At 37.6% G+C, this 115,343-nt stretch carries 102 protein-coding genes and 1 tRNA gene (1 of these 103 running past the window's edge); 45 read left to right on the top strand and 58 right to left on the bottom strand.

What is annotated here, in order from left to right:
- The 3 genes from rluB to galE all read right to left on the bottom strand — a co-directional run.
- On the bottom strand, window positions 1-160 hold the 5' portion of the coding sequence (rluB, locus tag N7931_RS02750; protein WP_262791763.1) for a 23S rRNA pseudouridine(2605) synthase RluB. It extends 719 nt beyond the left edge of the window; only the first 160 of its 879 coding nucleotides appear in the window; it begins with the start codon at window positions 158-160; the stop codon falls past the left edge of the window.
- The gene (gene scpB / locus N7931_RS02745; RefSeq protein ID WP_262791761.1) at window positions 120-779 is read right to left on the bottom strand and encodes an SMC-Scp complex subunit ScpB; all 660 of its coding nucleotides are present in this window, start codon (window positions 777-779) and stop codon (window positions 120-122) included. Before scpB ends, rluB begins: the two co-directional genes overlap by 41 nt.
- 138 nt (window positions 780-917) lie before the next feature.
- Window positions 918-1,931 (bottom strand): UDP-glucose 4-epimerase GalE, encoded by a 1,014-nt coding sequence (gene galE / locus N7931_RS02740; RefSeq protein WP_262791760.1) that lies wholly within the window; start codon window positions 1,929-1,931, stop codon window positions 918-920.
- Window positions 1,932-2,166: 235 nt separating this feature from the next.
- Between galE and N7931_RS02735 the strand changes: the two genes are divergently transcribed.
- Window positions 2,167-3,183: a LacI family DNA-binding transcriptional regulator gene (locus tag N7931_RS02735; protein WP_262791759.1), complete on the top strand. Its 1,017-nt coding sequence runs from the start codon at window positions 2,167-2,169 to the stop codon at window positions 3,181-3,183.
- Window positions 3,184-3,575: 392 nt separating this feature from the next.
- Here N7931_RS02735 and galK read toward each other — a convergent pair whose 3' ends face one another.
- From galK to N7931_RS02720, 3 genes are all read right to left on the bottom strand, one after another.
- Window positions 3,576-4,718: a galactokinase gene (gene galK / locus N7931_RS02730; protein WP_262791758.1), complete on the bottom strand. Its 1,143-nt coding sequence runs from the start codon at window positions 4,716-4,718 to the stop codon at window positions 3,576-3,578.
- A 1-nt stretch (window position 4,719) separates the two neighbouring features.
- A complete protein-coding gene (locus tag N7931_RS02725) occupies window positions 4,720-5,763 on the bottom strand; it encodes a UDP-glucose--hexose-1-phosphate uridylyltransferase (protein ID WP_262791757.1) in 1,044 nt (347 codons plus the stop codon).
- Between the two features lie 396 nt (window positions 5,764-6,159).
- Window positions 6,160-6,603: a hypothetical protein gene (locus N7931_RS02720; RefSeq protein ID WP_262791756.1), complete on the bottom strand. Its 444-nt coding sequence runs from the start codon at window positions 6,601-6,603 to the stop codon at window positions 6,160-6,162.
- A 251-nt stretch (window positions 6,604-6,854) separates the two neighbouring features.
- Here N7931_RS02720 and ccoN point away from each other — a divergent pair, with 251 nt between their 5' ends.
- The 11 genes from ccoN (at window position 6,855) to ttcA (ending at window position 16,778) form a co-directional block, all read left to right on the top strand.
- A complete protein-coding gene (gene ccoN, locus N7931_RS02715; protein ID WP_262791755.1) occupies window positions 6,855-8,300 on the top strand; it encodes a cytochrome-c oxidase, cbb3-type subunit I in 1,446 nt (481 codons plus the stop codon).
- Between the two features lie 13 nt (window positions 8,301-8,313).
- A complete protein-coding gene (gene ccoO / locus N7931_RS02710) occupies window positions 8,314-8,922 on the top strand; it encodes a cytochrome-c oxidase, cbb3-type subunit II (protein ID WP_262791754.1) in 609 nt (202 codons plus the stop codon).
- Window positions 8,923-8,927: 5 nt separating this feature from the next.
- Entirely contained in the window at window positions 8,928-9,131 is a 204-nt protein-coding gene (locus N7931_RS02705) for a cbb3-type cytochrome oxidase subunit 3 (RefSeq protein ID WP_262791752.1), read from the top strand.
- Entirely contained in the window at window positions 9,128-10,099 is a 972-nt protein-coding gene (ccoP, locus tag N7931_RS02700; RefSeq protein ID WP_262791750.1) for a cytochrome-c oxidase, cbb3-type subunit III, read from the top strand. The genes N7931_RS02705 and ccoP overlap by 4 nt, the downstream gene beginning before the upstream one ends.
- Before the next feature lie 149 nt (window positions 10,100-10,248).
- The gene (locus tag N7931_RS02695; protein ID WP_262791749.1) at window positions 10,249-10,743 is read left to right on the top strand and encodes a FixH family protein; all 495 of its coding nucleotides are present in this window, start codon (window positions 10,249-10,251) and stop codon (window positions 10,741-10,743) included.
- Window positions 10,743-13,115 (top strand): heavy metal translocating P-type ATPase, encoded by a 2,373-nt coding sequence (locus tag N7931_RS02690; protein WP_262791747.1) that lies wholly within the window; start codon window positions 10,743-10,745, stop codon window positions 13,113-13,115. Before N7931_RS02695 ends, N7931_RS02690 begins: the two co-directional genes overlap by 1 nt.
- On the top strand, window positions 13,112-13,333 hold the full coding sequence (gene ccoS, locus N7931_RS02685; protein WP_262791746.1) for a cbb3-type cytochrome oxidase assembly protein CcoS: 222 nt from the start codon (window positions 13,112-13,114) through the stop codon (window positions 13,331-13,333). Before N7931_RS02690 ends, ccoS begins: the two co-directional genes overlap by 4 nt.
- Before the next feature lie 5 nt (window positions 13,334-13,338).
- Window positions 13,339-13,986 (top strand): sulfite exporter TauE/SafE family protein, encoded by a 648-nt coding sequence (locus N7931_RS02680; protein ID WP_262791744.1) that lies wholly within the window; start codon window positions 13,339-13,341, stop codon window positions 13,984-13,986.
- Window positions 13,987-14,034: 48 nt separating this feature from the next.
- Window positions 14,035-14,739, top strand: a complete 705-nt coding sequence (gene fnr, locus N7931_RS02675) for a fumarate/nitrate reduction transcriptional regulator Fnr (RefSeq protein ID WP_262791742.1) — start codon at window positions 14,035-14,037, stop codon at window positions 14,737-14,739.
- A 73-nt stretch (window positions 14,740-14,812) separates the two neighbouring features.
- Window positions 14,813-15,757: a universal stress protein UspE gene (gene uspE / locus N7931_RS02670; RefSeq protein ID WP_262791740.1), complete on the top strand. Its 945-nt coding sequence runs from the start codon at window positions 14,813-14,815 to the stop codon at window positions 15,755-15,757.
- A gap of 79 nt (window positions 15,758-15,836) precedes the next feature.
- A complete protein-coding gene (ttcA, locus tag N7931_RS02665) occupies window positions 15,837-16,778 on the top strand; it encodes a tRNA 2-thiocytidine(32) synthetase TtcA (protein WP_262791739.1) in 942 nt (313 codons plus the stop codon).
- Between the two features lie 169 nt (window positions 16,779-16,947).
- On the opposite strand, the gene egtD is transcribed toward ttcA, so the two are convergent.
- Window positions 16,948-18,018, bottom strand: a complete 1,071-nt coding sequence (egtD, locus tag N7931_RS02660; RefSeq protein WP_262791737.1) for an L-histidine N(alpha)-methyltransferase — start codon at window positions 18,016-18,018, stop codon at window positions 16,948-16,950.
- Between the two features lie 189 nt (window positions 18,019-18,207).
- On the opposite strand from egtD, the gene N7931_RS02655 reads away from it, so the two are divergent.
- Window positions 18,208-19,020 carry an ion transporter gene (locus N7931_RS02655; RefSeq protein ID WP_262791736.1) on the top strand — a complete coding sequence of 271 codons (813 nt, stop codon included), beginning with the start codon at window positions 18,208-18,210 and terminating at the stop codon, window positions 19,018-19,020.
- Between the two features lie 95 nt (window positions 19,021-19,115).
- Here the strand turns inward: N7931_RS02655 and N7931_RS02650 are convergent, their stop codons facing one another.
- Window positions 19,116-19,355 (bottom strand): GlsB/YeaQ/YmgE family stress response membrane protein, encoded by a 240-nt coding sequence (locus N7931_RS02650; RefSeq protein WP_262791735.1) that lies wholly within the window; start codon window positions 19,353-19,355, stop codon window positions 19,116-19,118.
- 450 nt (window positions 19,356-19,805) lie between these two features.
- On the opposite strand from N7931_RS02650, the gene N7931_RS02645 reads away from it, so the two are divergent.
- Complete coding sequence (locus tag N7931_RS02645; RefSeq protein ID WP_262791733.1) at window positions 19,806-21,974, top strand: diguanylate cyclase; 2,169 nt, start codon at window positions 19,806-19,808, stop codon at window positions 21,972-21,974.
- Here N7931_RS02645 and N7931_RS02640 read toward each other — a convergent pair.
- The 4 genes from N7931_RS02640 to dnaK all read right to left on the bottom strand — a co-directional run bounded on the left by N7931_RS02640 (window position 21,971) and on the right by dnaK (window position 26,476).
- On the bottom strand, window positions 21,971-22,393 hold the full coding sequence (locus N7931_RS02640; protein WP_262791732.1) for a hypothetical protein: 423 nt from the start codon (window positions 22,391-22,393) through the stop codon (window positions 21,971-21,973). The two genes, N7931_RS02645 and N7931_RS02640, sit on opposite strands and share 4 nt — an antisense overlap.
- A gap of 23 nt (window positions 22,394-22,416) precedes the next feature.
- Window positions 22,417-23,199 (bottom strand): M48 family metallopeptidase, encoded by a 783-nt coding sequence (locus N7931_RS02635; protein WP_262791730.1) that lies wholly within the window; start codon window positions 23,197-23,199, stop codon window positions 22,417-22,419.
- A 92-nt stretch (window positions 23,200-23,291) separates the two neighbouring features.
- Complete coding sequence (dnaJ, locus tag N7931_RS02630) at window positions 23,292-24,422, bottom strand: molecular chaperone DnaJ (RefSeq protein ID WP_262791729.1); 1,131 nt, start codon at window positions 24,420-24,422, stop codon at window positions 23,292-23,294.
- 131 nt (window positions 24,423-24,553) lie between these two features.
- Window positions 24,554-26,476, bottom strand: coding sequence for a molecular chaperone DnaK (gene dnaK, locus N7931_RS02625; protein ID WP_262791728.1), 1,923 nt, complete (start codon window positions 26,474-26,476; stop codon window positions 24,554-24,556).
- A gap of 288 nt (window positions 26,477-26,764) precedes the next feature.
- Here dnaK and xthA point away from each other — a divergent pair, with 288 nt between their 5' ends.
- The 8 genes from xthA (at window position 26,765) to N7931_RS02585 (ending at window position 33,958) form a co-directional block, all read left to right on the top strand.
- The gene (gene xthA, locus N7931_RS02620) at window positions 26,765-27,574 is read left to right on the top strand and encodes an exodeoxyribonuclease III (protein WP_262791727.1); all 810 of its coding nucleotides are present in this window, start codon (window positions 26,765-26,767) and stop codon (window positions 27,572-27,574) included.
- A 75-nt stretch (window positions 27,575-27,649) separates the two neighbouring features.
- Window positions 27,650-28,288 (top strand): energy-coupling factor ABC transporter permease, encoded by a 639-nt coding sequence (locus tag N7931_RS02615; RefSeq protein WP_262791726.1) that lies wholly within the window; start codon window positions 27,650-27,652, stop codon window positions 28,286-28,288.
- 99 nt (window positions 28,289-28,387) lie between these two features.
- Window positions 28,388-30,109 (top strand): proline--tRNA ligase, encoded by a 1,722-nt coding sequence (locus N7931_RS02610; RefSeq protein ID WP_262791725.1) that lies wholly within the window; start codon window positions 28,388-28,390, stop codon window positions 30,107-30,109.
- 165 nt (window positions 30,110-30,274) lie between these two features.
- Window positions 30,275-30,988: a YggS family pyridoxal phosphate-dependent enzyme gene (locus tag N7931_RS02605; RefSeq protein WP_262791724.1), complete on the top strand. Its 714-nt coding sequence runs from the start codon at window positions 30,275-30,277 to the stop codon at window positions 30,986-30,988.
- Window positions 30,989-31,007: 19 nt separating this feature from the next.
- Window positions 31,008-31,832, top strand: a complete 825-nt coding sequence (proC, locus tag N7931_RS02600) for a pyrroline-5-carboxylate reductase (protein WP_262791723.1) — start codon at window positions 31,008-31,010, stop codon at window positions 31,830-31,832.
- 30 nt (window positions 31,833-31,862) lie between these two features.
- Window positions 31,863-32,405 carry a YggT family protein gene (locus N7931_RS02595; protein ID WP_262791722.1) on the top strand — a complete coding sequence of 181 codons (543 nt, stop codon included), beginning with the start codon at window positions 31,863-31,865 and terminating at the stop codon, window positions 32,403-32,405.
- A gap of 19 nt (window positions 32,406-32,424) precedes the next feature.
- The gene (locus N7931_RS02590; protein WP_262791721.1) at window positions 32,425-32,898 is read left to right on the top strand and encodes a DUF4426 domain-containing protein; all 474 of its coding nucleotides are present in this window, start codon (window positions 32,425-32,427) and stop codon (window positions 32,896-32,898) included.
- Between the two features lie 136 nt (window positions 32,899-33,034).
- The gene (locus N7931_RS02585; RefSeq protein ID WP_262791720.1) at window positions 33,035-33,958 is read left to right on the top strand and encodes a hypothetical protein; all 924 of its coding nucleotides are present in this window, start codon (window positions 33,035-33,037) and stop codon (window positions 33,956-33,958) included.
- Between the two features lie 327 nt (window positions 33,959-34,285).
- Here the strand turns inward: N7931_RS02585 and N7931_RS02580 are convergent, their stop codons facing one another.
- The 7 genes from N7931_RS02580 to N7931_RS02550 all read right to left on the bottom strand — a co-directional run bounded on the left by N7931_RS02580 (window position 34,286) and on the right by N7931_RS02550 (window position 43,563).
- Window positions 34,286-35,368 (bottom strand): hypothetical protein, encoded by a 1,083-nt coding sequence (locus N7931_RS02580; protein WP_262791719.1) that lies wholly within the window; start codon window positions 35,366-35,368, stop codon window positions 34,286-34,288.
- An 80-nt stretch (window positions 35,369-35,448) separates the two neighbouring features.
- Window positions 35,449-39,147, bottom strand: a complete 3,699-nt coding sequence (locus tag N7931_RS02575; RefSeq protein WP_262791717.1) for a hypothetical protein — start codon at window positions 39,145-39,147, stop codon at window positions 35,449-35,451.
- A 273-nt stretch (window positions 39,148-39,420) separates the two neighbouring features.
- A complete protein-coding gene (gene dinB / locus N7931_RS02570) occupies window positions 39,421-40,512 on the bottom strand; it encodes a DNA polymerase IV (protein WP_262791716.1) in 1,092 nt (363 codons plus the stop codon).
- 260 nt (window positions 40,513-40,772) lie between these two features.
- Window positions 40,773-40,982 (bottom strand): hypothetical protein, encoded by a 210-nt coding sequence (locus tag N7931_RS02565; RefSeq protein ID WP_262791714.1) that lies wholly within the window; start codon window positions 40,980-40,982, stop codon window positions 40,773-40,775.
- Window positions 40,983-41,647: 665 nt separating this feature from the next.
- Window positions 41,648-41,724, bottom strand: a tRNA-Pro gene (locus N7931_RS02560).
- Window positions 41,725-41,802: 78 nt separating this feature from the next.
- Entirely contained in the window at window positions 41,803-43,338 is a 1,536-nt protein-coding gene (locus tag N7931_RS02555) for a DUF3413 domain-containing protein (protein WP_262791712.1), read from the bottom strand.
- Between the two features lie 9 nt (window positions 43,339-43,347).
- Window positions 43,348-43,563 carry a DUF1414 domain-containing protein gene (locus N7931_RS02550; protein WP_262791710.1) on the bottom strand — a complete coding sequence of 72 codons (216 nt, stop codon included), beginning with the start codon at window positions 43,561-43,563 and terminating at the stop codon, window positions 43,348-43,350.
- A gap of 222 nt (window positions 43,564-43,785) precedes the next feature.
- On the opposite strand from N7931_RS02550, the gene N7931_RS02545 reads away from it, so the two are divergent.
- Window positions 43,786-44,778, top strand: coding sequence for a nucleoid-associated protein (locus N7931_RS02545; RefSeq protein ID WP_262791708.1), 993 nt, complete (start codon window positions 43,786-43,788; stop codon window positions 44,776-44,778).
- A 16-nt stretch (window positions 44,779-44,794) separates the two neighbouring features.
- Entirely contained in the window at window positions 44,795-45,931 is a 1,137-nt protein-coding gene (gene rnd / locus N7931_RS02540; protein ID WP_262791707.1) for a ribonuclease D, read from the top strand.
- A gap of 73 nt (window positions 45,932-46,004) precedes the next feature.
- Here rnd and N7931_RS02535 read toward each other — a convergent pair whose 3' ends face one another.
- Together N7931_RS02535 and N7931_RS02530 are read right to left on the bottom strand one after the other, a co-directional pair.
- Window positions 46,005-46,604: a hypothetical protein gene (locus N7931_RS02535; RefSeq protein WP_262791706.1), complete on the bottom strand. Its 600-nt coding sequence runs from the start codon at window positions 46,602-46,604 to the stop codon at window positions 46,005-46,007.
- 332 nt (window positions 46,605-46,936) lie between these two features.
- Window positions 46,937-47,455 (bottom strand): energy transducer TonB, encoded by a 519-nt coding sequence (locus tag N7931_RS02530; RefSeq protein ID WP_262791704.1) that lies wholly within the window; start codon window positions 47,453-47,455, stop codon window positions 46,937-46,939.
- A gap of 258 nt (window positions 47,456-47,713) precedes the next feature.
- On the opposite strand from N7931_RS02530, the gene sbcB reads away from it, so the two are divergent.
- From sbcB to N7931_RS02515, 3 genes are all read left to right on the top strand, one after another.
- On the top strand, window positions 47,714-49,156 hold the full coding sequence (sbcB, locus tag N7931_RS02525) for an exodeoxyribonuclease I (RefSeq protein WP_262791702.1): 1,443 nt from the start codon (window positions 47,714-47,716) through the stop codon (window positions 49,154-49,156).
- 175 nt (window positions 49,157-49,331) lie between these two features.
- Window positions 49,332-49,922 carry a hypothetical protein gene (locus N7931_RS02520; protein WP_262791700.1) on the top strand — a complete coding sequence of 197 codons (591 nt, stop codon included), beginning with the start codon at window positions 49,332-49,334 and terminating at the stop codon, window positions 49,920-49,922.
- A 286-nt stretch (window positions 49,923-50,208) separates the two neighbouring features.
- Entirely contained in the window at window positions 50,209-51,414 is a 1,206-nt protein-coding gene (locus N7931_RS02515) for a conjugal transfer protein TraF (RefSeq protein WP_262791699.1), read from the top strand.
- Between the two features lie 124 nt (window positions 51,415-51,538).
- On the opposite strand, the gene pyrF is transcribed toward N7931_RS02515, so the two are convergent.
- From pyrF to gyrA, 8 genes are all read right to left on the bottom strand, one after another.
- Entirely contained in the window at window positions 51,539-52,246 is a 708-nt protein-coding gene (gene pyrF, locus N7931_RS02510) for an orotidine-5'-phosphate decarboxylase (RefSeq protein ID WP_262791698.1), read from the bottom strand.
- Between the two features lie 2 nt (window positions 52,247-52,248).
- On the bottom strand, window positions 52,249-53,397 hold the full coding sequence (locus tag N7931_RS02505) for a hypothetical protein (protein WP_262791697.1): 1,149 nt from the start codon (window positions 53,395-53,397) through the stop codon (window positions 52,249-52,251).
- Window positions 53,397-53,684, bottom strand: coding sequence for a LapA family protein (locus N7931_RS02500; protein ID WP_262791695.1), 288 nt, complete (start codon window positions 53,682-53,684; stop codon window positions 53,397-53,399). Before N7931_RS02500 ends, N7931_RS02505 begins: the two co-directional genes overlap by 1 nt.
- Window positions 53,685-53,689: 5 nt before the next feature.
- Window positions 53,690-53,977, bottom strand: a complete 288-nt coding sequence (locus N7931_RS02495; RefSeq protein ID WP_262791694.1) for an integration host factor subunit beta — start codon at window positions 53,975-53,977, stop codon at window positions 53,690-53,692.
- A gap of 93 nt (window positions 53,978-54,070) precedes the next feature.
- Window positions 54,071-55,747 carry a 30S ribosomal protein S1 gene (gene rpsA / locus N7931_RS02490; protein WP_262791692.1) on the bottom strand — a complete coding sequence of 559 codons (1,677 nt, stop codon included), beginning with the start codon at window positions 55,745-55,747 and terminating at the stop codon, window positions 54,071-54,073.
- Window positions 55,748-55,881: 134 nt separating this feature from the next.
- On the bottom strand, window positions 55,882-56,568 hold the full coding sequence (cmk, locus tag N7931_RS02485; protein ID WP_262791691.1) for a (d)CMP kinase: 687 nt from the start codon (window positions 56,566-56,568) through the stop codon (window positions 55,882-55,884).
- A 29-nt stretch (window positions 56,569-56,597) separates the two neighbouring features.
- Window positions 56,598-57,683 (bottom strand): 3-phosphoserine/phosphohydroxythreonine transaminase, encoded by a 1,086-nt coding sequence (gene serC, locus N7931_RS02480; RefSeq protein WP_262791690.1) that lies wholly within the window; start codon window positions 57,681-57,683, stop codon window positions 56,598-56,600.
- The gene (gene gyrA / locus N7931_RS02475) at window positions 57,676-60,294 is read right to left on the bottom strand and encodes a DNA topoisomerase (ATP-hydrolyzing) subunit A (RefSeq protein WP_262791688.1); all 2,619 of its coding nucleotides are present in this window, start codon (window positions 60,292-60,294) and stop codon (window positions 57,676-57,678) included. Before gyrA ends, serC begins: the two co-directional genes overlap by 8 nt.
- Window positions 60,295-60,537: 243 nt before the next feature.
- Here gyrA and ubiG point away from each other — a divergent pair, with 243 nt between their 5' ends.
- From ubiG to rdgC, 6 genes are all read left to right on the top strand, one after another.
- A complete protein-coding gene (gene ubiG, locus N7931_RS02470) occupies window positions 60,538-61,236 on the top strand; it encodes a bifunctional 2-polyprenyl-6-hydroxyphenol methylase/3-demethylubiquinol 3-O-methyltransferase UbiG (RefSeq protein WP_262791686.1) in 699 nt (232 codons plus the stop codon).
- Window positions 61,218-61,898, top strand: a complete 681-nt coding sequence (locus N7931_RS02465; RefSeq protein WP_262791685.1) for an HAD family hydrolase — start codon at window positions 61,218-61,220, stop codon at window positions 61,896-61,898. The genes ubiG and N7931_RS02465 overlap by 19 nt, the downstream gene beginning before the upstream one ends.
- 444 nt (window positions 61,899-62,342) lie before the next feature.
- Entirely contained in the window at window positions 62,343-64,619 is a 2,277-nt protein-coding gene (gene nrdA, locus N7931_RS02460) for a class 1a ribonucleoside-diphosphate reductase subunit alpha (protein WP_262791683.1), read from the top strand.
- A 66-nt stretch (window positions 64,620-64,685) separates the two neighbouring features.
- Complete coding sequence (gene nrdB, locus N7931_RS02455; RefSeq protein ID WP_262791682.1) at window positions 64,686-65,816, top strand: class Ia ribonucleoside-diphosphate reductase subunit beta; 1,131 nt, start codon at window positions 64,686-64,688, stop codon at window positions 65,814-65,816.
- A 13-nt stretch (window positions 65,817-65,829) separates the two neighbouring features.
- Entirely contained in the window at window positions 65,830-66,102 is a 273-nt protein-coding gene (yfaE, locus tag N7931_RS02450) for a class I ribonucleotide reductase maintenance protein YfaE (protein WP_262791681.1), read from the top strand.
- Between the two features lie 122 nt (window positions 66,103-66,224).
- Entirely contained in the window at window positions 66,225-67,127 is a 903-nt protein-coding gene (rdgC, locus tag N7931_RS02445) for a recombination-associated protein RdgC (RefSeq protein ID WP_262791680.1), read from the top strand.
- Between the two features lie 62 nt (window positions 67,128-67,189).
- On the opposite strand, the gene N7931_RS02440 is transcribed toward rdgC, so the two are convergent.
- Together N7931_RS02440 and N7931_RS02435 are read right to left on the bottom strand one after the other, a co-directional pair.
- On the bottom strand, window positions 67,190-68,095 hold the full coding sequence (locus N7931_RS02440) for a hydrogen peroxide-inducible genes activator (RefSeq protein ID WP_262791678.1): 906 nt from the start codon (window positions 68,093-68,095) through the stop codon (window positions 67,190-67,192).
- Between the two features lie 168 nt (window positions 68,096-68,263).
- Window positions 68,264-68,761: a Spy/CpxP family protein refolding chaperone gene (locus tag N7931_RS02435; protein WP_262791676.1), complete on the bottom strand. Its 498-nt coding sequence runs from the start codon at window positions 68,759-68,761 to the stop codon at window positions 68,264-68,266.
- A 274-nt stretch (window positions 68,762-69,035) separates the two neighbouring features.
- Between N7931_RS02435 and N7931_RS02430 the strand changes: the two genes are divergently transcribed.
- A complete protein-coding gene (locus tag N7931_RS02430) occupies window positions 69,036-69,725 on the top strand; it encodes a response regulator transcription factor (RefSeq protein WP_262791675.1) in 690 nt (229 codons plus the stop codon).
- Between the two features lie 4 nt (window positions 69,726-69,729).
- Window positions 69,730-71,121: an ATP-binding protein gene (locus N7931_RS02425; protein WP_262791674.1), complete on the top strand. Its 1,392-nt coding sequence runs from the start codon at window positions 69,730-69,732 to the stop codon at window positions 71,119-71,121.
- Window positions 71,122-71,255: 134 nt separating this feature from the next.
- On the opposite strand, the gene N7931_RS02420 is transcribed toward N7931_RS02425, so the two are convergent.
- From N7931_RS02420 to bioB, 9 genes are all read right to left on the bottom strand, one after another.
- Window positions 71,256-71,600, bottom strand: coding sequence for a hypothetical protein (locus tag N7931_RS02420; protein ID WP_262791672.1), 345 nt, complete (start codon window positions 71,598-71,600; stop codon window positions 71,256-71,258).
- Window positions 71,601-71,786: 186 nt separating this feature from the next.
- The gene (locus tag N7931_RS02415) at window positions 71,787-72,485 is read right to left on the bottom strand and encodes an SDR family oxidoreductase (protein ID WP_262791670.1); all 699 of its coding nucleotides are present in this window, start codon (window positions 72,483-72,485) and stop codon (window positions 71,787-71,789) included.
- A 48-nt stretch (window positions 72,486-72,533) separates the two neighbouring features.
- Window positions 72,534-73,250: a ZIP family metal transporter gene (locus tag N7931_RS02410; RefSeq protein WP_262791669.1), complete on the bottom strand. Its 717-nt coding sequence runs from the start codon at window positions 73,248-73,250 to the stop codon at window positions 72,534-72,536.
- A gap of 78 nt (window positions 73,251-73,328) precedes the next feature.
- Window positions 73,329-75,851 carry a glycogen/starch/alpha-glucan phosphorylase gene (locus N7931_RS02405; protein WP_262791668.1) on the bottom strand — a complete coding sequence of 841 codons (2,523 nt, stop codon included), beginning with the start codon at window positions 75,849-75,851 and terminating at the stop codon, window positions 73,329-73,331.
- Between the two features lie 547 nt (window positions 75,852-76,398).
- Entirely contained in the window at window positions 76,399-78,042 is a 1,644-nt protein-coding gene (gene pgm / locus N7931_RS02400; RefSeq protein ID WP_262791667.1) for a phosphoglucomutase (alpha-D-glucose-1,6-bisphosphate-dependent), read from the bottom strand.
- A 176-nt stretch (window positions 78,043-78,218) separates the two neighbouring features.
- On the bottom strand, window positions 78,219-78,899 hold the full coding sequence (gene bioD, locus N7931_RS02395; RefSeq protein WP_262791665.1) for a dethiobiotin synthase: 681 nt from the start codon (window positions 78,897-78,899) through the stop codon (window positions 78,219-78,221).
- A 47-nt stretch (window positions 78,900-78,946) separates the two neighbouring features.
- Window positions 78,947-79,789 carry an L-histidine N(alpha)-methyltransferase gene (locus N7931_RS02390; protein ID WP_262791664.1) on the bottom strand — a complete coding sequence of 281 codons (843 nt, stop codon included), beginning with the start codon at window positions 79,787-79,789 and terminating at the stop codon, window positions 78,947-78,949.
- Window positions 79,790-79,803: 14 nt separating this feature from the next.
- Window positions 79,804-81,048 carry an aminotransferase class I/II-fold pyridoxal phosphate-dependent enzyme gene (locus tag N7931_RS02385; protein ID WP_262791663.1) on the bottom strand — a complete coding sequence of 415 codons (1,245 nt, stop codon included), beginning with the start codon at window positions 81,046-81,048 and terminating at the stop codon, window positions 79,804-79,806.
- Between the two features lie 12 nt (window positions 81,049-81,060).
- Window positions 81,061-82,104 carry a biotin synthase BioB gene (gene bioB, locus N7931_RS02380; protein ID WP_262791662.1) on the bottom strand — a complete coding sequence of 348 codons (1,044 nt, stop codon included), beginning with the start codon at window positions 82,102-82,104 and terminating at the stop codon, window positions 81,061-81,063.
- Between the two features lie 101 nt (window positions 82,105-82,205).
- Here bioB and bioA point away from each other — a divergent pair, with 101 nt between their 5' ends.
- On the top strand, window positions 82,206-83,477 hold the full coding sequence (gene bioA, locus N7931_RS02375) for an adenosylmethionine--8-amino-7-oxononanoate transaminase (protein WP_262791661.1): 1,272 nt from the start codon (window positions 82,206-82,208) through the stop codon (window positions 83,475-83,477).
- Here bioA and N7931_RS02370 read toward each other — a convergent pair.
- Entirely contained in the window at window positions 83,474-83,854 is a 381-nt protein-coding gene (locus N7931_RS02370) for a hypothetical protein (protein WP_262791660.1), read from the bottom strand. The two genes, bioA and N7931_RS02370, sit on opposite strands and share 4 nt — an antisense overlap.
- An 86-nt stretch (window positions 83,855-83,940) precedes the next feature.
- On the opposite strand from N7931_RS02370, the gene asnS reads away from it, so the two are divergent.
- Window positions 83,941-85,335 (top strand): asparagine--tRNA ligase, encoded by a 1,395-nt coding sequence (gene asnS, locus N7931_RS02365; protein ID WP_262791659.1) that lies wholly within the window; start codon window positions 83,941-83,943, stop codon window positions 85,333-85,335.
- Window positions 85,336-85,488: 153 nt separating this feature from the next.
- Here the strand turns inward: asnS and ihfA are convergent, their stop codons facing one another.
- The 8 genes from ihfA to thrS all read right to left on the bottom strand — a co-directional run bounded on the left by ihfA (window position 85,489) and on the right by thrS (window position 93,292).
- Entirely contained in the window at window positions 85,489-85,791 is a 303-nt protein-coding gene (ihfA, locus tag N7931_RS02360) for an integration host factor subunit alpha (protein ID WP_262791658.1), read from the bottom strand.
- Window positions 85,792-85,796: 5 nt separating this feature from the next.
- A complete protein-coding gene (gene pheT / locus N7931_RS02355) occupies window positions 85,797-88,178 on the bottom strand; it encodes a phenylalanine--tRNA ligase subunit beta (protein ID WP_262791657.1) in 2,382 nt (793 codons plus the stop codon).
- Between the two features lie 23 nt (window positions 88,179-88,201).
- Window positions 88,202-89,182 (bottom strand): phenylalanine--tRNA ligase subunit alpha, encoded by a 981-nt coding sequence (pheS, locus tag N7931_RS02350; protein ID WP_262791656.1) that lies wholly within the window; start codon window positions 89,180-89,182, stop codon window positions 88,202-88,204.
- A gap of 187 nt (window positions 89,183-89,369) precedes the next feature.
- Entirely contained in the window at window positions 89,370-89,924 is a 555-nt protein-coding gene (locus N7931_RS02345; protein ID WP_262791655.1) for a DJ-1 family glyoxalase III, read from the bottom strand.
- A 246-nt stretch (window positions 89,925-90,170) separates the two neighbouring features.
- The gene (gene rplT, locus N7931_RS02340) at window positions 90,171-90,527 is read right to left on the bottom strand and encodes a 50S ribosomal protein L20 (RefSeq protein WP_262791654.1); all 357 of its coding nucleotides are present in this window, start codon (window positions 90,525-90,527) and stop codon (window positions 90,171-90,173) included.
- A 14-nt stretch (window positions 90,528-90,541) separates the two neighbouring features.
- Window positions 90,542-90,739: a 50S ribosomal protein L35 gene (gene rpmI / locus N7931_RS02335; protein ID WP_262791652.1), complete on the bottom strand. Its 198-nt coding sequence runs from the start codon at window positions 90,737-90,739 to the stop codon at window positions 90,542-90,544.
- 80 nt (window positions 90,740-90,819) lie between these two features.
- Window positions 90,820-91,359: a translation initiation factor IF-3 gene (gene infC, locus N7931_RS02330; RefSeq protein WP_262791929.1), complete on the bottom strand. Its 540-nt coding sequence runs from the start codon at window positions 91,357-91,359 to the stop codon at window positions 90,820-90,822.
- Window positions 91,360-91,378: 19 nt separating this feature from the next.
- Window positions 91,379-93,292: a threonine--tRNA ligase gene (gene thrS / locus N7931_RS02325; RefSeq protein ID WP_262791650.1), complete on the bottom strand. Its 1,914-nt coding sequence runs from the start codon at window positions 93,290-93,292 to the stop codon at window positions 91,379-91,381.
- 200 nt (window positions 93,293-93,492) lie between these two features.
- Here thrS and N7931_RS02320 point away from each other — a divergent pair, with 200 nt between their 5' ends.
- Entirely contained in the window at window positions 93,493-95,109 is a 1,617-nt protein-coding gene (locus N7931_RS02320; protein WP_262791648.1) for a S16 family serine protease, read from the top strand.
- 83 nt (window positions 95,110-95,192) lie between these two features.
- Window positions 95,193-95,702 carry a 3-hydroxyacyl-[acyl-carrier-protein] dehydratase FabA gene (gene fabA / locus N7931_RS02315; protein ID WP_410369326.1) on the top strand — a complete coding sequence of 170 codons (510 nt, stop codon included), beginning with the start codon at window positions 95,193-95,195 and terminating at the stop codon, window positions 95,700-95,702.
- 62 nt (window positions 95,703-95,764) lie between these two features.
- Here fabA and rmf read toward each other — a convergent pair whose 3' ends face one another.
- The 6 genes from rmf to N7931_RS02285 all read right to left on the bottom strand — a co-directional run bounded on the left by rmf (window position 95,765) and on the right by N7931_RS02285 (window position 102,765).
- A complete protein-coding gene (gene rmf / locus N7931_RS02310; protein ID WP_262791645.1) occupies window positions 95,765-95,941 on the bottom strand; it encodes a ribosome modulation factor in 177 nt (58 codons plus the stop codon).
- Window positions 95,942-96,184: 243 nt separating this feature from the next.
- Entirely contained in the window at window positions 96,185-97,936 is a 1,752-nt protein-coding gene (locus tag N7931_RS02305) for a DUF3466 family protein (RefSeq protein WP_262791643.1), read from the bottom strand.
- A gap of 3 nt (window positions 97,937-97,939) precedes the next feature.
- The gene (locus tag N7931_RS02300) at window positions 97,940-99,835 is read right to left on the bottom strand and encodes an ABC transporter ATP-binding protein (RefSeq protein WP_262791641.1); all 1,896 of its coding nucleotides are present in this window, start codon (window positions 99,833-99,835) and stop codon (window positions 97,940-97,942) included.
- Window positions 99,822-100,079 (bottom strand): glutaredoxin family protein, encoded by a 258-nt coding sequence (locus N7931_RS02295; protein WP_262791639.1) that lies wholly within the window; start codon window positions 100,077-100,079, stop codon window positions 99,822-99,824. The genes N7931_RS02300 and N7931_RS02295 overlap by 14 nt, the downstream gene beginning before the upstream one ends.
- Entirely contained in the window at window positions 100,076-102,175 is a 2,100-nt protein-coding gene (gene rlmKL, locus N7931_RS02290) for a bifunctional 23S rRNA (guanine(2069)-N(7))-methyltransferase RlmK/23S rRNA (guanine(2445)-N(2))-methyltransferase RlmL (RefSeq protein ID WP_262791638.1), read from the bottom strand. The genes N7931_RS02295 and rlmKL overlap by 4 nt, the downstream gene beginning before the upstream one ends.
- Before the next feature lie 74 nt (window positions 102,176-102,249).
- Window positions 102,250-102,765 (bottom strand): TlpA disulfide reductase family protein, encoded by a 516-nt coding sequence (locus N7931_RS02285; protein ID WP_262791637.1) that lies wholly within the window; start codon window positions 102,763-102,765, stop codon window positions 102,250-102,252.
- Between the two features lie 57 nt (window positions 102,766-102,822).
- On the opposite strand from N7931_RS02285, the gene N7931_RS02280 reads away from it, so the two are divergent.
- Entirely contained in the window at window positions 102,823-103,635 is an 813-nt protein-coding gene (locus N7931_RS02280; RefSeq protein ID WP_262791636.1) for a DUF2989 domain-containing protein, read from the top strand.
- Window positions 103,636-103,795: 160 nt separating this feature from the next.
- Here N7931_RS02280 and N7931_RS02275 read toward each other — a convergent pair whose 3' ends face one another.
- Window positions 103,796-105,313, bottom strand: coding sequence for a fumarate hydratase (locus N7931_RS02275; protein WP_262791635.1), 1,518 nt, complete (start codon window positions 105,311-105,313; stop codon window positions 103,796-103,798).
- Window positions 105,314-105,717: 404 nt separating this feature from the next.
- Between N7931_RS02275 and pabB the strand changes: the two genes are divergently transcribed.
- Both pabB and N7931_RS02265 read left to right on the top strand, forming a co-directional pair.
- Complete coding sequence (gene pabB / locus N7931_RS02270) at window positions 105,718-107,097, top strand: aminodeoxychorismate synthase component I (RefSeq protein WP_262791633.1); 1,380 nt, start codon at window positions 105,718-105,720, stop codon at window positions 107,095-107,097.
- Entirely contained in the window at window positions 107,097-107,678 is a 582-nt protein-coding gene (locus N7931_RS02265) for a CoA pyrophosphatase (protein ID WP_262791632.1), read from the top strand. Before pabB ends, N7931_RS02265 begins: the two co-directional genes overlap by 1 nt.
- A gap of 6 nt (window positions 107,679-107,684) precedes the next feature.
- Here the strand turns inward: N7931_RS02265 and cysB are convergent, their stop codons facing one another.
- Window positions 107,685-108,659, bottom strand: coding sequence for an HTH-type transcriptional regulator CysB (gene cysB / locus N7931_RS02260; protein WP_262791630.1), 975 nt, complete (start codon window positions 108,657-108,659; stop codon window positions 107,685-107,687).
- A gap of 173 nt (window positions 108,660-108,832) precedes the next feature.
- Here cysB and N7931_RS02255 point away from each other — a divergent pair, with 173 nt between their 5' ends.
- From N7931_RS02255 to N7931_RS02245, 3 genes are all read left to right on the top strand, one after another.
- A complete protein-coding gene (locus N7931_RS02255) occupies window positions 108,833-110,464 on the top strand; it encodes a tetratricopeptide repeat-containing response regulator (protein WP_262791628.1) in 1,632 nt (543 codons plus the stop codon).
- Window positions 110,421-111,125 carry a sensor histidine kinase gene (locus N7931_RS02250; RefSeq protein WP_262791626.1) on the top strand — a complete coding sequence of 235 codons (705 nt, stop codon included), beginning with the start codon at window positions 110,421-110,423 and terminating at the stop codon, window positions 111,123-111,125. The genes N7931_RS02255 and N7931_RS02250 overlap by 44 nt, the downstream gene beginning before the upstream one ends.
- 146 nt (window positions 111,126-111,271) lie before the next feature.
- The gene (locus tag N7931_RS02245; RefSeq protein ID WP_262791625.1) at window positions 111,272-112,042 is read left to right on the top strand and encodes a hypothetical protein; all 771 of its coding nucleotides are present in this window, start codon (window positions 111,272-111,274) and stop codon (window positions 112,040-112,042) included.
- 150 nt (window positions 112,043-112,192) lie between these two features.
- Here the strand turns inward: N7931_RS02245 and topA are convergent, their stop codons facing one another.
- Window positions 112,193-114,823 (bottom strand): type I DNA topoisomerase, encoded by a 2,631-nt coding sequence (gene topA, locus N7931_RS02240; RefSeq protein WP_262791624.1) that lies wholly within the window; start codon window positions 114,821-114,823, stop codon window positions 112,193-112,195.
- Window positions 114,824-115,343 lie beyond the last annotated feature (520 nt).

Raw genomic sequence — 115,343 nt, 5'->3', positions numbered from 1 at the left:
GGTGACCGTCTAGTTTTAAAACATCATTTTCGTTAACGCGTTCGCCGATTTGCACAACTTTGTCGTTAACACTCACACGGCCATCTTCAATAGCCTGTTCCATTTCACGGCGAGAGCCTTTACCGGCTCTTGCCAATACTTTCTGAATTTTCTCTGACATCTGATTCTCCCGAATCTGATAAGGGTTGATAAGTTATTTGGGTTTCAGTTTGACCGGCTAAACCATTCAGGCTTGATTGTGCCTCGGTATGTAGACTATTTTGCAGCACCGGTAAATCTTCAACACATTGTAACCCAAAATAGTCTAAAAACGATCGGGTTGTTGCAAATAAAGCGGGCCTGCCCGCAACTTCTTTATGGCCAACCACTTTAACCCAACCTCTGTCTTGTAAAGTGCGAATAATTTGGCTGCTGACTGCCACGCCTCTAACCGCTTCAATTTCACCACGGGTGATCGGTTGTTTATAAGCAATTAACGACAAAGTTTCTAACATAGCGCGTGAGTATTTGGGGGCTTTTTCTTGCCATAATAAGCTGATCCACGGGCTTAATGTTGAGCGAGTTTGAAAACGATAACCAGAAGCAAGTTTAACTAGCTCAATGCCATGCATTTCATAACTAAGTTGGATTTGTTTAATTAATTCGGTGACTTTACGTTTAGATAAATTAAATTCGGCCAGAACCGTTTCAAGCAATTGCTCAACTGTTAATGGTTTATCAGATGCGAAGATAGCGGCTTCAATAATTTGTTGGTATTGTAGGTTATTTTTTCGAGCCATAAATTAACTATAAACCTGATTTAAACTTGTTTATTTAAATCATTATAAAATTATTCAGACAAGATAAAATAAAAACCCTCAACAGTAAACTATTGAGGGTTTTAACTTGTTGGTTATGGCTGTAGCTGGCTTAAAAAGTTAGCTATCATATCCATTTGGGTTTTGTGACTGCCAGCGCCAAGTATCTTCGGCCATTTCTTTAACGTCTCGTTTTGCTTTAAACCCTAATTGCTGCTCTGCAAAAGTTGGATCAGCATAACACTGAGCAATGTCACCTGGGCGTCTTGGCGCAATTTTATAAGGCACAGCTTTACCACTGGCCGCTTCAAAAGCTTTTACCATTTCTAATACGCTGCTGCCTTTGCCGGTGCCTAAATTAAATACGTGAGTGCCTGGTTTATCGTATAATTTTTCTAAAGCCTGAACATGGCCACGCGCTAAATCTAATACATGAATATAATCACGTACACCTGTGCCGTCAGTTGTAGAATAATCATCACCAAAGACAGATAAATATTCGCGTTTGCCGACTGCAACCTGGGCAATAAATGGCATTAAATTATTAGGAATACCATTAGGATCTTCACCAATTAAACCACTTTTATGTGCGCCAACCGGATTAAAGTACCTTAATAAAACCACACTTAGCTTGTCATTGGCGTAAGTAACATCACGTAAAATTTCTTCAACCATTAATTTACTGCGGCCATAAGGGTTAGTTGCACTTAACGGAAAAGATTCCAAAATAGGCACTGAGGCTGGATCGCCATAAACAGTTGCTGATGAGCTAAAAATAAGGCTATAAACCTGATTTTTAAGCATACAATCAACTAAGATACGTGAGCCATTTACATTATTGTCATAATACTCTAGTGGTTTTTGAGTTGATTCACCAACGGCTTTTAACCCTGCAAAATGAATCACTGAGTCAATTTTATGCTCGCTAAAAATTCGATTTAATGCATCTGCATCACGAATATCAGCCTGATAAAAAGTAACAGCTTGACCACAAATTTTTTCGACTCTGGCTAACGCTTCAGATTTACTATTTATTAGGTTGTCAACAATCACAACCTCATGCCCGGCTTCAATTAAATCAATGCTGGTATGCGAGCCAATATAACCGGCTCCGCCTGTTACTAATATTTTCATGAGTCACCTTTAGGCTGGTTTTAATTACAATATATACCATACAAGGTTATACGTTTACCCTTGATATTGGAAGTATTTTTATGACTTTTTAATCAATATTTCACAAACAGAGACGATTAAACGGTGAATCCATCTATTATTTGGGTTAACATTCAAAAATTAGGCAAACTGAATGTTCAATTCAGTTTAAAAATAAACCCTAATTCAATTGCTTAATTAAGGTTAAACGCTATCAATGGCAACAATAAAAGATATTGCAAAAGCAGCTGGAGTTTCACTGGCAACTGTTTCACGGGTGATTAATGATGGCCCCAAAGTTGGCAATGAAACCCGCGCCAGAATAAAACAAATAATGAAAGAAATGGGCTATCGCCCTAATGCAAATGCGCGTGCGCTGGTCAATCAAAAAAGTGCTTCTTTAGGAGTGGTTTTAGCTGAATTGGCCGACCCGTTTTTTGCTACGTTAGCACATGGTATAGAGACCATAGCGCGTGAAAAAAATGTACAAGTGCTATTAAGTTCAGGTTCAATTGAAGCAAAAACAGAATTAAAAGCCATTGAAACTTTATTAGAGCACAGATGTGAAGCTATGGTGGTTCATAGTAAAGCATTAGACGATGAAACCTTAATTGAATTTGCCAGCCAAACACCCGGCTTTATTTTAATTAACCGTTATATTGAGGCGATAAAACATCAGTGTGTCTGGCTGGATAATATAGCCGGTGGTCAATTAATGGCAAAACACATGCTGAATTTAGGTCACAAAAAATTTGCAGTTGTATCAAGTAAATACCAAATCGACGATCCTTATCAAAGACTAGAGGGGATTAGAACTGCATTAGCCGAAGCCGGAGTAAAACTTGCTGATTCGGCAATTGAATATAGTAGCCCTGATCAGGAAGGGGGTGAAACCGCGATGCGTAATTTGCTCACACGAGGCGTCGATTTTACTGCTGTGCTGGGTTATAACGATGCAATGGCTGCTGGAGCCATGACCACTTTGTTAGATCAAGGTTTTCAAGTGCCGGATGATGTATCTGTTATTGGTTATGACGATGTTTTATTGTCGCGTTATTGTCGACCCAAACTCACTACGCTCAGGTATCCGATTGAAATGATGGCGAAACAAGCTGCACAGTTGGCTTTGAGTTACGCTGCTAAAGGGATATTTACCAATGAAGATAAAACCAAAACTTACAAATATACGCCAACAATAATTAAGCGTGAATCGGTATTAAAAACCCGCGATTAATATCCTCTATTGGAATATAAACGCGATAAAGACGTAATCGCCCATAATAAATCAGAAAAACAAAAAACCGTTATTGAGCAGTGCTTCAATAACGGTTTTTTTAACACGCTAAACTCGCTTTTACTTAACCTCAACTCGGGTTAAGGTGTATTCTAACTAATTGAATTATTTAACCTTATAATTCCACATAGTTTCTAACGAGCATTTTTTTGTGCGGACAAGGCAAATTCACGCGTCAATAGATAGTCTCGGCTTTAGTTCCGACGTCGCTCTACCTCCCCCATCCATGGGGTCGTATTGCAAGTGGATTTAACGCAGTACCCGCGAAAAAAGGCCGTTTGAAACATATTCATTAAACCGAATTGAGGTTAGTTAACTTTAACTAAAAAGCGTTAAGCAAAAGCACCCTGCTCTGCGGTACAAATAAAAATACTTTCTTTTAATCCGGTTTTAGCCTGATACTGAGTTTCAACAGCTTGCTGTACCTGAGTTAACAAATGATCTGGTACTAGTGCAACTACACAACCACCAAAACCACCGCCGGTCATCCGTACGCCGCCTTCTTCACCCAATTGCTGATGAATAATTTCAACTAATTCATCAATTTGAGAAGTGGTAATGGCAAAGTCATTTTTCATCGACATGTGAGAAGCACGCATTAACGCACTCACTTTTGCGGTTTCGCCTTTATTTAACGCTTCGCACATTGCTAAAGTACGCTCGTTTTCAGTAATCACATGGCGCGCCCTTAAATAAGCCACATCAGACATTTTCGCTTTATTTGCTTCTAACAAAGTTAAATCGGCATCACGTAAACTATCTAATTCCATAACTTGTGCAGCTTCTTCACACTGTTGGCGCCGTAAATTATATTCACTATCAACCAAGCCTCGTTTAACATTTGAGTTAACAATAAATAAGTTAAAACCAGCAGGAAGTGCACTGTATTTAATTTCAAGTGAACGGCAATCAAGCAACATAGCTTGATCTTTTTTACCCATTGCTGAAATCAACTGATCCATAATTCCACACGAGCAGCCAACAAATTCATTTTCTGCTTGCTGGCCTTTTAGTGCAGCTTGAATACCATCTAAAGGTAAAGCGTTTAAACTGGCAAAACATTTTAAAATTGCAATTTCAAAAGAAGCTGAAGAACTTAAACCAGCGCCTTGTGGCACATTGCCAGAAACAACAAAGTCTGCGCCTTTAATTTGCGGATAATCTTTCATTAACGCAATTAAAACACCACGAATGTAGTTGCTCCAACTATGCGTATTATCAAACTGAATATCGTCTAATGAAAAGCTCACTAATTGATTATCAAAATCTAAAGCTCTTACATTAACCGTTCGATCGTCACGGCTACTGGCAGCAATGTCTGTACCAAAATTAATAGCAGCAGGAAATACGAAACCACCATTATAATCAGTATGTTCGCCAATTAAATTAACACGACCTGGTGCATGACAGGTTAATTGTGGTGCCTGACCAAAAAATGATTGATAAGCTTGGGTAACTAAATCTTGTCTCGACATTTTATACATTCTCTTTGTAGTGCACATTAGAAACAGCTCTCAGTCGATCTGCTGCTTGTTCTGGGGTAATATCGCGCTGCGCTTCGGCCATCATTTCATAACCAACCATAAATTTACGCACTGTTGCTGAACGTAATAACGGCGGGAAAAAGTGAGCATGTAAAGTCCACTCGCTATGTGCTTCACCATCAAAAGGCGCACCATGCCAGCCCATAGAATAAGGGAATGAGCAGTTAAATAAGTTGTCGTAACGAATGGTAATTTGTTGAATAATATCGGCTAAAGACGTTTTTTGAGCCTGATTTAACTCAGTTAAACGGGCAACACTAAAACGCGGTAATAATAAAGTTTCAAACGGCCATGCAGCCCAGTAAGGCACCACAACAATCCAGTCATCATTAATGCAAACGGTTCTTTCACCAGACTCAACTTCACGTTTTACATAATCTTCTAGCAGATTAGAACCTTGCTCTGCCTGATATTGTTTAAAGCTGTTTAATTTTTTACTGGCTAACGTTGGCAATTGATTTTGTGCCCAAACCTGACCATGCGGATGTGGGTTTGAACACCCCATCATAGCGCCTTTGTTTTCAAACACTTGGATCCAGCTATAGGTTTTAGCTAATTGAGCGGTTTCATCCTGCCATGTATTAACAACTTCAGTAATCTCTGCAACACTTAACTCTGGTAAGGTTTTGCTATGATCAGGCGAGAAACAAATCACTCGACTACAACCCTGCTCAGTCGCCATTCTAAATAGAGGATCATCATCAGCGACAACTGGCGTATCATCTTTTAACGCAGCAAAATCATTAGTAAATACAAAAGTCGATGTGTATTTAGGATTCACTTCGCCATTAATACGGGTATTACCTGAGCATAGATAACACTTTTCATCATAACTTGGCTTTTGCTCGGCATCGACAGTTTCAGACTGTCCCTGCCAAGGTCTTTTTGCTCTATGAGGCGAAACTAAAACCCATTCGCCGATCATTGGATTATATCTGCGATGTGGATGTTCTGTCGGATCAAATTGTGTAGTCATAAATCAACCTGTCGTCATTATTAACATTCAAGGCAAATTGAAACGTTTAATACCCGTGCTACTTCAAGATGCATGTTTCAGAGCTATCACAGCGTTTTCAATACAAAACAGATTGGTGAAGGAATGTAGGCACCTTTCAAACCAATATGATGCAGCACGGGTATATATCAATCTAGCCAAAATTTTTACATAGCTTAGCCGGAAAAAAACCAAAAGTAAAACGTTTTACCTTGTTTTTATAAAAAATCATACTTTAGCTAAAAACATCCAATTTAAAGACCTGATTCAATTTGTTTTTAAAGTCGTGTGGAGGTTAAAAGGCTTTATTATCAATCATAAATAATTTTGTTTAACAACTAATTAAGCAATAAAGCCTGCTAGATTTGTACTAACTGTTTAATGATTAACCGGAAAATCGATAAATGTATATATATTTTGCTGGTTAATTAATATTTGTATTTTTAATCGCCACTGCATGTTGGGATTAACACAACTCGCCGGAGTCACTTTTATTTGGATTTGATTATCTGATAATTGCTCAAAAGCTAATGGGATGATGCCCATATTCATATCAATTCCGATTAATTCTGCACTTTTTAACTCAGCTTTTAATTCTGAGTCAATTTGCATTTGATGCTCCTGCTCAGCATGAAAAGGATAAGGTGTCACCTTTACCGTTAACTGACCAGATTCTCTTAAATTGATTTCACATTGATTTTGTAGCATGGGTCGGCAGTCAGATAAATTGTCGTCCGTTGAGAGCGTTTGGGAAAGTTGCGAATAATATAAAACAAAAATTAAACCGGCTAAGGTTAATATGACAGGGATAAAACGTTTCAAAAAGTTCAGCCTTATAAACAACAGGGTTAATAATGAGATGATATTGACTTAAATCATGTTTTTTTTAAAGTGCACTGTATTTTTTTCTTCAAAAACCATACAATTTGCCCGATTTTAGCAATAGGCTGGCTAAATCGTTTAGTTTTTGTTCTATTAGTTCAGTTTCTAATCAAATTTAGCTAATATCTATACTTTAACCACACAAAAATTTAGAGAAAACTTTTTTGTTTCTCGCTTTGGATGATTTAACAATGAGCGCAACAAGTTCTACAACTCCGAATTATAATTTTGACATTGTCAAAAAATTTGCGGTAATGGCCGTTGTCTGGGGGCTGATTGGAATGTCTGCCGGCGTTTTGATCGCTGCTCAGCTGGTTTGGCCTGAATTAAACTTTGATACACCTTGGATTACTTATTCACGTATCAGACCTGTACATACTAACGCTGTAATTTTTGCATTTGGTGGCTGTGCCCTATTTGCAACTTCATATTATGTTGTTCAGCGTACCTGTAAAGCAGCTTTATTTAGTAATAAATTAGCTAACTTTACTTTTTGGGGATGGCAAGCGGTTATCGTTTTAGCGATTATTACCCTGCCTTTAGGTTTAACCAGCACTAAAGAATACGCTGAATTAGAGTGGCCGATTGATGTATTAATTGCCATTGTGTGGGTTGCGTATGCCATTGTGTTTTTTGGTACTATCGTAAAACGTACCGTTTCACATATTTATGTAGCTAACTGGTTCTACGGTGCCTTTATTATTACAATTGCTGTACTACATATTGGTAACAGCATGGCGATTCCTGTCAGCTTAACTAAATCATATTCTATTTATTCTGGTGCCGTCGATGCCATGATGCAATGGTGGTATGGCCACAACGCAGTTGGTTTCTTCTTAACGGCTGGCTTCTTAGGTATGATGTATTATTTTGTACCTAAACAAGCTGAACGTCCGGTTTATTCTTACCGTTTATCAGTCGTTCACTTCTGGGCTTTATGTGCACTTTATATTTGGGCTGGCCCTCACCATTTACACTACACCGCATTACCTGACTGGACTCAGTCTTTAGGTATGGTGATGTCAGTTGTATTATTTGTTCCATCTTGGGGTGGGATGATCAACGGTATTATGACGTTATCAGGTGCATGGCATAAACTACGTACCGATCCTATCTTACGCTTTATGATTGTTTCATTATCTTTCTACGGTATGTCTACGTTTGAAGGCCCGATGATGGCAATTAAATCAGTTAATGCCTTATCGCACTATACTGACTGGACAGTTGGTCACGTTCACTCTGGTGCTTTAGGTTGGGTTGCTATGATTTCAATTGGTTCTTTATATCATTTAATCCCTAAAGTATTTGGCCGTGAAAGAATGTACAGCATTAAATTAATCAATATCCATTTCTGGTTAGCGACTATTGGTGTTGTGCTTTATATTGTTGCGCTTTGGATTTCAGGTGTAATGCAAGGCATGATGTGGCGTCAAATTAATGCTGACGGTACTTTAACTTATAGCTTTGTTGAAGTAGTAGCCAGAACTTACCCATTCCACTTTATTCGTTGGGTTGGCGGTTTATGTGTTGTTTCAGGCATGATCTTGATGCTTTACAATACAATTAAAACAATTCGTTCTGATAAAACAGCAGACGAAGGTTTATCTTCAGCTAAATTGTCACAAGCAAACGCTTAAGGAGTATTTTTAGATGGCAAATAAACACGAATTGTTGGAAAAGAATATTGGTTTGCTTTCAATTTTAACTATTGTTGTTATCAGTTTTAGTGCGTTAGTTGAAATTACACCTTTATTATTTTTAAAAGAAACAAATGAACCTGTTCAAGGAATGGAGCCGTTAACAGCATTACAAATGGAAGGTCGTGATATTTATATTCGCGAGGGTTGTGTTGGTTGTCATAGCCAAATGATCCGCCCTTTCCGTGCTGAAACAGAACGTTATGGTCACTACTCGGTAGCTGGTGAATCTGTATGGGATCACCCATTTTTATGGGGTTCAAAACGTACAGGTCCTGATTTAGCTCGTGTTGGTGGTCGTTATTCTGACGAATGGCACAGAGTTCATTTAATTAACCCTAGAGACGTTGTTCCGGAATCAAATATGCCTGGTTTCCCTTGGTTAGAAGAAAACACCTTAGATGGTGAATTAATCGAGAAGAAACTAACCGTATTCCGTGATTATTATGATGTACCTTACACTGACGAAGATATTGCTAATGCTAAAGCGCAAGTGAAAGGTAAAACAGAGATGGAAGCATTAATTGCTTATTTACAATCTCTGGGTACAGCATTTAAGTAATCACTATGGATTACGGTACTTATCGCGGTATTTACACCATAATTATGATGCTAGTTTTTGCTGGCATCATCTGGTGGGCATACAGCAAACACAGTAAAAAGAGATTTGATGACGCGGCTAACTCCATTCTTGATGATGAAGATTTGGATGAAAAGAAAAGCGGCGATAACGCGAAACAGGTTCAACGAGATTTAGAGGATAAAACATGAGTACTTTTTGGAGTTTATGGATTTCAATCTTCTCCATAATCACTTTAGCTTTTGTATTTGTTTGTTTATACCTGAACATGAAAAACTATACAGGAGTCAAAGAAGGCGAATCAATGGGTCATGAATTTGACGGCATTGAAGAGCTTAACAACCCATTACCGGGTTGGTGGACAAAAATGTTCTGGGTAACAGCAATCTGGTCTGTCTATTATTTATTAGCTTACCCAGGTTTAGGTAATTACGATGGTTTCTTAAACTGGAAAAGTTCAAATCAGGGCGTAACGTCTTTAGCTGAATCAAAAGCGGCTACTGAACAAGGTTTAGCTGATGGTTTGCATGTTGCTTATGACAGAGAAGTGCAAGCAGCAGATGAACAATTTGGTCCTATTTTTGAACAATTTTCATCACAAGAAATTGCCGCTTTAGCCCACAATGAAGAAGCATTAGAAATTGGCCAACGTCTGTTTTTACAAAACTGTTCACAATGCCATGGTTCTGATGCGCGTGGTGGTACAGGCTTCCCTAACCTAACAGATAATGATTGGTTATACGGCGGTACACCAGACAAAATTAAAGAAACTATTATGTTGGGCCGTAACGCTCAAATGCCAGCTCAAGTAGCTGCGTTAGGTGAGCAAGGCGTTAAACAAATGGCTCAGTACATTTTAAGTTTAAGCGAAACTGGTCGTGAATTTGATGCTAGTATGGCAGCCGCGGCTAAACCTAAATTTGCAGTTTGTTCAGCTTGTCACGGTGCAGACGGTAAAGGTAGTGTTGCCCATAACTTACCATTTGGTGCACCTAACTTAACTGATGATATTTGGTTATATGGTGGTTCTGTTCGTGCGATTGAAGAAACACTGACCCACGGCAGAAACGGTGTAATGCCAGCTTGGAAAGACATTTTAGGCGAAGATAAAGTTCACTTAATCAGTGCTTATGTTTATAGCCTTTCTCAAGATAAATAATTGATAAACAACTTATTTAATGCTTGAATATAAAGCCCTGCCTCGCAGGGCTTTTTTGTTTATGAAGCGTCTGTTTTGCTGTTCAAAGCAACCTAAAAACCGATATAATAACCATTCATTTATAACCAAATTTAAAATAGGTTTTATTAATGCAGTCATCTACCTCACCTTGGTACAAAGAGCCTTGGCCTTGGGTTTTAATCGCTATAATCTTGATCCCAATGCTAGTAGCCGCCGTTAGACTCAGTATCTACAACGACTATAAAGTTGAAATGGTAGTTGACGATTATTATAAAAAAGGCAAAAGTATTAATCAGGAGTTTGCCCGCGAAAAACTCGCAAAAACCTATAATTTATCTGCATTGGTTAATTTTACCGAACACAATATTGTTTTAGATTTAAACCACAATGAGCAAGCACCTGAGATAGCCAGCTTAATTATTTCTTTTTATCACTCCACTCAAGGCTTTAAAGATTTTAATTTAATGGCCACTGCCCGTGCAGACGGCAAATTTACGGCAGTATTACCAGAGAAAGATTTATCTGGTAAATGGCAGCTAACGCTTGAGCCACACGATAAAAGATGGAAAATTCAAAAAAATATCCATTTACCTGACGCCAATCAAATCATCATTACGCCTTAATGAGCCAATTGTGTTTTCATTGCGGTGAAAAAATTCCCGCTAATTGTGATTTAAGTGTTGAAGTGTCGGGAAAACCACAGGCAGTTTGTTGCATTGGTTGCCAAGCGGTTGCTAATGCGATTTTGGCAGAAGGATTGAGCCAATATTATAAATTTAGGGAACAACCCGCAGATAAAGCAAATTTAAGTGATGAGTTGGTTAGCCATGAGTATCTGGCCTATGATGAGGCTTCAGTTCAGGCTGAATTTGTCCGTTATCACGGTGATAAAGCTCAGGCTGACCTGAGCATTGAAGGTATGCACTGCGCCGCTTGCGCATGGTTAATTGAAAAACGCTTAAAACAGTTAGCCGGAATCTCACAGGTTACCGTTAACCTCACCCAATCCCGTGCACAAATTAGTTGGAACTCACCAACGGTCAAGCTCAGCCAAATATTCCAAGCCATCGAACAAGTCGGCTATAAAGCTTCGGCTTTTAAGCTCTCAGAAATAGAATCTTATTATTCAAAACGTAATAAAGAGTTTATGCGTCAGTTGGTGGTAGCTGGCTTTTTTACCATGCAAGTCATGATGCTGGCTTTTGCAATGTATAGTGACGTGCTGGAAGCTCAATATGATGAATTTTTTCGCTGGATAAGTTTATTGTTAACAACACCTGTGGTGCTCTACAGTAGCCAGCCAATTATTCGCTCTAGTTTAATTGCGGTTAAAAATAAAATGCTGAATATGGATGTTCCCGTTGCTATTGCCATTTTAGGGACTTATTTTGCCAGTTGTTACGCCACTTTTAGCCAAACTGGCGAGGTCTATTTTGAATCTGCCGCCATGTTTGTTTTTTTACTGCTGACCAGCCGTTATTTGGAACATCAGGTAAAATCTAAAGCCACCAGCTTATCAGCTAATATGTTAAAACTTTTGCCCCTGGTTGCGTATAAAAAAATGCCAAACGGCCAGTTTGAAGCCGTATCAGCTAATAGCCTAATTAAAGGTGATATTATTCTGGTAAAACAAGGCCAAACAATTCCTGCGGATGGTATTTTATTAAGTGAATCTGTCATGGTTGAAGAAGCCATGTTAACCGGTGAAAGCCTACCTTTATCAAAATTACAAAATGATCTTTGTTTGGCAGGTTGTATTGTGATTGATCAAAGCATTGAAATACAGGTCACATCATCTGGCAAGGCCACCACGTTAGCGCAAATAGCTTATCAGCAAGAGCAAATTAGTGAAAATCGTTCGGGGTTTATTAATGCGGCAGACAAAGTTGCAAAACAAGCCACATTAGGGGTTTTAGTGCTCGCTGCCCTCACCTTTTTCGGCTGGCAATTATTAATGGGTGAAAATGGGCTTTGGTATGCTGTGGCGGTATTGGTTGCCACTTGCCCCTGTGCTTTATCTTTAGCCTTACCTACCGCTTTATCTGCCAGTAGCAGTGCTCTAAAAACAAAAGGTATTTTAATTCAAAATACTAATGCAATTGAACAAGCTTATCAGCTAAAAGCAATTGCTTTTGATAAAACCGGTACTTTAACCACAGGTCAATTCAGTTTATCCAAAATCCAGTTAACTGAAGATTTTAGCCAAACTCAGATATTAAATTGGGTGTCTCAACTTGAATTTCGAGCGAACCATCCACTCGCTAGTGCATTTCAAAAACCAGATATCCCAGCAAAGATGAGCGCATTTAGAGTATTACCCGGTATGGGGCTCAGCGCCGAAATTGACAATAAAAAAATAATGATTGGCAGTTATAAGCTGGTTGAACAAATGGCATCAGAAACATTGGCTCAGCACTTCCTTGGCGCTCAAATTTACATTTTTGTAGATCAGCAATTTGCTGGTGCAATTTGGCTACAAGATAAACTCAGAGCAGATGCATTAACCAGTGTTAATCAAATTTCGGCTTATCAATGTATTTTAAGTGGCGATACCAGTGAGCAGCTAAAACAAGTTGCTCAAGCTCTCAACTTACCTTATCAGGGGGGGGTAAGTGCCGAACAAAAAACACAGGCTTTAATACAGCTACGTCAAGAATATGGTTTAGTTGCAATGGTCGGCGATGGCATTAATGATGCTTTAGTTTTAGCCGAAGCAGATGTCAGCATAGCGATGAACGAAGCCTCTAGTTTAAGCAAACAAAAAGCAGATGTTGTATTATTAGGCTCACAATTAGATCGAATTGTATTATTGATTAAGCAATCGCAGCGGCTCAACAAAATTATAAAACAAAATTTTAGCTGGGCTATTGCTTATAACTTACTGGTTTTACCGTTAGCGGTTGTTGGTATTTTAACGCCGTGGATGGCGGTTATTGGCATGTCGGCCAGTTCGTTAATTGTTGTTATAAACTCAATGAGGTTATTAAAAATATGAGCGTAATCTATGTCCTCATCCCACTGGCGATTATCATTGTAGTGGTAGCGATAGCGATATTTTTCTGGGCGGTTAAAAAAAATCAGTTTGAAGATTTAGATCGCCAAGGCTTTGAAATTTTATTTGATGATGACGAAACTGCTAATTCAACTGAAAACCAAGCTAAACCCCAAACCGAACAACAGTCTGAACATAAAACAGATAAACCACACTTATAAAACAAATGTCTGATTATTTAGCTGCCATTATTATCGGATTATCAGGTGCCAGCCATTGTTTGGTCATGTGCGGTGGTTTATCGGCGGCAATGGGGCTTAACAAATCTTTTATCAGCGCTTTATTATATAACCTTGGTCGTATTAGTAGTTACACAATAGCTGGATTTCTTCTGGGTTATGCTGGTTTATGGTTAACTGACAGCTTTGAGGGAGTTTTACTCGCGCTCCGTCTATTAGCTGGCATAATGCTGATTTTATTAGGTTTATATATCTCGCGTTTATACATGGGGCTAATTTATATTGAAAAAATATTTGGTCTTTTCTGGCGACTCATCGCTCCGCTTGCTCAAAAAAGCATATCAACTAAAAGTTTAACGGCTCGATTTTTCAGCGGCATGCTATGGGGTTGGCTACCTTGTGGTTTGGTTTATAGCACGTTAACTTTTGCCGCAACTCAAGCCAACCCACTGCAATCTGCATTTATTATGTTATGTTTTGGTGTAGGGACCTTACCTGCTTTATTACTTAGCGCCCAATTAAGCCAGCAATTAGGCCAAATACTAAAACATAAATACAGTCAATATCTTGCTGGTTTGATGCTGATCATGTTTGGTGCACATACTTTATACATTACGGCTTTGCAACTGGGTTAAAAAAAGTTAGACTTATTTTGATTCATATCAAAGACGATAGGATAAAAAATGAACTTTAAAAACACAGTTTCTTGTCAAAACTGTAGTATGAACCAATTGTGTCTACCTTTTTCACTGAATGACAAAGAAATTCAGAAATTAGACGAAATTATTCAGCGCAAACGTCCATTGCATAAAGGCGATCAGTTGTTTCAGGCTGGTAAGCATTTTAATTCATTATATGCAGTTCGTTCTGGTTCATTTAAATCTTATTCGCTCTCTCCTGCGGGTGAAGAACAAATTGTAGGGTTTCATTTACCCGGCGATATTATTGGGTTTGATGCCATAAATAACCAAAGCCATCCAACCTATTCAACTGCGCTTGAAACCGCTATGGTTTGTGAAATTCCATTTAATGTAGTTGATCAACTGAGTACAGATTTACCAAAATTAAAAACTCAGATTATGCGCCTGATGAGCAATGATATTATTGTAGATCGCGAAATGATGTTTTTACTCAATAAAAAAACGGCCGAGCAAAAATTAGCTGCCTTTATTTATAGCTTATCGCAACGTTTTAAAGAGCGAGGGTTTTCTGAATCAGAGTTTCGCCTAACTATGACACGGGCAGAAATCGGTAATTATTTAGGGTTAACAGTTGAAACCATTAGCCGTTTATTAAGCCGTTTTCAAAAACAAGAATTAATAAAAGTAGAAGCTAAGTTTATTAAAATAGTTGATTTACCTCAGCTTACTGAACTGGCAAAAAGTTAACTCTGTCACAGGTAAAATAGGCCAAAATCACCTAAACTTAAATTATCATTAAATTAACTAAAGGTGAGTACAAATGAACAACTTAAATAAAATTCTTGCCGTAATTGATCCAGCAGACGAAGCACAAAAATCGCTAAAAAGAGCAGTTGAACTGGCTAAAAAAACCGGTGCTAGTGTCACAGCCTTATTAGTGGTTTATGACTTTTCGTACGAAATGACCACAATGCTTTCCGGCGATGAACGCGAGTTAATGCGCCGTAGCATGATAGAAGAACGAACCGCTTGGCTCGATGAAGTGCTTACCCCTTACGCTGGCCAAGTTCAGCAATTACATTCTTTAGTTGAATGGCATAACCGCCCGTTTGAAACCATTATCCAACACACCTTAAAAGATAATTTTGACTTAATTGTTAAAGCAACCCATAAACACCACCTACTCCACTCTGTTATTTTCACGCCAACCGATTGGCATTTAATCCGTAAAGCTCCTGCACCAGTATTGTTAGTTAAAGATCATGCGTGGCCAGAAAATGGACAGATTATTGCTGCGATTAATGCAGCGAACGAAGAAAAACATCATAAAGACTTAAATCAGAATATTATTAAAACGGCTCAGCTTTTTGCCAGTTATTTACATTCAGATACATATTTACTGAATTGTTACCCCGGTACCCCTGTCAACTTAACAGTTGAACTGCCAGAATTTGATCCAACCCAATATCGTCAGGCAATTCGCCAGCATCATCAAACCTCAGCTTTACAATATGCTAAACAATTTTCGATAGCTGAAGATAAATGCATGGTCAAAGAAGGCCTGCCAGAGAGCATTATTAATGATGTTGCTAAAGAAATAGATGCTGAACTTATTGTCATTGGCACGGTAGGTCGAACCGGTTTATCAGCGGCATTATTAGGTAATACTGCCGAGCATTTATTAGATGCTGCAAATTGTGATGTGCTGGCAATAAAGCCAGAAGGATTTGTTTGTCCGATAAAGCTTGATGATAAATCGGAATAAATCGCAGTCTGAGGTTGTCTTTCTTGAGCTGAATAAATGATACGTATATAATCCGCGCCTCAAAATGAATGAGGTGCGTATGCAAACATTAACAGCAAAACAACAGTATAACTTTAACAAACTTCAAAAACGGATCCGCCGCTGTGTAGGCAAAGCCATTGAAGATTTTAATATGATCGAAGATGGCGATAAAGTTATGGTGTGCTTATCCGGTGGCAAAGACAGTTATACCCTGCTTGATATTTTGCTATTTTTGCAAAAACGCGCCCCTATCAACTTTGAAATTGTAGCTGTTAACCTTGATCAAAAACAACCCGCCTTTCCAGAGCATGTTTTACCTGAATACTTAACCGAGCTTGGAGTCGATTTTAAAATAGTTAACGAAGATACCTACAGCATTGTTAAAGAAAAAGTACCTGAAGGTAAAACCACCTGCGCACTTTGCTCACGGTTAAGACGCGGGATTTTATACCGCACCGCAGAAGAGCTTCAAATTACTAAAATTGCACTTGGCCACCACAGAGATGACATTTTAGAAACGCTGTTTTTAAATATGTTTTATGGCGGTAAATTAAAAGGCATGCCACCTAAGTTAATCAGCGATAATAACAAACATATTGTGATTCGCCCACTTGCATACTGCCGCGAAAAAGATATTGAAAAATATTCAACAATTAAAGAATTTCCTATTATTCCTTGTAACTTATGTGGCTCGCAGGAAAACCTTCAACGTAAAATTATTAAAGAAATGCTGCAAGGCTGGGATAAACAACATCCGGGCCGTTTAGAAACCATGTTTAATGCCATGCAAAATGTCAGCTTATCGCATTTAGCCGATCCTAAATTATACGATTTTAAAGGATTAGTTTCTGATTCTATGAGTGAGTTTAACGGTGAAGGCGATATTGCGTTTGATACCCCAAGCATTCAAATGCCTCAAATTGATAGCGAATTATATGCTGACGATGATATACCAGATAAAACAGAAACTATTGACGTTAAAATCGTTAATTTAAGCTAGCCGTATAGTCGCGACTACCGTTTCCATTTAGTTTTAACTGGTTAATTATCTTTAGTTCGCCATTTATGGCGTTCAAAGCGACAGGCATAAAATGGGCTAAAAGCCCGATCTGCATTGAAAAGCTTATTTTACGTTTCAATGATGATAGTTTTATCATGTATAGATCAGATTATTTAGTCACCAGTAAGTATAAGCTGTAGTGACTATTATCAGAATGCCAGCTTTCATTAATTTGCCAGCCAGCTTTAGCCGCTAAGTGAGAAAACGTCTGTTTGGTAAACTTATAGGCGTTTTCAGTATGAATGCTTTCGCCTTCGGCAAAATAAATATTATGTCCATCAATATTGACAACTTGCTCGCAGCGGCTGACTAAGTGCATTTCTACCCGGCTACGCTCAGGGTTATAAAATGCATAATGTTCAAATTGAGTTATATCAAAATCTGAACCGGTTAATCTATTTAAGTGAGTTAATATATTTAGGTTAAATGCTTGAGTTAAACCGTTTGGATCATTATAAGCAAGGTGCAAAATACTGGCAGGCTTTTTATTATCAACGCCAATTAATAAATAACTACCTTTCCCTAAAATACGCCTCACCTGATTTAAAAAGTCCAGTGCATCCGAGTTAGACAAATTGCCGATAATTGAGCCGGTAAATAACCCAAGTTTGATTGAATGGGATAATTTAGGCAGTTTTAGCTTTTGAGTTATATCAGCCTCTAGCGGCACAATTTCAAGTTGAGGGTAACGCTGAGTAAATGTTTCTAATCTGGCATTAATTTGTGCGGTAATTAAATCAATTGGATGATATGTTTTGATTCTGGGTAATTTATCTAATAAATATTGTGCTTTAATCGCAGAGCCTGCGCCAAATTCAACTAAATCAATTTCAGAATAAAACTTACCCGCTAATAATTGAGCGGCATTGGCCAGCAAGCTGGTTTCCTGTTCATACAAATAATATTCCGGTAACTGACAAATCCGGTAGAATAAATCTAAGCCGCTCGAATCATATAAATATTTTGAATTCAGTTCTTTTTGCGGCAAAGTCAGCGTATGCAAAATTTCATTAATGATTTGCTGGTTAGGCTGCTGATTAAGGTCAATTGTACTTGGTGAAGCGAGATGAAATGATGAGTCAGTCATATCTATTGATAATGACGCTGGGGTTAACTGTGCCTTTTTACCATAATTATCTTCGCTGTAACTATCGGGTTGGGTTAATACCTTAACTTTCATCAATCGCGCCTATATTCAATCCTATGATTAAAATTTAACACTCAAAAATGACAATAAAATTAAACTTATCCCAAGTAAAAACAATCTCTTGTAAATTTATTCTCGAATCAAAATGAATTTTGTAGCCAATAGCATACCTTTGCGTATAATCGCTGTCGTTTTCGACTTATTATGTCAATAAGGTAATTTATGCTGGCAAAACTCCAAAGTATTTTTAAACGAATCGATCAAAGCAAACCTTTTCAATATTTTGTGATTAGTGTCATTGTGATTTCAGCGCTTACCGTTGGTGCACATACCTATTCACTCAATCCAACGGTAGAACTTATCCTGGAATGGCTGGATTTAGGGATCACAGTTTTCTTTTTAATTGAGCTGGTTATCCGTTATATAGCGACCAACAGCTTTAAAGACTTTTTCAAAAAAGGCTGGAACATTTTTGACACTATCATAGTGCTAGGTAGTTTATATCCGGCGGCAGGTTCAACTTTATTTATTGCCCGACTACTCAGAATATTCAGGGTGCTCAGATTAGTTTCTATGATCCCAGAGCTTCGAATGCTGGTAAATGCATTAATTAAAGCGATTCCTCAAATGGGTTATATTGCGTTATTAATGTTTGTTATTTTTTACATTTACGCGGCTGTCGGCAGCATGTTATTTGCTCATATCAATCCGGTACTTTGGCAGGATGTTTCTATTTCAATGCTGACTTTATTCAGAATTGCCACGTTTGAAGACTGGACAGATATTATGTATGAAACAATGGAAGTATATAATTTAAGTTGGATTTACTATTTAACCTTTATCTTTTTAACGGCTTTTATTTTCTTAAATATGATGGTTGGTACCATTTTAGAAGTGATGAGTGAAGAGCATAATAATATGAAATCGACTCATGCTAAAGATGAAGATATACCAGCCAGTAAAGCTCAGGTTGAGCAACTACAAAGCCAAATAGCAGACCTGAAAAAGAGTATCGATAATTTACAGTCAACTTAATCTGAATATTAGTTAATTCGGATTAACACTTAATATAAAAGGCGCATACCGCGCCTTTTATTTACAAACCATTAATTACGATTCATCAATCTACTTTATTTTTTAGCTAGCCTTACTATATACAACAAAATAATCGCACCAACAGTTGCCATAATAATTGAGCCAATTAAATTATTAGATGAAAAACCTAATAAACCAAAAGTAAAGCCACCGATAATTGAACCAACAATCCCGATAACGATATTACCTAAAATCCCAAATCCCTGACCTTTGGTTAACTGACCGGCAAGCCAACCAGCCAAAGCGCCGATAATTAAAAATGTAATTAGTGACATATTATCTTCTTTGCTCCTTTAAAGTTATAGCAAGACAAAATTTCAAACCAGTTAAATCACTCACAGTTTTTTATACACAAGTACAAAAACACTTTTGTTTTGAATTAAAACGATTACAATGAAATTATATTGTTTAACTATTTAAACAGACTTTAAAAAGTTAACTATACTCTAGGGATTTAAAGTTGTCTTGCACACTGTGGCTACATAACGCAACTTTCCAATGCTCAATTATCGAATTTGCCTAGCTGGGAGCTTTGTATGGCAGTCAATCTTCAAGCGAAAATTAAAAACTTTCCATTGACCTTAAGTTCAATAAACAAGGAAAATAGTGTTCCAAAAATTACAAAAAAAGATGTTCCATCAAGATCTATAGCAAGTATCATTACAACAAGAGTGTTTATTAGTCTTTTATTATGTTGTATTTCAATATCTTGGCTAGCTTATTGGTTGTTTAACCTGTCAATAATTCAGCACAATCAAACTATCAGTTCAGATATATCCAATATTACCGCCGAGCACTTAAATAAAAACTTAAAAAGATTTGAGCAGCAGCAAATTTTATTACAACAGCAAGCTAAATCTAGTGTTCCAAATCATATCACCCCTTCTGACTTAGATTTATTTTTCCAATCCAATGTTGAAAACCAATTTATAGAAAATTTTAATCCTTTAGGAAATAATGCTATTGCTAGTTTAAAGTCTGTTTATTCGTCAATATCACCTAATGTGTTACACATAACACCTGAAATAGAAAGTAAAGTATTATCTGCATGGAATCTATTAAATCGCTACCATAATTTATTAACGACAAACTCTTTAAATCTATATATTTTTGCCAGTGAACAATTTTCTTTGTTTTATTGGCCCGGTTTAAATATCAATTCAATTAGTGATTTTGATAATTTACTAATTAAAAAACAAAATTTAGTTACTAAGATAAAACATGATCAAGCTAATAAAAGCTACTGGTCCGAAATTTATATAAGCTCGGAAAATAATAAAAAAACAATCTCTTTATTTACTCCTATTTATGTAGATGGAGCTTACTGGTTCACTATAGGTCAGGATTTTAGCCTTGAACAAATCGAGTTATTATTGCTTAAAAATGATGATGCTTTCGCTAATCAACATTTGATAACTATTGATAATATAAATACGGATACAGAGACTCGCAACCTAATAGATAAACAGTATAATCTCTCAAAACAAGAACTATATGAAAAAATCATATTAAAACAATCACTAATAAAACCTAATGAACAAGGAGAAAGCTCAACTCGGGCTTTAAGCCAGATCAGCTTTAAAACCAATAATCAACAAGCTTTAGTTCACGCTCAAAAACTCGGTGAGTTACCATTATGGTTAGTGACATTAGCGCCTTTCACCCCAGGAAGTGCAATAACAGTTGCTGAGTTTATTTTTTTATTTTCTTTAATCATGTTTCTCATCGTCTCAATTTTCTTATATGTTTTATTAAAAAGAAAAGTTAAACGCCCTATTCAAATACTCAATCAAGCCTGTAATCAAATCAAACAAGGTAACTATCACTTAGAAACCACTTCAGGCTTCACCGAGTTAAGTAAAAATAATGATGATACAGGTCTCTTAGCTCAAAGATATAAACAAATGAGTACCTATGTTAAAGAGTCTTTAGAATCGCTTGAAGATGAAATAACAGAAAGAACTTTAACTTTAGACCATGCCTTACAAGAGCAGAAAGCCATATTTAATAATGCCTATATCGGTATATTATTAATCAAAAATGGCAAAGTCACGAACTGTAATAAAAGATTTGAAGAAATCACTGGCTATAAAATAGTAGACGTTATCAATCAATCCCAAACTTTTTTAAAATTAGACGATAGAGATATTCTAGCGGATATGGAATGGCTCAAAGATAAAATCTTTGAGCACGGCAGTTACATGGTTGATTGTGAATGCAAACATAAAAATGGCAACTTATTTTGGTGTTCAACTCAATTTAAGGCCATTGACACCCAAAACCTTGATAAAGGTATTGTATTAACCATTGTTGATATCACTAAACGCAGAAATGCAGAATTATTACTGGCCAGAGAAGCTCGAATAGATGGTTTAACCGGTATAGGAAATCGCCGCGCATTTGATGAAGCAATTGTATTAGCCTGCCGCCGTGCCCAACGAGAACAGGTAGAAATAACTTTAGCTATGATAGATGTCGATTTATTTAAAAAGTTTAATGACACTTATGGCCATGTGATAGGCGATGAAGCATTAATAAAAGTGGCTAAACAACTGGAAAAAGTCACTCGCCGCCCTTATGAGTTAGCGGCTCGTTACGGCGGCGAAGAGTTTGCGCTGATTTTCCATGGTAGTTCAGATATCGAAGCTATTTTAAATAAGGTGCTGGATAATGTTTATGGATTAAAAATAGAAAACCGAGCCAGTGAGCATCAATTTTTGAGTATCAGTATTGGCGCGGTGACTATTAAAAGCCCTAAACATCAAAAAATTCCAACTCAATGGCTGGTTAAGCAGGCTGATAAAATGCTCTATCAGGCTAAAAGACAAGGGCGTAACCAGATCCAGTATCAATATTTAGAATCGCCACCGGAGCAAGTGCTAGAGCAAGATTAAAGTTTATGTTTTTTACTGGTGTAGTAAAACAAATTAACTAAATCGTTGTGGTCAAAGTGAATCACCAAATAATTAAAGTCAGATTTATTTAGCTCGTAATTAAGTAAATAATAATATGTTTTTTGATCATCAATATAATCTGGCGTACCCAATTTTTTATCAATCTCAAAACGCTTCAGGCCGTTTTCAATGTGATTTTTGACCACATCCAAATACATATATTGGCGCGGATTAGTCGCTGAATAATCTTGAGAAGATTTAGCCCAAACTAGCGGGTTAAACCCTAAGTTTGCTGGTGTATTTAGGCCAGCTTTAGGGGTAAAAAACTCAAACCAAATATAAAATATAATTAATGCAGTGCCGCCTATTCCCCATGTGAACAGGCGGATCACTTTATAAGTATTCCAGTTTTTTTTCACTGTACGATCACTTGTTAATGCATTTATTTAGAACAGTTAGGACGACTAAATTTAGCTTTAACGCCCTGGCTTTGATACTGCTTAATATGCTGTGCTAAATTATTAATCCGAGTTTCTGGTGCAGGGTGAGTAGACATAAATTCCATTGGGCGTTCTCCGCCTAACTTATTCATATTTTCCCACAAACTCATTGATTCTTCAGGTTTAAAGCCGGCTTCAATTAAATATTTAAGCCCAATAACATCAGCTTCTGACTCATGTGTACGGCTATAAGGTAATAATACGCCAAACTGCGCACCCAAACCTAAACCTGTCATAATCGCCTGCTGATAGTCACTACCCTGAGATAAAATAGAAGCACCTTGCATTGCCATATTAGCTGCTGTGCTTTGTGAAACCCGCTCACCACTATGATTAGCAATAACATGTCCTACTTCATGACCAATAATTGCAGCTAGCTGATCGGCATTTTCAGCAACACTTAAAATACCGGTATAAACCCCGATTTTACGCCCCGGTAATGCAAAAGCATTCACCTGTTCACTATCAAATACCACAATTTCCCAATCGTCCTGCCAACCTTCAGGCAAAGTTTTTAAAATAGGGGTTGCCACACACTGAACATAGCGGTTAAGCGATTTATCGGTTGATATTTTTTCTTCCTGTTTCATCGCGGTAAAACTTTCTACGCCCATTTTAGCCATAGTATCGCCATCTACCATGATAAACTGGCTACGACCGGTTGGTGACTGAGTGCATGCCACCACGGCAAGTGCAGTCAAAATAAAAACAAGCATTTTTTTCATTATAAACGTCCTGATATTGTTGATTTGCCAATAAAAAAGCTACCCTTAGGTAGCTTTTAGTGTAGCGTTTTTATGATTTGATACAAAGTGAATTAGTTGCGTAAGTCGTCAAAAAAACGTTTAACGCCATCAAAAAAACCAGTTTCTTTAGGTCTGTGACGCGCGGTTCCGCCTTCCATTTCACTTTCAAGCTGGCGTAAAATTTCTTTTTGAGCATCGGTTAAACTAACTGGTGTTTCAACAACCACTTTACAAATTAAGTCACCAACTGCACCAGTGCGAACCGATTTAACCCCTTTACCACGCATTCTAAACATACGGCCGGTTTGAGTTTCTTCTGGTATTTTCAGTTTCACTTTACCATCTAAAGTAGGTACTTGGATTTCGCCACCTAATGCAGCCGTAGTAAACCCAATTGGCACTTCACAATATAAGTTATTACCGTCACGCTCAAAAATATTATGCTGGCGAACATTGACCTGCACATATAAATCACCGGCTGGCGCACCATGTGCACCGGCCTCACCTTCACCGGTTAAACGAACTCTATCACCCGTATCTACGCCTGCTGGAATTTTAACGGATAAAGTTTTAGTTTTCTGGACTCGGCCTTCACCACGACATGAACTACAAGGATCAGAAATAACCTGACCACGGCCATGACAACTTGGACAAGTTTGCTGAACTGCAAAAAAACCTTGGCGCATTTGTACCTGACCAGCCCCACCACAAGTAGAACAAGTAGTTGGTTTTGAACCCGGTTTAGCCCCAGTGCCATCACATGGTTCACATGCAACGGCTGTTGGTATTTTAATTTCAACTTCTTTACCGCGTACAGCTTCTTCCAGTGATAAATCCAGATTATAACGTAGGTCAGAACCACGCTGAGCACGTGACTGACGACGGCCACCACCGCCACCAAAAATATCACCAAATACATCACCGAATATATCGGAGAAGTCTTGCGGGCCAGCGCCATGGCCGCCACCCATTTGCGGATCAACACCAGCATGACCATATTGGTCATAACGTGCACGCATGTTGGCATCGCCTAACACTTCATAGGCTTCTTGAATTTCTCTAAATTTTTCTTCTAAAGCTTTATCACCCTTAGTTCTATCAGGGTGATATTTCATCGCTAAGCGCTTGTAAGCTTTTTTAATTTCTTTTTCACCAGCGCTTTTTTCTACGCCTAATACTTCATAAAAATCGCGTTTGGACATATATCTTGCTCAGTTTTCGGTTATTGCCTTGTGCAAAACGGTCAAACGGGCGCAAGCGCCCGTTTAGTCAACTTAGACCGCTTGCCAGCGCTCTGTGGCAAGCTTAATAAATTAGCCGTTAAGCTAAATTATTATTTTTTATCGTCTTTAACTTCTTCAAATTCAGCGTCAACTACATCGTCAGCACTGTTATTAGCCGAAGCTTCTGGCTGCTCAGCACCCGCACCTTCAGCTTGTGCTTTTGCTTGCGCAATTTCAACTAACTTGGCAGAAGCCTGAATTAACGCTTGAGATTTAGCTTCAATTTCGTCTTTTTCAGAGCCTTTAAGTGCAGTTTCTAATTCAGAAATTGCAGTTTCAATCGCTTCTTTATCGTTAGTTGCTAATTCACTGCCCACTTCTTCAACTTGCTTTTTAGTTGCATGAACTAAACCGTCAGCTTGGTTACGCGCCTGAACTAATTCTTCAAATTTCTTATCAGATTCAGCGTTAGCTTCTGCATCACGAACCATTTTTTCAACTTCATCATCACTTAAACCAGAAGAAGCTTTGATTGTGATTTTCTGCTCTGTACCTGTATCTTTGTCTTTTGCTGATACGTGTAAAATACCATCGGCATCAATATCAAAAGTCACCTCAATTTGAGGCATGCCACGCTGTGCAGGACGAATACCTTCAAGATTAAATTGACCTAAAGATTTGTTTGCACTAGCTTGTTTACGCTCACCTTGTAATACATGCACAGTTACCGCAGACTGATTATCTTCAGCTGTTGAGAAAGTTTGTGACTTTTTAGTTGGGATAGTCGTATTTTTCTCAATAACAGGTGTCATTACGCCACCCATAGTTTCAATACCAAGTGATAATGGCGTTACGTCTAATAATAAAACGTCTGTTACATCACCAGATAATACACCACCTTGAACCGCAGCACCTACTGCAACCGCTTCATCTGGGTTAACATCTTTACGAGGTTCTTTGCCAAAAAACTCAGATACTGTTTTTTGTACTAATGGCATACGGGTTTGGCCACCCACTAAAATGACATCGTTAATATCGCTTACTGAAAGATCAGCATCTTTTAATGCAATTTTTAACGGCTCTAATGTTGCCTTAACCATATCTTCAACTAAAGACTCTAATTTAGAGCGAGTTACTTTAATATTTAAATGTTTAGGGCCAGAAGCATCTGCTGTAATGTAAGGCAAGTTAACTTCTGTTTGTTGAGCTGATGATAGTTCAATTTTAGCTTTTTCTGCTGCTTCTTTTAAGCGTTGCATTGCTAATGGATCTTTACGTAAATCAAAACCTTGATCCGCTTTGAACTGGTCAACCAAATAAGTAATTAAACGGTTATCGAAGTCTTCACCACCTAAGTGAGTATCACCATTAGTCGCCAATACTTCAAAAGTATGCTCGCCTTCAACTTCATCAATTTCAATAATTGAAATATCAAATGTACCACCACCTAAGTCATAAACTGCAATTACGTTATCGCCAGACTTTTTGTCCATACCATAAGCAAGCGCAGCAGCGGTTGGTTCGTTGATAATACGTTTAACATCTAAACCAGCGATACGGCCAGCATCTTTAGTTGCTTGACGTTGAGCATCGTTAAAATAAGCTGGAACAGTAATAACAGCACCAGTTACTTTTTCACCTAAATAGTCTTCTGCCGTTTTTTTCATTTTCTTTAAAACTTCAGCAGAAATTTGAGGCGGAGCCATTTTTTCGCCTTTAACTTCAACCCAAGCATCACCGTTGTCAGCTTGTGCAATTGTAAATGGCATAATGTCTACATCGCGTTGTACTTCTTTATCAGTAAAACGACGACCGATTAAACGCTTGATTGCGAATAATGTATTTTTAGGGTTAGTAATTGCCTGACGCTTAGCTGGTTGACCAACTAACGTTTCACCGTCTTCTGTATAGGCGATGATCGAAGGGGTTGTGCGATCACCCTCTGCGTTTTCGATTACTTTTGCTTTATCGCCGTCTAATACAGCAACACATGAATTGGTAGTACCTAAGTCAATACCGATGATTTTGCCCATTTGGAAAATCTCCGAACTAAATAATTAAACAAAAAACTTGGTTTTTTAATGGGGTTATTGTTTTTTGATTTCAACCCTGCATTAAAAAAATTCTTAACTGGTTAAGCGCGGGGCTCAACGAGTGTTGATTCCTATGTATGACCCCTTTTAAGCTTTTCAATGGCGAAACGTAAAAAAATCCAAAAAAGTGACAAAAAAATGCATTAAAGCTTTGCTAGAGTTTGCGAAAGCCAACGCAAAAACATAAACTTGCCGGATTAAATTCACTCAACCAGAACAGTTATTTATATGAAAATCGTTTCTTTTAATATTAATGGCCTGCGCGCCCGCCTTCACCAATTACAAGCTCTAATAGATAAACACAGCCCAGATGTAATTGGTTTGCAGGAAATTAAAGTGCATGATGAAGCTTTTCCGCTAGCAGCAGTAGAAGAAATGGGTTATCACGTTGAATTTCATGGGCAAAAAGCCCATTACGGGGTTGCATTATTATCTAAAAAAGCGCCTTTATTTGTCCAAAAAGGCTTTAAAACCGATGATGAAGACGCTCAGCGCCGAATGATTATCGCCACTTATGAAGATGAAAACGGCAAACCTGTTACCGTTTTTAACGGGTATTTTCCTCAAGGTGAAAACCGCGATCATCCAATTAAGTTTCCTGCCAAAGATAAATTTTACCGTGATTTAAATACTGAGCTTGAGCAACATTATCAACCCGACCAAGCTATCGCGATTATTGGTGATATGAACATTTCACATACCGACTTAGATATAGGAATTGGTGAACATAATGCCAAGCGCTGGCTTAAAACCGGTAAATGTTCATTTTTGCCAGAAGAGCGAGAATGGCTTAATAAATTACTGAGTTGGGGATTCATTGATACGTTCAGAACGATTCATCCGCAAGAAAACCAAAAGTATAGCTGGTTTGATTATCGCTCAAAAGGTTTTGACGATAACCGTGGTTTAAGAATTGATTTAATTTTAGCCACTCCAACATTAGCTGAACGTATGATAGAAAGTGATGTGGATTATGAGCTAAGAGGCATAGAAAAGCCTTCGGATCATGCGCCTGTGTGGACGCTTTTTAAAGCTTAATCCAACAACACCCGATAAGCGGATAAGCGCTCAAAAATCCAATTAACCTATTTAATTAACCTGTAGGTCATTATTGTGTTATTTATATTCAGTTTTGTTTGTTTTGCACTGATTTTATATTTTAGTTTTGATAAACAAACACTTGCTTTATTAATTACTCAAAAACAAAAGCAGCATTTATTTTTTGGTTATACCGCGCTTTTGTTTTTTTTATGGTCTATTCAAACCGCCGCTTATCCGGGTTTAAACGTCCATTTTTTATGGTTGTGCGCCTGCACATTATATTTAGGTCCAAGGTTAGCCTTGTTTTCTGGCCTATTTGCTTTAATCGGGAATTTTTTCTATTTAGGAGAAGATTGGCTCTGGTTTGCAATTCATTATATAAGCGGTGTATTTGTCCCGGTGATGGCCAGTTATTTAGTTTATATGCTGGCTTATCATAAGTTACCCAGACACTTATTTATTTATATTTTTGTTTGTGGTTTTTTTGGCGGAGCCATCGCAATTGGCAGTAAAATGCTGGTTATGTCGTTATTTTATGCTGCTAGTGGTTTATATAGCTGGCAAATATTATTCGACAATTATTTAATTTTACTGGTTTTATTAGCATTCCCAGAAGCCATGTTAAATGGCATGTCAATGTCGATAGGTATTATTTACATGCCACACTGGGTTCGCACATTTTATGACGAAGACTACATAGATAAACAATAAAGCCACCAGTTATCTTAAAAAACGGCATTGATAGCGGGTATTTAACTGCTACAATGCGTCTAATTTTATTATTGATTCATTTACGGAAATTTTGCTGCAATGCGCACTACTCAATATCTGTTATCTACACTGAAAGAAACCCCATCTGATGCTGAAGTCATCAGCCATCAACTTATGTTACGTGCGGGTATGATCCGCAAATTGGCTTCAGGTTTATACACCTGGTTACCGTCTGGTTTAAAAGTCCTTCGTAAAGTTGAAAATATCGTTCGCGAAGAGATGAATAAAGCCGGCGCAATTGAAGTTTTAATGCCAGTTGTACAACCAGCCGATTTATGGGAAGAGTCTGGCCGTTGGGATAAATTTGGTCCTGAATTATTAAGAATAAAAGACAGACACGAGCGCCCTTTTTTATTAGGCCCAACTCATGAAGAAGTTGTAACAGAGTTAGTACGTAAAGAAGTGAGTAGCTATAAACAACTGCCGCTTAATTTATATCAGGTACAAACTAAATTCCGCGACGAAGTTCGCCCTCGTTTTGGGGTCATGCGCGCGCGTGAATTTTTAATGAAAGACGGCTATTCATTTCATTTAACTCAAGACTGTTTACAAACAACCTATGACAAAATGCATCAAGCATATTGCAATGTGTTTGACCGTTTGGGGTTAGAATATCGCCCTGTATTGGCCGATACCGGTTCAATTGGTGGTAGCACATCGCACGAGTTTCATGTGTTAGCTGAATCTGGTGAAGATGCCATTGTATTTAGCGATCAAAGTGATTATGCAGCTAATATTGAAAAAGCAGAAGCTTTACCACCTCAAGGTGAGCGCCCTACGGCTAATTTAATTATGGATAAAGTAGCTACCCCAAATGCTCACTCTATAGATCAAGTTTCTGAATTTTTAAAAGTTGAAGCAACTCAAACGGTTAAAACTTTATTAGTACAAGGCTGTGATGAAAACGGTGAAGCAGCTGGAGTAATTGCTCTGGTTTTACGCGGTGATCACGAATTAAATGAAGTTAAAGCAGAAAAATTAAGCAATGTATTTGCCCCGCTGACATTTGCTAGCGAAGAACAAATTAAGCAAGCCGCTAATTGTGACGCTGGCTCAATTGGTCCAGTTGGTTTAACGATTCCTGTGTATGTAGATTATAGTGCTGCCCATTTGGCGGATTTTGTTTGTGGCGCCAATGAAAACGACTACCACTTAACAGGTGTAAATTGGGATCGTGATATTGAAACCTATCAAACTGTCGATATCAGAAACGTAGTAGAAGGCGATCCTAGCCCTTGCGGTAAAGGCACTTTAAATATTAAACGTGGTATTGAAGTTGGTCATATTTTCCAGTTAGGTACAAAATATAGTGAAGCAATGAAAGCGGGTGTATTAACTGAATCTGGCAAACACGAAACCTTAACCATGGGCTGTTATGGTATTGGGGTATCTCGAATAGTTGCAGCCGCCATTGAGCAAAATCACGATAAATTTGGCATTAAATGGCCTGCTAATATTGCACCGTTCCAAGTTTGTGTATTACCCATGAATATGCATAAATCTCATCGTATTCCTGAGGTTGCAAATAAATTATATGATGAGTTAACTGCTGCTGGCGCAGATGTGATTTTTGATGATAGAAAAGAACGTCCGGGTGTTATGTTTGCTGATATGGAATTATTAGGTGTGCCGCATGTACTTGTCATTGGTGAGCGTAATCTGGATGAAGGTGTAGTAGAATACAAAAACCGTCAAACCGGTGAAAAGCAAACCATCGCGATAGACGAAGCGGTTGCTTTTATTCAATCTCAGTTAGGTTAACCCTGCTATAGTTTCTCAGGTTCAGCGTAAAATTATCTTACGCTGAACCTTGTATTTTTCTCACCTGCCCCTATTTTATTATTTATCTTTACGAACCTTTCGCTATTAGTTTAAATCCCAAAATAGCCTGTTCAAAACAAACATCAGAAAAACGATAGTTAAGCTATGTCACAATACGAATCATCTACAATCAAGTCTCGGCTTCATTTAATTCTGTCGCAAATTGCGCAGCTGAATCAAACCAGTCAGCAGTCAACTCAATTACTCGCGGTTAGCAAAACTAAACCAGCAACAGATATCATTGAAGCCTATCAGGCCGGACAAAGATGTTTTGGTGAAAACTATGTGCAAGAAGCCGTAGATAAAATAGCAGAGCTTAAACAATATCAAGATATTGAATGGCATTTTATTGGGCCGATTCAGTCCAACAAAACTCGGCTGATTGCAGAAAACTTTGATTGGGTTCATAGTATTGACCGTGAAAAAATCGCCAGCCGGTTAAACGAGCAAAGACCAGCAGAATTAGCAAAACTCAATGTGTGTTTGCAAATCAATATTTCTCAAGAGAACTCTAAATCAGGTACAGATATCAAACAGGTATTTGAATTGGCTAAATATGTTAGCCAACAAAATAACCTTTGTTTACGTGGCATAATGGCAATACCGGCAAATACAGATGATATAAACCAACAAAAACAAAGTTTTGCCCAAATGCAGCAAATATTTAATCAATTAAAAGCAGAATATGACTCAGTAGATACTTTATCTATGGGGATGACAAATGATATGGCGTTAGCAATAGAATACGGCAGCACTATGGTCAGAATTGGTACTGCCATATTTGGCGCGCGAGCAGCTAAAAATCAAGATAAAAATTAACCAAAAGCAGATAAAATTTATGCAAAATAAAACAATTGCCTTTATTGGCGCAGGCAACATGAGCTCAAGTATTATTTCCGGTTTAGTTAAAAACGGCTATCCAAACGGGTTAATTTATGCGAGTAATCCATCATTACCTAAACTCGAAGCTTTGCAAACTAAGCTCGATATTAATATCAGTCAAAATAACAGTGAAGTAGCTCGCAAGGCGGATGTTATTGTGCTCAGTGTAAAACCTCAACTGATGGCACAAATGTTGGCTGAATTAGCATTAACGCCCGAAGAAAAATCACAAAAATTATTTATTTCTATTGCCGCAGGTTTACCTGTGAGCCGCTTAAATGAAATGTTAGGCGGAGAATACGCTTTAATCAGAACCATGCCAAATACGCCAAGTTTAATCGGTTTAGGGATGGCTGGTATGTATGCACCTGAAAATATAACAGCAGAGGATAAAACCTTTGCCGAGCAAATTATGGCGGCAGTTGGTAAAACAGTTTGGGTAGATGATGAATCTGGGATAGATCATGTCATTGCGCTGGCTGGCAGTGCACCGGCTTATTTCTTTTTGTTTATGGAAGGCATGATTAACGAGGCTGTTAACCTTGGTTTTAGTGAGGCCCAAGCCAGAGAAATTGTCGAACAAGTTGCTTTAGGCAGTGCACAAATGGTTAAACAAAATCAAAGTGTTGATGTTGCCGCGCTACGCGCACAGGTAACCTCAAAAGGCGGAACCACGGCTGCCGCGATTGAAAGCTTTAATCAATCCGATTTAACTGGCATTATTCAAAAAGCGATGCAAGCAGCAATAGCTCGTTCGCAAGAAATGGCAAAATTATTTTAATCGATTTATTTTAACGAACGGATTTAACTCATGAATGCATTAAATTTTTTAATTCAGATATTTTTCAGCTTATTACTAATGGTTGTGGTACTGCGATTTTGGATGCAAGCTGCCAATGCCGATTTTTATAATCCGCTTTGCCAGTTTATCGTTAAAGTGACTAACCCCATTTTAAAGCCATTTCAGCTTATTTTACCCTACCGTGGAAAATGGAATTTTGCTGCGTTAGCATTAGCCTTTGTGGTGGCAGCAGCAAAATTTATTGTGATTATGGCACTGAATAATATTTCAGGATTAAATCCGGTTGCTTTAGCCGTTGCTTCAGTTATGACAGTTATCCGTGAATTTTTAGATTTAGCATTCTGGATCTTAATCATCCGCGCTATTTTAAGCTGGTTTAGCCAAGGCAATAATCCAGCTGAATATATCTTATACCAATTAACCGAACCATTTTTACGCCCTATCCGTAATATTCTACCGCCAATGGGTGGCTTAGACTTATCTGTTTTAGTCGCGATTATTGCCATTCAATTTATCAATCTATTACTGGGTGATTTAGTTGGCCGTTTTTAAGCGGCCAATGGGATAAATTATGAAAAGCAAACTCGTTTATTTCTTCACATTATGCCTGCTTAGCTTTAGTGCTTTTTCAGTTAGCGCTTTTGCAGCCGACAGCGAACATAATTCCGCTAAACATCAAACAGTAAAAGGTAACTGGGAAATTCATCATATTGCATTTCCATCCACTTTTATCCAACCCAGTGTTGCTAAAGCCGTAGGCGTAAATCGCCGCAATACTAATGGCTTAATTAATGTGAGTATTTTAGACACCAAACAAACACCTAAAAAACCGTTAAAACTTAAATTAAGCGGTTATGCTCAAAACTTGGTTGGACAAAGAAAAGAACTCACTTTTAAAGAAGTTGATGAAGGTGATGCGGTTTACTATTTAGCTGAACTCGCTTACAGCAACCAAGAAACCTTTAAAATTTATGTCACTCTGACTGATACAAACACAGGCAGAGTTGAAAATATCATGTTTATGCAAAAAATGTGGGTGGACTAAAAGCTAAATTATCCCCTTAAAATAAATATAAAATCTATAAATAATTATATTATACTACCCGCAGTAGCCTGTGCCCTGCAGGCTGCAGTTTAAAAGATATTATAAAACTACTTCTAACACACTTGCAGGCATTTAAATGAATAAAAAATATACTCTAGCGGGTGCTGCTATTGCACTCTTGCTGTCCTCTTCCGTTTTAGCTGAACAAAATAAGTTAAAGTCTTTCAGTGATATTGAATTGGGTGTCGAAACGATTAATTATTCTGAAAAATTGAATAATTTAGCTGGCTACGGCCGTCTAAAACAAGACATCAATGTCTACAATGTTACAACTCGTAACTCAGCTTATGTTGCAATTAATGATGAATTTGGTTTGTACTTAGATGGCTTTGCCTCGCTTGCCCCCAGTATTCAAACTGAAACCTGGTCGCTAGGTGAGTTTGGCGATATCCAGCAGAATGATTTTAAAATTAATCATAATGAACTCGCCTTTAGAATTAGTTATAAATACACTGAACAACACCGAATTATTTCAGGGTTTAGATTAAGCTCGCTTAGTTTTATTCGTTCTCATTTTGAGTTTGTTCAACCGGGAGCTGATGATTTTAACGCTCAGCTTGAAGCTGATGGCATGGAACCTTTTGTTTTACCTAATGGTGATATTTCTGATAAATATAAATCAAATATCGCTATATCAGAAATTCAGGATGAATTTATCGCTTTATTTGGCTACCGTTATGAACCTCAAGAATTACCAAACAGAGGTGACTGGACATGGTATGCCGGGATTGAAGCAGGTATTCCAATTTATAGCATCACTCAGAATACAACAATTGAAGGCGAAACTTTAAATGAGTTCTTTGGTGGTTACAGCTTAATCGGTAAATTAGGCTTACGTTATCAGTTATTTGATAACCTTGGTTTATTAGCAACGTTTACATCTTATTACAAATATCGTGATGTAGTTACGGAAGATAAAGGTAATGGTAATAGTGTTAGCGTACCAGAAGTTAATTTTTATAATAATGCTGTTACTTTGGGCTTACGCTGGTCTTATTAAACCTAAAACCCACAACTGCTTATCGAATAAAAAAGCTTAACCGAAATAGGTTAAGCTTTTTTATTTTAGCCCCAAACTTATTTTTAGTTTTAGCTATCAAATATAATAAACCTGAGGTGCGTATAAGAAATGTTGAAGTAAATTTCTCAACAATTAGATTAAATAATGCCAAATCAAGCTTATTTTACGTTCCAACGAGGATGGTTTTTCGTCTATCAAGGCATTTTTCTGTACCTAATAGCGAGCTATTAGTAAGAAAAATAACGATGAGAGGCGGGAAAATAGTCCGTTGGGCAAATTTTCTTATATGCAACTCAGGTTAATAAACTACCAAGTATAAAATAAATTTAAGTTGAGCTTAATCTGCTTCGCTTTATTAATATTGGCTGAGTCCATTGCTAAGTTAAAATCGACATATTTGGATTTTAATCCTAACTGAGGGGTTAAATTAATCGGGTCAAACATCAATTGATATTTAACTGTATTCACCGGTTTGCTTGCCCCAAACCAAATACGGTTATGATTTGCAAAGTGCTCAAAATCAGCGTTAAGTTCTACATTATTAAAATAATCTGTTTGATAATCCAGCCCAGCTTCCAGTCGGCGATTGAGTTTAAGTTTAGCATCCTGTTCACTTTCCCAGCCTTTAAATAAAGGCCCAATGCTATTTAAACCTAACTCTGGACGATAACTACTTTGGGTATCAAAAGTACCGCCGCTATAGCCAGTTTCATTTATTTTTAAATGACTAAACAAATCCCATACATTTAATTGAAAGTTAAACTGCTCTATTTGATAATTTAATTTAAAACTTAAACTCGCCCCCTCACCTTGCCGATTCCATCCTTTATAGGGTCGTTTTAATAAGTTTTTATCTGTGTAATATTCGGTGAAAGAAACTTGACCTGAAAAAGCTTGCTCGTCATTAATTGAAACCTCACCGGCCAACTGACTTTCGCGCATGGTTTCAAACTGAATATACGAAACAATGGTCAGTAATATTAAATTATCCATTTGATACTGATATCCAGCAGATAATTGACTGGCTTCAATATGTTTTAAATGAATATTAAGCTGGTAGGTTTTGTTAGCGCTAAAATCCAGATCCATTTTATCCTGATATAAAGCTAATACCGTATCAGGGTTGGTATCCGCAATTAGATCAAGCCTTTTAGTGGCTGAAAAATACCAATTATGATACTGATATTCAAAGCCGGCTAAATTGGTTGTATAAGCCAAATCAGCCTCTTTTTCTGGTCTACTTTTCCATTCATCTTCAACCAACTCTTTAATTGGTAAAGCATTTGAAAAAGAGTTTGAAGATACCATTAGTCCAAATTTTGATTGCGCATGAACCGGTAGCGTACAACTTATAAAAGCAGCTAAAATAAGTATTTTTTTTAAAGTCATTCCGTTTTAAGTCGCCTTATATGTTATCCATAAAAAATGCCAGCAAAGCTGGCATTTTAAAATCAGGAAAGCTCATTAAATTAATTTAATGTTTCCATTGTATCGTCTGAATATTCAACCGAATACATACCATTAGCCGGACGATAATAGATTTCACCTACGTCTTCACCATCAACCGTAATAACACCGATAGTTACATCTGAATCTTCTGACTCTGCGCTTGCCTGTTCAAAGCTCGTTGCAGAGTTTAATTCAATTTTAACACCCGAATTATTGGTTAATGTTGCTTTTCCAATATCTCCATCTTCGTCTTCATCAGCTGAATTAATCATTAAGTCTAAATTACGAATACCATTGTTATCAGCTAACTCGTAGGTAAAACCTAAATTAAATATCCCGCTTTCCAATCCATTCCTAGTGCCAGATAGGTTTAACTGAACATCATAATCATCAACAGTTAAACTAACATTTATTGTCGCTGCTAAATTGAGATAATTTGACTCTGTTTCAAATGCTGTATCTTCTGAGATAGAATAAGGATCAACATAAGCATCTAAAGTAAGTGATTTAGTAGCTTTTAAACTATCAAAATCAATATTACCTACATAAACGCCACCAATATTATCTATATAACTATAATAGCTAGCTTTACTATAAAAACGACTAGCGTCGACAACATCTGTAATATTTTCTGGATACCACCAGATCTCAAAATCATCAGCCGAAACACTATAATCATTATTCGGAGACCAAGAGCAATTATCAAGGTGAGTTTCAGCAGGGTTTAACCAACAATCATAACCTTGGATTTGGTAACTATCTACAGAACCATCACTATTATCATCTATTGGTGTTGCTGTACCCTTATATGCATAATGAATAGTCCAGTTCGTACCATCTGACCAAGATGACGACTTAATAAAGCTCAACATATCAGCATTATTAATCGAGTTCACAGGTGAAGTTGATAACTCATATTTATCCTGATATCTATCATAAGCACTTTGCCCCGTCTGAGTAAAAGTATAAGTGAAGTTGTTGTTAGAAGTTGACTCAAATTGTTCTGAGTAGCTGAAATCACCGCTAGCAATGTCAACATCTAACTGAGTATTATCTGAATTTAAGGTAATACTCACAGCATCATTAACTACCCCACTTATATTATAACCATTCAGGCTATTTGATAATCCAGGTGTGTAATCAAGAGGTTGAAGTTGTACTTTTCCAATATCAGCTAAATTGAAAAAGAAATATTCAGGGTGATTAGACTGAGCTCGCGAAACCAACTCCGATATATTATTAATTTCTCTAGGATCTCCAAAGCTAAATAAATCTTCTGATAAGTATGAGTATTCAATAAAATCATCAAGCGAGGCTGTAGTCCCTTCCCACCTAAAATCGCCATTTAACATTAATGTAGAACCATCAGCTTGCTTTAAAATACCGCCATCGCCAAGGTAGTCATTTACATTGACTTCAATATTTTCAATAAAGTATACCTCAAAATAATCCTGAGTAGGCTCAATAACTAATTGTTCAGCCCATACTGAATCTTCACCTGCTTCAGCTACAACATAAGTATATACATAACGAGTATTAATTTCGTCTAACTGTATTTCAGAGAAAGATTCATACTCATTAGTTACCGAATTATCAGCATGAGTAATCGTAAAATGGGTTACCCAATTGGATGAATCACCATCGAAAGAGCCCGAAAGTGAAACGACATCAGTAGCGGTAGGTAAACTAAACTCTATTGTTTTTTGATCTTCACCAACGGTAACTGACCCAATATTGGCGACTTCTTCTCCAATACCTTCGAAACTACTAGATTCAAAATCTCGGGCATTAGTAATATTTACAGTTAATGAAGCAGAAATACTTTCCCCTTGTGAGGATGAAAAATCTCCACTTAAAGTCAACATTTCTGGTAATGCCACCTCTTCTTTAGACACATAAAAATAAGTTTCATCATCCCAAGCTTGATTGATTCTCCATTCTAACTGAGGAACGATGGTTGCCTTTAATTTACCACTAAAGGCGATAGGATTTGTAATTTCAGTTGTTTCAGCCTGCTCTATATTTACATATAAATCAGCTCTAATTTCTTCAATTTGATAGTCAAGATCAACTGCGCTATCCAAATCATCCAATGTAATTACTTTTTTTGTTTTAACTGAAAAGATGCTACTTTCAGTTTCACTACCAAGTTTGATTAATGCATTTTCACTGCTTATCACACCATTTAAAGCAATACTGAACTCTTGACCACTATCATCTGACTCAAATCCATTAATTTTTGCAGTTAAATTCGCTTTCGAAATAAATTCTGCAGCATCAGCTCTGGCAGAAGTTGCACCTGAAGTTGTCGCTACAGGCATAACATTTGTAACGCTGAATAACATAGTTTCTGCATTAAATGAAATGCTACCAGATAAACTTGCATCAAAGTCTGCAACATTATAAGTTTTTGCAGTGATATCACCGTCTTCAATAGCATCACCATCTGCCACATTTATCATTGATAATACAGTTTCAATTTTCTGCAATAACTCAAAACTTTGCGCTTCTTGAGCAACCATATCATTGGCATCAAGTAATAATGTTTCGTAGGCTTCAACTTGGGGGATAAAACCTGCAGTTTCATTACTAGTTGCCTGCACACCTAATAACTGAGTTAATAACCTAACATCATTCACCATAGCTTTAGCTTTCTCTACTGGTGTTGCCCCAACAGGTTCACCATCTGAATCCGGATCAATACGTCCATCTTCACCTGCTTCTTGCTCTTTTTGAGTTTTATCACTAATCACCTCAGTTTCGATAACAGATAAGTTATCACTAGCTTCGGTATCACTGCTAATTGCTGGTTTTAATTTATCACTGGATGTTTTAGCTGCTGCTTCTAAAACATCATTAGTAGTTAGCTCAAAAGTGCTATTAGTATCATTTGGCTTAACCGCAATGGTACCACCCGCATTAACAATATCTTGAGTCGCTTCAGCTAATAAAGTGGTAATATCTTTACTATCGCTTGTTGCTTTAAATAACGCATTTGCAATCCCCGCATTAACCAAAGCATATTTTAACTCTGCTTGCTTGTTTTTAGCCGCATCAATAACACTTGCACTATCAACAGAAGCACCATCACTTCCGATGATTTTAGTAGATGTTAAGGTAGTAATATTACCTGAAACCCCAAATGCATTAGCAATTTTTGAGTTTTGCTGTTGTATTGTTGTAGCATCTAACAAATCTAAATTTGCTGTTATTAGCTCGCTAGAAATATGAGTTAAAGCTGAAACGTTTAATGTAATTTGTTCATCAGAGGCGGTAATATTAGAAATAGATGATAATGTAAAATCAGGAGCTGTTGAATTTAAGTCAATATCAGATCCAAATGGAACCGCACCGCAGCCGTCTACCGCATCACAAACCATCTTAGTATTTTCATTAGCTTGCAACTCAACTTTAACAGGTCCTGAATACTCAGGTACGCTAAAACTATAAAAACCATTGTCGTCGGTTATCATCCCTGTTTCGGTTTTAATTTCACTGTCAGGAATAACAGACCATTGTGAGTTTTCAAGTTTAAACGCAACAACGCTTGCTTGCTTCATCGTGCCTTTAGTCACTGTACCCGAAATAATAATCTCACCGCCAGTTGTATTGCCACCACCGTTACCATCAGTATCATTACTATCAGAACTACTTCCACCACCACAGCCCGCTAAACCAGCTAAAATCGCTGCTGTAATGGTTGATTTGATTAGTTTCATGTTTTTACCCTCACCTTGTTAAAACTACTTCCAAAAATAACTGCCCCTTAATATTACAATAAAAATGAGACATTGTTCGCACTTTTTCCCTTGCAATTATTTTTAACAACTATCAAACAACAAACACCCAAAACAACAACAAAACGAAACAAGAAAAACATTAACACCCTAATATTAAACATAAAATGATTAGAATCTATGTATAAAAATTCAACCAATAAGAAAGGTGAAACCTAGAAGCACAAGAATAAACTTAAATCGCTTTGCCATTCCTTATGAAAAATTAAATTCGTATTGGATTGGAAGGGTGCATAGATGAAGCTGATTATAATTTAGACCTACATTTAACCCAATCAATCTAATATTACGTCCTTGGCGTCTTTGCCACGCTTGATTAAGCAGCGTTTTAAAGGACTCAAGCTTAAAACCCCGCTCTGCTTTATACAAACGACTCTCGAGAGTCGTTTGCTGAAAGTCATCAAATTTTAATTTAATACCCAGTTTATTCACTTGCCCTAATTTTTTGGCTTTATTTAGCCTAAAATTCAGTTCTTGATATAACTTAGGTAAATAACTTTCAGCTTGAGTCAACAAAGTTAAATCACTTGCAAATGTATGTTCAACACCAATTGATTTTCTAATCCGCTCAGTTTTAACCGCTCTGTCATCAATACCAAAACAACGCTCAACTAAATTAGCTGCAAACTTACCAAAGTGCTGCTCTAATATTACCTTATCGTAAGCTCTTACATCTTTAGCGGTATATAAGCCAAACTTATGTAATTTTTCCAGTGTCGCTTTACCGACTCCCGGGATCTTTTTTAAATCTAACTTATCAATAAATCGGCTAACCTCTTGCGGTGTAATCACAAATAAACCATCTGGTTTATTTTCTTCACTGGCTATCTTGGCAAGAAACTTATTAGGGGCCACACCGGCTGAAGCGGTTAATCCGGTCTCGTTAACAATATCACGCCGTATCGCTTGGGCGATCAAGGTTGCACTCCCCTGATAAAACGGGCTGTTACTCACATCAATAAACGCTTCATCTAAAGATAATGGTTCAATGATTTCGCTGTAGCGTAAAAAAATGTCTTTTATTTGATTAGAAATGCTTTTATACAAAGCCATATTGCCGGAAACCAAAACTAAATCAGGGCATAGTTTAAATGCTCTGGCGGTTGCCATAGCCGAATGAATCCCATACTTTCTGGCAATATAGTTACAAGTTGAGATAACTCCACGCCTGTCGCTAGAACCGCCAACCGCTAGAGGTAAGTGTTTTAATTTAGGATTTTCACGCATTTCAACCGCAGCAAAAAAGCAGTCCATGTCGACATGAATGATTTTTCTACCCGATTGCATTTAGCCACCAAAAAACTGTATATAAATACAGTTAATTTATTTTATTTTTATGGCTGAGTCAATGAATACGAAATGAAAGAGATAAGTAAACTTAGGGGGCAACTATAAAACTAAAACACCACTAAAATGAACATCTAACAGAGCCAAAAAAATCCAAGGCAATAGTGGGCTGTATCCTGTGTGGATTCATATAATAAAAAACCCGGCATTACCGGGTTCAATCAATTTTTAACGGTTAAATTAAAATTATATAATAAAGCTTAATATAGGTCGCTATATGACCATATCATTGGTAATTCGTTATGTAGCATATTAGGTGTTAAAGTATCTAAAATTACTGCTGACTTTTTCTCAGGTTTAACCTGCTCTTGTTTTTCTTTGGTTTTAAAAGCATCAGAGGGCATGCTGATAGAAACACAGCTAAAAACAAAACTAACCAATACAAACGTGTGAACTAAAACCTTTTTCATTTAAAATATACCATCGGCAATCAGCCTAAAATTAATTTAACCTATGAGCAATTTAAAGATAAAACCATAAAATAAAGGCTTAATAAACTACCCAACTTAAACGCGCTATATTTTAAACCCTAACAAAGCAAAATAACACCAAATAAAACCCAAAAACAAAAATAACTTTAAAATAAAATACCTATAAAACAGTTATTTAAAAATATAAAAACAATTTATAACAAGTTAATTTAAAATAAAAATCAAAGTCAAAATTAAGATATATTAACCAAACAAATTAGCACAATTAAATTACAAAAAATTAAACTGATCTAAGCCAGTATGGTTGCACAAATATTAGCAAGGTATTTTCAAAAATAAGGGACGATCTAGGAATACGCTAAGAACTGGATAAACGAGCCGTCCTACTTTCCACGACATTCACTTATTTACCGAAGCTGGTTATAACTCACAATCACGTGCAGCACATACAAATGCAAAACCAACTAAGATTTATCAGCGTGAGCATATTGAATAGGTTGAGGTAACAGCTGGGGGAAGTCGGTTAAAACCAGAAACATTAAATATTGTATAAATAATAGTAATGATATGGAAACGATGTGAGAATGTAGTTTTAAATAAAGTGATTAACTAAGAATAAATCCGTTTATTATCAGTTAATTAATTGGTCGGATTGAGAGGATTCGAACCTCCGACCCCTGACACCCCATGACAGTGCGCTACCAGGCTGCGCTACAATCCGACTGGCTGCAATAATAATTAAATACTTAGCTAATGCAAGTATTTAATTATTATTAGAAAAGTAAATTAATCTGTTTGCTTATTTATCAACCAAATTGCGCTTTAAATGGTTAATTGCACGAATTAATGTTGAGGTTGCGGGTGCATCAACCAGCTCTCCAGTTTGCAGGCTATAACTTTGCATTTGTCCATCGCCTTGTATTCGGGTATTGGTATTATTAGACCAGACATAAATATTATTTTTATCTGCTGTCACTAACCAAGCAGCCCCAACAGGCACAGAAAATAAGTTATGACCAAACTTTTGATAATCCGCATAAAATGAGCAGGCTAACCAGCCTTCTAATATAGTCGGTAAAATATCAAAATTGCTGGTTAGATCCGGCAATGAAACTAACTCGCCTTTAACCATAATACGGCCATAAGCCTGTCGATCATTGGCTAATATAATCACAATTTGATTATCGTAATTAGCATAAGTTAACCAACGAGTCGCTTCGGTTAGATTGTCTAGCTGTTTAAACTCAAAAGATAAATTATCATCGCTGATACGTTTTTGCGCTGCAAACTCACTTAAATTTAGTTTATTCGCTAAATCCATCGGTGATAATCGTAAACTGGTATTTGTTGTGATTAAGGCACTGTCTAAAATACCATTGATATGTCCAACTTTTTGCTGATAAATTGCCGGAACGCCAGTTAACAATTCAAATAGCGCGTTATCAACTGAGACCGGTGACCAATGCTTAGCAACGGCTATCCCGGGTTCGGCAGAGCGTTTAGCAATCACCAGTTGCTCTATATTGTCGGCTTGGGTTGATAACACTTTTATATTTAAATTAGATAAAGGCGCTAAACAACTAAACTGATACTTGGGTTGAGCAATTAAATGGCTGGAAACATCAAAAGTCAGTTCTTTTTTCTGCTTATATTCATCTAAATCAACTAAACCAGACTGGCTTAAAATCGTTTTTGCTGTCATAGGCTGCGATAATGGCAGCATATTATCTTGCTTAGTAATTTGAGTGTATAAATTTAAATCAGCCCAAATATGCCCTAAATGTCCGCCAATAAAGCAAACCAACACAAAAGGGATCACTCTTAAATTAATAAAAAACCGACGAAACTTTTCAATATTACGCCAAAGCGCGTTCGCTAAAACAAGCTCAATCGCAAAGGTTGCAATAAATAGCACCAAAATAGCCGCTTTAAAACCAGCTGGCAGGTTTTGAGTTAATAAACCAAAATCGTTCTGAATATAATCGAGCGAGAGTAAATTTAAATGGTAGCCGTATACCGAATAAACCAAGGCATCAATAAATAATAAAATGAGCCCCAAAGCGGCAACAAATGCAGCCCAAGGCCTTGCCAAGTTAGGTTTATTAATTAAAGTAACCGGAAATACAAAAATTAAATAGCCTATAAAAAATAGAAAGGCAATATGGCCAATTGTATAACCCACTAAATAAATTTGGCTTAAGATGCTGGCTGGAAATGGCTCAGCAAACCAGTAAATAGTTGCCACAATAAAACCAAACAGCATGTTGCTGACACTAAACCAGTGCCCCCACGAATAAAGTTTGGATTTTGTCTGGCTTGCCTTATTTAATAGCATAAACGCAAATTATTCCTTAATTGAATCCTGTAATGCTCTGCTAAATTGAGCAGCAATGCTCGCTTGCTGCTCTGGTTTAAAGTTATTTTTTATAATATCAGCTAAAGTTTCCCCTAATGCCATCATGGATAAGGTAGCTGGCGCTTTTTGTACTTCTATTGCAATTTTAATCGCGGTAATAACTTTTTCTAAATCGTTATCTGAGAATTTGCTGGTTTGTGACATAAAATAATAATACTTCCAAAGAGTTACTGGGTATAAAACAGTCCAAATATTTAGGCTTACCCGGTTAGGTTTAGCGGATATTAAACTATTTTCATTTAGACTATTGCTATCAGAGCAAGCTTAATTATAACATTTAGTCTGCTAATAATGGGATTAAATTCATAACAATTTAAAATCTTACAAGCTTTCTCCTTATTAAAAATCAAAGAGTAAACAATTAATATGTCTGTCACCAGCGCACAACTCTACTTTAACCGCTATAAAGCCGAGAATGAACAAGTCATACTACAATTAGAATCAGCCTGCTTGGTTGAAGGTGATAATGCAGTTTTTTTAGCACAACAATTGCATCAATCTTTTGTTAAAAAAGGCCAAAAGCAATATTGTGCATTTGCGCAAGGCTCATCGGTAAAAGATAAAATTGAACAATCTGCCACCCGCTCAGAAATGGCTAATACTATCGCGAATCGAATTTTATCAGAACTAGATGCAGAAACGATTCCACCTGAGAGTATTTTAGTTGTCGGGTTTTATTACTATTTAGCGACAGATTATATGCTGGTTGCTATGTTAGGCGTTAAAGATTCAGTACAGTTAAGTGAAGCGATTAATCCGCAACGTTCACAGTATTTAGATATAGCGAATATTCAGTTAGCAATTCAAGCAGATTTATCTGAACTACAAATTAACCCAGATTCGAGCAAGGCGCTTGCTTATATTAAAGGGCGAGTAGGCAGAAAAGTTGGCGATTTTATGGCGCTGGCCTTTGAAATTGAAGAAAAATTTGATGCAAAACAAGCCACTCAAAAGCTAGTTGAAAATGTAGAGCTTTTTATTGAACAAAATGAAACCGATCCAGAAAAAACCAAAGCCGTTCGAGATATTTCAGTAGAAGTCATGAAATCAGCTTCGCAGTCTGGTGAGTTTATTCAAATCAAAGAGTTATCCGAAGAGATTGAAGAAAAAACAGGTTTATCAGGCTTTTATGATATGGCCGCACAAGATGAAGATTTTAATGATGAATGCCCTGTTTATTTATCCGCCTCTAAAGCGCTACAAAAGTTTTTTGGTCAAGGCGGCGGAATGAGTATTTCATTTAACCGGGATTTATTAGGTGAACATATAACATTTGATCCTGTTGCTCAAACGCTGACTTTTAAGAAAATTCCACCAAACTTGCTGGATTCACTTAAAAAATCATTAAAACAAGATTAATTAAGGCATTTATCCAATGGCATTTAACATCATAGATAATGATGCACAATTATTAGAGCTAAGCCAGCATTTATCCAAGCAGCCCTACTTTGCAATAGATACAGAGTTTGTGCGTGAGCGCACCTATTATCCTCAGTTAGGTTTAGTTCAAATATACGATGGTGAGCAGGTTTATCTGATTGATCCACTCACAATTCATCAGTGGGATAGTTTTAAGCAGTTGCTTGAAAACCCACAAGTAATAAAGATTATTCACTCGTGCAGTGAAGATATTGAGGTGCTAAAAACTGCATTTAATGCAAAACCTCAAGGGTTATACGACACCCAAATCGCTGAAGGTTTAATTAGCGCTAAACCAGCGATGGGGCTTGCGGTTTTAGTTGAAAAATATACTCAAGTTCAGCTGGATAAAGGCCACGCCAGAACAAACTGGTTAAAACGTCCTTTAAGTCAGGAACAGTTAAAATATGCCGCAGACGATGTTTTATATTTATTATCGGTTTATCGTCAGCAGCAAGCGATTTTACAGCAAAAGAATACTGAGTTTATTGTTTTTGAAGATGTAAATGACATTATTGAGAAAAAATTTAAGCCAAATTTGCCAGAGCTAGCTTGGCGAGATGTAAAATCTAATTGGCAGCTTTCACCAAGAGAGTTAGCAATTTTAAAAGAGCTAATGGCATGGCGTTTAGAATATGCCATGAAAAAAGATCTGGCAGTTAATTTTGTGGTACACGAGCGCAGTTTATTATTACTATGTCAGCGCCGCCCCGGTAACCTAAAAAGTATGAGCCATATTCCGGGTATTCATCCACTTGAAATAAAGCGTCATGGGCAACGTTTATTAGAATGTATTGAAAAAGGCAAAGCGGTTACCGAAGAAAACTGTCCACAAAAAATTAAACGTGTTGCCGAATTGGCACAATACAAAAAAATGTATACCGCGCTCAAGTCAGAAATTCAAAATGTTGCTAATCAGCAAAACCTAAATATAGAAGTGCTCGCCTCTAAGCGTATGATAAACCAATATATTGGTTATTATTTTGAGGTAACCAGTTGGAGTAAAGAAGAAGATCCGGAACTTAGCAAAGGCTGGCGAGGTGAACTATTAAATGAAAAATTGCATAAAAAACTCAGCAATTTTTTAGGTTAATCAATAAAAGTTAACAATGATTAGATTCTCCCTTCCCTAACGGTTCAGGGAGAACCCTAAATAACATATAACGTTAGAAATGTAGTGAGATATCAAGCCCGTACGAGTCGTATCCATCACCAGATGTAAAGCCCATCGTATAAGAGAATCTTTCACCAATAAAGACAGTTGCATCTAAACCATAAGCAAAATGGTTATCAGCCCCTTCTGGCACAACATAAGCCAGATTAGCGCCAAGGATAAAATGCTCAACCAACGCATAGTGTGAACCAAATTCTAAATTCACATCTGTTACTTCATCCTGCTCACCACCTAACACATCAACCAGTGAAGCATCCCAACCTGCGCTTACGTATACATCACCCAAATCAGAATATTGGTATCTTGCCCCGATATCCGCTTTTAAGCTAGAAATTGTAATATTGTCTTCACCCATGTCATCTTCCATAGATTCTAACTCAACAGCGTAATAAAGATTTTTATTTAATAATGCACCTAATCTTAGCGATAAAGCATTAACTGAATAATCAACATCATCAGTAGATACGCGATCAATACCAAGACCTAAGTATTGATAGTGTTTTTCTAATGTTGTTTCCGCATCTACTGCATAAGCTTGCCCCGAAAATGCACCAGCTAATAGAATTGCGCTTACAATTGTTTTTATTTTCATAGGTATTCCTTCAAGTTCTGTTTTAGTACTTAAGATAAATTCAATACAACCCACCAATCATTATACATCATTTTCCATCAAATAATATCGTAAAATTTACTAATTTTAAACATTTAACACAGAAGATACACATCAAAACAACCAAAACACAGTTTAATGTGTCAATAAAGAGGAATTTCAATCAACATATATTAATTTGTATCAAACTAATAACAAAAACGGGAAATAAAAAGGTAAGCACTAAAGTTAACTTAGTGCTTACCTTTAACCTTTCGGGGAGACATGAAAAATTTAAATAGTTTTAGCTATATCTATTACAGATAAAACTAGAGTCATTTTCCTAATGTGAATTGTATAAGCGCTTTTTGTTCAGCTAATTCTGAAGCTTTAAACTTCCAACGAGAAAGCGCATTAACAGCTTCTTTATCAAATGTTTTTGCCGGGCTTGAATCGACCACACTAATATTAATGACTTGCCCTTGAGCATCAATATCAAAACGTAACAATACCCACCCTTCCTGTGCGGTTTGCGCTGCAGCTTTAGGATATTTAGGTTCAACCTTAACAATTGGTTTTATTGATTGAGACATTTTAGGGACTGGTTTTGGCGCTGGTGTAGGTTGTAAAGCTGTAAACTCTGGGTTATTTGCTAATAAACTAGCCTGCTCTTCAATCGCCTGCTGTGCTTGATCAGGACTAGTAACCGGCTGAGGCGTTGGCTTAGCTTTATCTGCTTTGGCTTGCTCTTTATCAACCTGTATCTGAGCATTATCTTCACCCGCTTGCTCCTGAGGCTGGCTTTGGCAGGCAGTTAATACTAATAATGCTGATAAAGTGAGGATATGTTTCATTATTAAGTCCTTTCTAATCTAAACAACTTTTATCATTAAGGATAAATTAAAATATAACAAGCTAAACATTTTTATATTGGGTAACCTATAACAGTAACCTTTTTGTTAATTGTTAGCTTAGACATGCAGTTTTAACTTAAACAGGTTTGCGTTAATATACTGAATCTGAATCGTTTTATCATTTAAATAAGAACGCTTTTCATATCTTGAGTATATTTTATACTTTACATTTTACATCTCTTTTTTGCGATAAAATACATGAGTTATCAAAACCAACCAACACTGCTATTCCACGATTATGAAACTTGGGGTGTTAACCCTAAAAAAGATCACCCTGCACAATTTGCTGCAATTCGCACTGATTTGGAGTTAAATGAAATAGCTGAGCCTGTTGAGTTTTTTTGTTACCCGCCGCTGGATTATTTACCAAATCCGGAAGCGTGTTTAATTACAGGTATAACACCTCAATTAACTCAGCAAAAAGGGACTTGTGAGCACGAATTTATTCGTAAAGTATTACAAGAAATGAGTGTACCGAATACTTGTAGCCTTGGTTACAATACCATTCGATTTGATGATGAAGTGACCCGTTTTACGCTATACCGAAACTTTTTCGATCCTTACGCCAGAGAATGGCAAAATGGAAATAGCCGTTGGGACTTAATCGACTTAGTTAGAGCCTGTTATGCGTTAAGACCTGATGGTATTAACTGGCCGTTTAAGGAAGATGGGAGTCCAAGTTTTAAACTTGAAGATCTCAGCAAAGCGAATGGACTTGCCCATGAGAATGCTCATGACGCAGTTTCAGATGTAAGAGCAACCATTGAAATGGCACGTCTGGTTAAACAAAAACAACCCAAACTGTATCAGTATTTATTTGACCTAAAAGATAAACGTAAAGTTAGCCAATTAATTGATATTAATAATTTAACTCCGTTAGTTCATGTGTCATCAAAATTAAAAGCGACACAGGGCTGTTGCACCTGGGTTTGTCCAATTGCTTGGCACCCTAGCAATAGCAATGCAGTTATTGTTATTAATTTAGCGTTAAACCCAACACCATTAGTTGAGCTATCAGTAGATGAAATAAAACAAAAGTTATTTACTTCATCTGAAAATTTAGCCGAAGGTGAAGATAGATTACCGGTGAAACTTATTCATATCAATAAATCTCCGGTGCTGGCTCCAGCAAAAACATTAACGCCAGAGAATGCCGATAGATTAGGTATTAATAGGGCACAATGCTTAGATAATTTACAGTTTATTAAACAACATCCGGTGATTAGAGAAAAATTAGTTCAGTTATATGAGTCTATCTCTTTTGATGAGGTAAATGATGTTGATCAGGCTTTGTATCAAGGGTTTACTAATCCAGCGGATAAAGCATTAATGGAGCAAATACAAGCCATGCCAGTCAACCAATATGCAGATCTCTCCCCTAACTTTACCGATCCTAAATTTAACGAGCTTTGGTTCAGATTTAAAGCACGCAATTATCCACATTTATTGAACGAGAGTGAAATACTGAAGTGGCAAGTTCATTGTAAGGACAGATTAACGGACGAAAATAACTTATCTAGTTTAAACTTTTCGACATTTACAACTAAACTTGAATCATTAGTAGAGCAACATAGTCAAGATGAAGGTAAAATAAAAATAATAAAATCTTTATTTCGATACATACAGCACACTTATGGATAATTAATTAGACAAAAATGTAAATTCTTCGCTAAAATATAAATGAGTAGCGTTCATTATAATATAAGAAGCAAAAGGCTGTGATTTCCTGAATTTAGATAACACTAGTCAAAAATCAAATTAGTATTGTCAATTCACAGTGTTTAAAACAAATAAATGATTAGAGAGTTTAGTAAGAGTGCCACTACCAGACTACATTCCTAAAAAGTATAAAACTATTTTAGAAGACGATGCACATGGAATTAGCTTTCCGTGTAAATCAGGCTGTCAAATGCGTTTTATCCGAAACAAAGTTGATATGGGCGGTTTTTATTCCTACAAACAATGGGGGGGAATAGACAAAGCTTTAAAAGCTGCAATAAATCGTAACAAGCAACTAAAAATGTTATATCCAACTCATAGAATTAAACGCCAGCATAAACCGAAAGATGGAACCAGCTGTGGGTTTAATGGTGTAGGGTTCAGAGAAAAACTAGATAAACGCCGAAATGAAATTGAACGATTCTATTGGGTTAGTTATCGTAGAAATGGAAAACCAGCTGTCAAAACATTTTCTTTAGGTTACTCCGACTTTGATGCTGATTTACAATTACATGCCTACCGAACTGCTATACAGTTCAGATCAGAGTGGGATGCTGATGGTAATAGCATGGATGAAACAAAATATAAAAACTGGAAAACTATCCGTTTATATGATCCTGGTACACCCAAATGCGATTATAGTCGCGAAAGGCGAAAGAAAGCAAAAAATGAAAAAAGCAAATCCTAACTTACATATTATTGCTAAGTCTCTACCCCATAATTAAAATCTATTATCGCTTAGAGTTAGGTAAAGTAATCCAATAACTTATTGTACCTAACTCTTTTTATAGCGGAACATTTCAGAAAAATATTAATTTTTTAATATTTATCCCTTACAATAAAAGTAAGAACCAAATCACAAAAATCTATTTTGTAAGCTTTTTGGATTCTTAACTTAAACACACCTATCACGCTCAAACCATGACAAAACTAATTTTAGGTATTGAGATTAGCAGTACAAAAAGGAACCTAATATGAAAAAACTATCAATTGCCATTCTGGCTTCACTATATGGCTTTCACGCGCAAGCTGCGGAAGTTCGCTCAATGGGGATGGGCAGTGTAACTGCTGTTGGTGGTAGCTATTTGAGTGCACCAACAAATAACCCTGCTCTTTTAGCCAGCCAAATTGATGATACTGATGATTTTGGGATGATTTTACCGGGTATTTCAGTCGAAGCAGAAGACTCTGATGATTTAGCCAATGGCATTGACGAGTTTCAAGATGCTTATGACAGATTAGAAGAGTTATTAGAAGATGCAGAAGCAAATCCATTATTTGCAAATCAAGATGAACTAGATGCGGCTAGAGAAAACTTAATTGATAAATTTGCAAACTTAGATAGTGAATTATTAGTTGGTGTTGATGCTGGATTAGTTATTGCTGGACATACTCGAATTGGTTCATTAGCTTTATTTGCTGATACACAAATAGATGCAATAGTGATTGCAGATATAGATGAAGCACACGATAGTGAGGTAATTAGAGAAGCCGATACAACCGAAGAGCTCGAAGATAATTTAAGATCATCAGCACAAGTAATCGCAGCCAATGTCCTAGAACTAGGTGTAACTTATGCAGACAATTACGAATATCAAGGCCATCAATTTAGTTTAGGTTTAACACTTAAAAACCAGAGAGTTGACTTTTTTAACTACGAAACCACCATTTCTGACTTTGATGAAGATGATTTTGATGGCGATGAATACTTAAACGATGATTCAAACTTTAATATCGATTTAGGTGCTGTTTACAAAGTTAATCAAAACTGGACTTTAGGTTTATCAGCTAGAAACTTAATTAGCAACGACTATACTTCTAAGCCAAGTGATATAACTGATGAAGTCTCTACCTATAAAATAGGCCCTGAAATCACAGTTGGTGCCGCTTATTATAATGGTTATTTAACTGTTGCGGCTGATCTTGAATTAACTGGCACGGAAAGGTTTGAAGGTAGTGAAGATGACAGCCAGTACGCTTCTATCGGGGTTGAAGGTGACCTATTCAAATGGGCTCAATTACGCTTAGGTTATAAGCATGACATTGAAGGGAATTACGATGGTAAATATACTTTTGGCCTTGGTTTAGCGCCATTTGGTGTATTCCATATCGATTTAGCGGCTCAATATGCTGAAGACAGAAAAGGCGCTTTAGGTTTACAGTTGTCTTATACTTTCTAAGTTAATTCAATCAAGCTATTCAGTAAATTAATAATAAAAAGCGATGCTACCACCACAGCATCGCTTTTTTGTTTAAAAACTTGATAATATTAGCTTAGAAATTTAGCCAAATAACACTTTAACTTTACAGACCCAGCGAAGCATTTATTGCTTTAAGTACCTGAGCAGGATTACTCGCCTGAGTAATAGGACGCCCGACAACTAAATAGCTTGAACCTGCATCCATTGCCATTTTGGGTGTCATAATACGTTTTTGATCGCCTTTATCTGAACCTTCTGGTCGAATGCCCGGTGTCACTAAATCAAAATCACTTCCGATATGATTACGCAAAATTTCCGCTTCCTGAGCTGAGCATACAACGCCATCTAAACCAGATTCATTGACTAATTCAGCTAACATTTTTACCTGTTCAGCAGGTGATTTTGTTACGCCTATTCCAGCTAAGTCAGATTCATCCATACTGGTTAATACGGTTACCGCAATTAATAAGGGTGGTTGTTCAAAATTATCAGCCAATGCTTGTTTAGCTGTTTGCATCATCACTTTCCCGCCACTCGCATGAACATTAACCATCCAAACACCGAGTTTTGCTGCCGCAACACAAGCTTTTGCCGTTGTAGCTGGGATATCATGAAATTTTAAATCTAAAAAAACATCAAAGCCTTTATTAACTAACGACTTAACAAATTCCGGCCCAAATAGAGTAAACATTTCTTTACCTACTTTTAAACGGCATTCTGTCGGGGTTAGTTGCTCAACTAACTTTATAGCTTGTTCTTCATTATCAAAATCTAAGGCGACGATAACAGGTGACTTACAAATATTTGTCAAAATTAATCTCCAGTTAAACCAATTATAGGTTTGACACTCCCCCAGTGTTTGCAACGAGGACATTGCCAAAATAATAAGCTGCCCTGATAACCACATTGCTCACATTCATAACTGGGAAGTTGTTTTACTTTATTTACAACCATTTTTTCAAGATTCAGCATCATCTGCTGAGCTTCTGGTGCATCTGTTTTTTTAGCATTCAGCTTTAATAGTTGGGCAAAGCCAGAAATAGTCGCGTGCTTATCCAGCATGCCTAATACACTTTTACGTGCATCACCGACTCTGTCTTGACGTTCCATAATATCAGCGATAGCAGCAACAACAGAGGTGCTTTTAATTTGCCCTGAAATTGAAATTAGAAAGTCCAGTCTAATTGCATCATCCGGAAAAACAGCGGCAAGACGAGGCACTAATAAAGCAATAAAATCAGGACACGTATCAGCAAATACTCGACTTAACTGATTAGCTTGCTCTGATTCTCTCAACTCGATATAACAATCAATTAAATCTAAATATGCTCTAGCGCACTTTTTATCGTAAGAAAGCGCCTGTTTGAGCATAGCGATTTTTTCATGTGTTGCTTTTTCGCTGGCGAGTTCGCATAACAGATACGCTTTGGTCACCTGATATGGTTCACCATCTTGTGTTTCAATAGGCTCTATCGCATCAAAAGCTTGTTGCCAGTCTTTAAAGGTTTGATATATTCGAGATAAAATCAACCTAGCCTCACGCGCACAAGCTTTATCTTCTAATAGTGGCAGTAATAACTTTTCAGCCCTATCGTATAAAGCACAATCGACATAATCTCTGGCTAGTTGAATAATAGATTGGCGGCGTTGCTCTGGCGTTAAAACATCCTGCTGGGCTAAAAATTGATGAATTTTAATTGCCCTGTCGTTTTCCCCTTTAGCTCTAAATAATTTACCTAAAGCTATGTGGGTTGTGAATGTTTCATTATTGACTTCAAGGTTTTCAATCAGCACATTTATGGCTTTATCTCTTTGATTGCTCAAAAAAAGATTAAGCCCAGATAAAAAGTCCTGATTGATTTTTTCATGCTGCTTGAGCTGTGACTGGCGATAACTATTACGCCCCATCACATAGCCGTACAAAGCAGCAACAGGTAATAGTAAAAATAATAACTCAGGCATTATTTATCTTTAAGTTGTAATCTCAACAGTTCGATTTCCTGATTCAGTTTATTTATTTTCCAATTTCTTTGCTGTAAGTTAAATCGCAATTTGAGTAAATAATAACCCCAAGCAATTGTACTTAAAGCAAAACCAGTAAACAGGAAAATAGCCAATACCATAGATAAAGGCATAGACTGAACCGCTAAAAGGTAGTTAAGCTGAACTATCTCAGTATTATAAGATGAGATTAACAGTAAAATACCCGCGATTATTATCAGTAAAATAATACTAATTGCAGTTTTCAAGGGATTTACTGAATGCTTTCGTTAACACGTTCGCGCATTTCTTTGCCTGGTTTAAAATAAGGAACATATTTACCAGTCAAATCAACACTTTCACCTGTTTTTGGGTTTCGTCCAGTGCGTGGTGCACGGTAGTGCAAAGAGAAGCTACCGAAACCGCGAATTTCAATGCGATCACCAGTAGAAAGGGATTGAGACATATATTCAAGCAATTCTTTAACACTCGCTTCCATCTCCTTTAACGGTACAGAAGGCTGTTTGTTTGCCATTAGTTCAATCAATTCAGATTTTGTCATAATTATATACTCCGGTTAATCAACACGATTAGGTTACCAAAGTATAACAAAGGTATAAGAAAGGGAGTAGAAATAATCTACTCCCAAGCGATATTATTCGCCTTTTTGTGCGTTTTTGAACGCTTCAGCCATTGCATTGCTGAATACTGCAGCATCTTGTTGTTTATTAACAGATTCTACAGCAGCTTTTTCGTCAGCTTCATCTTTTGCCTTGATAGACAAACTGATTACGCGGTTTTTACGATCTACGCCAATATATTTAGCTTCAACCACATCACCTTCGTTTAATTCAGTTGATGCATCTTCTACACGCTCACGTGAGATATCAGCAACACGGATGTAACCTTCAACGCTGTCAGCTAATTCAACAGTTGCACCTTTCGCGTCAACACTGGTAACCTTACCACTAACAATAGCACCTTTTTTGTTTGCAGTCAGGTAGTTAGTGAAAGGATCTTCATCAATTTGTTTGATACCTAGTGAAATACGCTCACGCTCTGCGTCTACTTGTAGAACAACAGCGGTCAGTTCTTCACCTTTTTTGTAGTTACGAACGGCTTCTTCACCAGTAACATTCCAAGAAATGTCAGATAAGTGAACAAGACCATCGATACCACCGTCAAGACCAATGAAGATACCGAAGTCAGTGATAGATTTGATCTTACCGCTAACTTGATCGCCTTTCGCGTAGTTTTTAGCAAACTCTTCCCATGGATTAGGTTTACATTGTTTTAAACCTAATGAGATACGACGACGCTCTTCATCAATTTCAAGTACCATAACTTGAACGTTGTCACCTAAGTTAACAACTTTTGATGGGTGGATGTTTTTGTTAGTCCAATCCATTTCAGAAACGTGAACTAAACCTTCAACGCCTTCTTGGATTTCAACAAAACAACCATAGTCAGTTAAATTAGTAACACGACCTTCTAAAGTAGCACCTTCAGGGAAACGAGCTGCTAACTCAGCCCAAGGATCGCTACCTAATTGCTTAAGACCTAAAGATACACGTGATTTATCTTTATCGAATTTAAGCACTTTAACAGTGATTTCATCACCCACATTAACGATTTCGCTAGGATGCTTAACGCGTTTCCAAGCCATATCTGTAATGTGTAATAGACCGTCAAGACCACCTAAATCTACGAATGCACCGTAGTCAGTTAAGTTCTTAACGATACCAGTTACTTCTTGACCTTCGTCTAAGTTAGCAAGTAATTCGCTACGCTCAGCACTTGTTTCTTGCTCGATAACAGCACGACGAGAAACAACTACGTTGTTACGCTTTTGATCAAGTTTGATAACTTTGAATTCTAATTCTGCATTTTCTAGGTAAGTAGTATCACGAACAGGACGAACGTCAACTAAAGAACCAGGTAAGAATGCACGGATACCTTCAACTTCAACAGTGAAGCCACCTTTTACTTTACCGCTAATTAAACCAGTAACCGTTTCACTGTCTTCGCAAGCTTTTTCAAGGCGAATCCAAGCTTCATGGCGCTTAGCTTTTTCACGAGAAAGAATTGTTTCACCGAAACCGTCTTCAACAGCGTCTAGTGCAACATCAATTTCGTCACCAACATTAACTTCTACTTCGCCTTGGGCGTTATAGAACTGCTCAGCAGGAATAGCCGCTTCAGATTTTAAACCAGCGTCAACTAAGATAACGTCTTTCTGAATAGCAACGATAGTACCTTTAACGATGGCACCAGGACGTGTTTCGATTTCATTTAAGCTTTCTTCAAAAAGCTGTGCAAAACTTTCGGTCATAAATAAAGTTTACTTATATATAAATAATCCGAGTCAAATCCAAATAACCCAGGGTTGTTTAAAATAACCGGCGTCATCCTTATTCCGGTTTCCAGCACTAAAAAATTTTAGTGGCAAAATTCGTTAACTAAAGTTTAAGAACCTAATTTTTGCTGCATGTAAGCAAAAACCTGTTCAACCACTTCATCAATACTCATAAGAGTAGAATCTATTTCCAGCGCATCTTCAGCCGGAATCAAAGGCGCAACACTACGATTGCTGTCTCTTTCATCCCGAGCCTGAATATCGGCTAAAAGATGTTCAATTTTAACGCTAGGATCATTATCTTTCAACTGTAGATAACGTCTTTTTGCTCTTTCTTGCGCAGAAGCGTTCAAAAAAACCTTAACTTGTGCATTTGGAAATACAACTGTGCCCATATCCCGACCATCAGCAACTAAGCCCGGAGCTTCTTTAAAAGCCCGCTGACGTCTTAATAACGCTTCACGTACTCTCGGTAATGCTGCAACTTTAGAGGCAACAGCGCCAACCTTTTCATTGCGAATGTCGCCAGATACATCTTCACCTTCTAAAATCACTAAGGTTGTAGAACCGTCGGCTGAAGACTTAAAGTGCACATCCAAATAAGATGCTAATGGTACAACTGACTCTTCATCCATAGGATCTATATCATGGTGAATGGTAGCTAGCGCTAAAACCCGATATATCGCACCACTATCTAAAAAATGCCAACCTAATTTATCAGCAATTTTTTTACTAACCGTGCCCTTACCAGCACCGCTAGGACCATCAATTGTTATGACTGGAACTTGATCCGCCATCCCTAACCTCTTTGTATTTTTGCTATTGCTTAACCGTTTCTTTTTGCAAAATCCTGCATAAAGTTAACTAAAGCTTGCACACCTTCTAGTGGCATAGCGTTATAAATGCTCGCACGCATACCACCAACAGAGCGGTGACCTTTAAGCGCTAATAAACCTTGTGCTTTTGACTCTGCTAAAAATGCTGCATTTAAAGCTTCATCTTTAAGATAAAAAGGTACATTCATGCGAGAGCGATAACGAGTTTCAACTCGATTTTCGTAAAACTCATTATTATCAATAAAATTATATAAAAGCTCGGCTTTAGCAATGTTAGTTTGCTCAACCGCTTTTACACCACCTTGCTGTTTTAGCCATTTAAATACTAAACCAGCTAAATACCATGCATAAGTTGGTGGTGTATTAAACATAGATTCATGTTTAAGTTGCAGAGTGTAATCAAATATCGATGGTGTAACTGAGCGTGCACGACCTAATAAGTCTTTACGAACAATCACTATCGCCAAACCAGACGGCCCGATATTTTTTTGTGCACCAGCATAAATAATACCGAATTTATTCACGTCAATTTCACGCGATAAAATACACGATGACATATCTGCCACTAAAGGCTTCTCAACCTCTGGAATGGTGTCAAATTCAATACCGTCAACGGTTTCATTTGGACAGTAATGTACATAAGCTGCGTCTTTAGATAACTGCCAATCTGCCTGTGGCAAAACAGAGCCTAAACCATTATTTTTATAACAATCGGCTGCCAAGTTAATTTTGCCAAACTTTTGCGCTTCAGTTAGGGCTGATTGAGACCAAGAACCGGTCAAAATATAATCTGCAATACCATTTTCAGGTAGAATATTTAATGGTACAGAAGCAAATTGCCCGCGACCACCACCATGCATAAATAGCACAGCATAGTCGTCAGAAATATTCATTAATTCACGTAAATCACGCTCGGCTTGATTCGCAACTTCCAGATAATCAGCACTTCGGTGGCTGACTTCCATTACAGAGCACCCCTGCCCACTCCAGTTAACAAACTCTTGCTGTGCTGCCAGCATAACATCTTTTGGCAGCATCGCAGGACCTGCACAAAAATTGTATACAGGATTACTCATCGTTATTTTCTTCACTCTCTACAGCAGAACTTTCTGAAGTTTCAGTCGCCTCATCATTTAATGCTTCGGCCAATACTTCATCATCTTCAATTTCATCAATACGTTGTAGTGCAACAACCAGTTCATTTTCAGCGGTACGAATTAATCGAACCCCTTGAGTATTACGGCCGACAACTGACACTTCAGCAACTCGGGTACGGACTAAAGTGCCCTTGTTACTAATTAACATAATTTCTTCATTTTCAGTGACCTGAACAGCACCAACAACCGCGCCATTACGCTCACTCACCTTAATAGAGACAACCCCCATAGTCGCACGACTTTTTGCTGGATAGTCTTCTAATGGTGTACGTTTACCAAAACCATTTTCTGTTGCAGTTAAGATTTCACCATCATTATGCGGTACTATCATCGAAACAACATGCTGGCCGTCGTCCAGTTTCATCCCTCTTACACCAGTTGCAGTTCTCCCCATTGGGCGAACTTGTTGCTCGTTAAAACGAACAACCTTACCAGCATCAGAGAACAACATAATATCGCTATCACCATGAGTAATATCAACACCAATCATGTGATCGCCATCATTTAAATTAAGCGCGATAATACCGCTCGCTCTCGGACGTGAATATTCTTTAAGCGCTGTCTTTTTAACCGTACCATTTGCAGTTGCCATAAAGACAAATTTATCATCTTCAAATTCACGTACAGGTAAAATGGCACTAATTCTTTCGTTTTCTTCTAGCGGTAGTAAATTAACGATTGGGCGACCACGCGCGGTTCGGCTAGCTAAAGGCAGTTGATATACTTTTAACCAATATAAACGACCACGGTTTGAGAAACATAAAATGGTATCGTGCGTATTGGCGATTAATAATTTTTCAATAAAATCATCATCTTTCATTTTCGCGGCAGCTTTACCTTTACCACCACGACGCTGCGCTTCGTATTCAGTTAACGGCTGATACTTAGCATACCCTTCGTGAGATAAAGTCACGACTACATTTTCTTCTGCAATCAAATCTTCCATGTTAATATCGTGTGCCGCAGCGGTAATTTCAGTGCGACGCTCATCACCAAACTCATCACGAATAGCGATTAATTCATCACGAATCACTTCCATTAATCGAACTGAGCTAGATAAAATGTGTAAATACTCAGCAATTTCTTCTAATAATGCTTTGTATTCATCTAAGATTTTTTCGTGCTCAAGGCCGGTTAATCTGTGTAGCCTTAACTCAAGAATAGCCTGAGCTTGTTGCTCAGTTAAATAATACTGACCATCGCGAATACCATAAGACGCTTCAAGCCACTCAGGGCGCGCTGCATCTGTACCCGCTCGCTCAAGCATACTGGCAACATCACCTAAATCCCAAGCTGTTGAAATCAAGCCTTCTTTTGCTTCTGCTGGGGTTGGTGAGCGTTTAATTAACTCAATAACTGGATCGATATTCGCCAGTGCAATTGCTAAACCTTCAAGAATATGCGCACGCTCACGCGCTTTACGTAATTCAAAAATGGTTCGGCGAGTCACCACTTCACGTCTGTGATTCAAAAAGGCTTTTAAAGTATCGGTTAAATTAAATAAACGTGGTTGGCCATTATCCAGCGCAACCATGTTAATACCAAAAACGACCTGCATTTGTGTTAACGAATATAAATGATTTAATAAAACTTCGCCGGACTCACCGCGTTTTACCTCAACCACAATACGCATACCATCTTTATCAGATTCATCACGTAATGCAGAGACAGAGTCGATTCGTTTTTCTTTAACTAATTCAGCAATTTTTTCAATTAAGCGAGCTTTGTTAACCTGATAAGGAATTTCAGTCACAATAATGGTTTCACGACCATTATCTGCCACTTCAATTTCAGCGCGCGCTCTTAAATAAATTTTACCACGGCCGGTACGATAAGCTTGCTCTATACCAGCTCGTCCACTAATCATTGCAGCAGTAGGGAAATCCGGACCTGGAATAATTTCAATCAACTCTTCAATTGAAATATCTGGATTTTCGATCATAGCCAAACACCCACCAATGACTTCAGTTAAGTTATGTGGTGGAATATTCGTTGCCATACCAACCGCAATACCAGATGAACCATTAACTAATAAGTTAGGTACTCGGGTTGGTAATACTTCAGGAATTTGTTCTGTACCGTCATAGTTAGGTAAAAAATTAACGGTTTCTTTTTCAAGATCGGCTAATAAAGAATGTGCAATTTTTGCCATTCTCACTTCGGTATAACGCATTGCAGCGGCTGAATCACCATCAACAGAACCAAAGTTACCTTGTCCGTCAACCAGCATATAGCGTAATGAAAACGGCTGCGCCATACGTACAATGGTATCGTATACAGCACTATCACCATGCGGGTGATATTTACCAATTACATCACCAACGATACGAGCAGATTTTTTATACGGCTTGTTAAAATCATTTTTCAGCTCATTCATTGCAAAAAGTACACGTCTGTGTACAGGTTTTAAACCGTCTCTCACATCCGGAAGTGCACGGCCTACAATGACGCTCATCGCATAATCAAGGTAAGAATTTTTTAATTCATCTTCGATATTGATTGGAAGAATTTCTTTTGCCAAATCGCTCATAAACAGGATTATTCCCTACTTTGTAATACTTGTTTTGGGTAAATGATTTTATCGTTAATCATTTTTTAATCCGCGATTCTACCACATTCACCAGCGCATACCATTGAAAAATTCATAACTTACTAAAATGTTTAAAAAACAATCAGAAATTTGATTTTTATCCGCTTATTTAACAAAGCTACTTGTTCACCCAATATAAGTTTTTATAATGGCAAATAATGATAATCACGGAGTTAACTGAACGTGTCGAATATAGATCAAACGGAAGTCGATAAATTTAATCAAATTGCCCATTTATGGTGGGATTTAAACGGGGAGTTTGCCCCCCTACATTTAATGAATCCAACCCGGGTAAATTATATTGCAGAACATGCTGGCGGGTTATTCGGTAAGCAAGTGTTAGATGTTGGTTGTGGCGGCGGTATATTAAGCGAAGCGCTGGCCAAACAAGGTGCACAAGTTACAGGTTTAGATGCTGCGCCCGATTCAATTGATGTCGCCAAATTACATGCGAAAGCAGACGGATTGCACATTGATTATCTACACACCACAATTGAGCCTTACGCTCAAACTCACCCGGCACAGTTTGATATTGTCACCTGTCTTGAAATGCTTGAGCACGTACCCGACCCTAAATCAGTTATTCAAGCATGCTGCGAATTAGTTAAACCCGGTGGTTATTTATTTGCATCTACGTTAAATCGCTCTGCTAAAGGCTATTTATTAGGGATAGTGGCAGCTGAATATTTATTAAATATAGTGCCTAAAGGCACACATGATTTTAATAAGTTTTTACGTCCGAGCGAGCTTATTAATATGATTGAAGCATGCGGCTTAAAAGTCACCAAATTAAATGGTATTCATTTCAATCCACTAACTAAATCATTCAAAGTTAATTCAGATCCGGGAGTGAACTATATTTTATGTGCGCAAAAAATTTAACAAAACCAGCCGGCGTTTTATTTGATTTAGACGGTACATTATTAGATACAGCTCAGGATCTTGGTGAAGCCTTAAACCATGTCTTAAACGGCTTAAACTTGCCGCTAAAAACCTATCAGGAATATCAGCCAGTCGCCTCTCATGGCGCAATGGGTTTATTAAAATTAGGGTTAGCGGAGCAGTTTGAACAGTTTGAAATTGAGCCTTTGCGCTTACAGTTACTTGAATATTATCAAATCAATATTAGCCGTTATACCCAATTATTTAATGGTATTAAAACCTGCCTTAATACTCTAGATAATGCACACATCCCTTGGGCTATTGTGACCAATAAACCGGCTTTTTTAACCGACAGTTTAGTTACCTTTTATCCTGAATTAACCAGCTCAAAAATTAATGTGAGCGGCGATACTCTCCCCATGCGAAAGCCAAATCCGGAGCCATTATTATTTGCCTGCGAAAAAATGCAAATTAATCCAGACAATGCATGGTATGTTGGTGATGCTAAACGCGATATAGAAGCAGGCAACCGAGCTAACATGCTCAGTATTGTTGCTAACTGGGGTTATACTCAAGATGTTATTCCGGTTAACCAGTGGCAGGCCGATTTAATTTTAGAACAGCCAGATGAACTAACTGAGTTATTAATCAGCACAATTTGATTAACAGATAATACAGTCAACTATTTGGATTAAATTAAGCAACATTTTGAGCTTAGTTCATAAAAAAATCAGATTGTAGATTAATTATTCGCAAGCAATAAAAACCTTAAATTCTGTGTGCTTTTTTAGCCTGATTTTCAGCACAAAAAAATTCATTAAAATTTAATTTTTTAATCTCACTTTTGATCATTGAAAAGTGAGATATTTAATTATTTCAGAATTTAAGAAGTTAGTATCCACTAACCTATTTTTCCTAACTTAAAATATGACGATTTTTACTTAAAAACTTGGCTTGCTTTCATACCAAAACCTCATTATCTTGTGTCAAATCTCATTTCTGTCCCTAGATGTTGTGTTGCACAGATCAGCAGCAGAAAATTTAGACACTTGATTCAAAAATTAATCAGCAGAAAGATAACTACAAAAACAGGATTGAAAATTAGCATGACAGATCAGCTTTTAGTAACTAAACGTAATGGTCAAAAAGAGCCGCTTAATTTGGATAAAATGCACAAGGTAATTACCTGGGCTGCCAAAGGCTTAAATAATGTTTCTGTTTCACAGGTTGAAATGAAATCTCACATTCAGTTTTACGATGGCATAAAGACTGAAGATATCCACGAGACCATTATTAAATCTGCTGCTGATTTAATCTCTGAAGAATCGCCTGATTATCAATATTTAGCTGCGCGTTTAGCGATTTTCCATTTACGTAAAAAAGCTTATGGCCAGTATGAGCCACCTGCGCTTTATCAGCATGTGGTTAAGTTATGTGAAGCTGGTAAATACGATACCCATCTATTAACTGACTTTAGTCAGGCTGAATTTGAACAAATGGATGCGTTTATCGAGCATAGCCGAGATCTCAACTTTTCTTATGCCGCGGTAAAACAGCTAGAAGGTAAATATTTAGCGCAAAACCGAGTTACCGGTGATATTTATGAAAGCCCTCAGTTTTTATATGTTTTGGTTGCAGCGTGTTTATTTGCTAAATACCCAGCTCATACTCGTATGGATTACATTGAGCGTTTTTACCATGCGATTTCTAAGTTTAAAATTTCGTTACCAACGCCAATTATGTCTGGTGTTCGTACGCCAACCCGTCAATTTAGCTCATGTGTATTAATTGAATGTGGCGACAGCTTAGACTCGATTAACGCCACTTCAAGCGCAATTGTTAAATACGTTAGCCAACGTGCTGGGATTGGGGTTAATGCCGGTAATATTCGAGCTTTAGGTAGTGCAATTCGAGGTGGTGAAGCTTTCCATACCGGTTGTATTCCGTTTTATAAACATTTCCAAACCGCAGTAAAAAGCTGCTCTCAAGGTGGAGTACGTGGTGGTGCTGCTACCCTGTTTTATCCTCTGTGGCATTTGGAAGTTGAATCATTAATGGTCTTAAAAAATAACCGTGGTGTCGATGACAACCGAGTTCGTCATTTAGATTATGGTGTGCAATTTAACCGTTTAATGTATCAAAGATTATTAAAAAATGACTCTATCACTTTATTTAGCCCAAGTGATGTACCGGGTTTATATGATGCTTTCTTTGCTGATCAGGCTAAGTTTGAAGAGTTGTATGTAAAATACGAAAACGACCCATCAATTCGCCAGAAAAAAGTAAAAGCAACTGAGTTATTTGGTTTATTTGCTCAAGAGCGTGCCAGCACTGGTCGTATCTATTTACAAAATGTGGATCACTGTAATACACACAGTCCGTTTGATCCAACGGTTGCACCAATTAAACAAAGTAACTTATGTTTAGAAATTGCGCTGCCAACTAAAGCTTTAAATGATGTAAATGATCCTGAAGCAGAAATTGCACTTTGTACATTATCTGCATTTAACTTAGGTGCAATTAATAGCTTAGACGAATTAGATGAGCTAGCTCAGTTAGCTGTACGCGCATTAGACTGTTTATTAGATTATCAGGACTACCCAATTCCGGCTGCCCAAAATTCAAGTATTAATCGCCGTACATTAGGTATAGGTGTGATTAACTTTGCTTATTATCTAGCTAAAAACGGCGTTAAATATTCAGATGGCAGTGCCAATGGTTTAACCCACAAAACATTTGAAGCGATTCAATATTATTTATTAAAAGCGTCAAATGAATTAGCAAAAGAGCAAGGTGCTTGCCCTAAATTTAATGAAACCACTTATGCTCAGGGTATTTTGCCAATCGACACCTACAAAAAAGATGTTGATACCATTTGTAATGAAGCGCTTCACCTTGACTGGGAAACTTTACGTAAAGATATCGTTGAGCATGGCTTACGTAACTCAACCTTATCTGCGTTAATGCCATCTGAAACTTCATCTCAAATTTCAAATGCGACTAATGGTATTGAACCACCGCGTGGATATGTGAGTATAAAAGCAAGTAAAGACGGCATTTTGCGTCAAGTTGTACCTGATTACGAAAATTTAAAAAATAACTATGAATTGCTTTGGACAATTCCGTCAAACAAAGGTTATTTAGAGCTAGTTGCTATTATGCAGAAATTTATCGACCAGACAATTTCTGCTAATACCAATTATGATCCAAGCAAGTTCCCGAATAACCGCGTTCCAATGCAACAGTTATTAAAAGATTTACTGTACGCTTATAAACTGGGTGTGAAAACATTGTATTATCATAACACCCGTGACGGTGCGGAAGATCCGCAAAAAGAAACACCAGCCGACGATGATTGTGCTGGCGGTGCATGTAAAATATAAGTTCTAACCTATCTGGCCGTTACAACATAACGGCCTGCTGCTTTGTTAAGAGAAATATCAAACCTTATGAGTTACACAACGTTTAATAAAAATAATACTGATTATCTGAATGAACCCATGTTTTTTGGCAATCTGGTCAATGTAGCTCGCTATGACAAACAAAAGCATCCTATATTTGAACGCCTGATTGAAAAACAACTGAGCTTTTTCTGGCGGCCAGAAGAAGTGGACGTTAGCCGAGATCGTGGTGATTTCCAAAAATTATCAGAGCATGAACGCCATGTCTTTTTAAGTAACCTGAAATATCAGACTTTATTAGATAGTATTCAAGGCCGTTCACCGAATGTGGCTTTATTACCAATAGTCTCTTTACCTGAGTTAGAAACTTGGATTGAAACTTGGGCATTCAGTGAAACTATTCACAGCCGCTCTTACACTCATATTATCCGTAATATTGTAAATGAGCCGAGTGTGATTTTTGATGACATTGTGGTTAACGAAGAAATTTTAAAACGCGCACATGACATCTCGCATTATTATGACAAATTAATTCAAGCAACTCAGATTTACCATACTCAAGGTGAAGGCACATTTGAGGTTGAGGGCGAAGAAGTTACCGTATCAATGCATGAGCTAAAGCGGTTAACTTACCTTTGTATTGCTGCTGTAAACGTCTTAGAAGCTATTCGTTTTTATGTTAGTTTTGCCTGTAGTTTTGCTTTTGCAGAGCGCGAATTAATGGAAGGTAACGCAAAAATTATTAAATTAATTGCCCGCGACGAAGCCTTACATTTAACCGGCACTCAACACATGCTCAATATCATGGCTGATGGTCAGGATGATCCTGAGATGGCGGAAATTGCCCTACTATGCCGTGAAGAAGTGATCGAAATCTTCAGAACTGCAGCCGAACAAGAAAAAGCATGGGCTAAATACTTGTTTAAAGACGGATCAATGATTGGTCTTAACGAAGATATTTTATGCCAATATGTTGAATACATTACCAATACCCGCATGATGGCGATTGGTTTACCAGCCGTATTCCCAACCATGCAAAACCCAATTCCTTGGATTAATGCTTGGTTGATCAGCGACAATGTTCAGGTTGCACCGCAAGAAGCAGAAATTAGCTCTTACCTTGTTGGTCAAATTGACAGCGAAGTCAACACTGATGACTTTGACGACTTTGAGCTGTAATTAAACAGCTCAAATGTCAGACCCAATAAAATACAAAGTTATTCAAACCGATTATCTGGCGGCAGATAAAAACTGCCTGCTTGATTATTTAGAATCTCTCGATTTAACCGTTCATTACCATTGTCGGGATGGTTATTGTGGGGCCTGTCGAACCGTTTTAGTTGAGGGTGATGTACATTACCCAAAAGAGCCTCTGGCATTTGTTCGCCGTGGTGAAATCCTGCCATGTTGTTGCACACCAAAATCTGATCTGATAATTGAAGCTTATCCAAAATCAGAAAAGTAAAGCTGAATCTAAAATTAGACTTACTTATGTGAAAACATCGTCATTGCACTGAATGATAAGTGCAGCCAATCAACAAATTAAGTATGATGACAAAATAAAATTAACCGGGAATAAATAAAATTATGTGGTTCAAAAACGCCTTTTTTTATCAATTTAGCCAAGATTTAGAATTTAGCGCAGAACAAATCGAAGAAAAGCTACAGGCTTTTACGTTTAAACCTTGCGGCAAAACCGATATGCAAAGTATTGGCTGGACACCAGCGCTTGGCGAAAAGTCAGCCAGCTTAACCCATAAGTCAGGCGACTTTTTGTTAGTCACTCTGAAAAAACAGGAAAAAGTTTTACCTGCTGCGGTTGTTCGTGAATTGCTTGAAGAAAAATTAAAAGAAATCGAAGATGCAGAAGGCCGAAAAGTTAAAGGCAAAGAAAAACAAAATATTAAAGAAGAGCTAATCCACACCCTGCTCCCGCAAGCCTTTAGTAAATCTTCATTTTGTAATGCATTTATTGCACTCAAAGCCGGATTTATTGTGATTGAAGCGTCCAGTGCCAATAAAGCAGAAGAACTAACCGCTTATTTACGTAAATGTTTAGGTAGTTTACCGGTTGTTCCGCTAGATACAGAAACACCGCTTATGTTTACCTTTACAGAGTGGATGCGTGGCGATCACCCGAGTGATTTTACATTAGGCACAGAGGTAGAGTTAAAAGATTTTGCTGAAGATGAAGGCACACTGCGCATTAAAAATTTAAGCCTAGACTCAGATGATTTACAAAATCACTTAAATAACGGAAAACAAGTAACAAAAATCGCAGTTGATTGGGATGAAACCCTAAGCTGTATTTTGGCTGATGATTTATCAATTAAACGAATTAAATTTAGTGATGTAATCAAAGAGCAAAACGAAGATATTACAGATGAAGATAAGTTAGCCCGCTTAGATGCTGACTTTACGTTAATGTCAGCAGAACTCACCCGTTTTATCGACAGACTGAGCCAAATTTATACTCAGCCAAGTGAATAATTGCTGACATTATGCTCAAATAAAAAAGCCGGAATATTCCGGCTTTTTTGGTTCTAACAGAATTACTTGGTATTAAGTTGTTCGGTAATTAACGCCGAAAACAAACTAAATGTTTTTGCTCTACGGGTTGTTTGTCGCCAAACCAAAGCAATATCCCGGCTGGCAGCTTCAGCCGTTGGTTGCAATAATACTAAATCAGATTCTTCTAATAATCCGGCACTTAATGCCATTTGCGGTACAAAAGTCGCCCCTTTTAAACATTCAGCCATAGAGACCAAAGTGTGCAAACTGGTAGCCGACATAGTGCTGATTTTAGCCCGATTAACGAGCTGACAAGCCGAAACCGCATGCTGAGTTAAACAATGCTCAGATTGTAATAAAAAGATGCTCTCATCCGGCAGATTGTCATAACTAAAATTATCCTGATTCGCTTGCTGGTATTGCTTATGAGCCGCTAACCAAAATTTATCTTGCCCCAAAAATTTAGAATGAAATCCATTAATATCAACCGGTAATGCCATTAATGCACAATCAATTTCACCCGATTCCAGCAAAGTTAATAAGTTTTCGGTAGTATCTTCAATCAACTGTAATCTCAGCTCAGGATATTCTTCGCGACAAGCGGCAAATACTGGTTTAAATAAAAACGGCGCAATGGTTGGAATACAGCCTAATTTAATTAATCCAGACATAGGTGATTGACGTGCAGTGGCGCAAGCTTTTAGCTCTGAAGCCTGTTGCACAATACTTTTGGCCATATCAACCAGCTCTTCGCCTAACTGAGTAAATACAAACGATTTATGATCGCGCTCAATTAACTGTCCTTCAAGCTGATCTTCTAAGTTTTGAATCCCAGAGCTTAATGTTGACTGACTGACAAAACAGGCCTCTGCCGCTTTATTAAAACTTTTAAGCTCATGTAATTTAATTAAATATTGTAAGTTACGTAAACTAGGTAATTTATCCATGCAAACCAATAAATAAGATAATAATATTTGTAGAGTAACTTAGCTTTTAGGATGAGAAAAGTATTTATCAGCATAAAACTAAAAGAAAAAAGGCAAACTCAGAGTTTGCCTTTTTAGCTCATGTATTTTCTCTGTTATCTACCAGTTTAAACGGCAGAGCGGACCAGCTTATTCTGATTCTTTTGCCTGACGATCTTTACGGTCGCGATCTTTACCATCACGCTTTTTGCGATCAAACTTAGCTTTTAATGCTTTTTTCTTTTCAATTTGCTCTGGTGTTAATACCGCGTTTATTTGATGCTCTAAATTAGCGCGCTTCACTGTTTTTTCAACAAACACATCCTGATACTGTAAATAAAGATCACGTACAGCCTGATCAGAATAATTCTGGCTATAAGTTAATTCAGTTAAAGCAAGGTGATAATCTTTAGCTAACTGATTATCGCCCGATTGTTTATCAGCTTTATGCTGCTCAAAAATCGCTTTGATTTGTGTTTTTTGCTCATCAGTTAAATCTAACACTCGGGATAATTTATGCATTTGGTGCTTGCCACCAAACCCGCCTCGTTTATGTTCATCATGTTTAGCGTAAGCAACCCCACCTAATAACATGCTTGATAACACAACCGCTGCAACTGCTTTTGTAGAATGTTTAAATATTGTCATTTTAGTCACCTTTATTATTCGCGATAAAAACTCAAAATTTGTTGAGTACAGCTAAAGTCTAACTAAAACAATTCAAAGAATCTGAAAGCAAAGTGTAAAGGTAGCGTAAATTCGTTGCGTCCTATAGATACGCAGGTATAGTTAACTCTGGATATACAAATTACTTTCTAGTGGTTGTTTTCCTTTATAATTACGTTGAATTCGCGCTGTTATAAGAAAAAGTACCTTATTAGAAAATGAAGTCAAATTAAGTTATTAGTGAGTCAAACCAGTAATGAATAAACAGATTTTGATTATCGAAGATGATCTTTCATTGTCTGAACTATTAGCAGAATATTTAAGTACAGACGGACTTATTTGCGATACCGCTGAAACCGGCCTGATTGGAATAGACAAGCTAAAACAACAGAATATCGACTTAATTTTATTAGATGTCATGCTGCCCGGCATTGATGGATTTGAAACATTAAAACGAATCCGTCAGTTTTCTAAAACACCGGTACTAATGTTAACCGCTCGTGGTGACGATTTTGACCGAATTTTAGGATTAGAACTGGGTGCGGACGATTACCTGCCTAAACCTTTCAACCATCGTGAATTATTAGCAAGGATAAAAGCGATATTGCGCCGTTTTGAATATGCTAACGAGCAAAATAATCAAAGCTACAGCCAATTGGGTAAAGTTACCATAGATCATAACAGCCACAGCGTTCAGCTCGATCATCAGGAAATTGAATTAACCGGCACCGAATATCAGTTTTTAGTTTATTTGTTCAAACATTTAGGCCAATTAATTAGCAAAGAGGCGCTCAGTAAAGAAATACTTGGCCGCGACTTAATGCAATTTGATCGCAGTATAGATATGCATATCAGCAATTTACGGAAAAAACTAAAAGGCGATCCCAATATTCAGATTAAAACTGTGCGTGGCGCAGGTTACCGTTTATTAATTGAAACCGAGTAAAAGTATGAAGTCGTCTTTTTCTATTCGTAAATTAAATCCATTTAACCATTTATTTGGTCGCCTGTTTTTAGGGTTTTGGGGATCGGTAGTGATTCTTATCTGGTTGGTATTATTTGTCAGCGATCAGTTATCACAAATTGAAGGGGTAAAACCGGCAGATGGTTTTCAAGTTGCCCAGCTTGAATATGCAGAAAAAAAACTCACCGAAAGACCAAACCGGGATTTAATTGAAAAATTGAAACGCCTGCAAGGTGACTCACGCAGTCGCTTTTATATTTTAAAAGCCGAAAACAGCAAACATACTTTATTTCCAAAACATTTACCCAAAGACATACCGGAACGAAAACTCACCCATTTGGCAATTGCCGATAAAAAATTACAGGTTAGGTTAGATAAGTTTTTATTAACAGGTCCGGTTTCCATCACGGATAATAACAATACTTACAGCTTATTTATTGCCTACAAAGTTAAATCCAGAAATGAGTTTTATAAATTATTATGGCGCATGCCAGAGAGCTTAAAGTTATTATTAGCCGCTTTAGTTACTATTATTCCCTGTTGGCTCATAGCCCGGAATTTAAGTGTACCAATTAGTAAATTACGTAACTCAAGCCACGCTTTAGCGGGGGGCGATTTAAGCCACAGAATTGATAAAATAGCTAAACGCCATGACGAAATTGGCGATTTAGCGCGTGATTTTAACAATATGGCCGAAAAGCTTGAAACTCAGTTTGAATTACATAAACGTTTGTTGGGCGATGTATCACACGAATTACGAACGCCCCTAACCCGTTTAGAATTAGCACTGGCACTGGCCATTAAAAACCCACATGATTGCGAAAAACAACTTAACCGAATTGAAAGCGAAATTCATAAGCTAGATGAAATGATTTCTAATGTGCTTAGACTAGCAAGGCTTGAAAACGAAGAGTTAGCGCTGGATTTAGATACACACGATCTCAGCTTGCTGTTAAAAAGTATTATTCGTTCGGCCGAATTAGAAGCTGAACAAAAACAAATAAAACTAATGGCTGATTTACCTCAATCCTGTCTGTTAACAGCCGATGCGATGCTGCTGAATACAGCGCTTGAAAATATTATCCGTAACGCTATTAAGTACAGCCCAAATCAGGGAGAAATAGCAATAAAATTGACCGAGGGACAGGATAATATTCAAATTAATATTATCGATAATGGGCCGGGGGTAAATGAATCTGAAATCGATAAAATTTTTACGCCATTTTATCGGGTTGCTAAAGCCAGAGAAAGAAACTCCGGCGGAACTGGTTTAGGTTTAGCTATAGCGCAAAAAGCAATTAACCGGCATAAAGGCAAAATTAACGCTAAAAATATTAAACCAACGGGTTTATCGGTTTGTATTCAGTTACCTAAATAATCTGAACTGCACATAATAAACTTAGCGAGCTTGAACTAAAAACCGACCTTGGTGTCAGCTAATGTCGGTTTAATCCTTTTAAAGCGGGTATCCTGCCGATTTTTAACCCGCTCTGCATTTTGCTTTTAAGTTTTTTAGCTACTGACTTCTGAAATTAAAATAGAAACAGTGTTGCCATTGATATTAAGTGTGGTTTCCTTATTTAACAAAACAGATGTAGACAGCGACATTTTCTGGTTTTTGTATTGACGATTAAAGTTTAAATGAACAATGTTTGAATTCACCTCTTTAGCGACAACTGAAAAAGTTGATTCATCTTTTAAATTGATTAATGCTTCAACTTCCGGTTTTACAACTAAACTAGGCGCACTGACTAACTGGTTTTCCTCGTAAAATTTAGCCTCTACTCGGTAATCGGCAAAAGCTAGATTTGTAAAAAATAAAGTAGATATTGAAAGAGGGGTAATTAATTTTTTCATTGCAATTCCTTTGTTTTGTTTTTTGTTTAGACAGCTAATGCTGTCTTATCATTATATTAATGCTAGCGGTTTGGCCAAACGCAAAAACCACCAGCAGAATATTTTATCTAATTGATTAACTTATTTTTTATATTAGCGATAATTCATAATTAAAAACAATCAGTTTAATTTAGGCTTATTCATTTTTTAAAAATTATTTTCAACTTCAGGTCTAAGCACCAACTCATGAATATGTGTATTTTGATCTGAATCCAACATTTGAAAACACGCTTTAGCCACCGCATAAGCAGTTAGGTATTGCGGACGCTGAGCCGCTCTAAATTCAGTATCAACCCCGCCAGGGTAAATTGATAAAACTTTAATATGTGAAGCTTTAAGCTCTTTACGCATTACTTTGGTATAGGCATCAATCGCCGTTTTTGAGGCTGTATAGGCAGAAATACCGGGGTTAGCGTATAAACAAACAGTCGATAACACGTTTAAAATACTGCCTTGCTGTTGTGCTTTCATTTTTGGCAATACCGCCTGCATAAAGGCAATTGGAGCATAACAATTGATTTTCATCATCCAATCTAAATCAGCTAAGTCGATTTCGTCACCCTGACCTCTTGCACTATTTAATCCAGCGCAGTTAATTAAAATATCAACAGTCCCAAATTTAGCTTCACTTTGCTGCACAAATTGTTTGCAGGCGTTTAAATCTGTTACACAAAAACTGTCTGAAAAAACCTGAGAATCTGCTTTTAAAGCACTTAATGTGGTATTTAACTTATCCTGATTACGGCCACATAAGCTTAATTTAAAACCCGCATGGCTTGCGATAATGGCCAGTTCACGGCCAATACCAGAAGATGCGCCAGTAATTAAAATATGTTGTTGAGTCATAAATTTATCTTTTGTTTTAGTATGGTTTTAGTTTTTTAGAAATGAAATTTACCCGTTTGTGACTATATAGCCAGCTAAACCTAATGTAAAACCCAGCACAGCACCAAAAGTTGGCAGCCAGTGTTTATCCAGTTTGGCTTGTGGCGCTATGTCCTGAAATACCGAATATAAAATACCACCAGCAGCAAATAACATAATACCGGCTAAAATTTGAGTTTGCTCAGCAAGATAAAAATAACCAATGGAACCAGCCACAGGTCCGGCTAACGCTAATAAGGTAAATAACAAAATAATGCGTGTACCGCTAAAGTGACTGCCCTGTTTTAATTCACGATAAGCATTAAAACCTTCTGGTAAGTTCTGTAAAGCGATGATAATAGCCAATAAAATACCGGTATTCCCACCCATTGCAAATGCAGCTCCCAGAGCGATAGATTCTGGCAAAAAGTCAGATAACATAGCCGCTAACTGACTGGCTGGTGTATTAAATTTATATAAGGCAATGTCCAGCAACATAAAGCCAAGCCCACCTAATAAAAAAAACACGACCGCGGGAATTAAACTTAAATGTTTAATTCCATCCGGCACCAGCACAAGTGCAATAGCAGCTAACAATGCGCCACCACCAAATGCAATAATGGCGTGCCTTAACTCGTTTTCGAGCCAGCACGGGCGGATGTGTTCAATACAGGCTAATAATCCGCCCAGCGGCATAGCCAGTCCAGCCATTAAGGTGAGTAATAAAACCGTGATTAATTCAGACATAATGAGCCTTTAGATGATTTTTCTAAACAAAAAGAGCGGTTTAAAACCGCTCTTTTTATAATGCAATTCAAAGTATCTTTAACCAATATTACATTCGCCTAAAGACCAGATATTATTTACATAATCCTGAATTGAGCGATCAGAGTTAAATTTACCCATAGTCGCGGTATTGATAATCGCCATTTTTGCCCACTTGGCTTTATCCTGATATAAAGCATCAATTTTTTTATGCGCATCAGAATAACTTTCGAAATCAGCCAGTGTTAAATAATTATCGCCATAGTCGAGTAAATTACGCTTAATTTCAGCTAACTCACCCGGTTTACCCGGAGTGAAATAGTCGGTATCAAACCAGTCTAAAACCGCTTTAATTTCTGCGTTAGCATAATAATAATCCCACGGATTATAACCTTGATTTTTAAGCTCTTTTACTTGATCAACATCAAGACCAAAAATAACAACATTATCGTCGCCAGCTTCTTCGGCAATTTCAATATTAGCACCATCTAAAGTACCAATTGTAATAGCACCATTTAAAGCCAGCTTCATATTACCCGTACCGGATGCTTCTTTACCAGCCAATGAAATCTGCTCTGATACATCAGCCGCAGGGATCATTTTTTCAGCTAGCGAAACCCGATAATTAGGTAAAAAGACAACTTTTAATTTGTCTTTAATCCGCTCATCATGATTAATTTTGTCTGCAATTTTATTAATTGCATAAATAATCTCTTTTGCCATGTAATAACCCGGTGCGGCTTTTGCGCCAAAAATAAAGACGCGTTTTGGCATATCATAATCTGGATTTTGTAGCAGACGACGATAAAGCGCCATAATATGTATTAAATTAAGCTGCTGGCGTTTATATTCATGCAATCGTTTGATTTGAATATCAAATAAAGCATTTGGGTCGACTTCAATATCGGTTAATTCTTTAATAACCGCGGCTAAATCTTGTTTGTTTTCTAATTTAATCTGCATGTATTTATCTGCAAATTGTTTATCTTCCGCTAAAGATTTTAATGCCTGTAATTTATCTAAATGCACCGGCCAATCTAAATCAACATACTCAGAAATTAATCCAGCTAATCTTGGATTACAGGATTTTAACCAGCGTCTTGGCGTCACCCCATTGGTCACATTGGTAAATTTATCCGGCCAAATTTGGTCAAACTCTGGAAATAAATCAGACTTAACCAACTTAGAGTGAATTTGTGCAACGCCGTTAACTTTAAAGCTACCGATAACCGAAAGATTCCCCATGCGCACCATTTTTTCGCTGCCTTCTTCGATAATTGACAACTTACGCTTAATCTCGTCATTATCAGGGAAATGCTGTTCAACTATATTTTCAAGGAAGCGGCTATTTATTTCGTAAATAATTTCTAAATGGCGTGGTAATACTTTTTCAAATAAACGTACTGACCATTTTTCAAGCGCTTCGGGTAATAGAGTATGGTTGGTATAAGCAAAAATTTGCTGGCACATACCCCATGCGGTATCCCAATCAAGCTCTACTCGGTCAATCAAAATGCGCATCAACTCAGGAATTGCAATTGCCGGATGCGTATCATTTAATTGGATAACAACCTGCTCAACAAATTTGCTCCAGTCATTACCATGCGCCCGTTTATAACGGCGAATAATATCTTTTATTGAACAAGCACAGAAAAAGTATTGCTGAATTAATCTCAGCTCTTTACCTGCATCAGTATTGTCATTTGGGTATAATACTTTAGAAATGGTTTCGGCTTGAACGTTTTCGACCTGCGCATCCAAATAACCACCAGCATTAAATACATCCCAGTTAAAAAAGTTAGAAGCTCGGCTTTCCCATAAACGCAAAATATTAACTGTATTTGCACCATAACCTACGACCGGAATGTCCCAAGGCACACCTTTAATGATGCGACCCGGATGCCATTCTTTTTGAATTTTTCCGGCATCATCATATTTGGTTTCAACATAACCATATAATGGAATTTCCTGAATCGATTCTGGTCGGCAAATTTCCCACGGGTTACCATATTCGCGCCAGCTATCAGGTCTTTCAACCTGACGGCCATGCTGAATTTCTTGGGTGAATAAACCATGTTCGTAATGGATGCCATAGCCAATTGCTGGATAATTTAAGGTGGCTAGTGAATCAACAAAACAAGCGGCTAACCGGCCTAAACCACCATTTCCCAGAGCCATATCTGGCTCTTCTTCACAAACATGATTAAAGTCAATACCTAGTTCATTTAATGCTTGTTCGGCAATTTCAGTTAGGCCAACGTTTGTCAGGTTATTTTTTAAAAAACGCCCCATTAAAAACTCAAGCGAAAAATAATGCACAGCTCGGGTATCTTTTTGATAATGCGTTTTTTGGGTACGGGTTACCCGTTCAAATACTAGCTCGTTTACCGCTGCACACGTTGCATTCCACCAAGCTTGAGAGCTGGCTTTATTTTCGTCTGTACCTACGGTTACGTGTAAATGTTTAACAATAGAAGCTTTAAAGTCCTCAACGCTCACATCAAATTGAGCAAAAATATTATCGGTTGAATTTGATGTTTTAGCGCTGGAAGTTTTTTTACCGGAACGGCGAGTTGCTGTCATCTTTAATCCTTTAACCCAAATTGGTGCTGATTGTTGGAATTTACAACTCCATGCTTTCTTGATTATGCTAGGGTCTGTTGCTCTTTTGAGTGCAATTTGTACATCAAACGTCAACAGACCCTAGATAAATTAAGAACAACAAGCTGAAGCATTGACTGAAAGTGTCAGCTTTCAATCACAGTTTTAAATAAACTATCGGATTTTTAATTAAAATCCTAGATCTTTTTGAGACTTTATAAAGAAGTGGGCCTGCGTATGTAGAGCTAAATCAATATAAATTGCGAGTATCAGAGCCATCACAGACAGTTCAATTCAAGGCGTATCATTACAGGAATGTAGGTACCTTTCAAAATGATACAACACAGAAGTGGACTGTCTGTGAGGCTCCTGAAAGGCTGGGCTAAAAGCCATTTATTCTGCGTTAAGTTGGCTTGACGTAGAACCGCTATGCCTGTGCCAACTTGCCTTGCCTAAATGGCTTTTATCTCCAGCTGATTATCGCAATTTATATTGATTTAGCTCTATTGATCATACGCAGGCTAAATGATTAAACGCCCGCTTTGGCGAATGTTGCGTTAACAATAGCTTGGGCTTCTTCTGCAATTTGAGCTAAATGATCTTCGCCTAAAAAGCTTTCACTATAAATTTTATAAATATCTTCTGTACCGGAAGGACGCGCTGCAAACCAGCCATTTTCAGTCACAACCTTTAAACCACCAATAGCAGCACCATTGCCTGGTGCATGAGTCAGTTTAGCAATAATCGGCTCACCGGCCAGAGTTTGTGCTTCAACGTCTTCTGCTGATAAGTTTTTAAGGACTGCTTTTTGCTCTGAGCTTGCCGCAGCATCTTGTCGGTTATAAATTGGCGCACCAAATTTTTCAGTTAATACCTGATAATGCTGCGCTGGATCTTTGCCAGTTACAGCCGTAATTTCAGCCGCTAATAACGCTAAAATAATACCGTCTTTATCGGTTGACCACACCTGACCGTTTTTACGTAAAAATGATGCACCTGCGCTTTCTTCACCGCCAAAACCATAAGTACCTGTATATAAGCCATCAACAAACCATTTAAAACCCACCGGCACTTCAGATAAATTTTTACCTAAAGCATTTACCACCCGGTCAATCATGCTTGATGATACTAACGTTTTACCAACGGCTAAATCATCTTTCCATTCTGGTCTGTGGGTATATAAATATTCAATCGCAACCGCCAAATAATGATTTGGATTCATTAAACCGGCAGATTTAGTCACAATCCCGTGGCGGTCATAATCAGGGTCATTACCAACGGCAATATCAAAATCGTCTTTTAAATTAATTAAACCTGCCATCGCATAAGGTGATGAACAGTCCATGCGAATTTTGCCGTCTTTGTCTAAGGTCATAAATGAAAAGGTTGGATCAATTGCATTGTTCACAACCTTAATATTAATACCGTAGGTTTTAGCAATCACATCCCAATACGCTATCCCGGAGCCACCTAACGGATCAACACCAATGGTTAAGCCCGAATCAGCAATCGCTTGCATATCAATGACATTTTTTAAATCATCTACATAAGGTTGGATATAATCATATTCGGTGACAAGCTCAGATTGAAATGCCTGATCAAATGGAATGCGTTTTACATCAACCAAACCTGCCTGAATCATTTCGTTGGCGCGAGCCTGTACTGTATTTGTAATATAAGTATCGGCCGGACCGCCGTTAGGTGGGTTATATTTAAAGCCGCCATCTTGAGGTGGATTATGGCTTGGCGTAATCACAACACCATCAGCCAAACCAGATGTTTTATCTTGGTTATAAGTTAAAATGGCATGCGAAATAACGGGGGTTGGCGTATAGCCACGTCCTTTTTGCACAACCACTTTAAGGCCATTAGCAACAAAAACTTCAATTGCAGTTGCAAAAGCACATTCTGATAACGCGTGAGTATCCATCCCGATATAAAGCGGACCATCAATTTGTTGTGCTTGTCGGTATTCAACTAATGCCTGACAAATCGCTGCAATATGAGTTTCAGTAAAAGTTGCATTTAAAGATGAACCTCTGTGACCCGATGTACCAAAACTAACCAGTTGATCATTACCCGGTGTATTTAAATAATATTCGCTAACTAAACGAGGAATGTTAACTAAGTCCTCTTGTAATGCTGGTTTACCGGCTCTTTCATGCAACGCCATAGTGGATTTCCTTTTTATAGATTTGCCAATTGTATTTGAATATGTGCTAACTTGTTGTTACTGGTATTGTGAGCATACCGCCTGTTTATGACAAGTTATACCTCAGCAAAATAACGATATCAATTGCTTAACGCTGCTAACTGACTAATAAAGCGGTAAATGACACAAAAATTAAATTAGAGCAGTTGTTCGAGTAAAGAAATGTTTAAATATTCACCGGCAGATTCGCCTGCAGATAAGTGTGGGACAACGCCTAAACAATGGGCTGGTAAACGTTCAGTTAAAGCTTGAATGTTTTCTTGCTGGCATAACATATTTGGATCAACATGATTAGCCACCCACCCTATTAACTGTCCGCCCATTTGTTTAATTGCCATTGCGGTCAATAAAGCATGGTTAATGCAGCCTAACTTTAATCCAACCACTAAAACCACTGGTAAATTTTGCGCAACAACCCACTGCGATAAATAATCGGTTTCATTTAACGGTAATTGCCAACCACCCGCACCTTCTACCACAATTCGCTCTGCGCCCGTATTTTTAACCACATTATAATGTAAATTAAGCGCTGCAAAATCAATCCGGATATTATGCTGCTGAGCCGCAATATGGGGGGCAATCGGTGTTTTAAGGGCAAATGGATTAACTAAGTTATAATCTAATGCGTGATTTGCAGCTTTCATTAAAGTCAGTGCGTCTTCATTTTTAAGCTGACCGTCTATCAGCTCACAACCTGCCGCGATGGGTTTAAAACCGGCAGCGGTTTTATTTAACTTAACCAACTCGGCCAAAATGCCAGCAGCAATTGTGGTTTTACCAACTTCAGTATCGGTTGCAGTAATAAATACAGATTTCATTTAGTTCACTTCTATTTGACTGAGCGCTTTTTTGGGTTGAATTTAAGTTACTTTTTAACCAGACAACAATAAGCGACTTGCCAACTGGCGGTAATATTGTCTGACAAAGCTGAATTTGGATAGCAAGTTTCCAGTTTTGCTAATCTGGCTTTCGTTAAGGCCTGACTCACCTGAACTTGCTGATTGCAAGTTATGGTATTCGCCCCCACTGATTTTAGCTCTTTTAACAGCCGATAAACCGAGCTGTAATAAGTATTGTGTTTAACCAGATTAAATTGGCAATCCGCCCAATTTAATTGGCCGAGTTTAAACTCAAACTCATCAGCTTGCATAAACTGATTAATATGGGTTTGTTCATCTAACGCAAGGTACGCCTGAGCCAGTTCAGTTAAAGTGCCGTCTAACAAAGTGGTAAATACCAAGCAACCGCCCGGTTTTAATACCCGATGCGCTTGATTTAAAACCTTGCTTAAATCACACCACTGCCAAGCTAAACTTGAAAAAACATAATCAAAACTATTATCCGAAAATGCTAAACTTTCAGCGTTGGCTTGTTGCCAATTGGCGTTTATGCCTACCTGTTTAAATTTTTGGCAAGAAAAATCCAGCATCCCTTGTGCAATATCCACTCCGGTATAATTAAGCTGTTTTAATTCGGCAGAGGTTAATTTATCTATTAATTGCATTAACAAATTGGAAGTACCACAACCGACATCCAATAATTGAATGGGTTGATAATTTGATGCAAGTGCTAACTTCATTTTTGCCAATAGTCTGTCGGAGGCATCATCAATGACTGCCTGCTGCAATTGTGCCGCATTATCATAAGTATTTGCTGCTCTTGAAAAATGCGAAGATACAGCATATTGATGTGATTGAAGATAATTCATAAGTTCAACCTCAGTTAACTATTTTGCATGTTTGTTATCATGCTTTGGTCTTGAGTTTGGATTTGGCTATTAACATTTTGCGGCGTGAGCTTTAATGCTTGCGCCAGTTGACTAACTAAAAAATCAAGATCCGTTTTATCCTGTGCACTGGATAATGTGATTCTTAGCCTCGCACTGCCTTTAGCAACGGTTGGCGGGCGAATTGCGGTTAGCCAAATTCCACTTTGTTTAAGCTGATTAGCAACCATGAGTGTGGTTTCATTTTCACCGATAATCACTGGCTGAATAGCCGAATTAGAGCCGGTGTCGTCAAAACCGGCACAGGATAATAGGTGTTTAAAATAAGCAATATTTTCATAAAGCTTTTCTCGCCGCCAATCATCCTGTTGAACCATTTTAATTGCCCTACTAGTTAATTTAGCTTGAAGTGGTGACATCGCTGTGCTGTATATATAACTGCGTGAAAAATTAACTAAATAATCAATAAGTGTTTGGCTACCACAAACAACTGCGCCGCTGCTGCCTATCGCTTTACCAAAAGTAGCCATATAAATATCAACCGAAGCAGGGTTAATATTTTGTGCCGCTAAACTGCCGCGACCATTTTTGCCAAATACCCCTATACCGTGAGCATCATCCAGCATGATTCCGGCTTGGTATTGTCTGGCTAAACTGCTTATATTAGCTAACGGCGCACTATCGCCATCCATACTAAAAACGCCTTCCGATACAATTAATGTTTCGCTCGCATTATTTTTGTTTACATTGTTTTCTTTCAGATTGGCGATTAATTTTTTCTCAAGCGCAAACATATCATTATGCGCAAAGCGCACAGATTTAGCAGCCGCAGCTAAACCACCATCAATTAACGATGCATGGTTGAGTTTATCTTGCAAAATCAATCCGTTTTTATCAGTCATCAAGGTTTTTAAAATACTTGAGTTGGCACTAAAACCAGTCGAAAACAATAATGCTTTTTCAAAACCTAACCAGTCGGCTATCTCGGCCTCTAATGCCTGATGCGCTGGGTGATAACCATTAATTAAAGATGAACCTGTACTGCCGGATAAATCATTTAAATCCGCATTTTTAATGCGGTGATCCGATGCTATGCCTAAATAATCATTGCCAGAAAAATTAAGATATTGTTTGCCATTAACGTCAACAAACTTGCCTGCGGGCTGACAAACATAGCGCTTGCGATAGCTAAAATTTTGCTGCTTATCGGCAAGCGCCTGCGATAACCTTTGAGTAAACATGCTGGAGAATCATTAACTGGCAGCGTTATAAAATAATGCGGGTTCTTGTGATTCGGCGACGGTTTCTAATAAAGCAGCCTCAGTTACTTCATCTGAATAACCTTCGCGTTTTTCTGGTTCTATTCCAAGTTTTTTAAACAGCGCCATATCCTGATTGCCTTCAGGGTTTTCTGTGGTTAATAATTTTTCACCATAAAAAATAGAGTTTGCTCCGGCAAAAAAGCACATTGCTTGCATTTGCTCGTTCATTTCGGTGCGCCCTGCCGATAATCTAACATGCGATTTAGGCATTAAAATACGCGCAACTGCAATAGTGCGAATAAATTCAAAATGATCAAAATTAGCGGTGTCTGCCATGGGTGTACCTTCAACTCTAACCAACATATTAATTGGTACACTGTCTGGGTGCTGGGGCAAATTGGCTAAACTTTTTAATAATCCGGCTCTATCTTTGGCAGCTTCACCCATACCAACAATACCACCGCTACACACTTTCATGCCGGATGCACGTACATTTTCAAGTGTATCTAATCTGTCTTGAAATGTTCTGGTCGTGATAATTTCGCCATAAAATTCAGGTGAAGTATCTAAATTATGATTGTAATAATCTAACCCGGCTTCGCGTAACGTAATCGCCTGCTCTTTAGTTAACATACCTAAAGTCATGCAGGTTTCCATATTAAGCGCCCTTACCCCTTGGATCATTTTTACAATGTAAGGAATATCTCTGTCTTTTGGATTACGCCACGCAGCGCCCATACAAAAGCGAGATGAGCCGTTTTGTTTTGCCAAACGAGCTTTTTCGAGTACGGCTTCAACTTCCATTAATTTTTCTTTTTCTAAGTCAGTATCATAACGCGCACTTTGTGGACAATATTTACAATCTTCTGGGCAAGCTCCGGTTTTAATAGATAACAATGTGCTGACCTGAACTTCATTCGGATTAAAGTATTGTCGGTGAACAGTTTGTGCCTGAAACAGCAAATCGTTAAACGGTAAATTAAATAAATTTTGAATTTCTTTGGTTGTCCAGTCGTGTCTGATATCTGCTTGCATTTTTTATTTCCGTGGTGATTTTTTAATGGACAGTTTAATCTGAACCGTTAAACTGTCAACCACAAAACAAACAAAAGTTTACGTGTGATTATTTTTTAACCATGAGTATTGATGTAGCATTTGATAAAAACCATATTTGGCACCCTTACACCTCCTTAACCCAACCTCTGCCTGTGTATGGTATTAGCCATGCAAAAGCGAATAAATTGTATTTGGAAAATGGCAAAGCTTTAATTGACGGGATGTCGTCTTGGTGGGCGGCTGTTCACGGTTACAATCATCCCAAATTAAACCAGGCGTTAATTGAACAAAGTCAAAAAATGGCGCATGTGATGTTTGGCGGCATTACGCATCAACCTGCCGTTGAGTTATGTAAAAAACTGGTCGAGCTAACTCCTGCGGGTTTAGATAAAGTTTTTTTGGCAGATTCAGGTTCAGTTAGTGTTGAAGTTGCTATTAAAATGGCGATTCAGTATTGGCACAGCCAAAATCAACCTAAAAAACATAAATTATTAAGCTTAAAACAGGGTTATCACGGCGATACCTTTGCAGCCATGTCGGTTTGTGATCCACAAAATGGCATGCATAGTTTATTCAACGGCATTATCCAACAACACTATTTTGTAGAGTCGCCATCATCTGGCTTTTATGATGAATATGACTCAGCAGCAATTAACGAGTTGGAAACTTGCCTGAAAAATCATGCAGCAGATATTGCTGCAATTATTTTAGAACCCATTGTGCAAGGCGCAGGTGGCATGCGCTTTTATCATCCGCATTACCTCAAACAAGTTCGTGATTTAGCTAATCAATATGATGTTTTGTTAATTGCTGATGAAATTGCAACTGGCTTTGGTCGCACCGGAAAATTATTTGCCTGTGAATGGGCTGACATTTCACCCGATATTATTTGTTTAGGTAAAGCACTCACTGGTGGATATATGACCTTAGCCGCCACTTTAACAACTAAAAAAGTCGCCGATGGAATATGTAATGGTCAGGCAGGTGTATTTATGCATGGTCCAACTTTTATGGGTAACCCACTGGCATGCGCAGTAGCAAATGCAGCAATAGCCTTATTATTTGAAAACGACTGGCAAAATCAAGTTATGCAAATTGAACGTTGGCTGAAGCATGCTTTGTTACCACTTGCCAATTATGCTCAAGTAAAACAGGTACGGGTATTAGGCGCGATTGGTGTGGTGGAATTAAATCAAGCTGTCCCTATGGCGGAAATTCAGGCGTTTTTTGTGGAGCAAGGCGTTTGGATACGCCCGTTTGGTAAACTGATTTATTTAATGCCGCCTTTTATTAGCCAACAAACCGATATTGATCAGCTTGCAGCGGCGATAGAAAACTGGCTAAAAAGTTAAAACTGAGGATAAACCACCCAAAGCAGGTATAAAACAGCGGCAATAGAAATAATCGCTAACATCGCCAAGCTGGTATGAAAGTGATCTTCTTTGCGCCGCATTCGATTTAAGTTAATCAAAATAGCCGATAAACTGAATAAACTACATACAATAAGCTGAATGGTTAAAGCATCAGTCCATGATCTTAACCATTCATCTCTAAATTCATCTTCAATGCCTTTATAAACCGCAAAGCCGGGAATTAGATCGGGTCTGGCATAATGAAACCAGACCAAAGCTAAAATAAAACTGCCCCATGCCAAAACTGCAACCACAGCTAAAGTGCGGTTTACCCAGTCTGAATGCTTTCTTCTGTCGTTTTCGATGAAATTTCCCATGATTATGCTTGTTTATCTTGAATCAATCGGTAACATAAACGCCTTTCTTTATAAATAACGATAATTGACTGGCGGAGCAAAAGTAAATGAGTCATAGCGCGATCTGTGATGTATTAGCAGGAAAATATCAATTAAACAGCAAAGTAACCTTAAAAGGTTGGGTTCGTACCGTTCGCGCCAACCCAAATTTTGCTTTCATCAATTTACATGATGGTTCATGTTTTGATCCAATTCAAATCGTAGTTGACAGCAAATTAGCAAACTATAATGAAGTAAGTAAATTAACAACAGCTTGCTCATTAGCTGTTACCGGCATTTTAGTGGAGTCACAAGGCAAAGGCCAATCATTTGAAGTGCAAGCTGAATCAATTGAAGTAATTGGTTTAGTAGAAGATCCGGATACCTACCCTATGGCACCAAAACGCCACAGTGTTGAGTATTTACGTGAGCACGCTCACCTTCGCCCACGCACCAATTTAATTGGCGCTGCCACTCGTATTCGTAACTGTTTATCGCATGCTATTCATAACTTTTTTTATGAAAATGGTTTCCAGTGGATTGCAACGCCTATCATTACAGCCAGTGACTGCGAAGGCGCAGGTGAAATGTTTAGAGTTTCGACTTTAGATACAGTAAATCCACCACGTAAAGAAAACGGCGAAATCGACTATAGCGAAGACTTTTTCGGTAAAGAAGCGTTTTTGACTGTATCTGGTCAGTTAAACGTTGAAACTTATGCTTGCGCATTATCAAAAGTATATACATTTGGCCCAACTTTCCGCGCTGAAAACTCAAATACCAGCCGTCACTTAGCTGAGTTTTGGATGGTTGAACCTGAACTAGCTTTTGCTGATTTAGCAGCTGTCGCTCAATGTGCCGAAGACATGCTTAAATATGTATTTAAAGCGGTATTAAAAGAACGTATGGATGACTTACAGTTCTTTGATCAAAGAGTGCAAAAAGGGGTTATTGAGCGTTTACAAAAATTAGTGGAAACTGATTTTGTGCGCATGGATTACACAGATGCAATCGACATTTTATTAAAGTCTGGCAAAAAGTTTGAATTCCCAGTTGAATGGGGTATCGACTTATCTTCTGAACATGAGCGTTATTTAGCAGAAGAGCATGTTGGCGCACCTATTATTTTACAAAACTATCCAAAAGACATTAAAGCCTTTTATATGCGCTTAAATGATGATGGTAAAACCGTTGCTGCAATGGATGTATTAGCACCGGGCATTGGTGAAATTATTGGTGGTAGTCAGCGTGAAGACAGATTAGATGTGTTAGATGCGCGTATGCAAGAGGTTGATTTAAATCCGCAGGATTATTACTGGTACAGAGACTTACGCCGGTATGGTTCAGTACCACATGGTGGTTTTGGTTTAGGTTTTGAGCGTTTAGTGGCTTATGTAACGGGCATTGCTAACGTACGCGATGTAATCCCTTTCCCACGTACACCAAATAGCGCGCCTTTCTAATTGCCAATATTAAGCGTGTCAAAATAGAACTGCAATTAACCCAGATAAAATAGTCTGTTTTATCTGGGTTCAATAAGCGGCTTTAACCAGCTTAAAGCAACAAAATAAAGCGATAAAAAAACCAGTCAATTGACTGGTTTTTTAATGCTTAACTTATTCTGCTTTATCAGCTAATGACTTTTCAACTCGGTTTTTTAGTTTTTGACCCGGTTTAAAAGTCACAACTCGACGAGCTGTGATTGGAATATCTTCACCCGTCTTCGGATTTCTTCCCGGTCGCTCAGCTTTGTCGCGCAAATCAAAGTTGCCAAAACCTGACAACTTAACCTGCTCTCCACGCTCAAGTGACGCGCGAATTTCTTCAAAGAATAGTTCGACTAAATCTTTAGCATCTTTTTTATTAATGCCTAACTTCTCAAATAAATGTTCAGCTATTTCGGCTTTAGTTAACGCCATATCTACTAATCTCTCAGTGTGGCACCAAATTGCGCGTTTAAAGTATTAATCACTGTATCAGTGATTACTGAAATTTCACTATCTTCAAGAGTTTTTTCAACATCCTGTAAAACTAAGGACACTGCAAAACTCTTCTCATCAGAAGATATACCAGAACCTTGGTATACGTCAAATAAGTTTAGTTCAACCAGTTGATTTGAGCCAACTTTTTTGATTTCTGTTAAGATTTTCCCAATTTCAACGTCTTGTTTAACAATAAAGGCTAAATCACGACGAATTGATGGAAATTTAGAAACAGGTTTAGCAGACGGAATATTAGCGCTTAATAACGCCGATAATTCAATTTCAAATACAAATGCTTTTTGCTTTAAACCAACCGGTTTTAATGCTTGCGGATGTATCGCGCCAACAAAACCAACCTGCTCTCCATTTTTATAAATAGCAGCCGATTGACCAGGATGCAAGGCAGAATGTTCTTGAGCTTTAAATTCGTACTGTTCAAACTCGCCAGTTAAACGTAATAAAGCTTCTAAATCGCCTTTAATATCATAAAAATCAACTACTGCGGTTTCTAAATTCCAGTGTTCGCCACTGCGTAAACCACTAATAACAGCCCCTAAAACAGGCACCTGACGAATGCCATTTTCAGCATTTTGATCTGGGATAAATTTTAATCCAGACTCAAACAAACGTACTCTAGCCTGCTGACGGTTTTGATTATAAGCAACTGCTGATAATAACCCCGGTAATAAACCTAATCGCATTGCCGACATATCAGCCGAAATTGGGTTTGGTAAAATTAAGCTTTCTTGATTTGGATACAAAGCTTGTTGTGCTTTTGGATCGACAAATGAATAAGTAATTGCTTCCTGATATCCTAAGGTAATTAAGCTGTTACGAACCTTGTTTAAACTAAACTTAGATTCATCATGCTTACGCATAGTTAATTGAGCCTGAGGCGCAATATTCGCAATATTGTTATAACCAAAAACACGGGCAACTTCTTCAATTAAATCTTCTTCAATTGAAATATCAAAACGGTAGCTCGGTACAATACAATGCCAAGTTTCACCATTTAATTGAGGCTGCAAACCTAAGCGGGTTAAAATTTCCGTCACTTGGGTTTGGGCAATTTCAATGCCTAAACGGCGGCTTAATGCACTCGCGCGTAAACTCACCTGAGCCGGTTCATCAGCTTGGGCTTGTGCACAAACAACTTCACCTGCCTGACCACCACAAATCTCTAAAATTAATGCAGTTGCACGTTCAATCGCCTGACGCTGAATTTGAGTATCCACGCCACGTTCAAATCGGTGAGATGAATCAGTATGTAAACCATACTGACGAGCTTTGCCCATAATTGCATCTGGCGCAAAAAATGCGCTTTCTAGTAAAATATTTTGTGTGCTTTCAGCAACACCAGATTGCTCACCACCAAAAATACCAGCCATAGCTAATGCTTTGTTATCATCAGCAATCACTAGCGTATTATCTTTTAGTTTAACTTCATTACCATCTAATAAAGTTAACGCTTCATCTTGTTTAGCAAAACGAACCTGAATACCGCCGTCTATTTTTGCCAAATCAAATGCATGCATTGGCTGGCCCAGCTCCAACATCACATAGTTGGTTACATCAACAATCGCATCAACACTACGAATACCACTGCGGCGTAGTTTTTCAACTAACCATAAAGGTGATGGAACACGCACATCAACACCTTCAACCACTCTGCCTAAATAACGGGTACAAGCAGAACCAGCATTTAAATTAACCGCAACTTTAGTCGCAATGCTTGCTGCCACTTCTTCAATATTCGGTTCGTTAACATCTAAATTGTTTAATACCCCAACTTCACGGGCTAGACCTTTAATGCCTAAACAATCTGAGCGGTTTGGCGTTAAATCGACTTCAATAATTTTATCGTTTAACTTTAAATATTCACGAACATCAGTACCAATTACCGCATCTTGTGGTAACTCCATAATCCCCGGTGCTTCGTCAGCCATGCCAAGTTCAGCTTCTGAACATAACATTCCAAATGAAGGGACTCCGCGTAATTTAGCTTTTTTAATTTTAAAGTTGCCAGGTAATACTGCGCCAATTGTTGCAACTGCAACCGTTAAACCTAATCGGCAATTTTTAGCACCACAAACAATGTCTAATAACTCTTCTGCGCCAACATCAATTTTAGTCACTTGCAGCTTTTCAGCATCTGGGTGTGGTCCGCACTCAACTACTTTCCCCACAACAACGCCAGAAAACTCACCAGCAACCGGTTCAACCGAATCGACCTCTAAACCGGCCATTGTAATCTGTTCTATTAAGGTTTCGCTGCTAACTTGTGGGTTAACCCATTCGCGTAACCATGATTCACTAAACTTCATAATCTCTCCAAACTCTTAACTGGTTACTTGAATTGTTTTAAAAAACGTAAGTCGTTTTCAAAAAAGGCACGTAGATCATTAACGCCATAACGTAACATGGTTAATCGCTCAACGCCCATACCAAAAGCAAAACCAGAGTATTCTTCCGGATCAATACCAACTGATTTAAGAACATTAGGGTGAACCATGCCACAACCTAATACTTCTAGCCATTTACCGTTTTTACCTTTCACATCCACTTCAGCAGACGGTTCGGTAAATGGGAAAAATGACGGACGGAAACGGATCTCCAAATCTTCTTCAAAAAAGTTATGCAGAAAATCGTATAAAATACCTTTAAGTTCAGCAAAGCTAACATTTTTATCTATCATCAAACCTTCTACCTGATGGAACATTGGTGTATGAGTTTGATCATAATCGTTTCGGTAAACACGACCCGGAGAAATAATTCTAAGCGGTGGTTTTTCTGCTTCCATGGTGCGAATTTGCACACCAGAAGTTTGAGTACGTAAAACTAATTTAGGATTAAAATAGAAAGTATCATGGTCAGCTCGTGCCGGATGATTTTCAGGAATATTTAATGCATCAAAATTATGCCAGTCATCTTCAACTTCAGGACCTGTGCGAGTTTGAAAACCTAATTCAGAAAAAAATGATTCGATACGTTCAATCGTTTTATTAACCGGATGTAAACCACCTAACTCAACACTTCGACCCGGTAAACTAACATCAACTTTTTCTTCTGCTAATTTTTTGTTTAACTCCGCTGTTTGCAAAGCATCTCGTTTAGCATTTAACTCGGCCTGAACAGCTTGTTTAGCCTGATTAATTGCCTGACCTGCGGCTGGTTTTTCTTCTGGAGGTAATTTACCTAAAGATTTCATCTGTTCGGTAAATAAACCTTTTTTACCTAAATATTGCACACGAATTTCATCTAACGCGGCTAAATCATTTACCGCAGCAATGGCTTCTTTTGCACTTGCGACTATGCCATCTAAATTCATTAAAAAATATCCCCGAAATTTGGCTGTGATTTAAGTTAACTTATTTCTAAATGTTGAATTTGAAAGTATTTAGAAATAAATTAACCAGCAAAAATGAAACCCGTATTCTAACTGATTTTTAGCCTAAATAGTTATAAACAAACACAAGTTTTTTTAATATTTATCAGAGTTAATTGCGCTAAACAGGCTATTTAACCAACATGGGTTGAGCGACTTTTTCAGCTAATTCTCGACCGGCTAATAATTCGATTAAAACCAAAGCAAATTCAATCGCAGTGCCCGGTGCTTGGCTGGTAATACAATTTTTATCGACAACAACTCTTAACTCTGGTGATGCGGGTTTGTGTAATTTATTAAAAAATGCAGGATGTGCCGTCATTAACCTTTCAACTGCAATATAATGACGAGCAAAAACAACAGCCGGAGCCGCACACATTGCCGCAATATAACCGCTTTTTTCATGCTGAGATTTAAGTTTTGCCGTTAATTGAGAAGTTTGGGATAAGGTTTCACTCCCCTCAACACCACCGGGAATCACAATTAAATCAAAATTTTGTTCTACAACATCCGCAAAAAAGCAATCCGCTTCAATTTTAACTTTACGGCTGCAATTAAGTGTTAATTCAGTTTCAACGGATGCTAAAGTAACTGCAAACTCCGCTCTTCTGAGGGTATCGGCTAAACAAACAATTTCGATTTCTTCACTGCCATGAGCAACGGGGATCAGAATAGATTTAGACATAATCACTCCTATTAATTTTTTCGGTTTTTAATGTTGAGCGCTTTTCCCATTTATTTTGAATGGTCAAAACAGGGCTAAGTATTAACATACTGCAAATTAATTAATTTAATGATTTAACGGTGTAAACATCGACCTAAAAACCAGTTTCAAGATTCAAAATTGATGGAAACGATTCTAGCTTCTAAATTATAGGCACAAAAAAAGGGCCTTTCAGCCCTTTTTCAAAAAGTCTCAAGCTTTAAAATATTAAGCTAAAGCTTCTTTTGCTTTCTCTACTAATGCAGTGAAAGTTGCTTTATCGTATACCGCGATATCAGCTAAGATCTTACGATCGATTTCAACAGATGCTTTTTTCAAACCATTGATGAAACGGCTGTATGATAAACCGTTTTGACGAGAAGCAGCATTGATACGAGCAATCCATAATTGACGGAATTGACGTTTACGCTGACGACGGTCACGGTAAGCATATTGACCAGCTTTAGTAACAGCCTGAACTGCTACACGATATACACGACTGCGGGCACCATAATAGCCTTTAGCCTGCTTCAATACTTTTTTGTGTGCTGCGCGTGCAGTTACACCACGTTTAACTCTAGGCATTGTTCAGTCTCCTCTTATGCGTATGGTAACATGCGTACGATTAATGGAACATCATTCTGATGTACTTGAGTTTTCGCACGTAAGTGACGCTTACGCTTAGAGCTCTTCTTAGTCAAGATGTGACGTAAGTGAGACTGCTTACACTTAAAGCCGCCGTTGCCTGTTTTTTTGAAGCGCTTTGCAGCACCTCTATGACTTTTAATTTTTGACATTTCGCTACTCCGCATTGTCAATTAACAAAATATAGCATGGTGAATTAACTCAACATTAATTACTTTAAACCATGACTACACTACTTTTTAGACGGGGCTAACACCATGATCATCTGGCGGCCTTCTACCCTTTTAGGGAAAGACTCACACTGGGCAATGTCAGCTAAATCGTCTTTAACACGATTCATCATTTCAATGCCAATCTCTTGGTGTGCCATTTCTCGACCGCGAAAACGAATCGTTACTTTAGCTTTATCACCGTCTTCTATAAAGCGCCTCAGGTTGCGTAGTTTTACCTGATAGTCGCCCACATCAGTTCCAGGACGGAATTTAATTTCCTTAACCTGAACCTGTTTTTGCTTTTTCTTCTGCTCTTTAGCAGTTTTACTCTTTTCGTAAAGGAACTTACCATAGTCCATCACGCGGCAAACCGGCGGCTGTGCATTCGGGCTGATTTCAACTAAATCTAATTTAGCTTCATCGGCGGCCTCTTGCGCTGCGCGCAATGAAACAACTCCAGCTTGCTCTCCGTCCGCGCCGATTAAGCGCACTTCTTTTGCATCGATTTCTTCGTTAATACGTGCTTTGCCTGCTTCAGGGCCTTTTCTACCACCTTTAATGGTTCATTCCTCCACGAGATTATAAAACTTTATTGTCAACATCGTTTTGTAGACGAGCAATAAACTCTTCTACAGAAATACTGCCTAAATCATCACCTTTACGTGAACGGACAGCGATTTGACCACTTTCAAGCTCTTTGTCACCTACAACTAACATATAAGGGACACGCTTTAATGTATGTTCACGGATTTTAAAGCCAATCTTCTCATTTCTCAAGTCGGCAGAGGCTCTAAATCCATTTTCGTTCAATATTTTAGCAACTTTTTGGCAATAGTCAGCTTGTTTATCAGTTATATTCAAAATAACTGCCTGTTGTGGTGCCAACCAAGTTGGAAAATGTCCGGCATATTCTTCAGTTAAAATACCGATAAAACGTTCAATTGATCCTAAAATAGCACGATGGATCATCACCGGAATTTTACGATCATTATTTTCAGACACATAACTTGCACCTAAACGCTCAGGTAAAGCAAAGTCTAACTGAATCGTACCACACTGCCATGCTCTGTCTAAACAGTCATAAAGTGTAAATTCAATTTTAGGGCCATAGAATGCACCTTCGCCATGTTGAAATTCAAATTCAATCTCATTAGCTTTTAATGCTTCAACTAATGCAGACTCAGCTCTGTCCCACATGGCATCATCACCAATGCGCTTTTCTGGACGAGTTGATAATTTAACTGCAACATTAGCAAAACCAAATGTTTGGTATGTATCGTAAACCATTTTAATACAGCTACTCACTTCATCCTGTACTTGTTCTTCAGTACAGAAAATATGAGCATCATCCTGAGTAAAACCACGTACACGCATTAAGCCATGTAACGCACCAGATGGTTCATTACGGTGACAACAGCCAAATTCAGCCATACGCAGTGGTAAATCACGGTATGATTTTAACCCTTGATTAAAAATTTGAACATGCCCTGGGCAGTTCATTGGTTTAATTGCATATTCCCGTTTTTCTGATTCAGTTGTGAACATATTGTCTGCGTATTTATCCCAGTGACCAGACTTTTCCCAAAGTGTTCTGTCCATCATCATTGGACCTTTCACTTCCTGATAATCATATTCACGTAATTTTATACGAACAAAATCTTCCAACTCACGATAAATCGTCCAGCCGTCATTATGCCAAAAGACCATACCTGGCGCTTCTTCTTGCCAGTGAAATAAGTCTAGCGCTTTACCAATTTTTCTGTGATCACGCTTTTCAGCTTCTTCTAATCGTTTTAAATAAGCTGCAAGTTGTTTTTTATCAGCCCAAGCTGTGCCATAAATACGCTGCAACATTTTATTGTCTGAGTTACCGCGCCAGTAAGCACCAGCAACTTTCATTAATTTAAAATGATGGCAGAACTTCATATTAGGTACATGCGGACCACGGCACATATCAATATATTCTTCGTGATGATACAAACCCGGTTTGTCATCTTTGCTGATATTTTGGTCTAAAATTTCAATTTTATAGCTTTCGCCACGTGCAGCAAATGCATCGCGCGCTTCTTGCCAGCTAACAACCTTTTTCTCAACTGGATAGTTAGTTTTAGCTAGCTCTAACATTCTTTTTTCAAGTGCTTGAATGTCTTCTTGGGTAATTGAATGCTCTAAGTCCACATCATAATAAAAACCATTATCAATGGTTGGACCGATTGCCATTTTTACATTTGGCCAAAGCTGCTTAATTGCATGCCCTAATAAGTGAGCACAAGAGTGTCTAATAATCTCAAGGCCATCTTCATCTTTAGCAGTGATGAGTTCTAACGCTGCGTCTTTTTCAATTAAGTCACAAGCATCAACGCGAGTTCCGTCAACCCGACCTGCAATCGTTGCTTTGGCTAAACCAGGGCCAATAGATTCAGCAACTTGCATAGGTGTAACTGGGTTTTCAAATTCTCGTTGGCTGCCGTCAGGCAAAGTAATTATAGGCATTATTTATCCTTTTCCAGTGGTGACCACATACCAAGGGTCACATGCGTATTTTAGTCATAAAAATGAGTCGGGATCATACCTAGATATTCCCCTTGTGTCGATACTGTTGTCCGCAGAACAAAACTGTTTTTTTGACCCTTTGCGGTTATAATGCGTTTAATATTATCAAAAATAGCTATTTTATTTTAAAGAGTTGCTTAATGACCAACAGCATGGCCCTGAGTTTAGAGCAGTTGAGTGTTCAGGCTAAAATTGCAAAAATGCAATTAAGTTTGCAAAACAAACCACTGAATCAACATTTATTACTACCTCAACTTACTCAATTTATTGAGAAAGTTGAGTATCAGCACTTTGATGTTTATTTATTAACAGCAAACTACCCTGTTATCCCGTATTTAAACTGGCTTGGTTTTGCACAACAACACTTTGAGCTAAGCTCTGTTGAGTATTTAATTGGCCATTTTCAAGCCAATATTAATGGCAAATATACGTTTAAATCAGGTGCTTTATTTGATAATCCGCAACAAAGTTGCATTTTGTCGGCTCAAACTTTATTACAAGACGAAAAGTTATTAGATTTAATCGGAAAAATGATTTCCAACCGCTGCTTTTCAACAAGATGGTTATTAAATGATGAACAAGCACAAAATATTCAACCTCATTTTCGTCATAAACAAATCCGTTTTGATCGCACTATCATCATCACTGGTGATTATGAATCATTACAAGCCATTTGTTATTTATTACCTTCTTTGGCACAAAAATGTGCAGATGAAATTAATGAAGCCGATCACATTGCTGAATTAAAAGCAGAAACCTTGCCTGCATTTAAAGACTTTATTCAAACCAGTTTTAAAACCCAGTTAACCGATGAGCAATTAAACAGCTTAATTTGGGCACAAGCCCGTTTGGTTGAAGAACAAAATTGGTTTTCACTTGATTTAACTTATCTCAAACGTTTATTCAGCCGACTTAACCCAAACTTTAGTCAAGCCGATGTTGAATTAGCGGTGCAGGATATAAATGGGTTTAATTCATCCAGCCGCTTATATAACTTTGAACAAATATTAAAAAATACAATTAAAGTCGATTTTAGCGGCGAAGTTGTTGGCCAAATCAATGGGCTAACCGTTGTAGAAACCGCGCTGGCTGAATTTGGTGAACCTTCTAGAATTACTGCTAATATCTTTGTTGGCGAAGGTGATATTGGCGATATTGAACGCAAATCAGAGCTGGGCGGTAATATTCACGCAAAAGCGATGATGATTTTATCATCGTTTGTTTCCCGAGCTTTTGCTAAAAATGAGCCGCTGCCAATTTCTTCTAATATTGTATTTGAACAATCTTATCATGAGGTAGATGGTGACAGTGCTTCATTGGCTGAGTTATATGCCCTACTTTCGGCTATTTCAAATGTGCCAATCAGGCAAAATGTAGCGTTAACAGGGGCAATTGATCAGTTAGGTAATGTATTGGCAGTTGGTGGGGTCGATTTAAAAATTGAAGGCTATTACGTATTAGCAAAATTAAAAGCGCCAATGCAAACTCACCATATTATTATCCCGCACGCTAATGTAACTCACCTGAATTTAAGCAGCGATATTTTAAATGCGGTGAGCCAAGGGAGTTTAAAAATTCATGCAATCAAACACGTCACAGAAGCGGCAGACATTTTAACTGGCTTACCGGCAGAGTCTGACGATGGCGAGAGTTTATTTGCTAAAGTGAGAGAAGAGCTTGAACATTTTGGTCAAGAGCTGGAACAATCCCGCTCTATTTTAAAAAAATTAGCACTTTTTTTCACAAAAAGCCGGTAAATTGAGCAATTAGACTTGTTTAGCTAACACCTGTTCGCTAAAGTATGCGCGAAATTTCTTGAACCTAATATAGATTGATACTAATGAAAAATAGTTTTAACAAAGAAGAGCTTTTAGCTTGTAGCCGTGGCGAACTATTTGGCCCGGGAAACAGCCAATTACCAGCACCAAATATGTTAATGATGGACAGAATTGTCAGCATTACTGAAGATGGTGGTAGCGCAGGTAAAGGATATATTGAAGCTGAATTAGATATTACCCCTGATTTATGGTTTTTTGATTGTCATTTTCCGGGCGATCCGGTTATGCCAGGCTGTTTAGGCTTAGATGCAATGTGGCAATTAGTTGGCTTTTTCTTAGGCTGGTGTGGTGGTCCGGGTCGAGGCCGTGCATTAGGTGTGGGTGAAGTTAAATTCACAGGTCAAATTTTACCAACTGCAAAAAAAGTAACTTATCGTATTGATATGAAGCGTGTTATTAAACGCAAACTCTATATGGGCATTGCCGATGGCAGTGTTGCAGTAGATGGAAAAGTTATTTACGAAGCGAAAGATTTAAAAGTAGGTTTATTCCAAGACACATCTGCTTTCTAGGTTTAATATTATTAAGCAATATTAACTTAACCAATAAGAAAAAAGCCCTAATGGGCTTTTTTCTATTTTCCTCCAAAAAAAGTTATTCTATCATCAACAGCATTTCGCCACCCGCCAAGCCACTGGGCTTTAATATCAGCTTCCTGATACGGGCAACATTCTTTCGTTTTACCTACTAAACCTGCTTGATAGCCTCTGGACTGGGCTCTTTCTAAACGATCGCGCTTTTGTCTTTTCATTTAGTTTTCCTTATCCATATAAGTTCGGATGAAAATATTATTTATCGCTTACTTGTTTCAATAAGTTAGTCAATAACGACTCAAATTAGTTCAAAATCCGAGTTTGATTTATCGACAGCGACAATTCAAAATTAACTAAGAAAAAGTTTGATTGCAATACTGTAATAAAGCAGAAATGAAGGTGTTTTTGTGGAGGAATAACTAAGATGCTGATTTACAACATCTTAGCTATTTAAAAGTAGATTAGATCTTTTTAGACTTAATATTACGTTTTTTAAACAAAAATGTAATAAACAATAAAACGAACCAGCCAGCATTAAAAGATGCACCTTTACGTTTTACTTTTTCTTCATTATCCGGTGATTCACAACTGTCGGCTGAGCTGGCATCTGGAATTAATTTAACCGTATACTCAACTTGCTCAATAGCCGCATCACCCGTTGTCACATCAGCCACAATCTGGCCTAATAAATTACGTCTGGCCTGCACATAAGAAGCACGAGCTAAAATAACACCATCATCATTTACATCAACTGCGTCTGTGATTGTGAAATCAGTTTTACAACTTAACAAATCATTTAGATCATACATTTCTTCTGTATCCAAATCGTAAACAAAACCGTGTTTAGGCTTGCTACCACTGGCTAATGCTGATGCTTCTGTGTTACCCACAATAATGTTCTGATCATTAATTGAGTTCACTTTAGTATTAGCACTAGAAAAGAAGTCATTTAACTTAGTAACCGTTACCCCACCACTATCAATATCGTAATAAAAACTTTTGGTTACACCGACTAAAGTTGAGCTATCGGTTAATGTACCAATTACTATGCCATTATTATTAATATCAATTGCTCGACTTGTTCTGTATTCAAGTGGGTTGGTCATCGGAAATACATTGTTTTCGAAGAATATTACAGCTTGCTGACGAGTTCTATCATTCACATCAATCACATGCGACTCACCTACCGCAATCCCTGCATCATTAACAGCAAACGCTCGGCTGATAAAGGATAGACTATCTTTGTATTCTGGATCGTCAATCGCTATACCCAACTCACGTTTGGATGCAACCTCACCATTACCATTTACTTTCCATAAATAAGCGCGGGTTTTAAAAGCACTAAATTGATTAGTTTTGTTATCGCCTAAGCTTTTCCATATACAAACTTCTTTTGGCACACTATCATCATTCGCTCTACAAGTATCTATCAAGCTATTTAAAGATGTACTACCGTCAACAGATGCATAGCCAACTACATAACCATTATCAGAAATATCGGTTGCATAGCTAAAGCCACCTAACGCATCTTCTTCATCATAAAGTGGTTCAAGGAGTATGGCTTTATTAGAATATCGAACAAAACCACGATTTAAAAACGAAGGAATTAACCAAGTTTCGCCGTCGATTCGGGTTTCGGTTAATGGCGAGCCAGCTTCACCCGCTAACCAGCCTAAGTTATTAATGCCATGAGAAAGCTCTGTATTGTAGTAATAATATTCATCCGTTTCAGGGTTTTCTTCGTCAAAAATCGCCAGCTCTTCTAATTCAGAGCGATCAGAAAAAGCAGTACGGTAAGGCGCTAATTGCTGATGTTGGCCATCTTTATTATAAGTTGCTAAATAAGTTAAAGTTGCGCCTAAACTTTCAGAAACAAACCGCCCTTTCTGAATAGAGTCCCAATACAGCGTGGCATAAAATAGTGCAGTTGCATAACTCGATGATAACCGAGTCGTAAAATTTTCTAAATTATCTTCATCTTTAAAATCCAGCAACTCTCGATCAACCGGATAATTAAAGCGATTTCCATTTAAAGTAGCTAAAGTGCTAACAACATCACCCTGGTTATTAATCCCTACCGGAAAACTACTTTTAAATTCTTCAGGCGTTTCTATTATTTCAATCCGGTAATTGGTATTTACCGCCCACGCTGAAGTTTGCAGCGCTAAATAACTTAATAATACTGTGCTTGATTTTAATACTTTATTCATCATGTTTTATTCGTTTTCCAGGCTCTCGAGTTCTTCCCACTGCTCAAATGCGGTTTCAAGTTCTGCCTCAACTTGCGCTAATTCATCTAACTTAGCTTGAGTTATATCACTAGCCAGACTAAAAAACTCAGGCGAGTTTATTTCATCTTGCAGTGCCGCAATTTGAATTTCGAGCGACTCAATTGTTTGAGGCAATGATTCTAACAAACGTTTTTGCTTATATGACAGCTTTACTTTTGTATTTCGAGGTTTTTCGACCGTCTTTTTTGCGCTAGGTTCAGATTTCTCTGTTTGAATTTGTTTTAAATGTGCTTCACGCTCAGCTAAATGCGGAATAATCGCATCGTATCCGCCCATAAATTCTTCTATCTGGCCGTTCCCATGAAAGAAGAAACTAGAAGTTACAGTGTTATCAACAAACTCTCTGTCGTGCGAAACTAATAATAAAGTGCCCTGATAACTATCAATTAGCTCTTCTAATAGCTCTAACGTTTCCACATCTAAATCGTTGGTTGGTTCATCCAGCACTAATAAGTTAGCTGGTTTTAAAAATAACTTGGCCAATAATAACCGGTTTTTTTCACCACCAGATAAAGATTTAACGGGCGAGCGCGCACGTTGAGGTGAAAATAAAAAGTCTTGTAAATAACCTAAAGCATGTCGGGTGCGGCCATTAAAAACCACATCTTGTTTGCCTTCGGCTACATTATCCATAACAGACTTTTCTTCATCTAACTGGTCACGATATTGATCAAAATAAACAATATCTAAGTTAGTCCCTAATTTAACTGTGCCTGAATCTGGTTTAAGTTTATCCAGAATCAGTTTAATAAAAGTAGACTTACCACAGCCATTTGGGCCAATTAAAGCAATTTTATCGCCGCGCATAATTAGGCAGCTAAAATCTTCAACGATATTCAGCTCATCGTTATAGCGGTAAGATAAGTGCTCAACCTCAGCAACCAATTTACCGGATTTGTTAGCTTCATCTAAATTCAGATTAGCAGTGCCTTGCACATCTCGTCTTTGTGCTCTTTCTTTACGCATTTGCTGTAAATGCCTAACTCGCCCTTCATTTCTGGTACGGCGAGCTTTAATACCCTGACGGATCCAAACTTCTTCCTGCGCTAATTTATCATCAAACTTTTTATTTTCGGCTTCTTCAGCTTTTAAAAAAGCGGCTTTATCAATTAAATATTGATCATATCCACGCTCATAACTAATTAGCCTGCCACGGTCTAAATCCACAATCCGGTTGGCAACATTACGCACAAATGCCCTATCGTGACTAATAAAAACTAAAGCCCCGTTATAATCTTTTAAAAACTGCTCAAGCCAATTAATTGACTGGTAATCTAAATGGTTAGTCGGTTCATCTAATAATAAAATATCCGGTTCAACAACCAATGCTTGAGCCAAGGCAACTTTACGTAACCAACCACCAGATAACCCAGTTAATGGCGCATTAGCATCTAAACTTAAACGCGAAATAACTTGCTGTATTTTTGGTTCAAACTGCCAGCCATCTAACTTATCAATTTGCTGCTGGATATTGGCAAGTTGGGTTAAATCGGCGTTCGCATCCGCACTTAACTGATAAAACTCAGCGAGTGCCTCACCCACCGCACCAAGCCCTTTGGCTACATATTGATACACCACACCACTAGATGCTTTAGGCGGATCTTGCGGTAATCTGGCAATCACAGTTTCACTACGTAAATTAGTATCGCCGCTATCTAACGCAATATCACCGGCAATAATTTTAAGTAAAGTTGATTTACCGGCGCCATTGCGTCCCAAAATACAAATTTTTTCACCACGGTTAATATGAAAATCCGCACCGTTTAACAAAGGGTGATCGCCAAAAGCCAGCTCGGCTTTTGTTATCCTATATAAATTCATAATGCAATTTTAACCAATTTAATACGCTGGCTTCATCAAATGGCCAGCATAAAGTTTGTTGACTTGGCGTATCTAATAAAACAGGAATTTTTTCACCATATTGTGCAATTAAATCTTCACTATTATCCTGTAGCGCAATATCAAGCAAACTCACTTGTTCTAAAATACCTAACCGATTTAAAACTTGCTGAGCATCATCACATAAATGACAACCTTCTGTGCCATATAAGATTAAGTCACTCATTTACGTTGAATTTTCCATACCTGACGAATATTCGCCCGGCGTTTAAAATCAAACGGCAGTGTTTTTTCACTTAAATCGGTAAAAGTTAAACCAAGCTCGACCATCGCCGCTTCATCTAATTTAAACGTTCTTAAATTGTTTGAAAAATAAATCTCACCACCAGCATTTAACTTGGCTAACGCATTGCTAATTAAAGCAATATGATCGCGCTGTACATCAAAAGTGGTTTCTAGTTTTTTAGAATTGGAAAAGCTTGGCGGATCAATAAAGATTAAATCGAATGATTGTTTGCTATTTTTAAGCCATTCTAAGCTGTCTTGCGCCACAAACTGATGCCATGCCGGATTAATATTATTTAACTCAAAATTTTGTTTACCCCAATCCAAGTATTTTTTAGATAAATCGACAGAGGTAACTTGTTTCGCGCCGCCTAAAACCGCATGAACGCTGACACTACAAGTATAAGAAAATAAGTTTAATACGGTTTTATCTTTCGCTTGCTGTTGAATCAACAAACGCATATCTCGGTGATCTAAAAATAATCCAGTGTCTAAAAAGTCATGAATATTGACATAAAATAAAGCGTTGGCTTCTTGTACTGCAAAATATTCATCTCGGTTGGTGCTGCGCTGATACTGCTCGTTGCCTTTTTGACGCTTACGAACCTTTAAAGCCACTTTGCTAGTTTCAATCTCTAAGATACCAGGTGCCGTTAACAATACCTCGTTTAATCTGGCACGCGTTTTTTCAATTGGAATATTTTTAGGTGCGGCATATTCCTGAATCACCAAACTATCGCCATATACATCAATAGCCACATTGTAATTCGGCAAGTCGGCATCATAAACACGATAACATTCAGTTGGAATTTGCTTAGCCAATTTAGCTAATTGTTTTACATTTTTTTTCAGCCGGTTTTGAAATTCAAGCGCCATATTTTCACGCGGATCAACGCCACTTCCGGCTTCAATGGTATATTTGGCGATCACACAATCTAGCGCTGCATTTTTTACTTTATATTTTTTACTGGCCGATAATTTTAATTGTCGTAATTGCTCCTGTGCAGAGCTAATGACAGTTAACTGCCAGTTTTCGTATTTTTGTTTAATTGCTGCGCCAAAATCCAAATATAAACTTGCAATTTTAAGCTCATCTTCTAAACGCTCACCATACGGTGGGTTAGAAATAATATGCCCTGCTTCATTAAAATCGATTAACGAGTCCAACGCATTGCCGCGCTGGAAATGAATAAAATCATCAACACCAGCATCTTTTGCATTTTGCTCGGCAGTTTTTAATTCACGGGTATTAATATCAATCCCATATAATCTCAGTTTAAGATCGGTTTTAATCTGAGCATCCGCCTGAGTTTTTACCTGCTCAAATAAATTTGGATTATGTCCAAGCCAATGTTCAAAACCCCATACTCTGCGGTATTGTTGCGCTGGCATATTAAGTGCCATTTGAGCAGCTTCAATTAACAAAGTGCCTGAGCCACAAAAATAATCAATTAACGGTTGTTCGGTTTGCTCAAGCCAACCTGAACGCATCACAACCGCGGCTGCAATATTTTCTTTAATGGGCGCACGGCCAGCATTAACTCGGTAACCACGCTGATGTAAGCTTTGACCACATAAATCAATAAAGATATGCGCATTATTTTTAATTAAACGCCCTTGAATTCGGATATCCGCATTGGCTTTATCAACATTAGGACGACGGCCAAACTCATCCTGAAATAAATCAACTATCGCGTCTTTTACTACTTGAGCGCTAAACTGAGTATTACGCAGTTTTTCGGTAACCCCGTTAAAATCGACACTAAAGGTTGATCTATCTTTAAATTGCATAGACCAGTCAACTGACTGCGCAATTTGGTATAAATCGTCTTTACCGGAGCAAGGCGCACTGGTTAACTCAAGAAAAACTTTGTTGGCCAGACGCGAGCAATAACAAACCTGATAAGCTTGCTCAAGCGTGCCCTCAAACCAAACAGAAGATACAGATAATTTAATATTATCAATTGAATAGCTTTGAAGCTCTTGTTCTAAAAGATTTTCTAAGCCTTTTGAGGTGGTAACTAAAAAACGCGCCATTGAACACTCCGAAATTTTGACGCGCCATTATAACGCAATTAGATGCCGAACACCAAAGTGCAAATCACTGAAAGTTAAAGCCTTAATCGCATCCCTAACTCAGAGCTATATCCTGTCACTCTATTTGTAACTAATCCGTTTTTATCAATTAAATAATAACTTGGATAAACCGATATTTTAAATAATGACCGTAAGCCAACATCGCCATAATAAACCGGAAAATTAACCTGATGCTGGTCAATAAAGTCTTTAACACTTTGTTTATTTGAGTAATCCAGCGCAATCGCCACAATTTTAGTTTTAGCACCTGAGTGAGTTAATTGCTGCTTTAAGTCAACCAGATTTGGAATACTCAAATGGCAAACCTGACACCAAGGAGCAAAAAAATAAAGCAAAGTTTGCGAATGTTGATCCGCTAAATCAACAACCTCAGTTTGTTCAGAGCTCACTAACTGCAATAAAAATTGATTTTCTGGCAGTTCGCTTTCTACCGCCAGCATATTTTTACTTTGCCAAAACTGGATTAAAAAATAAACGAATCCAATGATTAACAGTTGAAACGCCCAACCGACAATTTTTTTTACTTTCATTTTAAGGTATTATTTAACATAAATAGTGTTAGTAATTTTTTATTTAAGGTGGTTCCATTGAAATTAAACAAATGGACATTTCCGCTTGCTGTTTCATTTTTATCACTGGCTGCCTTAACAGCTTGTGATTCTGGCCCAACATTACGTCAGGTATGTGAACAAAACCAGCAGTTTTGTGACGACTTAAATCAGGATGCCTGGTGTAAAGCAGAACGTAAAGAAGTGATTTTTGGCCGTTATAACGAGCAACAAAATCCAACAGATCAAATTAGATACAAACTGATGCTGGATTTAGAAAGCTATTCAACTTGTGTCGAAAAAGCATCTCATATTGAGCATATCAAATTAAGAGATAAACAAACCGGCAGAGTTAAAGGTTATATTACCTCGTTAAAAGAGTTAAAGCGCTTATCTGACGTGACGAAAAACTCAACCGATCCTTACCTACTTTATTGGCACTGGTCACGCAATGGTGACGAAACCGCGATGCAAAAATTTTTAAATTTGCGCGATTCAGGTATTTTACAAACCCCTGATTTACAGTTAAAACTAGCAACGTATTACGTTAAGTTTGATCGCGATTTAACCATTGATACTTTATATCATGCCCTTGAAATATATGATGGCACTCAGGTTTTAAAGCCAGAAATTTTCAAAACGCTCAGCACATTATTTATTAAAGAAGAAAAATATAAGCACGCTTACGTGTGGGGTAAAATAGCTAAAGAGCATGGCATTATTGATATTGATTTAGCACCGCTTAAAGCTATTTTGCAAAACGAAGGCAATAATATCGCAAGTTTAGATCAACTGGTCACTCAATATAGTGAGCAAATTAAAAACGGCCAGTTTATTGCGCCAAACCGTTAACTCAAGTTTATCGGATGCAATCAAGAGCAGATATATAAAGTAGCGAGAGAAAATAATTAGATAAATTAACGCTCAATAAACAAAAACCGCTTAGCAAATTTGAATTAAGCTTGCTAAGCGGTTTATTTTTAACGGATAAAGCATTAATTGTTTATCTAATTTAGTTGTCCAGTTCAGCTATTTTTGCTGACCAAATTGCAGGCCCGGTTTGGTGAACATTATTACCGGTTGAGTCAACCGCAACGGTTACCGGCATATCCTCAACTTCAAATTCATAAATTGCTTCCATTCCCAAATCTTCAAACGCAACCACTTTAGCTTTTTTAATGGCTTTAGCCACTAAATAAGCCGCGCCACCAACAGCCATTAAATAAACCGCTTTATATTTAGCAATAGATTCAACGGTTTGAGCACCACGTTCGGCTTTACCTATCATGCCAAATAAACCATGTTCAGCCAGCATCATATCGGTAAATTTGTCCATTCGAGTTGCTGTTGTTGGGCCAGCCGGACCAACAACTTCATCACCAACCGCATCAACTGGACCCACGTAATAAATAAAGCGATTTTTAAAGTCGATCCCATTTGGCAATGCTTCGCCCCGCTCCAAATATTCTTTGATGCGTTTATGAGCTGCGTCGCGTCCGGTTAAAATTTTACCGGATAATAAAACCGTATCACCGGCTTTCCAGTTTTGAATTTCTGCTTTGGTAATGTCATCAACATTCACACGGCGTACGTTTTCACCGACTTCCCAAGTAACTTGTGGCCAGTCTTCCAGTTTAGGGACTTTTAATTCAGCCGGACCTGAGCCATCTAAATAAAAATGAGCATGACGGGTAGCAGCACAATTTGGGATCATAGTGACAGGTTTAGAAGCTGCATGAGTTGGCACTGATTTTATTTTAATATCCACCACAGTGGTTAAACCACCTAAGCCTTGTGCGCCAATGCCTAATTTATTAACCCGGTCAAAAATTTCTAATCTGAGCTCTTCTTCCGCATTTTGTGGACCGCGCTCAATTAATTCCTGAATATCAACTGGGTCCATTAAGCTTTCTTTGGCCAATACTGCTGATTTTTCAGCTGTACCACCAATACCTATGCCAAGCATGCCCGGTGGACACCAGCCTGCACCCATTGTCGGTAAGGTTTTAACAACCCAATCAGCAATTGAGTCGCTTGGATTTAGCATGACCATTTTAGATTTGTTTTCTGATCCACCGCCTTTGGCTGCGACCATAATTTCAATTTTATCTCCGGCAACCATATCAATATGCACAACGGCTGGTGAATTATCTTTGGTGTTAATTCTTTTCCCGGCTGGATCCATCACAATCGAAGCTCGCAGTGGGTTATCTGGATTGGTATAAGCTCGTCGAGTCCCTTCATCCACCATTTGCTGAACCGTCATATCCGTTTTATCCCAACTCACGCCCATGCCGATTTTCACAAAGCAGGTTACAATTCCGGTATCCTGACAAATTGGTCTGTGCCCTTGAGCAGACATGCGCGAATTAATTAGTATTTGTGCCATTGCATCTTTCGCGGCAGGGTTTATCTCTTTGTGATAAGCGGCTTCAACGGCTTTTACATAATCAAGCGGATGATAATAAGAGATAAATTGCAATGCATCTTCAATACTATCGATAAAATCTTGCTGTTTAATAGTTGTCATTCAAAATCCCCAGTGGCGTGGTGATAATTCTAAAATAAGAAAATAGTGAGGTTATTTAACCTGAACTGCGTGTAAGAAATGGTTGAAGTAAAATTATCCAATTAGCTAAACAATAACGCTTCCACCCTATTTTACGTTCCAACGAGGATAGTTTTGCGTTTATCAAGGCATTTTTCTGTACCTAATAGCGAGCTATTAGTCAGAAAAATAACGATGAAAGACGCAAAAATAGCCCGTTGGGCAAATTTTCTTATGTGCTGTTCAGGTTATTTATACAAATAAAATTTTACAACGCAAATAGTTATATGAAATATCTAATATAAGATTAAAATACACCGCTATTTTATTTCACAAATATGATAGGCTTAGCCGCTGACAATTCATATTTCAGTACAGCTCGTTTCATGAATAATCAATCTATCTATCAAATCGATTTAGCAGCTTCGGTTAGCGCCACCAGTTTATTTTCTTATTTAGCTAATCAGCAAGGCTCTATCTTGCTGGATTCAGCCAATGCTAACCATGAAAACAGCCGCTACGACATTATTTTATCGGCACCAATTGCAACTGTGACCCATTCATTTGGCAAAACCAGTGTTAAATTATTAAACGGTCAATCCCAAAACCAAAACGAAGCAAATCCATTTACAGTGGCCAAGCAGCTCCAGCAAGAGCTTATGCCTGCTCAGTTACCAGAAACCGATTTGCCTTTTGTAGGTGGCTGTGCCGGTTGGTTTAGTTACGATTTAGCCCGCAGCATAGAAACTTTGCCTGAATTGGCACAAAATGATATTGATTTACCTCAAATGCATTTGGGCGTATATGATTGGGCGATTATTAAAGATAATCAAACCGGTAAATGGTTTGCAGTAGATTATCAGCCTGATTTATTTAGAGTTGAACATTTATTAAATCAATATCATAAACAGAATAAACAACCAACCGAAGCATTTAAACTGCTTAGTGACTGGCAGGCTAATATGTCAGAGCAAAGTTACACCGCTAAATTTGACAAAGTAAAGCAATATTTAGTCGATGGCGACTGTTATCAGATTAACCTTGCTCAAAGATTCAGTGCAGATTACACCGGCGACTGCTGGCAAGCTTATTTAGCACTCAGAGACAGTAATCAAGCCCCTTTTTCTGCCTATATAAAATATCAAGATCACAGCATTATCAGCATTTCACCTGAACGTTTTTTACAACTTAACGAGCATCAGGTTCAGACTAAACCAATAAAAGGCACTATTTCGCGGGGCCAGTCGTTAAAGCAAGATAATGCTTTTAAAGCCAGCTTAAAATCATCGGAAAAAGATCGTGCTGAAAATTTGATGATAGTGGATTTATTACGTAATGATATTAGCCGAGTTTGCCAGCCGGGTAGTGTCAGAGTGCCAAGATTATTTGAAATCGAAAGCTTTCCAGCGGTTCATCATTTAGTGAGCACAGTGACCGGCCAATTACAAGCAGATAAATCGCCATTTGATTTACTCGAAGCCTGTTTCCCGGGCGGCAGTATTACCGGAGCGCCAAAGGTCAGAGCGATGGAAATAATTGAAGAGCTTGAGCCACATCGCCGCTCAATTTATTGTGGTTCTATTGGTTATATAGACTGGCGAGGCAACATGGATACCAATATCGCAATTAGAACCTTAGTGGCAGATAATGAGTCGATTCATTGTTGGGCTGGCGGGGGGTTGGTTTACGATTCAAAAATGAAAAGTGAATACAAAGAAACATTTGATAAAGTGAATAAAATATTGCCGGTATTAAGTAGCCTATAATGGATTTAGCTCAGCTAATTACCCAACTAAAATTAAACCCAAAACAAATTAAACCAGCCAAATATCTGGCTGGTCATACCCATGCCGCTGTATTAGTTCCAATTGTTGAAACACAAAATAAAACCTTAGAAATATGGCTAACCAAACGACCTGAATATTTAAAACATCATCCGGGACAAGTCAGCTTTCCTGGCGGTAAATTAGAAGCCAATGATAGTAGTTTATATGCTTGCGCACTCAGAGAAACCGATGAAGAAATTGGTATCTCCCCCACTTTTTGGCAGCATATTAGTACATTATCATCCATTAATACGCTAACTGGTTTTGAAGTCACCCCATTTGTTGCATTAAGCCGGCATGAACAAGTTGAAAACTTTAAACTAAAACTGAATAAAAATGAGGTTGCCGAACTAATTCGTTTACCATTGGATAATTTTTTATATCAAATCAATATGCAAACAATTGATTACCACAGAGCAGACACAGTTCGTCGAGTTTATGGGTTTTATTTTCAGGATAAATTAATCTGGGGGGCAACAGCCACTATTTTACACGAGTTAAAACAGCGGCTGCTAATTTAGCTCTAATTAGCGAACCGGTAACTTAAAGTCTTTAAATAAGTCGTCAATTTCTTCAGCATTTTTCAACATAATCGCTTTATCAACAATATCTCGTGTTAAATGCGGTGCAAATCGTTCAATAAAATCGTACATATAATGACGTAAAAAAGTGCCTTTTCTAAAACCGATTTTAGTGGTGCTGGGTCTAAATAAATGCGAGGCATCAATGGCAACTAAATCGTGATCATTCTTTTTATCAACCGCCATTGTCGCCATTACCCCAATCCCAACGCCCATTCTGACATACGTTTTAATCACATCAGCATCGGTTGCGGTAAATACAATTTTAGGCTCAAGGCTGGTTTTGCTAAAAGCATTATCTAACTCAGAACGGCCAGTGAAACCAAATACATAAGTCACAATTGGATAATTAGCAACATCTTCAAGCGTGATATGTTTTTTAGTTGCCAGAGGGTGATCTTTACCCACAACCACACTGCGGTTCCAATGGTAGCAAGGCAACATAATCAAATCGTTATATAAGTGCAGCGCTTCGGTCGCAATTGCAAAATCAGCCTCGCCTTTTGCTGCGGCATCACTAATTTGGGCAGGTGTGCCTTGGTGCATGTGCAGAGAAACTTTAGGGTATTTTTTCATAAAACCACTGATTACTTCCGGCAATGCATATCTGGCCTGAGTATGAGTTGTGGCTATATTTAATTTACCTTGATCAGGTTGAGTATGTTCACGCGAAACCGCCTTAATGCTCTCAACTTTAGATAACATTTCGCGTGAAATATTAATAATTTCTTGTCCGGCGGGCGTGACATGAGTCAAGTGCTTACCGCTACGACCAAAAATTTGAACACCAAGTTCATCTTCTAACATACGAACCTGTTTACTGATCCCTGGCTGAGACGTATATAAGCTCTCGGCTGTTGCTGATACATTCAGGTTATGATTAACCACCTCGACGATATATCTCAGCTGCTGAAGTTTCATTTCCCTACCACCGTTATGCTAAATTTGAATACTTGTGGGTGTTTTTTATAACTTTTAATTTAGTTTATACCGATAAAATACAAAATTCGATGATTATTTAATAATTTAATTCATCTTTTTTAAAAATTGAACCAATATTAACTAATTGTTGTTTAACACTTTACGTTTATTTTATGAGCAATATCAATCGCTATCAGGACATCACATTTTTAATTGTGGATGATTTTGCCGAATTTAGAACTTCGCTCACAAATATGCTAATTAGCTTAGGGGCTAATCAAATAGATACTGCTGTTAATGCAGAAAAAGCAATAGAGCTATATCAACAAAAACATCATCAAATTATTTTATGTGATTATAATTTAGGCGAAGCCAGCCTCGATGGTCAACAATTATTAGAAGAATTAAATTTTCGTGAGACTTTACGTAAAGATACCATTTTTATTATGGTGACAGCAGAAAATTCAATTGAAATGGTTACTGGTGCAATTGAGTTTAAACCAGATAATTATTTAACCAAACCTTTTACTAAGCAATCACTCAAGACCCGGCTCGATAAAATATATGAAAAAAAGCAATTTTTAATGCCGGTATTGAATCAGCTAAATAAACAAGATTTTGCTCAGGCTATCGCGGAATCTAACCATTTAATGCAAACTAACCGAAGCTATTTAGCAAGTTGTCTGCAAATTAAAGGGGATTGTCTACTACGATTAGGCCAATTCAAATCAGCTGCCCAGCTTTATCATTCAGTAAATAAACAACGCCCTTTATTATGGTCTCTAATTGGGTTTGCCAAAGCTCAAATGGGGTTAGGTTTATATCAGCAAGCGATACGTTATTTTGAAAAAATTACAGAAACAAATCAATATGTAGTTAATGCTTTTGATTTACAAGCGGAATGTTTATTAGCAATAGGTGAAACCGAGCAAGCCCATCAAATTCTTGAAAAAGCAGTTAAAGTTAGTAGCAAATCTCTCAGCAGGGAAAGACAATATGCCGAAATTAGTTTTAATACTGGCCATTATTCAATCTCAGTGCAGCATTATAAAAAAGTTTTACAACTGAGTAAAAATACGCTTAATTCAACTGAAGATGATATTCTTAAATTATTAAATGTTATCGCAATCTCCTTTACAGAAATAAACAGCTCACAACAACATAAATTAAAAAATGAGTTTTTATATTATTATAAACAGTACAAGCAAAGCTTTAAACATGATATTCAATATTCACTTGCTTTAGAAATAAGTTATTGTATTTACCTTCATATACAATCTCAGGAAGATGAACTAATAAATCGTTTATCTAGTATTTCAGCACGGTTGTTAAGTTTGTCGGAATGTAGGTCTTATTTAAAAGAGCAGCTAAATTTTATTGCGACTTATTTCCCGATTATTTTAATAAATGCACCAACATTAGCAGAGTTTTGTACAAAGCATCAGCTTATATCCCGACAAACGGATCCGATACATGCTAACCACTTATATCGAAATAGCTTAGAATATATTGATAAAAAAGATTATTTAAAAGCCTTAAAACTTTTAATTTCAGCGTCTCATTTTTCACCGAAAAATATGAATATTGCACTAATATTAATGACAACATTAATCAAACTTGAAATGCAGGGAAAACAAATACCTAATGCTATGCAACTCATAGAAAATTGTGTTAGAACATTAAAAAATATCGACCCTGCCGATCAAAGGTTTACTCTATACAGAGCAAACCTCAAATTAATCCGAGAATTATTAATTATAAATGAAAATAGAGAGCACAATAGTGGACAAAACAACTCAAATTGATTTTGCTAGTGTACTGGCTTCCTCCGTGCATGATATGAAAAATTCATTATGTTTATTAATACAGTCAATTGATAATTTAAGTGAGCAGGCAAAAGCCTTAAATGCAGACTCAGAACTTGCTAAACTACACTATGAGGCATCTCGTTTAAATACTAATCTATTACAGCTCCTGTCATTGTATAGAGCAGAAAAAGACCAATTACCTATCAACATTGATGAATATCATATTTTAGATATAGCAGAAGAAATCATCACCCAGAATCAACTGTATTTAGATAGTCGAAAGATCCAAGTGGAAATAGATATTGAACCAGATTTAACCTGGTATCTTGATTTGGATTTAATTTCAAACTTGTTAAATGATGTTTTCATCAATGCGATGCGTTATACAAATAATAAAATTTTTATCCAAGCTGCACTAAACAAAAATCAATTAGTTGTAACCGTTGAGGATGATGGTAGTGGCTATACTGAAAATATGCTTAAGCAAACAGAGTTAAATATGCATGAAATAAATTTAACTTCCGGTCATACTGGTCTAGGGTTATTTTTTGCAAAACTCATTGCACGATCACATCAAAATAACAACCTGACCGGACAAGTGGAACTTAAAAATGGAGGTCGTTTGGGGGGCAGTCAATTTATATTGACACTTCCTTAAAATTTATAAAACTTAAGCATTCTTGTTCGACTATTTTTAGATATTCTTGTACTATCAAACGAAATAATTATTAAAATAAAGTAACAGTCTATACTTGTTATGATGTTCTAAAACGAATGATTGTTAGTTTTTAATTAGGATATGTGATGATTTTTACCATTGTAATTGCACTTGTCATTGCGCTGATTGTATTAGCTATATTAATTAACGCGGTTCAACAACACAAAGAAAAAATAGAAACAGATAAAAGGAATGAGTTAGCTAAGCATAAAAATATTGTAGAAGAAACTGAGAACTTATTAATGAATATCAGTAACTTCCCTGTTAGCACTCAGCTAGTTTTGATTTTACATCAACGTTTATTAGATGCAATTAAAGCGATGTCAGAATTGACTCCTGATTCAACAGAGCTCAGACAAAGACTCAAAGATACCCAACAACGAGTACAAAACATATCACCTCAGGATATCAATACTAATTCAGAAGAGCAGTTTGTCTTACCGGATGATGAGAGAGCAACTATAGCTTTAATTCAGGGGATAAAAAAATTAAGAACCGCACTGCGTTCGGAACACACCAAAGGAAAAGTCGATACTCAAATTTTTATGGTAGAAGACAAGAAATTAGATGCTCTACAATTAAAAATTAATGTTGAAAGCTTAATGAAACGTGGTCATATGGCAAGAAGAAGCCAAATGCTAGGCTCAGCTCGACAATATTATGAAAAAGCTGTTTCGACAATAGATTCTCAAGCAAGTAGAAGTGAATATGCGAACCAAAGGAAAGCAGAGTTGACTACTTTATTAACAGAAATTACAGAAGAGTTGAAAAACTCAAATGCACAGGATCGCCGTAAAAAAGCAGCTGAAGAAGAAGATGATTTAGATGTGTTATTCCAGCCTAAGAAAAAGTGGTAACACACTTTCCAATCGTTTTTTGCTAACCCCTAACGGGCATAAATGCTAAAGATAAACAATAAAAAAGCCAATCAGATGATTGGCTTTTTTATTGGATTAACCCTGCCCTGAAACTGAAATAGTAATCAAGGCAAAACAATTAATGAGTTATTATTTTTTAGGTTTCTTTAACTTAGAGTCATCGGCAACCCATTTGCCATTTTCATAATGAGCTAACCAACCAGATGCTTTACCATCCATTTCTGAGGCCACATACTGCTCTTTATTTTTACGGCTAAATTTAACAATAGCAGGATTCCCTAAAGGATCTTTTACCGGGGCATCCGCTAAATACTTAAACTTATCAGAGAGCCTGTCTTTAAAGCGCTTTAACTCTTCTACTTTAGGAGCTCTGGTTTCTCTTGATTTAGGAAAGTTATGAGCAGCTAAAAAGATCCCCGAAGCACCATCACGTAAAACAAAATATGCATCTGACTTTTCGCACGGTAATTCGGGTAAATGAACCGGATCTTCTTTTGGTGGCGCAGGCTGACCATTTTTTAATAACTTACGGGTGTTACTACAGTCATCACTGGTACAGCCAAAATATTTACCAAAACGGCCGTTTTTAAGCTGCATTTCAGAGCCGCATTTATCACATTCGATAACCGGACCATCATAACCTTTTATTTTAAATTGGCCTTGCTCAATCTCAAAACCATCACAGGTTGGATTGTTACCACAAACGTGTAGCTTACGCTCAGAGTCAATTAAATAACTATCCATTGCGGTACTACATTTAGGACAACGGCGTTTCGCTCTTAATGCGTTCGTTTCGGCTTCTTCATCATTTGTATCAACCGCTTCTTCGCCCGAGGTTAAATTAATGGTTTTAGTACAACGCTCTTTAGGAGGCAGCGCATAACCTGAACAACCTAAAAACACCCCTGTTGTTGCGGTGCGAATAGTCATTTTACGGCCGCACTCTGGACAATCGATATCAACCGGAATAGGCTGATTTGGTTTCATACCACCTTCATCGACTTCTCTTTCTGCCTGTTCTAACTGTTGACTAAAGCCGTTGTAAAATTGGTCTAATACTTTTATCCAGTCTAATGAACCGTGGGCAATTTCATCTAAATATTTTTCCATATTAGCAGTGAAATTAAAGCTCATTAAATCATCAAAGTTTTCAACTAATCGGTCGGTGACGATCTCACCCATTTTTTCAGCATAAAAACGTTTGTTTTCTAAGCGGACATAACCTCTGTCTTGAATTGTGCTGATAATAGCCGCATAAGTAGACGGACGGCCAATACCGCGTTTTTCAAGTTCTTTTACCAGAGCAGCTTCACTAAAACGCGCTGGCGGCTTAGTAAAATGCTGAGTTGGATTAAGTTCAGTTAAATTAATAACATCACCTACTTTTACCTCTGGCAATAGTTGATCTTCGGCACCTTTTTTACTTGCCGGCGGTTGTACTCTAGTCCAACCATCAAATACTAAAACTCGGCCTTTAGCTTTTAATTCAAACTCATCGGCTGCAACTGTAATAGTGCTGGCTTTATATTTAGCTGGAGTCATCTGACAAGCAACAAATTGACGCCAGATAAGCTCGTATAGTTTTTTCGCATCCGCATCTACACCATCTAAACTTTCAGCTAATACCTCAACTGATGATGGACGAATCGCTTCGTGCGCTTCTTGTGCGTTCTCTTTACTGCCATACGTAATTGGATTATCAGGCAGATAATTACCGCCAAATTTTTGATTAATATAATCCCGACAGCTAGTAACTGCTTCTGCACTTAAATTGGTTGAGTCAGTACGCATATAGGTGATGTAACCTGCTTCATATAAGCGCTGCGCTAACATCATGGTTTTTTTAACACCATAACCTAAACGGGTACTGGCTGCTTGCTGTAAAGTTGAAGTAATAAAAGGTGCACCAGGTTTACTTGACGTTGGTCTGGTTTCACAATCACTCACTTTATAGGCGGCTGACTTTAATTTAGCTAAAGCAGCATCGGTTTGAGCTTTGTTTTGAGGTTTAAAGTTTTTACCGGCTTGTTTCGCTACATCCAATAATAACTGCTGGTTATCTTGAGTCCGCGTATCAGCTTTTATTTCCCAGAATTCTTCTGGAACAAATGCTTTAATATCTTGCTCACGCTCGACCACTAAACGCACGGCAACAGACTGTACTCGACCGGCTGAGAGTCCTCTGGCGACTTTTTTCCACAACAAGGGTGACACCATAAAACCAACAACCCGGTCTAAAAAGCGTCTCGCTTGCTGTGCATTCACTCGATCAATATTAAGTTCATCCGGTTTAGAAAAGGCATCCTGAATCGCTTTTTTAGTAATTTCGTTAAATACAACGCGTTTGTACTTGTCGTCTTCACCACCAATAATCTCACGCAAGTGCCAAGCAATCGCTTCCCCTTCTCTATCCAAATCGGTTGCGAGATAAACAGTGTCTGCATTTTTAGCTAACTTTTGTAACTCGGCTACGACTTTTTCTTTACCGGGTAAAATGTCGTATTCGGCCTGCCAGTGATTTTCTGGATCAACCCCCATTCGGGCAACTAACGCAGCTTTTTCTTTTTTCTTTTTAAATTCGGCTTTTTGCTCTGCCGTCATTTTTTTAGTATCTGCGGTTAGATTAACTTTACCTTTTGAAGAAGTTGGCAGGTCACGCACATGACCAACGCTCGACTTAACAATGTAGTTATTGCCAAGATATTTATTAATCGTCTTAGCTTTAGCCGGTGATTCGACTATGACAAGTGATTTTCCCATGTGATATCAGTAAGTCTTATTATTCGGTTACATTCTGGCGTTTAAATACTTATATCAAACATAAATTTTAAAACTAAACGCCGCTTCTTTATTTAGGTATATCGACAAAAAGCCAATGTAGCAAGAAATTTTATTCTTAAAAGCCAGATTAAGGTTTAATTGCTGGCTTTTTCAGCGATAAGTCTGACTATAGTGGCAAAAAACAAATTTAAAAGGGTAACACTTTAAATTTATTTAAAACTTTTAGAAGATATATACCCGTGCGACCTCAAGATACTTGATTTCAGCCGGAGAAAAAAATGCATGAGACAAGACAAATTGTTGTAGGTATAGTCGCTCTCGATAACTGCTCCTGCGTTATCCTACCTCCCGCATCCATGCGGTCGTACATCAAAACAATTTGGCGCAGTATCAGGCATTTTTGGCCGGCCCTTCGGGAGCTTCACAGCGCTTCCACTACTGCATCATATTGGTTTGAAAGGTGCCTACATTCCTTCACCAATCTGTTTTGTATTGAAAG

This window comes from Catenovulum sp. 2E275 (genome assembly GCF_025515275.1).
Classification (GTDB): Bacteria; Pseudomonadota; Gammaproteobacteria; order Enterobacterales; family Alteromonadaceae; genus Catenovulum.
This window is presented reverse-complemented; position numbering and strand designations above follow the sequence as displayed.

What these genes read in the sequence shown, in the direction of transcription:
- scpB (WP_262791761.1), bottom strand. Translation starts at nt 779, where the DNA reads ATGGCTCGAAAAAATAACCTACAATACCAACAAATTATTGAAGCCGCT.
- galE (WP_262791760.1), bottom strand. Translation starts at nt 1,931, where the DNA reads ATGAAAATATTAGTAACAGGCGGAGCCGGTTATATTGGCTCGCATACC.
- N7931_RS02735 (WP_262791759.1), top strand. Translation starts at nt 2,167, where the DNA reads ATGGCAACAATAAAAGATATTGCAAAAGCAGCTGGAGTTTCACTGGCA.
- galK (WP_262791758.1), bottom strand. Translation starts at nt 4,718, where the DNA reads ATGTCGAGACAAGATTTAGTTACCCAAGCTTATCAATCATTTTTTGGT.
- N7931_RS02725 (WP_262791757.1), bottom strand. Translation starts at nt 5,763, where the DNA reads ATGACTACACAATTTGATCCGACAGAACATCCACATCGCAGATATAAT.
- ccoN (WP_262791755.1), top strand. Translation starts at nt 6,855, where the DNA reads ATGAGCGCAACAAGTTCTACAACTCCGAATTATAATTTTGACATTGTC.
- ccoO (WP_262791754.1), top strand. Translation starts at nt 8,314, where the DNA reads ATGGCAAATAAACACGAATTGTTGGAAAAGAATATTGGTTTGCTTTCA.
- N7931_RS02705 (WP_262791752.1), top strand. Translation starts at nt 8,928, where the DNA reads ATGGATTACGGTACTTATCGCGGTATTTACACCATAATTATGATGCTA.
- ccoP (WP_262791750.1), top strand. Translation starts at nt 9,128, where the DNA reads ATGAGTACTTTTTGGAGTTTATGGATTTCAATCTTCTCCATAATCACT.
- N7931_RS02695 (WP_262791749.1), top strand. Translation starts at nt 10,249, where the DNA reads ATGCAGTCATCTACCTCACCTTGGTACAAAGAGCCTTGGCCTTGGGTT.
- N7931_RS02690 (WP_262791747.1), top strand. Translation starts at nt 10,743, where the DNA reads ATGAGCCAATTGTGTTTTCATTGCGGTGAAAAAATTCCCGCTAATTGT.
- ccoS (WP_262791746.1), top strand. Translation starts at nt 13,112, where the DNA reads ATGAGCGTAATCTATGTCCTCATCCCACTGGCGATTATCATTGTAGTG.
- N7931_RS02680 (WP_262791744.1), top strand. Translation starts at nt 13,339, where the DNA reads ATGTCTGATTATTTAGCTGCCATTATTATCGGATTATCAGGTGCCAGC.
- fnr (WP_262791742.1), top strand. Translation starts at nt 14,035, where the DNA reads ATGAACTTTAAAAACACAGTTTCTTGTCAAAACTGTAGTATGAACCAA.
- uspE (WP_262791740.1), top strand. Translation starts at nt 14,813, where the DNA reads ATGAACAACTTAAATAAAATTCTTGCCGTAATTGATCCAGCAGACGAA.
- ttcA (WP_262791739.1), top strand. Translation starts at nt 15,837, where the DNA reads ATGCAAACATTAACAGCAAAACAACAGTATAACTTTAACAAACTTCAA.
- egtD (WP_262791737.1), bottom strand. Translation starts at nt 18,018, where the DNA reads ATGAAAGTTAAGGTATTAACCCAACCCGATAGTTACAGCGAAGATAAT.
- N7931_RS02655 (WP_262791736.1), top strand. Translation starts at nt 18,208, where the DNA reads ATGCTGGCAAAACTCCAAAGTATTTTTAAACGAATCGATCAAAGCAAA.
- N7931_RS02650 (WP_262791735.1), bottom strand. Translation starts at nt 19,355, where the DNA reads ATGTCACTAATTACATTTTTAATTATCGGCGCTTTGGCTGGTTGGCTT.
- N7931_RS02635 (WP_262791730.1), bottom strand. Translation starts at nt 23,199, where the DNA reads ATGAAAAAAATGCTTGTTTTTATTTTGACTGCACTTGCCGTGGTGGCA.
- dnaJ (WP_262791729.1), bottom strand. Translation starts at nt 24,422, where the DNA reads ATGTCCAAACGCGATTTTTATGAAGTATTAGGCGTAGAAAAAAGCGCT.
- dnaK (WP_262791728.1), bottom strand. Translation starts at nt 26,476, where the DNA reads ATGGGCAAAATCATCGGTATTGACTTAGGTACTACCAATTCATGTGTT.
- xthA (WP_262791727.1), top strand. Translation starts at nt 26,765, where the DNA reads ATGAAAATCGTTTCTTTTAATATTAATGGCCTGCGCGCCCGCCTTCAC.
- N7931_RS02610 (WP_262791725.1), top strand. Translation starts at nt 28,388, where the DNA reads ATGCGCACTACTCAATATCTGTTATCTACACTGAAAGAAACCCCATCT.
- N7931_RS02605 (WP_262791724.1), top strand. Translation starts at nt 30,275, where the DNA reads ATGTCACAATACGAATCATCTACAATCAAGTCTCGGCTTCATTTAATT.
- proC (WP_262791723.1), top strand. Translation starts at nt 31,008, where the DNA reads ATGCAAAATAAAACAATTGCCTTTATTGGCGCAGGCAACATGAGCTCA.
- N7931_RS02595 (WP_262791722.1), top strand. Translation starts at nt 31,863, where the DNA reads ATGAATGCATTAAATTTTTTAATTCAGATATTTTTCAGCTTATTACTA.
- N7931_RS02590 (WP_262791721.1), top strand. Translation starts at nt 32,425, where the DNA reads ATGAAAAGCAAACTCGTTTATTTCTTCACATTATGCCTGCTTAGCTTT.
- N7931_RS02585 (WP_262791720.1), top strand. Translation starts at nt 33,035, where the DNA reads ATGAATAAAAAATATACTCTAGCGGGTGCTGCTATTGCACTCTTGCTG.
- N7931_RS02580 (WP_262791719.1), bottom strand. Translation starts at nt 35,368, where the DNA reads ATGACTTTAAAAAAAATACTTATTTTAGCTGCTTTTATAAGTTGTACG.
- N7931_RS02575 (WP_262791717.1), bottom strand. Translation starts at nt 39,147, where the DNA reads ATGAAACTAATCAAATCAACCATTACAGCAGCGATTTTAGCTGGTTTA.
- dinB (WP_262791716.1), bottom strand. Translation starts at nt 40,512, where the DNA reads ATGCAATCGGGTAGAAAAATCATTCATGTCGACATGGACTGCTTTTTT.
- N7931_RS02565 (WP_262791714.1), bottom strand. Translation starts at nt 40,982, where the DNA reads ATGAAAAAGGTTTTAGTTCACACGTTTGTATTGGTTAGTTTTGTTTTT.
- N7931_RS02555 (WP_262791712.1), bottom strand. Translation starts at nt 43,338, where the DNA reads ATGCTATTAAATAAGGCAAGCCAGACAAAATCCAAACTTTATTCGTGG.
- N7931_RS02550 (WP_262791710.1), bottom strand. Translation starts at nt 43,563, where the DNA reads ATGTCACAAACCAGCAAATTCTCAGATAACGATTTAGAAAAAGTTATT.
- N7931_RS02545 (WP_262791708.1), top strand. Translation starts at nt 43,786, where the DNA reads ATGTCTGTCACCAGCGCACAACTCTACTTTAACCGCTATAAAGCCGAG.
- rnd (WP_262791707.1), top strand. Translation starts at nt 44,795, where the DNA reads ATGGCATTTAACATCATAGATAATGATGCACAATTATTAGAGCTAAGC.
- N7931_RS02535 (WP_262791706.1), bottom strand. Translation starts at nt 46,604, where the DNA reads ATGAAAATAAAAACAATTGTAAGCGCAATTCTATTAGCTGGTGCATTT.
- N7931_RS02530 (WP_262791704.1), bottom strand. Translation starts at nt 47,455, where the DNA reads ATGAAACATATCCTCACTTTATCAGCATTATTAGTATTAACTGCCTGC.
- sbcB (WP_262791702.1), top strand. Translation starts at nt 47,714, where the DNA reads ATGAGTTATCAAAACCAACCAACACTGCTATTCCACGATTATGAAACT.
- N7931_RS02515 (WP_262791699.1), top strand. Translation starts at nt 50,209, where the DNA reads ATGAAAAAACTATCAATTGCCATTCTGGCTTCACTATATGGCTTTCAC.
- N7931_RS02505 (WP_262791697.1), bottom strand. Translation starts at nt 53,397, where the DNA reads ATGCCTGAGTTATTATTTTTACTATTACCTGTTGCTGCTTTGTACGGC.
- N7931_RS02495 (WP_262791694.1), bottom strand. Translation starts at nt 53,977, where the DNA reads ATGACAAAATCTGAATTGATTGAACTAATGGCAAACAAACAGCCTTCT.
- rpsA (WP_262791692.1), bottom strand. Translation starts at nt 55,747, where the DNA reads ATGACCGAAAGTTTTGCACAGCTTTTTGAAGAAAGCTTAAATGAAATC.
- cmk (WP_262791691.1), bottom strand. Translation starts at nt 56,568, where the DNA reads ATGGCGGATCAAGTTCCAGTCATAACAATTGATGGTCCTAGCGGTGCT.
- serC (WP_262791690.1), bottom strand. Translation starts at nt 57,683, where the DNA reads ATGAGTAATCCTGTATACAATTTTTGTGCAGGTCCTGCGATGCTGCCA.
- gyrA (WP_262791688.1), bottom strand. Translation starts at nt 60,294, where the DNA reads ATGAGCGATTTGGCAAAAGAAATTCTTCCAATCAATATCGAAGATGAA.
- N7931_RS02465 (WP_262791685.1), top strand. Translation starts at nt 61,218, where the DNA reads ATGTGCGCAAAAAATTTAACAAAACCAGCCGGCGTTTTATTTGATTTA.
- nrdA (WP_262791683.1), top strand. Translation starts at nt 62,343, where the DNA reads ATGACAGATCAGCTTTTAGTAACTAAACGTAATGGTCAAAAAGAGCCG.
- nrdB (WP_262791682.1), top strand. Translation starts at nt 64,686, where the DNA reads ATGAGTTACACAACGTTTAATAAAAATAATACTGATTATCTGAATGAA.
- yfaE (WP_262791681.1), top strand. Translation starts at nt 65,830, where the DNA reads ATGTCAGACCCAATAAAATACAAAGTTATTCAAACCGATTATCTGGCG.
- rdgC (WP_262791680.1), top strand. Translation starts at nt 66,225, where the DNA reads ATGTGGTTCAAAAACGCCTTTTTTTATCAATTTAGCCAAGATTTAGAA.
- N7931_RS02440 (WP_262791678.1), bottom strand. Translation starts at nt 68,095, where the DNA reads ATGGATAAATTACCTAGTTTACGTAACTTACAATATTTAATTAAATTA.
- N7931_RS02435 (WP_262791676.1), bottom strand. Translation starts at nt 68,761, where the DNA reads ATGACAATATTTAAACATTCTACAAAAGCAGTTGCAGCGGTTGTGTTA.
- N7931_RS02430 (WP_262791675.1), top strand. Translation starts at nt 69,036, where the DNA reads ATGAATAAACAGATTTTGATTATCGAAGATGATCTTTCATTGTCTGAA.
- N7931_RS02425 (WP_262791674.1), top strand. Translation starts at nt 69,730, where the DNA reads ATGAAGTCGTCTTTTTCTATTCGTAAATTAAATCCATTTAACCATTTA.
- N7931_RS02420 (WP_262791672.1), bottom strand. Translation starts at nt 71,600, where the DNA reads ATGAAAAAATTAATTACCCCTCTTTCAATATCTACTTTATTTTTTACA.
- N7931_RS02415 (WP_262791670.1), bottom strand. Translation starts at nt 72,485, where the DNA reads ATGACTCAACAACATATTTTAATTACTGGCGCATCTTCTGGTATTGGC.
- N7931_RS02410 (WP_262791669.1), bottom strand. Translation starts at nt 73,250, where the DNA reads ATGTCTGAATTAATCACGGTTTTATTACTCACCTTAATGGCTGGACTG.
- N7931_RS02405 (WP_262791668.1), bottom strand. Translation starts at nt 75,851, where the DNA reads ATGACAGCAACTCGCCGTTCCGGTAAAAAAACTTCCAGCGCTAAAACA.
- pgm (WP_262791667.1), bottom strand. Translation starts at nt 78,042, where the DNA reads ATGGCGTTGCATGAAAGAGCCGGTAAACCAGCATTACAAGAGGACTTA.
- bioD (WP_262791665.1), bottom strand. Translation starts at nt 78,899, where the DNA reads ATGAAATCTGTATTTATTACTGCAACCGATACTGAAGTTGGTAAAACC.
- N7931_RS02390 (WP_262791664.1), bottom strand. Translation starts at nt 79,789, where the DNA reads ATGAATTATCTTCAATCACATCAATATGCTGTATCTTCGCATTTTTCA.
- N7931_RS02385 (WP_262791663.1), bottom strand. Translation starts at nt 81,048, where the DNA reads ATGTTTACTCAAAGGTTATCGCAGGCGCTTGCCGATAAGCAGCAAAAT.
- bioB (WP_262791662.1), bottom strand. Translation starts at nt 82,104, where the DNA reads ATGCAAGCAGATATCAGACACGACTGGACAACCAAAGAAATTCAAAAT.
- bioA (WP_262791661.1), top strand. Translation starts at nt 82,206, where the DNA reads ATGAGTATTGATGTAGCATTTGATAAAAACCATATTTGGCACCCTTAC.
- N7931_RS02370 (WP_262791660.1), bottom strand. Translation starts at nt 83,854, where the DNA reads ATGGGAAATTTCATCGAAAACGACAGAAGAAAGCATTCAGACTGGGTA.
- asnS (WP_262791659.1), top strand. Translation starts at nt 83,941, where the DNA reads ATGAGTCATAGCGCGATCTGTGATGTATTAGCAGGAAAATATCAATTA.
- ihfA (WP_262791658.1), bottom strand. Translation starts at nt 85,791, where the DNA reads ATGGCGTTAACTAAAGCCGAAATAGCTGAACATTTATTTGAGAAGTTA.
- pheT (WP_262791657.1), bottom strand. Translation starts at nt 88,178, where the DNA reads ATGAAGTTTAGTGAATCATGGTTACGCGAATGGGTTAACCCACAAGTT.
- pheS (WP_262791656.1), bottom strand. Translation starts at nt 89,182, where the DNA reads ATGAATTTAGATGGCATAGTCGCAAGTGCAAAAGAAGCCATTGCTGCG.
- N7931_RS02345 (WP_262791655.1), bottom strand. Translation starts at nt 89,924, where the DNA reads ATGTCTAAATCTATTCTGATCCCCGTTGCTCATGGCAGTGAAGAAATC.
- rplT (WP_262791654.1), bottom strand. Translation starts at nt 90,527, where the DNA reads ATGCCTAGAGTTAAACGTGGTGTAACTGCACGCGCAGCACACAAAAAA.
- rpmI (WP_262791652.1), bottom strand. Translation starts at nt 90,739, where the DNA reads ATGTCAAAAATTAAAAGTCATAGAGGTGCTGCAAAGCGCTTCAAAAAA.
- thrS (WP_262791650.1), bottom strand. Translation starts at nt 93,292, where the DNA reads ATGCCTATAATTACTTTGCCTGACGGCAGCCAACGAGAATTTGAAAAC.
- N7931_RS02320 (WP_262791648.1), top strand. Translation starts at nt 93,493, where the DNA reads ATGACCAACAGCATGGCCCTGAGTTTAGAGCAGTTGAGTGTTCAGGCT.
- fabA (WP_410369326.1), top strand. Translation starts at nt 95,193, where the DNA reads ATGAAAAATAGTTTTAACAAAGAAGAGCTTTTAGCTTGTAGCCGTGGC.
- rmf (WP_262791645.1), bottom strand. Translation starts at nt 95,941, where the DNA reads ATGAAAAGACAAAAGCGCGATCGTTTAGAAAGAGCCCAGTCCAGAGGC.
- N7931_RS02305 (WP_262791643.1), bottom strand. Translation starts at nt 97,936, where the DNA reads ATGATGAATAAAGTATTAAAATCAAGCACAGTATTATTAAGTTATTTA.
- N7931_RS02300 (WP_262791641.1), bottom strand. Translation starts at nt 99,835, where the DNA reads ATGAATTTATATAGGATAACAAAAGCCGAGCTGGCTTTTGGCGATCAC.
- N7931_RS02295 (WP_262791639.1), bottom strand. Translation starts at nt 100,079, where the DNA reads ATGAGTGACTTAATCTTATATGGCACAGAAGGTTGTCATTTATGTGAT.
- rlmKL (WP_262791638.1), bottom strand. Translation starts at nt 102,175, where the DNA reads ATGGCGCGTTTTTTAGTTACCACCTCAAAAGGCTTAGAAAATCTTTTA.
- N7931_RS02285 (WP_262791637.1), bottom strand. Translation starts at nt 102,765, where the DNA reads ATGAAAGTAAAAAAAATTGTCGGTTGGGCGTTTCAACTGTTAATCATT.
- N7931_RS02275 (WP_262791635.1), bottom strand. Translation starts at nt 105,313, where the DNA reads ATGACAACTATTAAACAGCAAGATTTTATCGATAGTATTGAAGATGCA.
- pabB (WP_262791633.1), top strand. Translation starts at nt 105,718, where the DNA reads ATGAATAATCAATCTATCTATCAAATCGATTTAGCAGCTTCGGTTAGC.
- N7931_RS02265 (WP_262791632.1), top strand. Translation starts at nt 107,097, where the DNA reads ATGGATTTAGCTCAGCTAATTACCCAACTAAAATTAAACCCAAAACAA.
- cysB (WP_262791630.1), bottom strand. Translation starts at nt 108,659, where the DNA reads ATGAAACTTCAGCAGCTGAGATATATCGTCGAGGTGGTTAATCATAAC.
- N7931_RS02255 (WP_262791628.1), top strand. Translation starts at nt 108,833, where the DNA reads ATGAGCAATATCAATCGCTATCAGGACATCACATTTTTAATTGTGGAT.
- N7931_RS02250 (WP_262791626.1), top strand. Translation starts at nt 110,421, where the DNA reads ATGAAAATAGAGAGCACAATAGTGGACAAAACAACTCAAATTGATTTT.
- N7931_RS02245 (WP_262791625.1), top strand. Translation starts at nt 111,272, where the DNA reads ATGATTTTTACCATTGTAATTGCACTTGTCATTGCGCTGATTGTATTA.
- topA (WP_262791624.1), bottom strand. Translation starts at nt 114,823, where the DNA reads ATGGGAAAATCACTTGTCATAGTCGAATCACCGGCTAAAGCTAAGACG.